103 protein-coding genes, 1 other RNA gene and 4 pseudogenes (1 of these 108 only partly in view) are annotated in these 113,193 nt (G+C 63.2%); 74 read left to right on the top strand and 34 right to left on the bottom strand.

The features are described 5' to 3' along the window. The 20 genes and pseudogenes from rsmH to X757_RS159765 all read left to right on the top strand — a co-directional run. Window positions 1–830: the 3' portion of a 16S rRNA (cytosine(1402)-N(4))-methyltransferase RsmH gene (rsmH, locus tag X757_RS159680; protein ID WP_023712431.1), read on the top strand. The gene continues 187 nt to the left of window position 1, outside the view; 830 of the gene's 1,017 nt are visible here — the last part of the coding sequence; the start codon falls outside the window, past its left edge; the stop codon is at window positions 828–830. Window positions 831–834: 4 nt separating this feature from the next. Next, window positions 835–1,227, top strand: coding sequence for a hypothetical protein (locus tag X757_RS159685; protein ID WP_023682142.1), 393 nt, complete (start codon window positions 835–837; stop codon window positions 1,225–1,227). Between the two features lie 14 nt (window positions 1,228–1,241). Then, the gene (locus X757_RS159690; protein WP_031251081.1) at window positions 1,242–2,966 is read left to right on the top strand and encodes a penicillin-binding protein 2; all 1,725 of its coding nucleotides are present in this window, start codon (window positions 1,242–1,244) and stop codon (window positions 2,964–2,966) included. 54 nt (window positions 2,967–3,020) lie between these two features. After that, window positions 3,021–4,475 carry a UDP-N-acetylmuramoyl-L-alanyl-D-glutamate--2,6-diaminopimelate ligase gene (locus X757_RS159695; RefSeq protein WP_023725360.1) on the top strand — a complete coding sequence of 485 codons (1,455 nt, stop codon included), beginning with the start codon at window positions 3,021–3,023 and terminating at the stop codon, window positions 4,473–4,475. Further along, entirely contained in the window at window positions 4,472–5,905 is a 1,434-nt protein-coding gene (locus tag X757_RS159700; RefSeq protein ID WP_023725359.1) for a UDP-N-acetylmuramoylalanyl-D-glutamyl-2,6-diaminopimelate--D-alanyl-D-alanine ligase, read from the top strand. Before X757_RS159695 ends, X757_RS159700 begins: the two co-directional genes overlap by 4 nt. Window positions 5,906–5,923: 18 nt before the next feature. Beyond that, a complete protein-coding gene (mraY, locus tag X757_RS159705) occupies window positions 5,924–7,006 on the top strand; it encodes a phospho-N-acetylmuramoyl-pentapeptide-transferase (RefSeq protein WP_023668273.1) in 1,083 nt (360 codons plus the stop codon). Between the two features lie 8 nt (window positions 7,007–7,014). Beyond that, complete coding sequence (murD, locus tag X757_RS159710) at window positions 7,015–8,415, top strand: UDP-N-acetylmuramoyl-L-alanine--D-glutamate ligase (RefSeq protein WP_023725358.1); 1,401 nt, start codon at window positions 7,015–7,017, stop codon at window positions 8,413–8,415. Then, entirely contained in the window at window positions 8,415–9,566 is a 1,152-nt protein-coding gene (gene ftsW / locus X757_RS159715; protein ID WP_023668275.1) for a putative lipid II flippase FtsW, read from the top strand. Before murD ends, ftsW begins: the two co-directional genes overlap by 1 nt. A gap of 1 nt (window position 9,567) precedes the next feature. Beyond that, window positions 9,568–10,692: an undecaprenyldiphospho-muramoylpentapeptide beta-N-acetylglucosaminyltransferase gene (murG, locus tag X757_RS159720; protein WP_023725357.1), complete on the top strand. Its 1,125-nt coding sequence runs from the start codon at window positions 9,568–9,570 to the stop codon at window positions 10,690–10,692. Then, entirely contained in the window at window positions 10,692–12,098 is a 1,407-nt protein-coding gene (murC, locus tag X757_RS159725; protein ID WP_023668277.1) for a UDP-N-acetylmuramate--L-alanine ligase, read from the top strand. The genes murG and murC overlap by 1 nt, the downstream gene beginning before the upstream one ends. After that, window positions 12,095–13,060, top strand: coding sequence for a UDP-N-acetylmuramate dehydrogenase (gene murB / locus X757_RS159730; protein ID WP_027050618.1), 966 nt, complete (start codon window positions 12,095–12,097; stop codon window positions 13,058–13,060). Before murC ends, murB begins: the two co-directional genes overlap by 4 nt. Before the next feature lie 302 nt (window positions 13,061–13,362). Further along, on the top strand, window positions 13,363–14,289 hold the full coding sequence (locus tag X757_RS159735; protein WP_023668279.1) for a D-alanine--D-alanine ligase: 927 nt from the start codon (window positions 13,363–13,365) through the stop codon (window positions 14,287–14,289). Further along, complete coding sequence (locus tag X757_RS159740) at window positions 14,277–15,218, top strand: cell division protein FtsQ/DivIB (protein ID WP_023725356.1); 942 nt, start codon at window positions 14,277–14,279, stop codon at window positions 15,216–15,218. The genes X757_RS159735 and X757_RS159740 overlap by 13 nt, the downstream gene beginning before the upstream one ends. Further along, a complete protein-coding gene (gene ftsA / locus X757_RS159745) occupies window positions 15,215–16,522 on the top strand; it encodes a cell division protein FtsA (protein ID WP_023688034.1) in 1,308 nt (435 codons plus the stop codon). The genes X757_RS159740 and ftsA overlap by 4 nt, the downstream gene beginning before the upstream one ends. Before the next feature lie 66 nt (window positions 16,523–16,588). Next, on the top strand, window positions 16,589–18,247 hold the full coding sequence (ftsZ, locus tag X757_RS159750) for a cell division protein FtsZ (protein WP_023712437.1): 1,659 nt from the start codon (window positions 16,589–16,591) through the stop codon (window positions 18,245–18,247). Between the two features lie 271 nt (window positions 18,248–18,518). Then, window positions 18,519–19,455, top strand: a pseudogene (gene lpxC / locus X757_RS01000000164535) (UDP-3-O-acyl-N-acetylglucosamine deacetylase). Between the two features lie 262 nt (window positions 19,456–19,717). After that, window positions 19,718–20,587 (top strand): outer membrane protein assembly factor BamD, encoded by an 870-nt coding sequence (locus tag X757_RS159755; protein ID WP_023668284.1) that lies wholly within the window; start codon window positions 19,718–19,720, stop codon window positions 20,585–20,587. Window positions 20,588–20,805: 218 nt separating this feature from the next. Next, a complete protein-coding gene (gene recN / locus X757_RS159760) occupies window positions 20,806–22,479 on the top strand; it encodes a DNA repair protein RecN (RefSeq protein WP_023725355.1) in 1,674 nt (557 codons plus the stop codon). Window positions 22,480–22,590: 111 nt separating this feature from the next. Beyond that, window positions 22,591–24,748: pseudogene (gene ligA, locus X757_RS01000000164530) on the top strand (NAD-dependent DNA ligase LigA). Continuing rightward, window positions 24,748–25,440, top strand: coding sequence for a DUF2461 domain-containing protein (locus X757_RS159765; RefSeq protein ID WP_023712440.1), 693 nt, complete (start codon window positions 24,748–24,750; stop codon window positions 25,438–25,440). The pseudogene ligA and the gene X757_RS159765 overlap by 1 nt, the downstream one beginning before the upstream one ends. A 22-nt stretch (window positions 25,441–25,462) precedes the next feature. Here X757_RS159765 and X757_RS159770 read toward each other — a convergent pair whose 3' ends face one another. After that, window positions 25,463–26,221, bottom strand: a complete 759-nt coding sequence (locus X757_RS159770) for an SDR family NAD(P)-dependent oxidoreductase (RefSeq protein ID WP_023725354.1) — start codon at window positions 26,219–26,221, stop codon at window positions 25,463–25,465. Between the two features lie 597 nt (window positions 26,222–26,818). Between X757_RS159770 and X757_RS159775 the strand changes: the two genes are divergently transcribed. Both X757_RS159775 and X757_RS159780 read left to right on the top strand, forming a co-directional pair. Further along, the gene (locus tag X757_RS159775) at window positions 26,819–27,547 is read left to right on the top strand and encodes an AzlC family ABC transporter permease (protein WP_023725353.1); all 729 of its coding nucleotides are present in this window, start codon (window positions 26,819–26,821) and stop codon (window positions 27,545–27,547) included. Continuing rightward, entirely contained in the window at window positions 27,544–27,840 is a 297-nt protein-coding gene (locus tag X757_RS159780; RefSeq protein WP_023725352.1) for an AzlD family protein, read from the top strand. The genes X757_RS159775 and X757_RS159780 overlap by 4 nt, the downstream gene beginning before the upstream one ends. 99 nt (window positions 27,841–27,939) lie before the next feature. Here the strand turns inward: X757_RS159780 and X757_RS159785 are convergent, their stop codons facing one another. The 3 genes from X757_RS159785 to X757_RS159795 form a co-directional block, all read right to left on the bottom strand. Next, window positions 27,940–29,784, bottom strand: a complete 1,845-nt coding sequence (locus X757_RS159785) for an aminopeptidase P family protein (RefSeq protein WP_023725351.1) — start codon at window positions 29,782–29,784, stop codon at window positions 27,940–27,942. A 105-nt stretch (window positions 29,785–29,889) separates the two neighbouring features. Continuing rightward, complete coding sequence (locus X757_RS159790) at window positions 29,890–30,762, bottom strand: 50S ribosomal protein L11 methyltransferase (protein WP_023682125.1); 873 nt, start codon at window positions 30,760–30,762, stop codon at window positions 29,890–29,892. 82 nt (window positions 30,763–30,844) lie between these two features. Then, a complete protein-coding gene (locus X757_RS159795; protein ID WP_023682124.1) occupies window positions 30,845–31,420 on the bottom strand; it encodes an SCO family protein in 576 nt (191 codons plus the stop codon). 181 nt (window positions 31,421–31,601) lie between these two features. On the opposite strand from X757_RS159795, the gene X757_RS159800 reads away from it, so the two are divergent. From X757_RS159800 to X757_RS159810, 4 genes are all read left to right on the top strand, one after another. Continuing rightward, entirely contained in the window at window positions 31,602–32,120 is a 519-nt protein-coding gene (locus tag X757_RS159800) for a CreA family protein (protein WP_023753104.1), read from the top strand. Window positions 32,121–32,211: 91 nt separating this feature from the next. After that, the gene (locus X757_RS159805; RefSeq protein ID WP_023688044.1) at window positions 32,212–32,853 is read left to right on the top strand and encodes a DapH/DapD/GlmU-related protein; all 642 of its coding nucleotides are present in this window, start codon (window positions 32,212–32,214) and stop codon (window positions 32,851–32,853) included. A 150-nt stretch (window positions 32,854–33,003) separates the two neighbouring features. After that, window positions 33,004–33,186, top strand: coding sequence for a hypothetical protein (locus tag X757_RS1000000167780; RefSeq protein ID WP_023688045.1), 183 nt, complete (start codon window positions 33,004–33,006; stop codon window positions 33,184–33,186). Window positions 33,187–33,232: 46 nt separating this feature from the next. Continuing rightward, window positions 33,233–33,664: a low affinity iron permease family protein gene (locus X757_RS159810; RefSeq protein ID WP_027050613.1), complete on the top strand. Its 432-nt coding sequence runs from the start codon at window positions 33,233–33,235 to the stop codon at window positions 33,662–33,664. A gap of 26 nt (window positions 33,665–33,690) precedes the next feature. On the opposite strand, the gene X757_RS159815 is transcribed toward X757_RS159810, so the two are convergent. Continuing rightward, the gene (locus X757_RS159815) at window positions 33,691–34,557 is read right to left on the bottom strand and encodes an SDR family NAD(P)-dependent oxidoreductase (protein ID WP_023725350.1); all 867 of its coding nucleotides are present in this window, start codon (window positions 34,555–34,557) and stop codon (window positions 33,691–33,693) included. A 132-nt stretch (window positions 34,558–34,689) separates the two neighbouring features. On the opposite strand from X757_RS159815, the gene X757_RS159820 reads away from it, so the two are divergent. Next, window positions 34,690–34,971 (top strand): hypothetical protein, encoded by a 282-nt coding sequence (locus tag X757_RS159820; RefSeq protein ID WP_023668298.1) that lies wholly within the window; start codon window positions 34,690–34,692, stop codon window positions 34,969–34,971. Between the two features lie 12 nt (window positions 34,972–34,983). Here X757_RS159820 and X757_RS159825 read toward each other — a convergent pair whose 3' ends face one another. Then, a complete protein-coding gene (locus X757_RS159825) occupies window positions 34,984–35,559 on the bottom strand; it encodes a TMEM175 family protein (protein ID WP_023668299.1) in 576 nt (191 codons plus the stop codon). Between the two features lie 153 nt (window positions 35,560–35,712). Here X757_RS159825 and X757_RS159830 point away from each other — a divergent pair, with 153 nt between their 5' ends. Continuing rightward, window positions 35,713–36,921 carry an MFS transporter gene (locus X757_RS159830; RefSeq protein WP_023725349.1) on the top strand — a complete coding sequence of 403 codons (1,209 nt, stop codon included), beginning with the start codon at window positions 35,713–35,715 and terminating at the stop codon, window positions 36,919–36,921. 3 nt (window positions 36,922–36,924) lie between these two features. On the opposite strand, the gene X757_RS159835 is transcribed toward X757_RS159830, so the two are convergent. Beyond that, window positions 36,925–38,397, bottom strand: a complete 1,473-nt coding sequence (locus tag X757_RS159835; protein ID WP_023725348.1) for an MATE family efflux transporter — start codon at window positions 38,395–38,397, stop codon at window positions 36,925–36,927. A 199-nt stretch (window positions 38,398–38,596) separates the two neighbouring features. On the opposite strand from X757_RS159835, the gene X757_RS159840 reads away from it, so the two are divergent. Next, entirely contained in the window at window positions 38,597–39,385 is a 789-nt protein-coding gene (locus X757_RS159840; protein WP_023725347.1) for a L,D-transpeptidase, read from the top strand. A gap of 78 nt (window positions 39,386–39,463) precedes the next feature. Here the strand turns inward: X757_RS159840 and X757_RS159845 are convergent, their stop codons facing one another. After that, entirely contained in the window at window positions 39,464–40,939 is a 1,476-nt protein-coding gene (locus X757_RS159845) for an esterase-like activity of phytase family protein (protein ID WP_023725346.1), read from the bottom strand. A gap of 223 nt (window positions 40,940–41,162) precedes the next feature. Here X757_RS159845 and X757_RS159850 point away from each other — a divergent pair, with 223 nt between their 5' ends. Further along, the gene (locus tag X757_RS159850) at window positions 41,163–41,477 is read left to right on the top strand and encodes a hypothetical protein (RefSeq protein ID WP_023712452.1); all 315 of its coding nucleotides are present in this window, start codon (window positions 41,163–41,165) and stop codon (window positions 41,475–41,477) included. 27 nt (window positions 41,478–41,504) lie between these two features. On the opposite strand, the gene X757_RS159855 is transcribed toward X757_RS159850, so the two are convergent. Further along, complete coding sequence (locus X757_RS159855) at window positions 41,505–42,530, bottom strand: LacI family DNA-binding transcriptional regulator (RefSeq protein WP_023725345.1); 1,026 nt, start codon at window positions 42,528–42,530, stop codon at window positions 41,505–41,507. Window positions 42,531–42,724: 194 nt separating this feature from the next. On the opposite strand from X757_RS159855, the gene X757_RS159860 reads away from it, so the two are divergent. The 5 genes from X757_RS159860 (at window position 42,725) to X757_RS159880 (ending at window position 47,712) form a co-directional block, all read left to right on the top strand. Continuing rightward, a complete protein-coding gene (locus tag X757_RS159860) occupies window positions 42,725–43,756 on the top strand; it encodes a Gfo/Idh/MocA family protein (RefSeq protein WP_023725344.1) in 1,032 nt (343 codons plus the stop codon). Then, window positions 43,753–44,661: a sugar phosphate isomerase/epimerase gene (locus tag X757_RS159865; RefSeq protein ID WP_023832879.1), complete on the top strand. Its 909-nt coding sequence runs from the start codon at window positions 43,753–43,755 to the stop codon at window positions 44,659–44,661. Before X757_RS159860 ends, X757_RS159865 begins: the two co-directional genes overlap by 4 nt. Before the next feature lie 116 nt (window positions 44,662–44,777). After that, a complete protein-coding gene (locus tag X757_RS159870; protein WP_023682113.1) occupies window positions 44,778–45,791 on the top strand; it encodes a substrate-binding domain-containing protein in 1,014 nt (337 codons plus the stop codon). An 86-nt stretch (window positions 45,792–45,877) separates the two neighbouring features. Next, window positions 45,878–46,675 carry an ATP-binding cassette domain-containing protein gene (locus X757_RS159875; RefSeq protein ID WP_023668308.1) on the top strand — a complete coding sequence of 266 codons (798 nt, stop codon included), beginning with the start codon at window positions 45,878–45,880 and terminating at the stop codon, window positions 46,673–46,675. Then, the gene (locus X757_RS159880; RefSeq protein WP_023725342.1) at window positions 46,672–47,712 is read left to right on the top strand and encodes an ABC transporter permease; all 1,041 of its coding nucleotides are present in this window, start codon (window positions 46,672–46,674) and stop codon (window positions 47,710–47,712) included. Before X757_RS159875 ends, X757_RS159880 begins: the two co-directional genes overlap by 4 nt. Window positions 47,713–48,024: 312 nt before the next feature. Here the strand turns inward: X757_RS159880 and X757_RS1000000165680 are convergent. Together X757_RS1000000165680 and X757_RS159885 are read right to left on the bottom strand one after the other, a co-directional pair. After that, window positions 48,025–50,770: pseudogene (locus X757_RS1000000165680) on the bottom strand (ATP-dependent helicase). Window positions 50,771–50,850: 80 nt separating this feature from the next. Continuing rightward, a complete protein-coding gene (locus tag X757_RS159885) occupies window positions 50,851–51,687 on the bottom strand; it encodes a DUF2059 domain-containing protein (RefSeq protein WP_023725341.1) in 837 nt (278 codons plus the stop codon). 243 nt (window positions 51,688–51,930) lie between these two features. Between X757_RS159885 and X757_RS159890 the strand changes: the two genes are divergently transcribed. Then, window positions 51,931–54,270 (top strand): glucose/quinate/shikimate family membrane-bound PQQ-dependent dehydrogenase, encoded by a 2,340-nt coding sequence (locus tag X757_RS159890; protein WP_198024387.1) that lies wholly within the window; start codon window positions 51,931–51,933, stop codon window positions 54,268–54,270. Between the two features lie 261 nt (window positions 54,271–54,531). Here X757_RS159890 and X757_RS1000000168450 read toward each other — a convergent pair whose 3' ends face one another. Beyond that, a complete protein-coding gene (locus tag X757_RS1000000168450; RefSeq protein ID WP_023713551.1) occupies window positions 54,532–54,672 on the bottom strand; it encodes a hypothetical protein in 141 nt (46 codons plus the stop codon). Between the two features lie 295 nt (window positions 54,673–54,967). Here X757_RS1000000168450 and X757_RS159895 point away from each other — a divergent pair, with 295 nt between their 5' ends. Continuing rightward, a complete protein-coding gene (locus X757_RS159895) occupies window positions 54,968–55,873 on the top strand; it encodes a dienelactone hydrolase family protein (protein ID WP_023682108.1) in 906 nt (301 codons plus the stop codon). A gap of 3 nt (window positions 55,874–55,876) precedes the next feature. Here the strand turns inward: X757_RS159895 and X757_RS159900 are convergent, their stop codons facing one another. From X757_RS159900 to X757_RS159915, 5 genes are all read right to left on the bottom strand, one after another. Then, a complete protein-coding gene (locus tag X757_RS159900) occupies window positions 55,877–56,326 on the bottom strand; it encodes a response regulator (protein ID WP_023668313.1) in 450 nt (149 codons plus the stop codon). Next, the gene (locus X757_RS159905) at window positions 56,323–57,471 is read right to left on the bottom strand and encodes a histidine kinase dimerization/phosphoacceptor domain -containing protein (protein ID WP_023682107.1); all 1,149 of its coding nucleotides are present in this window, start codon (window positions 57,469–57,471) and stop codon (window positions 56,323–56,325) included. The genes X757_RS159900 and X757_RS159905 overlap by 4 nt, the downstream gene beginning before the upstream one ends. A 55-nt stretch (window positions 57,472–57,526) precedes the next feature. Continuing rightward, on the bottom strand, window positions 57,527–57,745 hold the full coding sequence (locus X757_RS1000000167775) for a hypothetical protein (protein WP_155929625.1): 219 nt from the start codon (window positions 57,743–57,745) through the stop codon (window positions 57,527–57,529). Continuing rightward, a complete protein-coding gene (locus tag X757_RS159910; RefSeq protein WP_013531006.1) occupies window positions 57,732–57,929 on the bottom strand; it encodes a hypothetical protein in 198 nt (65 codons plus the stop codon). The genes X757_RS1000000167775 and X757_RS159910 overlap by 14 nt, the downstream gene beginning before the upstream one ends. 146 nt (window positions 57,930–58,075) lie before the next feature. Continuing rightward, window positions 58,076–58,561: a thioesterase family protein gene (locus X757_RS159915; RefSeq protein WP_023699589.1), complete on the bottom strand. Its 486-nt coding sequence runs from the start codon at window positions 58,559–58,561 to the stop codon at window positions 58,076–58,078. 102 nt (window positions 58,562–58,663) lie between these two features. On the opposite strand from X757_RS159915, the gene X757_RS159920 reads away from it, so the two are divergent. The 3 genes from X757_RS159920 to X757_RS159925 all read left to right on the top strand — a co-directional run bounded on the left by X757_RS159920 (window position 58,664) and on the right by X757_RS159925 (window position 64,669). Beyond that, a complete protein-coding gene (locus X757_RS159920; protein WP_023725338.1) occupies window positions 58,664–60,073 on the top strand; it encodes an FAD-binding oxidoreductase in 1,410 nt (469 codons plus the stop codon). A gap of 20 nt (window positions 60,074–60,093) precedes the next feature. After that, window positions 60,094–60,573, top strand: coding sequence for a hypothetical protein (locus tag X757_RS24585; protein WP_023667425.1), 480 nt, complete (start codon window positions 60,094–60,096; stop codon window positions 60,571–60,573). A gap of 157 nt (window positions 60,574–60,730) precedes the next feature. Next, window positions 60,731–64,669, top strand: coding sequence for an AsmA-like C-terminal region-containing protein (locus X757_RS159925; protein WP_023712462.1), 3,939 nt, complete (start codon window positions 60,731–60,733; stop codon window positions 64,667–64,669). A gap of 7 nt (window positions 64,670–64,676) precedes the next feature. Here the strand turns inward: X757_RS159925 and X757_RS159930 are convergent, their stop codons facing one another. The 4 genes from X757_RS159930 to X757_RS159945 form a co-directional block, all read right to left on the bottom strand. Further along, window positions 64,677–64,898, bottom strand: a complete 222-nt coding sequence (locus X757_RS159930) for a ribbon-helix-helix domain-containing protein (RefSeq protein WP_023712463.1) — start codon at window positions 64,896–64,898, stop codon at window positions 64,677–64,679. A 13-nt stretch (window positions 64,899–64,911) separates the two neighbouring features. Continuing rightward, window positions 64,912–65,106, bottom strand: coding sequence for a DUF4169 family protein (locus tag X757_RS159935; protein ID WP_023712464.1), 195 nt, complete (start codon window positions 65,104–65,106; stop codon window positions 64,912–64,914). An 18-nt stretch (window positions 65,107–65,124) separates the two neighbouring features. Then, window positions 65,125–65,670: an SspB family protein gene (locus X757_RS159940; RefSeq protein ID WP_023667419.1), complete on the bottom strand. Its 546-nt coding sequence runs from the start codon at window positions 65,668–65,670 to the stop codon at window positions 65,125–65,127. A 130-nt stretch (window positions 65,671–65,800) separates the two neighbouring features. Continuing rightward, entirely contained in the window at window positions 65,801–66,484 is a 684-nt protein-coding gene (locus X757_RS159945) for a TetR/AcrR family transcriptional regulator (protein ID WP_023668320.1), read from the bottom strand. 188 nt (window positions 66,485–66,672) lie between these two features. Here X757_RS159945 and X757_RS159950 point away from each other — a divergent pair, with 188 nt between their 5' ends. Beyond that, on the top strand, window positions 66,673–67,878 hold the full coding sequence (locus X757_RS159950; RefSeq protein WP_023682099.1) for a multidrug effflux MFS transporter: 1,206 nt from the start codon (window positions 66,673–66,675) through the stop codon (window positions 67,876–67,878). Window positions 67,879–68,090: 212 nt separating this feature from the next. Here X757_RS159950 and ssrA read toward each other — a convergent pair. Beyond that, window positions 68,091–68,449: a transfer-messenger RNA gene (gene ssrA / locus X757_RS1000000166200) on the bottom strand. A 168-nt stretch (window positions 68,450–68,617) separates the two neighbouring features. Here ssrA and X757_RS159955 point away from each other — a divergent pair. The 6 genes from X757_RS159955 (at window position 68,618) to X757_RS159980 (ending at window position 73,485) form a co-directional block, all read left to right on the top strand. After that, complete coding sequence (locus X757_RS159955) at window positions 68,618–68,929, top strand: DUF2853 family protein (RefSeq protein WP_023668323.1); 312 nt, start codon at window positions 68,618–68,620, stop codon at window positions 68,927–68,929. A 341-nt stretch (window positions 68,930–69,270) separates the two neighbouring features. Continuing rightward, window positions 69,271–70,065 carry a thymidylate synthase gene (locus X757_RS159960; RefSeq protein ID WP_023688064.1) on the top strand — a complete coding sequence of 265 codons (795 nt, stop codon included), beginning with the start codon at window positions 69,271–69,273 and terminating at the stop codon, window positions 70,063–70,065. Between the two features lie 385 nt (window positions 70,066–70,450). Beyond that, entirely contained in the window at window positions 70,451–71,245 is a 795-nt protein-coding gene (gene modA, locus X757_RS159965) for a molybdate ABC transporter substrate-binding protein (RefSeq protein WP_156933412.1), read from the top strand. A gap of 15 nt (window positions 71,246–71,260) precedes the next feature. Then, window positions 71,261–71,965 carry a molybdate ABC transporter permease subunit gene (gene modB / locus X757_RS159970; protein WP_023667413.1) on the top strand — a complete coding sequence of 235 codons (705 nt, stop codon included), beginning with the start codon at window positions 71,261–71,263 and terminating at the stop codon, window positions 71,963–71,965. Further along, window positions 71,962–73,074, top strand: a complete 1,113-nt coding sequence (modC, locus tag X757_RS159975) for a molybdenum ABC transporter ATP-binding protein (RefSeq protein ID WP_023725336.1) — start codon at window positions 71,962–71,964, stop codon at window positions 73,072–73,074. The genes modB and modC overlap by 4 nt, the downstream gene beginning before the upstream one ends. A 69-nt stretch (window positions 73,075–73,143) precedes the next feature. Further along, window positions 73,144–73,485 (top strand): winged helix-turn-helix domain-containing protein, encoded by a 342-nt coding sequence (locus tag X757_RS159980; protein WP_023667411.1) that lies wholly within the window; start codon window positions 73,144–73,146, stop codon window positions 73,483–73,485. A 202-nt stretch (window positions 73,486–73,687) separates the two neighbouring features. Here the strand turns inward: X757_RS159980 and cobF are convergent, their stop codons facing one another. After that, window positions 73,688–74,461 (bottom strand): precorrin-6A synthase (deacetylating), encoded by a 774-nt coding sequence (cobF, locus tag X757_RS159985; RefSeq protein WP_023725335.1) that lies wholly within the window; start codon window positions 74,459–74,461, stop codon window positions 73,688–73,690. A 147-nt stretch (window positions 74,462–74,608) separates the two neighbouring features. On the opposite strand from cobF, the gene X757_RS159990 reads away from it, so the two are divergent. The 6 genes from X757_RS159990 (at window position 74,609) to X757_RS160015 (ending at window position 80,327) form a co-directional block, all read left to right on the top strand. After that, window positions 74,609–75,631 carry a DUF4424 domain-containing protein gene (locus X757_RS159990; RefSeq protein ID WP_023725334.1) on the top strand — a complete coding sequence of 341 codons (1,023 nt, stop codon included), beginning with the start codon at window positions 74,609–74,611 and terminating at the stop codon, window positions 75,629–75,631. Continuing rightward, window positions 75,631–76,149, top strand: coding sequence for a dihydrofolate reductase (locus tag X757_RS159995; RefSeq protein ID WP_023667408.1), 519 nt, complete (start codon window positions 75,631–75,633; stop codon window positions 76,147–76,149). Before X757_RS159990 ends, X757_RS159995 begins: the two co-directional genes overlap by 1 nt. Before the next feature lie 145 nt (window positions 76,150–76,294). Continuing rightward, the gene (gene hflK, locus X757_RS160000; RefSeq protein WP_023682090.1) at window positions 76,295–77,404 is read left to right on the top strand and encodes an FtsH protease activity modulator HflK; all 1,110 of its coding nucleotides are present in this window, start codon (window positions 76,295–76,297) and stop codon (window positions 77,402–77,404) included. After that, window positions 77,404–78,381 carry a protease modulator HflC gene (gene hflC, locus X757_RS160005; RefSeq protein ID WP_023668332.1) on the top strand — a complete coding sequence of 326 codons (978 nt, stop codon included), beginning with the start codon at window positions 77,404–77,406 and terminating at the stop codon, window positions 78,379–78,381. The genes hflK and hflC overlap by 1 nt, the downstream gene beginning before the upstream one ends. A gap of 4 nt (window positions 78,382–78,385) precedes the next feature. After that, window positions 78,386–78,571 carry a DUF2065 family protein gene (locus tag X757_RS160010; RefSeq protein WP_023668333.1) on the top strand — a complete coding sequence of 62 codons (186 nt, stop codon included), beginning with the start codon at window positions 78,386–78,388 and terminating at the stop codon, window positions 78,569–78,571. A 238-nt stretch (window positions 78,572–78,809) separates the two neighbouring features. Beyond that, complete coding sequence (locus X757_RS160015) at window positions 78,810–80,327, top strand: DegQ family serine endoprotease (protein WP_023682088.1); 1,518 nt, start codon at window positions 78,810–78,812, stop codon at window positions 80,325–80,327. A 43-nt stretch (window positions 80,328–80,370) separates the two neighbouring features. On the opposite strand, the gene X757_RS160020 is transcribed toward X757_RS160015, so the two are convergent. Together X757_RS160020 and serB are read right to left on the bottom strand one after the other, a co-directional pair. Further along, the gene (locus X757_RS160020) at window positions 80,371–80,943 is read right to left on the bottom strand and encodes a GNAT family N-acetyltransferase (RefSeq protein ID WP_023725333.1); all 573 of its coding nucleotides are present in this window, start codon (window positions 80,941–80,943) and stop codon (window positions 80,371–80,373) included. Beyond that, a complete protein-coding gene (gene serB / locus X757_RS160025) occupies window positions 80,940–81,827 on the bottom strand; it encodes a phosphoserine phosphatase SerB (RefSeq protein ID WP_023725332.1) in 888 nt (295 codons plus the stop codon). Before serB ends, X757_RS160020 begins: the two co-directional genes overlap by 4 nt. Here serB and miaA point away from each other — a divergent pair. Both miaA and X757_RS160035 read left to right on the top strand, forming a co-directional pair. Then, the gene (gene miaA, locus X757_RS160030; RefSeq protein WP_023725331.1) at window positions 81,817–82,800 is read left to right on the top strand and encodes a tRNA (adenosine(37)-N6)-dimethylallyltransferase MiaA; all 984 of its coding nucleotides are present in this window, start codon (window positions 81,817–81,819) and stop codon (window positions 82,798–82,800) included. The two genes, serB and miaA, sit on opposite strands and share 11 nt — an antisense overlap. Before the next feature lie 130 nt (window positions 82,801–82,930). Continuing rightward, entirely contained in the window at window positions 82,931–83,722 is a 792-nt protein-coding gene (locus X757_RS160035; protein ID WP_023668337.1) for a GGDEF domain-containing protein, read from the top strand. 224 nt (window positions 83,723–83,946) lie between these two features. Here the strand turns inward: X757_RS160035 and X757_RS01000000164525 are convergent. Beyond that, window positions 83,947–85,781 (bottom strand): annotated as a pseudogene (locus X757_RS01000000164525) (ATP-binding protein). A 152-nt stretch (window positions 85,782–85,933) separates the two neighbouring features. Between X757_RS01000000164525 and X757_RS160040 the strand changes: the two are divergent. The 3 genes from X757_RS160040 to X757_RS160050 are packed head-to-tail and all read left to right on the top strand — an operon-like array spanning window position 85,934 to window position 87,352. After that, window positions 85,934–86,500: an XRE family transcriptional regulator gene (locus X757_RS160040; protein ID WP_023725330.1), complete on the top strand. Its 567-nt coding sequence runs from the start codon at window positions 85,934–85,936 to the stop codon at window positions 86,498–86,500. 4 nt (window positions 86,501–86,504) lie between these two features. Next, window positions 86,505–86,813 (top strand): hypothetical protein, encoded by a 309-nt coding sequence (locus X757_RS160045; protein ID WP_023725329.1) that lies wholly within the window; start codon window positions 86,505–86,507, stop codon window positions 86,811–86,813. A 17-nt stretch (window positions 86,814–86,830) separates the two neighbouring features. After that, on the top strand, window positions 86,831–87,352 hold the full coding sequence (locus tag X757_RS160050) for a GNAT family N-acetyltransferase (protein ID WP_023725328.1): 522 nt from the start codon (window positions 86,831–86,833) through the stop codon (window positions 87,350–87,352). Here X757_RS160050 and X757_RS160055 read toward each other — a convergent pair. Both X757_RS160055 and X757_RS160060 read right to left on the bottom strand, forming a co-directional pair. Then, window positions 87,349–89,151, bottom strand: a complete 1,803-nt coding sequence (locus X757_RS160055) for an NAD(P)/FAD-dependent oxidoreductase (RefSeq protein WP_023725327.1) — start codon at window positions 89,149–89,151, stop codon at window positions 87,349–87,351. The genes X757_RS160050 and X757_RS160055 overlap by 4 nt on opposite strands. 138 nt (window positions 89,152–89,289) lie before the next feature. Further along, window positions 89,290–90,180: a LysR family transcriptional regulator gene (locus X757_RS160060; RefSeq protein ID WP_023725326.1), complete on the bottom strand. Its 891-nt coding sequence runs from the start codon at window positions 90,178–90,180 to the stop codon at window positions 89,290–89,292. A gap of 121 nt (window positions 90,181–90,301) precedes the next feature. Between X757_RS160060 and X757_RS160065 the strand changes: the two genes are divergently transcribed. The 3 genes from X757_RS160065 to X757_RS160075 all read left to right on the top strand — a co-directional run bounded on the left by X757_RS160065 (window position 90,302) and on the right by X757_RS160075 (window position 92,843). Further along, window positions 90,302–91,453 carry a gamma-butyrobetaine dioxygenase gene (locus X757_RS160065; protein WP_023725325.1) on the top strand — a complete coding sequence of 384 codons (1,152 nt, stop codon included), beginning with the start codon at window positions 90,302–90,304 and terminating at the stop codon, window positions 91,451–91,453. Then, window positions 91,450–92,034, top strand: a complete 585-nt coding sequence (locus X757_RS160070) for an HD domain-containing protein (RefSeq protein WP_023725324.1) — start codon at window positions 91,450–91,452, stop codon at window positions 92,032–92,034. Before X757_RS160065 ends, X757_RS160070 begins: the two co-directional genes overlap by 4 nt. Window positions 92,035–92,426: 392 nt before the next feature. Further along, a complete protein-coding gene (locus X757_RS160075; protein ID WP_023725322.1) occupies window positions 92,427–92,843 on the top strand; it encodes a hypothetical protein in 417 nt (138 codons plus the stop codon). A 49-nt stretch (window positions 92,844–92,892) separates the two neighbouring features. Here X757_RS160075 and X757_RS160080 read toward each other — a convergent pair whose 3' ends face one another. The 3 genes from X757_RS160080 to X757_RS160090 all read right to left on the bottom strand — a co-directional run bounded on the left by X757_RS160080 (window position 92,893) and on the right by X757_RS160090 (window position 95,394). Continuing rightward, entirely contained in the window at window positions 92,893–93,540 is a 648-nt protein-coding gene (locus tag X757_RS160080) for a response regulator transcription factor (protein ID WP_023668347.1), read from the bottom strand. Beyond that, window positions 93,537–94,928, bottom strand: a complete 1,392-nt coding sequence (locus tag X757_RS160085) for a sensor histidine kinase (RefSeq protein ID WP_023690914.1) — start codon at window positions 94,926–94,928, stop codon at window positions 93,537–93,539. Before X757_RS160085 ends, X757_RS160080 begins: the two co-directional genes overlap by 4 nt. Before the next feature lie 163 nt (window positions 94,929–95,091). Continuing rightward, window positions 95,092–95,394, bottom strand: coding sequence for a DUF1236 domain-containing protein (locus tag X757_RS160090; RefSeq protein ID WP_023731684.1), 303 nt, complete (start codon window positions 95,392–95,394; stop codon window positions 95,092–95,094). A 590-nt stretch (window positions 95,395–95,984) separates the two neighbouring features. On the opposite strand from X757_RS160090, the gene X757_RS160095 reads away from it, so the two are divergent. The 3 genes from X757_RS160095 to ilvN all read left to right on the top strand — a co-directional run bounded on the left by X757_RS160095 (window position 95,985) and on the right by ilvN (window position 99,729). After that, the gene (locus tag X757_RS160095; protein WP_023668350.1) at window positions 95,985–96,947 is read left to right on the top strand and encodes a DUF1236 domain-containing protein; all 963 of its coding nucleotides are present in this window, start codon (window positions 95,985–95,987) and stop codon (window positions 96,945–96,947) included. A 331-nt stretch (window positions 96,948–97,278) separates the two neighbouring features. Continuing rightward, window positions 97,279–99,075, top strand: a complete 1,797-nt coding sequence (locus X757_RS160100) for an acetolactate synthase 3 large subunit (RefSeq protein ID WP_023668351.1) — start codon at window positions 97,279–97,281, stop codon at window positions 99,073–99,075. A gap of 81 nt (window positions 99,076–99,156) precedes the next feature. Then, on the top strand, window positions 99,157–99,729 hold the full coding sequence (gene ilvN / locus X757_RS160105; RefSeq protein WP_023668352.1) for an acetolactate synthase small subunit: 573 nt from the start codon (window positions 99,157–99,159) through the stop codon (window positions 99,727–99,729). Window positions 99,730–99,740: 11 nt separating this feature from the next. Here the strand turns inward: ilvN and X757_RS0133375 are convergent, their stop codons facing one another. Continuing rightward, entirely contained in the window at window positions 99,741–100,121 is a 381-nt protein-coding gene (locus tag X757_RS0133375; protein ID WP_023702997.1) for a metalloregulator ArsR/SmtB family transcription factor, read from the bottom strand. Between the two features lie 156 nt (window positions 100,122–100,277). Between X757_RS0133375 and X757_RS160110 the strand changes: the two genes are divergently transcribed. From X757_RS160110 to X757_RS160140, 7 genes are all read left to right on the top strand, one after another. Next, window positions 100,278–101,234 carry an acyl-CoA desaturase gene (locus X757_RS160110; RefSeq protein ID WP_023714739.1) on the top strand — a complete coding sequence of 319 codons (957 nt, stop codon included), beginning with the start codon at window positions 100,278–100,280 and terminating at the stop codon, window positions 101,232–101,234. A 123-nt stretch (window positions 101,235–101,357) separates the two neighbouring features. Then, window positions 101,358–101,954, top strand: a complete 597-nt coding sequence (locus X757_RS160115; protein ID WP_023688075.1) for a LysE family translocator — start codon at window positions 101,358–101,360, stop codon at window positions 101,952–101,954. 225 nt (window positions 101,955–102,179) lie between these two features. Then, window positions 102,180–103,469 (top strand): efflux RND transporter periplasmic adaptor subunit, encoded by a 1,290-nt coding sequence (locus X757_RS160120; RefSeq protein WP_023688076.1) that lies wholly within the window; start codon window positions 102,180–102,182, stop codon window positions 103,467–103,469. Then, window positions 103,466–106,630 carry an efflux RND transporter permease subunit gene (locus X757_RS160125; protein WP_023725321.1) on the top strand — a complete coding sequence of 1,055 codons (3,165 nt, stop codon included), beginning with the start codon at window positions 103,466–103,468 and terminating at the stop codon, window positions 106,628–106,630. Before X757_RS160120 ends, X757_RS160125 begins: the two co-directional genes overlap by 4 nt. Before the next feature lie 64 nt (window positions 106,631–106,694). Beyond that, on the top strand, window positions 106,695–107,318 hold the full coding sequence (nthA, locus tag X757_RS160130) for a nitrile hydratase subunit alpha (RefSeq protein ID WP_023702993.1): 624 nt from the start codon (window positions 106,695–106,697) through the stop codon (window positions 107,316–107,318). Beyond that, window positions 107,315–107,974: a nitrile hydratase subunit beta gene (gene nthB, locus X757_RS160135; RefSeq protein ID WP_023725320.1), complete on the top strand. Its 660-nt coding sequence runs from the start codon at window positions 107,315–107,317 to the stop codon at window positions 107,972–107,974. The genes nthA and nthB overlap by 4 nt, the downstream gene beginning before the upstream one ends. Beyond that, complete coding sequence (locus X757_RS160140) at window positions 107,961–108,335, top strand: nitrile hydratase accessory protein (protein WP_023725319.1); 375 nt, start codon at window positions 107,961–107,963, stop codon at window positions 108,333–108,335. The genes nthB and X757_RS160140 overlap by 14 nt, the downstream gene beginning before the upstream one ends. 41 nt (window positions 108,336–108,376) lie before the next feature. On the opposite strand, the gene X757_RS160145 is transcribed toward X757_RS160140, so the two are convergent. Continuing rightward, window positions 108,377–108,679 (bottom strand): hypothetical protein, encoded by a 303-nt coding sequence (locus tag X757_RS160145; protein WP_023668360.1) that lies wholly within the window; start codon window positions 108,677–108,679, stop codon window positions 108,377–108,379. Between the two features lie 241 nt (window positions 108,680–108,920). On the opposite strand from X757_RS160145, the gene X757_RS160150 reads away from it, so the two are divergent. Further along, on the top strand, window positions 108,921–110,048 hold the full coding sequence (locus tag X757_RS160150) for an ATP-dependent RecD-like DNA helicase (protein WP_023682070.1): 1,128 nt from the start codon (window positions 108,921–108,923) through the stop codon (window positions 110,046–110,048). Window positions 110,049–110,068: 20 nt separating this feature from the next. On the opposite strand, the gene X757_RS160155 is transcribed toward X757_RS160150, so the two are convergent. Then, window positions 110,069–110,488 (bottom strand): STAS/SEC14 domain-containing protein, encoded by a 420-nt coding sequence (locus X757_RS160155; protein ID WP_023682069.1) that lies wholly within the window; start codon window positions 110,486–110,488, stop codon window positions 110,069–110,071. Window positions 110,489–110,600: 112 nt separating this feature from the next. Here X757_RS160155 and X757_RS160160 point away from each other — a divergent pair, with 112 nt between their 5' ends. Together X757_RS160160 and X757_RS160165 are read left to right on the top strand one after the other, a co-directional pair. After that, entirely contained in the window at window positions 110,601–111,341 is a 741-nt protein-coding gene (locus X757_RS160160; RefSeq protein ID WP_023690926.1) for a pyridoxine 5'-phosphate synthase, read from the top strand. Between the two features lie 77 nt (window positions 111,342–111,418). After that, a partial coding sequence (locus X757_RS160165; protein WP_023725318.1) for a potassium transporter Kup occupies window positions 111,419–113,193 on the top strand: 1,775 nt, incomplete at its 3' end.

Here is a 113,193-nt window from a genome sequence, read left to right as displayed (position 1 = left end):
ATCGCGATCCCGATGCGATTGCCGCCGGGCGCGGCCTGGAACAGCAATCCGGCGGCAGGCTAAGGCTGGTGCAGGCGCCATTTTCGACGCTGGACGAGCAGGTCGAAAGCGCCGACGGCGTTGTCCTCGACATCGGCATTTCCTCCATGCAGGTCGACCAGCCCGAGCGCGGCTTTTCGTTCCGCACCGACGGGCCGCTCGACATGCGCATGGCGCAGGCGGGCTTGAGTGCTGCCGACGTCGTCAATTCGTTCAAGATAGGCGACCTTGCCCGCATCTTCGGCTTCCTCGGCGAAGAGCGGAATGCCGGCCGCATTGCCCGCATGATCGAGTCACGCCGCGAAAAACGTCCGTTCGAGCGCACGCTCGATCTCGCCGACGCCATCGAAACGCATATCGGCCGCGCGCCGAAGGACAAGATTCATCCGGCCACCCGCGTCTTCCAGGCGCTGCGCATTTTCGTCAATGACGAGCTGGGCGAATTGGCCAAAGCCCTAATGGCATCCGAGCGGGTATTGAAGCCCGGCGGGCGGCTTGCGGTGGTGACGTTCCATTCGCTGGAAGACCGCATCGTCAAGCGCTTCATCGCCGACCGCGCCGACGTCGCCACCGGCTCACGTCATTTGCCCGAGGCGCACGCGCGCGCTGCGACCTTCCGCAAGGCTGGTGGCGGCGTGACGGCAGGCGATGCCGAGGTCGCTGCCAATCCGCGGGCGCGCTCGGCCAGGCTGCGTACCGCCATCCGCACCGAGGCGCCGGCGCGCGCCGGTGATCTCACCATTTTTGGCCTTCCAAAGCTTCCCGGCATCCAGGCGCCGCGAGAGAGGTGAATACGTGTTTCGAACCAGCGACATAGTCCTGATCGCCGTCATGGTCTCGGCTGCGGCCCTGACCTACAAGGCCAAGCGCGAGGCCGAGGAACAGCTGGCTTCGGTGCAGAAGATCGAGGCGCAGATCCGCTATGAGGAGGACACGATCGACCTGCTCAAGGCCGACTGGAGCCTGCTGACCCAGCCGTCGCGCCTGCAGAAGCTGGCTGAAATCTACAAATCGCAGCTCGCACTCGAGCCGGTCAACGCGCGGCAGATCGTCGGGCTCGACGACCTGCCGGCAAAACCGCTCAACATCGAGGACCTGTCGTCTCAACGGCTTGGCGGCATGGCCGACAATTCCGGCAAAGGACCAGCCGACAAGGATCCCGTGGTCACCGGAGCCATCGTCCAATGATCGCTGGATTTCCAATGCGCGCCAAACTTCCGTCGGTCGGCAAATTGCTGAAGCGCCGCGCACGGACCGGCGAGGACGGCTACATCGTGGTCGAAGGCGCGCGCAAGGCGACCGGCGGCAAGGCCAAGACCCGCATCGTGATGACGATGGCGGTGTTCTTCGGCATTTATTCGACCATCGCCGGGCGGCTGGTCTATCTCGGTTTCCAGTCCCCCGACATGTCGAATGGGCCGCAAAGCCGGGTGACGGCGTCGCGTCCCGACATCGTCGACCGCAACGGCGAGGTGCTGGCGACCGACATCAAGACGGCATCGCTGTTTGCCGAGCCGCGCCGCATCGTCGATGCCGACGAGGCGATCGAAAAGCTGTCGACCATTCTGCCAGATATCGACCCCGAGCAGACCTATCACAAGCTGAAAAGCGGCGCCGGCTTCGTCTGGCTGCAGCGGCAGCTGACGCCCAAGCAGCAGGCCGACATCATGCAGCTCGGCATTCCCGGAATCGGCTTTCGCACCGAAAAGCGCCGCTTCTATCCTGCCGGCGTGACCTCGTCCTACATTGTCGGCCTCACCAACATCGACAATCAGGGCATCTCCGGCATGGAGAAGTACATTGACGAGCAGGGCCTGAGCGACCTGCAGGCCTCAGGCTTGGCGATCGCCAAGGATCTGAAGCCGGTTCAGCTGTCGATCGACCTGCGCGTCCAGCATGTGGTGCGCGACGAGATTGCCGCCGGCCTCGAGCGCTATCGCGCCATGGGCGCCGGCGCCGTCGTGCTCAACATCAAGACCGGCGAAGTGGTGGCGATGGCCTCGGTGCCGGATTTCGATCCGAACAATCCCTTCAATGCGCAGGACAAGGACCGCCTGAACCGCATGTCGGCCGGCCTCTACGAGATGGGCTCGACCTTCAAGAGCTTTACCTCGGCCATGGCGCTCGATTCCGGCAAGGCGAACATGAACAGCCGTTTCGACGCCTCGCATCCGATCCGGGTCGGCCATCAGGCCATTCACGATTTCCACGGCAAGAACCGCGTGCTGTCATTGCCGGAGGTGTTCCTTTACTCCTCCAACATCGGATCGGCCCGTGAGGCCGAAATGGTCGGCATCGAGGGGCACCGCGAATTCCTGCATCGCCTTGGCCTTCTGGACAGGATGCAGACCGAACTGCCTGAAGTCGCCCGCCCGACCGAACCGAAGGTCTGGAAGCAGGTCAACTCCTTCACCATCGCCTTCGGCCATGGCGTGTCGACGACGCCGCTGCAGGCGGCCGTCGGCTGCGCGGCGCTGATGCAGGGCTATTTGATCCCGCCGACTTTCCTGGTCCGCAGCGAGCAGGATGCCATGGCGGTGGCCAAGAGAGTGGTCAGCGAAAAGACTGTGGAGGGCATGCGCTACCTCTACACGCTCAATGCCGAGAAGGGCTCGGCCAGAAACGCCAGGGCCCCCGGCTACCGCGTTGGCGGCAAGACCGGAACCGCCGAGAAGGTGATCAATGGCCGCTACTCGAAGGAACTGAATTTCAACACCTTCGTCGCCGCCTTCCCGATGGACGATCCGCAGTATCTGGTGTTTACGATCGCTGACGCTCCGCACCCGGAAAAGCCCGGAATGACCGACGTCGCCGCCAACAATGCGGGTGTCATGGCCGGAAACATCATCAGGCGGGCAGCCGCCATGCTTGGCGTGAAGCCAGATTTCAGCCATGAAAATGGCGCAACGCTGGTTTCCTATCAGTGATTCTTAGGGCGCGCCGGCAACTGCGCGCCATTTTGTTGAGATAAACGGGGTTCGATGCACCTGAGAGATTTAGCCGGTATCCTGCCTGTCGAGGGAACATCTTCCCGCGATGTGGAGGTAACCGGGATTTCGTCGGATTCCCGCACGGTCAAGACCGGCGTGGTCTTTTTCGCGCTCGCCGGCAGCAAGGCGGATGGTTCGGCCTATGCCGCCGATGCGGCAAAGCGCGGCGCAGCGGCGGTTGTCGTTGGCAACGCCAGCGCCGTTTCCGGCCTGTCCGTCCCGGTGCTCAGCGTCGACGACCCACGCCTGGCGCTGGCGCTGAGCGCGGCACGTTTCTTCGGCAGCCAGCCGGAGACCATGGTCGCGGTTACCGGCACCGCAGGTAAGACCTCGGTCGCCGCCTTCATCCGGCAGATCTGGGAGCAGGCCGGCTTTGCCGCCGCGTCCATTGGCACCACCGGCGTGGTGGCGCCGGGCCGCAACGACTACGGTTCGTTGACCACACCCGATCCAGTGGCTTTGCACCAGTTGCTCAAGGAATTGGCGGAGGCCGGCGTCACCCACGCCTCGATGGAGGCTTCCAGCCATGGTCTCGACCAGCGCCGCCTTGATGGCGTCAAGCTCGCCGCGGGCGGTTTCACCAATCTCGGCCGCGACCATATGGACTATCATCCGACGGTCGAGGACTACCATCGCGCCAAATTGCGGCTGTTCGACACGCTGCTGCCGAAAGGCGCGCCGGCGGTCATCTTTGCCGACGATCCGTGGTCGGCGCCGACCATCCAGGCTGCGCAGGCCGCCGGGCTCAAGGTGCTGACGGTCGGCCGCCATGGCGATTTCCTGCGCCTGAAGCGGGTCGAGCACGAGCGCCACCGCCAGCGCGCCGAGGTCGAAGCCGACGGCGTGCTCTACGAGATCGACCTGCCGCTCGCAGGTGACTTCCAGATCGCCAATGCCCTGGTTTCGGCCGGGCTGGCCATTTCCACTGGAACGCCGGTCGCCAAAGCTTTGATGGCATTGGAGAAACTTCAGGGGGCACCGGGACGGCTCGACCTTGTCGGCGCCACCGCCAATGGCGCGCCCGTCTATGTCGACTATGCCCACAAGCCGGATGCGCTGGAAAATGTGCTGGCCGCCGTGCGCCCGTTCACCACCGGTCGCGTCATCGTCGTGTTCGGCTGCGGCGGCGACCGCGACCGGGGCAAGCGGCCGATCATGGGCGAAATCGCCACGCGGCTGGCCGATGTCGTCATCGTCACCGACGACAATCCGCGCTCGGAAGTGCCGGAAACGATCCGTGCCGCGATCCTGGCAGCCGCGCCCCGCGCGATTGAAATCGGCGACCGCCGCAAGGCGATCCACGAAGCGGTCGCCATGCTCAAAGCGGGCGATACGCTGATCGTTGCCGGGAAGGGCCATGAAGAGGGCCAGACCATCGGCGCCGAGACGTTTCCCTTCTCCGACCACGAGGAAGTCCGCTCGGCGCTGCGGGAGCGGGCCGCATGAGCGTGCTCTGGACTTCCGAGGCGCTGGTCGACGCCATGGGCGGTCGGCCGCTCGGGCCGATGCCGGAGGGAATTTCGGGGATCTCGATCGACAGCCGCAGCCTGCAGCCGGGCGACGCCTTCTTCGCCATCAAGGGCGAGGCGATGGACGGCCATGACTTCGCGACCGCGGCGATCAAGGCCGGCGCCGGCGTGCTGATCGTCGCCGAGGGCAAGTTGCCGTCGCTTGGGCGGCTGACGGCGCCGATGATCGTCGTGCAGGATGTGCTGGCAGCACTGGAGAAACTCGGTGTTGCCGCCCGCGCCCGTTCCAGCGCAAAAATCATCGCGGTGACCGGATCGGCCGGCAAGACCACCACCAAGGAGGCGCTGCGTCATGTGCTGTCGGCCGTCGGCACGGTGCATGCTTCGGCGCAGTCCTTCAACAATCATTGGGGCGTGCCGCTGACGCTGGCGCGCATGCCCGGCGATTGCGACTATGCGGTGTTCGAGATCGGCATGAACCATCCCGGCGAGATCCGGCCGCTGGTCAAGATGGTCCGGCCACATGTGGCCATCGTCACGATGATTGCCGCCGCGCATCTCGGCTTCTTCAGAAATCTCGACGAGATCGCCAAGGCCAAGGCCGAGATTTTCGAAGGCATCGAGCCCGGCGGTGCGGCCTTGCTCAACCGCGACGATGCGCGCTGGAAGCTGCTCGACAAGATGGCGCGGGCCGCCGGCGTCGAACATGTCTTTGGCTTCGGCGAGAATGCACGGTCGACCTACAAGCTGACCAAATGCGAGCTGCATGCCGATCATTCCGACATCACCGCCAGGATCGGCGGGCAGGATGTGACGGCGCGCATCGGCGCGCCCGGCCGCCACATGGTACAGAACGTCCTGGCGGTGCTCGGCGCCGCGCATTTGGTTGAAGCCGACATCGGCAAGGTGGCCTTGGCACTGGCCGATCTGTCGGCCGAGCGTGGCCGTGGGAAGCGCCATATGCTTCGCCACCCCAAGGGACCGATCACACTGATCGACGAGAGCTACAACGCCAATCCGGCCTCGATGGCTGCTGCCATGGCGCTGCTCAACGCGACGCCTGTCACGGGCGAGGGCCGGCGCATCGCCGTGCTCGGCGACATGCTCGAGCTCGGCGACCATTCGGCCAAGCTCCATGCAGGCCTGGCCGAACTGATCGTCGGGACCGGCACGCACACGGTCTTTCTCGGCGGCCCGGAAATGCGGGCGCTGGCAGACATCCTGCCCGACGAGATCAAAACGGAATACCGCGCCGGCGCCGAGGAATTGAAGCCGCTGCTGTTGTCGACGCTGAAGGCCGGCGACGTGGTGATGATCAAATCGTCGAAAGGCATCGGCTTTTCAAAGCTGGTCGAGGCCTTGCTCGGCAAATATCCGGCGGAAGCCGCAGGCACGAAACAGAACTAGTCCGGGGAACGGAATCGTATGTTTACATTGCTCGTCGATTTTGCGGACAAGGTCTCGGTCTTCAATGTCTTCCGCTACATAACTTTCCGCACCGGCGGTGCGCTGATCACCTCGGCGCTGATCGTCTTCATCTTCGGGCCGACCATCATCAATTCGCTTAGGCTGCGGCAAGGCAAGGGCCAGCCGATCCGCGCCGATGGCCCGCAGACGCATTTCAAGAAGGCCGGCACGCCGACGATGGGCGGGCTGATGATCCTGTGCGGCATCGTCGGCTCGTCGCTTCTATGGGCGAACCTCTCCTCGATCTATGTCTGGGTGGTGCTCTTGGTGACGCTGGGCTTCGGTTCGATCGGCTTTTACGACGACTATCTCAAGGTAACCAAGCAGTCGCATCTCGGCTTTTCCGGCAAGGCGCGGCTGGCGTTGGAATTCGTCATCGCCGGCATCGCCGCCTGGGCGATCATGCATAATGGCCAGGCGCCGTTCTCGTCGTCGCTGACCTTTCCCTTCGCCAAGGAATTCATCATCAATCTCGGCTGGTTCTTCGTGCCGTTCTCCTGCTTCGTCATTGTCGGCGCCGGCAATGCGGTGAATTTGACCGATGGCCTCGACGGGCTGGCGATCGTGCCGATCATGATTGCGGCGGCATCCTTTGGCGTCATCGCCTACCTCTCCGGCAATGCGGTGTTCGCCGAATATCTGCAGATCCATTTCGTGCCCGGCACCGGCGAGCTGGCTGTCGTGCTTGGCGCCGTCATCGGCGCCGGCCTCGGCTTCCTCTGGTTCAACGCCCCGCCGGCGGCGATCTTCATGGGCGACACTGGTTCGCTGGCCATGGGTGGCCTGATCGGTACAGTCGCGGTCGCCACCAAGCACGAGATCGTGCTGGTCATCGTCGGCGGATTGTTCGTCGTGGAAATCCTGTCGGTCATCATTCAGGTCGGCTACTTCAAGATGACCGGCAAGCGCGTGTTCCTGATGGCGCCGATCCATCATCATTTCGAAAAGCTCGGCTGGACCGAAAGCCAGGTGGTGATCCGCTTCTGGATCATCGCCGTCATCCTGGCGCTGGTCGGCCTGTCGACCCTCAAGCTGAGATAGGAACCCGCTTGATTCCCGCCGCATCCTTTTCGGGCAAACGCGTTTCGCTCTTCGGGCTCGGTGGCTCGGGGATCGCCACGGCGCGCGCGCTGATCGAGGGCGGCGCCGACGTGCTGGCGTGGGACGACAATCCCGATAGCGTCGCCAAGGCCGCTGACCAAGGCATTGCGACCGCCGATCTGCGCGGCGCCGACTGGTCGAAATTCTCGGCCTTCGTGCTCTCGCCCGGCGTGCCGCTGACGCATCCCAAGCCGCACTGGACGGTGGAGCTGGCGCGTGGCTCCGGCGTCGAAGTGATCGGCGATATCGAATTGTTCTGCCGCGAGCGGATTGCGCGCGCGCCTGATGCGCCGTTCATCGCCATCACCGGCACCAACGGCAAGTCGACGACCACGGCGCTGACCGCGCATATCCTCAAATCGGCAGGGCGCGACACGCAGATGGGCGGCAATATCGGCCGGGCCATCATGACGCTCGATCCACCGCAGGCTGACCGGGACTATGTCGTCGAGTGTTCGTCCTACCAGATCGATCTCGCGCCCTCGATCAACCCGACGGCCGGCATCCTGCTCAACCTGACGCCCGACCATCTCGACCGCCACGGCACCATGCAGCACTACGCTTCGATCAAGGAGCGGCTGGTCGCCGGCAGCGAGACAGCCATTGTCGGCGTCGACGATAGCTGGTGCGCGCAGATCGCCGACCGGCTGGAGAGGGCGGGCCGACAGGTGATCCGCATATCCAAGCGGCTGCCGCTGACCGACGGTTATTTCGCCGATGGCTCCGATCTGATGGAAGCCGTGCATGGCCGTTACAGCCGCGTCGCCTTCCTCGAAGGCATCGGTTCGTTGCGCGGCCAGCACAATGCGCAGAACGCGCTTGCCGCCGTCGCCGCCTGCCTCAGGGTCGGCTTGAGCCTCGGCGAGATCCAGGCGGGACTGGAAAGCTTTCCCGGGTTGGCGCATCGCATGGAGCAGGTCGGCCGCAAGGATCATGTGCTGTTCGTCAACGATTCCAAGGCGACCAATGCCGATGCGGCGGCACCCGCGCTGTCGAGCTTCCCGCGCATCTACTGGATCGCCGGCGGACTGCCCAAGGAAGGCGGGATCGAGCCGCTGCGCGGTTTCTTCCCGCGCATTGCCAAGGCCTATCTGATCGGCGAGGCGGCGCCCGCGTTCTCGGCGACGCTTGGTGAAGCCGTGCCTTATGAAATCTCGGGCACGCTGGCCGCCGCGGTCGACCATGCCGCGAAAGACGCGGCCAAGGATGACAACGGCGAGGTCGTGGTGCTGCTGTCGCCGGCCTGCGCCAGTTTCGACCAGTTCAAGAATTTCGAAGTTCGCGGCGAAGCCTTCAGGCAAGCTGCGAATGCTATCGAGGGTGTCAAACCCATCGGAGGGGCACGATAATGCAAAGCCGTCTCGACAAAAGCCCGGTTGCAACCTGGTGGTGGACGATCGATCGCTGGTTCCTGGCGGCGTTCCTGTCGCTGATGGGGCTTGGCATTGTCTTGTCCTTTGCGGCAAGCCCGGCGGTGGCCGAGCGCATCGGCCTCGACAGTTTCCACTTTGCCACCAGGCAGATCATCTTCACCGTGCCGGCGCTCGGCGTGATGCTGGCGGTCTCCTTCCTGGAATCGCGGCAGATCCGGCGCATGGCGCTGATCATCCTGGGCATCATGCTGGTGCTGATGGTGGCCGTGCTCTACATCGGCGTCGAGGTGAAGGGCGCGCGGCGCTGGGTGTCGTTTGTCGGCATGTCGATCCAGCCGTCGGAATTTCTGAAACCCGCCTTCGTCATCGTTTGCGCCTGGCTGTTCGCCGAACACAAGCGCCAGCCCGACATCCCCGGCAATTTGTTTGCCATGCTGCTGCTGATCCTGGTCATCTCGCTTCTGGTGGCGCAGCCCGATCTCGGCCAGACCATGCTGGTGACCGGCACCTGGGGCGTCATGTTCTTCATGGCCGGCCTGCCATGGCTATGGATCATCGCGCTTGGCGCCACCGGCGCCGGCGGCCTGTTTGCCGCCTATACGGTGTTCCCGCACGTCGCCGCCCGCATCGACAAATTCCTAACCGGCGAAGGCGACACGTTCCAGGTCGATATGGGCCGCGAGGCGCTGATCAACGGCCACTGGTTCGGAGTCGGCCCGGGCGAGGGCACCGTCAAGCGCGTCATCCCCGACGCGCATGCCGACTTCGTCTTTTCGGTCGCCGGCGAAGAGTTCGGGCTGATCATGTGCTTCTTCATCATGTCGATCTTCGCCTTCATCGTGCTGCGCGGCCTCAGCACGGCGCTGAAGGAACATGATGATTTCACCCGCTACGCCGTCGGCGGTCTCGTCACCGTGTTCGGCCTGCAGTCGGTCATCAACATGTGCGTCAACCTGCAGCTGATGCCGGCCAAGGGCATGACGCTGCCTTTCATCTCCTATGGCGGCTCCTCGCAGATCGCCATTGCCATCTCGATGGGCATGGTGCTGGCGCTGACGCGCAAGCGACCGGAAAAGCGCAAGCAGATGGGCTTTGCCCTGTCGCAGCGCGCCCTGCCGGCGGAGTGATATGGCGCGGGGTGTCATCCTTCTCGCGGCGGGCGGAACAGGCGGACATTTGTTTCCGGCCGAGGCGCTGGCGCATGAGCTGATCGAGCGCGGCTGGGGCGTGCATCTGGCGACGGACGACCGCGCCGAGCGCTTTGCCGGCCATTTCCCGGCCGCCGCCATCCATCCGATCCAGTCGGCGACGATGGGCTCGAAAAACCCTGTCGCGCTGCTTGGCGCGTTCTGGAAGATCTGGCGCGGCGTGCGCCAGGCCTCCGCCGTCATCGCCAGGATCAAGCCTGATGCGGTCGTCGGCTTTGGCGGTTATCCGACCTTGCCACCGCTCTATGCCGCGACGCGGCGCAAGCTGCCGACGCTGATCCATGAGCAGAACGCAGTGATGGGCCGCGCCAACCGGGCGCTGTCCGGGCGCGTCGATGCGATTGCCGGCGGCTTCCTGCCGCAAGATGAAAGTGCCACAGGCGCCAAGACGGTGACGACAGGCAATCCGGTCAGGCCGCCAATCCTGGAGGCGGCCAAGACGCCCTACACCGCATCCAAAGGGGCGGATCCGTTCAGGCTCCTGGTGTTCGGCGGCAGCCAGGGCGCGCAGTTCTTTTCCGATGCCATGCCGGCGGCGATCGCACTTCTGCCGGAGGCGCAGCGCAAGCGGCTGGTGATCACCCAGCAGGCCCGCGCCGACGACGTGGCGCGGGTGAAGGCTGGCTATGCGGCACTCGGCGTCCATGTCGAGGTCTCGCCCTTCTTCACCGATATGGCACAGCGCATGGGCGCGGCGCATCTGGTGATCTCGCGCTCCGGCGCCTCGACGGTTTCGGAGATCGCCGTCATCGGCCGGCCGGCGCTGCTGGTGCCTTATCCCTATGCGCTGGATCACGATCAGGCTGCGAACGCAGCCGCCCTTGCCGCGGCGGGCGGCGGCGAGGTGCATCCGCAATCGTCACTGTCGCCGGAGCGCATCGCGGCTCTCATTGGCGGGCTGATGGACACTCCCGAGCGGCTGACGGCCATGGCTGCCGGAGCGAAGTCGGCTGGCCGGCCGAACGCGGCACGGTTGCTCGCTGATCTCACAGAGGCTATTGCGTCCAGAAAAACCGTTTCGGATTTCAGGAAAGGGACGCATTGATGAAGATGCCGCAGACCATCGGCCTTGTGCATTTCATCGGCATTGGCGGCATCGGCATGAGCGGCATCGCCGAGGTTCTGCACAATCTCGGCTACAAGGTGCAGGGTTCGGACCAGGCCGACAGCGCCAATGTCCAGCGGCTGCGCGACAAGGGCATCGAATGCTTTGTCGGCCACAAGGCCGAGAATATCGGCGCGGCCGAAGTGGTGGTCGTCTCCACCGCGATCAAGAAATCCAATCCCGAGCTGAAGGCCGCGCGGGAGAAGTTGCTCCCAATTGTCCGCCGGGCCGAGATGCTGGCCGAACTGATGCGCTTCCGCCAGGCGGTCGCGATCGGTGGCACGCATGGCAAGACCACAACCACGTCGATGGTGGCGACGCTGCTCGATGCCGGCGGGCTCGACCCGACGGTGATCAATGGCGGCATCATCAATGCCTATGGCACCAATGCCCGTATGGGCGATGGCGAGTGGATGGTGGTCGAAGCCGACGAAAGCGACGGCACCTTCCTCAAGCTGCCGGCCGAGATCGCCGTCGTCACCAACATCGATCCCGAGCATCTGGACCATTATGGCAGTTTCGACAAGGTGCGCGAGGCCTTCCGGCAATTCGTCGAGAACGTGCCGTTCTACGGTTTTGGCGTGATGTGCACCGACCATCCGGAAGTACAGGCGCTGGTCAGCCGCATCGAGGACCGCCGCGTCATCACCTATGGCGAGAACGCGCAGGCCGATGTGCGTTTCACCAACCACCGCATGGCCGGTGCCGTCTCGGCATTCGACGTGGTGATCCGCGACCGCAAGACCGGCGGCCAGACGACGATATCGGATCTGCGGCTGCCGATGCCCGGCCGCCACAACGTCTCCAACGCCACCGCCGCAATTGCGGTCGCGCATGAACTCGGCCTGTCGGCCGAAGCGATTAAGAAAGGGCTGTCGTCCTTTGCCGGCGTCAAGCGGCGCTTCACCCACACCGGCTCGTGGAACGGCGTCGACATCTTCGACGATTACGGCCACCACCCGGTCGAGATCACGGCGGTGTTGAAAGCGGCGCGCAGCGCCACCAAGGGCCGCGTCATCGCCATTGCGCAGCCGCACCGCTTCACCCGGCTGCACGATCTGTTCGACGAATTTTCGGTCTGTTTCAACGATGCCGACACGGTGATGGTGGCGCCGGTCTATGCGGCGGGCGAGGAGCCGATCGACGGCGTGACCTCGGAGGCGCTGGTGTCGCGCATCCGCTCCGGGGGCCATCGCGATGCGCGCTACGTCGAAACCCCTGCCGCGATTTCGCCCGTCATCCGCGCGTTGGCGAAACCGGGCGACTTCGTCATCTTCCTGGGCGCCGGCAACATCACCCAATGGGCCTATGCGCTGCCTGGGGAACTCGGCGGTACCGTCTCATGATGCGCGGCCAGGACCTGCTCGACAAACTTGGCGACCGGCTTGCCGGCCTGCGCGGCCGCATCACGCCCAATGCCGAGATGGACAAGATCACCTGGTTCCGCGCCGGCGGTCTGGCGGACGCCCTGTTCCAGCCGGCCGACGAGGAGGATCTGGCTGCCTTCCTGCGCGCCGTGCCGGAGGACATCCCGCTCACCATCGTCGGTGTCGGCTCCAACCTCCTGGTGCGCGACGGCGGCATTCCAGGGTTCGTCATCCGGCTTTCGGCCAAGGGCTTTGGCGAGGCCGAGGTGGTTTCGCCGACCGTCATCAAGGCCGGTGCTGCGACGCCCGACAAGCGCGTCGCGGCCGTCGCTTATGAGGCCGGTATTGGCGGCTTTCATTTCTATCACGGCATTCCCGGCGCCATCGGCGGGGCGCTGAGGATGAATGCCGGCGCCAATGGCGTCGAGACGCGGGAACGTGTCGTCGAGGTTCGGGCGCTCGACCGCAAGGGCAATCTCCACACCCTCAGCAATGAAGACATGGGCTATGCCTATCGTCACTCGGCCGCACCTGCCGGGCTGATCTTCACCTCCGCGGTTTTCGAAGGTGTTCTGGAAGACCAGGAGGCGATCAAGGCGGCTATGGACGCCGTCCAGACGCATCGCGAGACGGTGCAGCCGATCCGCGAGAAGACCGGCGGCTCGACCTTCAAGAATCCGGAAGGCACCTCGGCCTGGAAGGAAATCGACAAGGCCGGCTGCCGCGGGCTGATGATCGGCGGCGCGCAGATGTCGCCGATGCACTGCAACTTCATGATCAACACCGGAACAGCGACCGGATACGACCTCGAATATCTCGGCGAGACGGTGCGCGCCCGCGTGCTTGAAAATTCAGGCATCCGCCTGCAGTGGGAAATCAAGCGGCTCGGCAATTTCCGCCCCGGCCATGCCGTGCAGGAATTCCTCGGACAGCTTCTTTAGCGCAAGCTGAAGTTCATGTGATGCTTGAACTTCAAACGGTCTGAAACAACAGCGCCACCGTTGCTCCAAAGACTCACAACACGCTTTTTCCGGCCGTTTTCGCGGAAAGTGAATCTGTCGGAATCATAAGCACTTGCCAGCGAATCAACTCTCTGATTCTCTGCCTTAAAGCGTTTCCTGATTTGAGTCGTTCGACGCGTCGACCGCGTTTTCCGTCTGGGGGGCAACCTGCCGGGAGACTCGGACTCAATCTGATCGCTGAATGCGTGGTTGCGGGCCCGCCGTGAGAGGGATGACGGGATATGAAGAACAAGCATGTGGCTGTCCTCCTGGGCGGATTCTCGTCCGAGCGGCCCGTGTCTCTGTCTTCGGGAAAGGCGTGTGCGGATGCGCTTGAGAATGAAGGCTACCAGGTTACCCGCGTCGATGTTGCGCGCGATGTCGGCGCCGTGCTCACCGAACTCAAGCCCGATGTCGTCTTCAACGCACTGCACGGCCCGTTCGGTGAAGACGGCACCATCCAGGGCATCCTCGAATATCTGGCCATTCCCTACACCCATTCGGGCGTGCTCGCCTCGGCGCTCGCCATGAACAAGGAGCAAGCCAAGAAGGTCGCCAAGGCTGCCGGCATCGCGGTGGCGGAATCGAAGGTTGCCAGCCGCTTTGCCATCCAGAACAAGCATCCGATGAAGCCGCCCTACGTGGTCAAGCCGGTCAATGAAGGCTCAAGCTTCGGCGTCGTCATCGTGCATGAAGGGCAGTCGCATCCGCCGCAGGTCATCGGCTCGTCCGAATGGAAATATGGCGAGACCGTCATGGTCGAGCGCTACATCCATGGGCGCGAGCTGACCTGCGCTGTCATGGGCGACGTGGCGCTCGGCGTCTGCGAGATCATTCCGACCGGCCATTCCTTCTACGACTATGATTCAAAATACGTCGCCGGCGGATCAAAACACGAAATCCCTGCTAAAATTTCATCAAATATTTACCAAAAAATACAGACACTGGCGCTCAAGGCACATCTGGCTATCGGCTGCCGGGGCGTTTCCCGATCGGACTTCCGCTATGACGACCGTCACTCCGAAAACGGCGAGATTGTCTGGCTCGAGATCAACACTCAGCCGGGCATGACGCCGACGTCTTTGGTGCCTGAAATCGCCGCCCAGGCCGGGCACTCGTTTGGCGAATTGTTGAGTTGGATGGTGGAGGACGCTTCGTGTCTGCGTTGAAATGGGGACAGGACAAGGGCAGGGGCGGCGCCGGGCCGGCGCTGTTCGGCATGCCGTTGTCGTTCGACCATTTCGTGCTGCCGCGCGTGCTGCGCCGGCCGGTGCGCGTGCTGGCGCGCCTGGGCGGCGGCGACTTCGTCGCGCCGCGCTTTTCCGCGGCCATCCTGTCGGCTTCGCTCATTGCATCAAGCAGCCTCTATGGCGCCATTCTCGGCGGTCATGCCGACGACATCGTCCAGAGCATCACCGCCCGGACCGGCTTTGCCGTCGACCAGATCAAGGTGGTCGGCAACCGCCAGACTTCGGAGATCGACATACTGGACCGGCTCGAGCTCGACGGCTGGACGTCACTGATCGGCTTCGATGCCGAGGCCGCGCGTGAACGTATTGATACCTTGCCCTGGGTCGAAGTGGCGGCGGTGCGCAAGGTCTATCCACATACGCTGGAAGTGCGTGTCGAGGAGCGCGAGCCCTTCGCGCTCTGGCAGCAGGGCGCGGAGCTTTCGGTCATCGAACGCTCCGGCGCGGTGATCGCGCCGTTCTCCGGCGGCAAGCAGGCGCTGCTGCCGCTGATCATCGGCACCGGCGCACCGGCCAAGGCGCCCGACTTCGTGGCCAAGATCAAGAAATTTCCCGAGCTCGCGGCTCGGGTCAAAGGCTATATCCGCATCGGCGAACGGCGTTGGGACCTGAAGCTGGAAAACGGCATCACGATCAAGCTGCCCGAGGATGGCGAGGATCAGGCGATTGCCGACCTGGTTCGGATGGACCACGACAACGGGCTTCTGACGCGGGACATCGCCGCCGTCGACATGCGCATCTCCGATCGCCTGGTGGTGCAGCTGACGCCGGAAGCGGCGACGCAGCGCCAGGCCGCGCTCAATGAAAAGCCGCAAAATCTGAAGCGCAAGTCGGGGACGAAGATATGAGCTGGCTTGGCGGCAACAGCGATGCCTCTTCGCGGCGTTCCGGCACGCTCACCGTGCTGGATGTCGGCTCGAGCAAGGTTTGCTGCGTGGTGGCGAAACTGAAGCCGCGCGAGGACGGCAAGCTGTTGCGCGGCCGCTCGCACCGCATCCAGGTAATCGGCATCGGCCACCAGAAATCGCAAGGCGTGAAGTCGGGCGTGGTCGTCGATCTCGACCGTGCGGAGCACGCCATTCGCCTGTCCGTCGACGCCGCCGAACGCATGGCGGGACTGACGGTGGATTCGCTGATCGTCAACATGACGGCGGGCCGGCTGAAGAGCGAAACCTATTCGGCCACGATCAATCTCGGTGGCCATCAGGCCGACGAAGCCGACATCAAGCGCGTGCTTGCCGCCGGCGCCAAGCAGGCGCTCAAGGCCGAACGCGACGTGATCCATTCGCTGCCCGTCGGCTTTTCGCTGGACGCCGAGCGCGGCGTGCGCGATCCGCGCGGCATGGTCGGCGACCAGCTCGGCGTCGATATGCATGTGCTGACGGGCGATGCCGCGCCGCTGCGCAATCTGGAGCTCTGCATCAACCGCTCGCATCTTTCGGTCGAGCGCATGGTGGCGACGCCCTATGCCAGCGGGCTTGCGGCCCTGGTCGACGACGAACTGGAAATGGGTGCGGCCTGCATCGACATGGGCGGCGGCACGACGACCATCTCGGTGTTTTCGGAAGGCAAATTCGTCCACGCCGATGCCATTGCCATCGGCGGCAATCATGTGACGCTCGATATGGCCAAGGGCCTGTCGACCTCGCTCGACGCCGCGGAGCGGCTGAAGGTGATGCATGGTTCGGCGCTGCCTGGCAGTGCCGACGATCGCGACCTGGTCTCGATCCAGCCGATCGGCGAAGACGGCGAGATGCCGCTGCAGATCCCGCGCTCGGTGATGACGCGCGTCATCCGCGCCCGCATCGACGAGACGCTGGAACTGTTGCGCGACCGGCTGAACAAGTCGGGCTACGGCAATGCCGTGGGAAAACGCGTCGTGCTGACCGGCGGCGCCAGCCAGCTTGCGGGTCTCCCCGAGGCGGCGCGCCGCATTCTGGGACGCAATGTGCGCATCGGACGCCCGCTCGGCGTGGCGGGCCTGCCGGAAGCTGCCAAGGGGCCGGCTTTCTCGACGGCGGTCGGGCTGCTGATCTATCCGCAGATGGCGAGCTTCGAGAGCCATCCGGCGAAAGGAATTTCCGGCCTCAGGATGACCGGGACGGGCGGAAAACTGCATCGCATGAGTCAGTGGTTGAGAGACAGTTTCTAATTGACGGGGACAGCCCCATAGGCGGCCGCGGCGGCGAAGCGGCGGGAAAGGCAAAGGACGGAGACAATGACGATCAATCTGCAAAAGCCGGACATCACCGAGCTCAAGCCGCGGATCACCGTATTCGGTGTCGGCGGCGGCGGCGGCAATGCCGTCAACAACATGATCACCGCGGGCTTGCGCGGTGTCGAGTTCGTCGTGGCCAACACCGATGCACAGGCGCTGACCATGTCGAAGGCCGAGCGGCTGATCCAGCTCGGCGCGCATGTCACCGAGGGGCTCGGCGCCGGCTCGCAGCCTGAAGTGGGCCGTGCGGCGGCGGAAGAGTGCATCGATGAGATCATCGATCATCTCTCCAACACCCATATGTGCTTCGTCACCGCCGGTATGGGTGGCGGCACCGGAACCGGTGCGGCTCCCGTGGTTGCCCGCGCGGCGCGCGAACGGGGTATCCTCACCGTCGGCGTCGTCACCAAGCCGTTCCATTTCGAAGGCCAGCGCCGCATGAAGACGGCGGATCTCGGCATCGAGGAGCTGCAGAAATGTGTCGATACCCTGATCGTCATCCCCAACCAGAACCTGTTCCGGCTGGCCAATGACAAGACCACCTTTGCCGACGCCTTCGCCATGGCCGACCAGGTGCTCTACTCCGGTGTTGCCTGCATCACCGACCTGATGGTCAAGGAAGGTCTGATCAATCTCGACTTCGCCGACGTGCGTTCGGTGATGCGCGAAATGGGCAAGGCGATGATGGGCACCGGCGAAGCTTCGGGCGAGGGCCGCGCGATGGCCGCCGCCGAGGCGGCGATCGCCAATCCGTTGCTCGACGAGACCTCGATGAGGGGCGCCAAGGGCCTGCTGATCTCGATCACCGGCGGCCGCGACCTAACCCTGTTCGAAGTCGACGAGGCCGCGACCCGCATCCGCGAGGAAGTCGATCAGGACGCCAACATCATCCTCGGCGCCACCTTCGACGAGGAACTCGAAGGCGTCATCCGCGTCTCGGTGGTCGCCACCGGCATCGACAAATCGGCAGCTGAAATTGCCGCGGCGCCGATCTCGATCCGGGCCGTGCCGCCGCAGCAGAAGCCGGTCAGCCGCCCAGCGGCTCCGGGGGCGGAAGGCCGTCCGGCACCGGTCCAGCAGCAGACCTATGAGCAGCGCGCGGCCGATCCGGTGGCCGAGGCGATCCAACTTGCCGAGGCCAATGCGGCGGCAATGGCTCGTCCGACGCCGATGGCCCAGGCGGAAGATTTCCGCCCGCAGAGCAAGATCTTCCAGGCCCCGCCTGCCCAGCCGCAGCCTGTCGTGCAGCAGGTGATGCAACCGGCGCCGATGCGGGAAATGCCGCAGCCGGTGGCTGCCGCACCGCAGCGCATGCCGCGGGTGGAGGATTTTCCGCCGGTGGTGCGGGCCGAGGTGGAAGCCAAGGGCCGTCCGGCCGACCATGAAAACAGCGGGCCGATGGGGCTGCTCAAGCGGCTGACCAACGGACTGACGCGCCGCGAAGAAGAGCCGGCCCGGTTGCAGCCGGCACAGCCGCGCGAACCGAAACTGCGCCAGGCGGCGCCGGAAATGCGCCGCCTTGCCAGCCAGGATCCGCAGCTTTACGCGCCGCGCCGCGGCCAGCTCGACGATCAGGGCCGGTTGACGCCGCAGACCAGGTCGACCCAGGAAGACGACCAGCTGGAGATACCGGCTTTCCTGCGCCGCCAGGCCAACTGAGCCGTTAACGGTATGTAACACTTGTTAACAGGCAGACGAGAGGTTGTCTGCCTGTTAACGTTTAAAGGGGTTTAATAACAAGGCGTTACGATGTGACGCTCAAGGTCTGTCGCGGTTACACAGAGTAAGAAACCGTGATTTGGAGTCTCCCTGACAGACCATTATCTTTGCCGCAGCACTTTCGGTGTGCTGGGATTCGGGGAAGTGGCCCTGCCTGCCGATAAAAAAGAGCCGCGCCTTTTGGGTTAAAGCGGACTTAGGCGTTTGGGCTATGGGGTTTGTCTTGCAAGACTATCAGACGACACTGAAATCGCGTGCAACGCTGACCGGTACCGGCGTTCACAGCGGCAAACCGGTCACCGTCAATTTCCTCCCTGCGGACGCCGACACCGGCGTGCTCTTCCACCTTTCGAACGGAAGCGAGAGCCGCGAGTTCCGCGCGCTGGTTGCTGAAGTCGGCGCGACCGATCTCTGCACCATGCTCGGCGATCCGGCAGGCGAGCATATCGCCACCGTCGAACATCTGATGGCGACGCTTTTCGGGCTCGGCATNCATCGAGATCGACGGTCATGAGGTACCGATACTCGATGGCAGTGCGGTGGCGTTCGTGGAAGCCATCGACCAAGCCGGCATCGAGACGCTGGCGGTCAAGCGCCGCTACATCAGGGTGGTCAAGCCCGTCCGCATCGAGAATGGCGCGTCCTGGGCCGAGTTCAGGCCCTATAGCGGCACGCGCTTCGAGGTCGAGATCGATTTCGAAAGCCCGGCGATCGGCCGCCAGCTATTCGCCTCCGACATCAACCCCGACATCTTTCGCCAGGATATCGCGCGCGCCCGCACCTTCGGCTTCATGAAGGATGTCGAGCGGCTGTGGGCGGCCGGCTATGCGCTGGGCTCCTCGCTGGAGAACTCGCTGGTGATCGGCGACGACAACCGGGTGATCAACATGGGCGGCCTGCGCTACCCCAACGAGTTCGCTCGCCACAAGACGATGGACGCGATGGGCGATCTGGCGCTGGCCGGCGCCCGTTTCATCGGTTGTTTCCGCTCCTATCGCGGCGGTCACCGGATGAATGCGGCTGCTTTGCGGCGGCTTCTGTCCGACCGTTCGGCCTTCGAGGTCGTCGAGACCACGCGCCGCGAGCGCGGCCGCACCGCCGAGATGAGCGCCGTCACCGGCCCTGTCTTTGCACCTTGGGTGATCTGATTCTTAACGTATTTCTGGCTTTCTGAACGCTGGCCGGTGTTGCACGGATGCATCACCGGCCGTGAAAGTGCATAGCTTTCCGGGCAACACCAAGCCGCCACAAAAATGTGCGATTGGCTAGACATAGCGTTGCTGGGCAAGGCAGTTATGGTTTATGGCTGCTGCCGTCTGTTAGGCGCATGTCGCTCAAAAGTGGGGATCAGTTTTGAGGGAACGCCATGCGAAAGGCATTGAACTAACGCCGAAAGGGCGCAATCCAATCATGTTCTTCAAGCGAGTTGGTCAATCGAAAGCGCCGTATCGGGCTGTTTTCCTGGCGCTTTCGGTGGTTGTGCCATCGCTGTTCCTCTCGGCCTGCATGTCGTCCGAGAAAGACGTCGACCTGTCGACCTATGTCGACCAGACCGAACCGGCCGACGTCCTTTACAATCAAGGCCTTGCCAATCTCAATGCCGGCCGCCTGGATGAGGCGAGCAAGAAGTTCGACGCCGTCGACCGCCAGCACCCCTATTCGGAATTCGCCCGCAAGTCGATGGTGATGGGCGCCTTCGCCGACTACCGCGCCGGCCGTTATGACGAAGCGATCGGCTCGGCAAAGCGCTATCTGACGCTTTATCCGTCGACCGACGACGCGGCTTACGCCCAGTATATTATCGGGCTGAGCTACTACAAGCAGATCAAGGACGTCACCCAGGATCAGAAGGAAGCACGCCAGACCGTGCAGACGATGCAGGATCTGGTGACGCGCTGGCCGACGTCGGAATATGTCGACGACGCCAAGGAAAAGATCCGTTTCGCCAACGACCAGCTGGCCGGCAAAGAGATGCAGATCGGCCGCTATTATCTCGAGCGGCGCGAATACATTGCTGCCGTCAAGCGCTTCCGCAACGTTGTCGAGAACTATTCCAACACCCGCCATGTCGAAGAGGCGCTGGCGCGTCTGGCCGAAAGCTACTACGCGATGGGCTTGACCTCGGAAGCGCAAACCGCCGCTGCTGTGCTCGGCACCAATTATCCCGACAGCCAATGGTACAAGGATACCTACAAGCTGTTGCAGAGCAACGGGCTTGAGCCGCGCGAGAATGCCGGATCGTGGATATCCAAGGCCGGCAAGCTGATCACCGGCGCCTGACGCCCGAGCATCGACTGAGGCGGAACGCGCTTTTCGGATTGATCCGACGCTCAAACAAAAAGATAGTGCGGCGCTGCGACTCCATCGGTCGCATGCCGCTTCACAGCGGTTCAGTGGTTTGATTGAGGCGCTGAACCGTCCTAACTTTATGTTCTACGCAATTCAGGACGGAAAACCGCTACGCACTTTTCCTGGAATTGCTTGAGGTCCGGGTTCTGATGCTTTCCAGACTGTCGATCCGCGATATCGTCCTGATCGAGAAGCTGGATATCGACTTCCAGCCCGGCCTTTCCGTGCTGACCGGTGAAACCGGCGCCGGCAAATCCATCCTGCTCGACGCGCTGTCGCTGGCGCTTGGCGCGCGCGGCGACGCCTCGCTGGTGCGCCACGGTGCTGCCCAGGGCCAGGTAATTGCCGTCTTCGATGTGCAGCGCAACCACCCGGTGCGCGCGCTGCTGGCCGAAAACGCCATCGAGGATGACGGCGACATCATCCTGCGCCGGCTGCAGACCGCGGATGGCCGCACCCGTGTCTTCGTCAACGACCAGCCGTCCAGCGTCACCCTGATGCGCGACATCGGCCACGCGCTGGTCGAGATCCACGGCCAACATGACGAGCGCGCTCTGGTCGATCCCGGCGCCCATCGCGAATTGCTGGACAGTTTTGGCGGCCATCTGGGCGCTGCCCGCGCGACCGGCGAGGCTTGGCGCTATTGGCGCGACGCCGAGCAGGAGTTTGCCAGGCACCGCGCCAAGGTCGAGGCAGCGGCGCGCGAGGCCGATTATCTCAGGGCCTCGGTGGCGGAACTGGCAAAGCTCGATCCGCAGCCCGGCGAAGAGACGCAACTGGCCGAATTGCGCGCCACGATGATGCGGGCCGAAAAGATCGCCTCGGAAATACACGATGCGCAGGATGTGCTGTCAGGCCCGTCCTCGCCACTGCCGCAACTGGCCAGTTTGCTCAGGCGCCTGCAGCGCAAGGCCAGCGAAGCGCCGGGCCTGCTCGAGGATGTGGTGAAGTCGCTGGATGAGGCGATGCTGTCGCTGGATGCCGCGCAATCGGGCGTCGAGGCGGCATTGCGCGCCACCGAATACGACCCGCAGCGGCTGGAGAAGGCGGAGGAGCGGCTGTTTTCGCTGCGTGCGGCCTCACGCAAGCACAGTGTGGCCGTCGACGATCTGGCGCAACTGCGCGACACCATGTCCGCCGATCTCGCCGATCTCGATGCCGGCGAGGGGCGCCTGCATCTCTTGGAAAAGCAGGCCTCAGCGGCGCGCGAAGCCTACGATATTTCCGCAGCCCAGCTCTCCGCGCTTCGCCACGCCGCGGCGGTCGGTCTGACCAAGGCTGTGATGGCCGAACTGCCGGCGCTGAAGCTGGAACGGGCTGAGTTCATCGTCGAACTGGCCAGCGATGGCGAGAACCGCATGGAAGAAGGCATCGACCAGGTCGAGTTCTGGGTGCGCACCAATCCCGGCACCAGGCCTGGGCCGATGATGAAGGTCGCCTCCGGCGGCGAGCTGTCGCGCTTCCTGCTGGCGCTCAAGGTGGCGCTGGCCGACCGTGGCTCGGCGCCGACATTGGTCTTCGACGAGATCGACACCGGGGTCGGCGGCGCCGTGGCCGATGCGATCGGCCAAAGGCTGGCCAGGCTGTCGAAGCGCGTGCAGGTGCTGTCGGTCACGCATGCTCCGCAAGTGGCGGCACGTGCTGCGACGCATTTCCTGATCTCCAAATCCGGCGGCTCGGACAAGGTCGCCACCGGCATCGCCGAAATGGACCGGGCGGCGCGCCAGGAAGAGATCGCGCGCATGTTGGCCGGCGCTACCATCACCGACGAGGCGCGCGCAGCCGCGGAACGGCTGCTGCGCGAGAATATTGCTGCAGCGTAGTCGTCGCAAGGCTTTCGGACTGAGTCAAGATATGGCCCCATCCCGCTGTTCAGGAATGCTTTTTCCGAAATCCTGATTTATGGTGTCGCGCCACTGTCCAGGGACCGCTGCATGTCTGAAAAACCAGTCGAATCGTTGAGCGAAAGCGAAGCCGCGGATGAGCTCCAGCGGCTGGCCGAGGAGATCGCCGGTCATGACAGGCGCTATCATGCCGAGGACGCGCCGACGATTACGGACGCGGAATATGACGCGTTGCGGCGGCGCAACCTTGCCATCGAGGAGCGGTTTCCCGGTCTGGTGCGCGAGGATTCGCCCTCGCTGCGGGTCGGCGCCGCGCCGGCGGAAGGCTTTGCCAAGGTGCGCCATGCGGTGCCGATGCTCAGCCTCGCCAAGGCCTACACAGACGAGGACGTCACCGATTTCATCGAGCGTGGCCGGCGCTTCTTCGACCGCGACAAGGACCTCGACATCGCGTTTACGGCCGAGCCGAAGATCGACGGCCTGTCGGCGTCGCTGCGCTATGAACGCGGTGTGTTCGTGCAGGGTGCTACGCGCGGCGACGGCACTGTCGGCGAGGACATCNTCGGGCTGGCCCGAGACCATCGAGATCCGCGGCGAAGTCTACATGACCTATGCGGAATTCGAGGCACTGAAGGCCCGCTCGGCGGCGGTGGGGGGCCAGGACTATGTCAATCCGCGCAACACGGCAGCGGGCTCCTTGCGACAGAAGGATGCGTCCGTCACCGCCAGCCGCAATCTTAAATTTTTTGCCTATGCCTGGGGCTACACGACAGCGGATCCGGCGCCGACCCAATACGATTCGGTGCAGAAATTCGCCGAATGGGGGTTCAAGGTCAGCCCGCTGATGGTGCGGGCGAAGTCTGTCGAGGAGCTGATCGCGCACTACCACAAGATCGAGGAGCTGCGTTCGTCGCTCGGCTACGACATCGACGGTGTCGTCTACAAGGTCGACCAGCTGGAATTGCAGCGTCGCTGGGGCTTTGTCACCGGCGAGCCGCGCTGGGCGGTTGCGCATAAATTCCCGGCCGAACAGGCGATGACGACGGTGCAGAAGATCGACATCCAGGTCGGCCGTACCGGTACGCTGGCGCCGGTGGCGCGGCTGGCGCCGGTCACGGTCGGCGGCGTGGTGGTCGAAAACGTCACGCTGCACAATGAGGACTACATCAAGGGTTTTGACAGCAACGGCCTGCCGATTCGCGACGGCATCGATGTCCGCATCGGTGACACGGTTGTCATACAACGGGCGGGCGATGTCATTCCGCAGATCGTCAGCGTGGTCGTCGACAAGCGGCCGGCTGATGCGGTGCCTTACGAATTCCCGCACATTTGTCCGGTCTGCGGCTCGCCGGCGACGCGCGAAATCAACGAAAAGACCGGCAAGGAGGATTCCCGCCGGCGCTGCACCGGCGAGCTGATCTGCGCCGCGCAGGCCGTGGAGCGGCTGCGTCATTTCGTGTCGCGCGGCGCGCTCGACATCGAGGGGCTGGGCGCCGAGAATATCGACCTGTTCTTCAATTCGGGACTGGTCAAGACCGCCGCCGATATCTTCACCCTCAGGGATCGCCGCCCAGCCGTCACCAGGGCGCTGGCCGAGCGGCGCGAGGAGCAGGCCAGGCTGCGCGAGGCGGCATCGGGCAAGGCGCGCAAGAATGTGCGCGGTGTCGAGGACCGCAATTATGAAGGCCTCGACAAGCTGTTCGCGGCCATCGATTCGCGCCGCCAGCCGGAGCTCGACCGCTTCATCTTCGCACTCGGCATCCGCCATATCGGCGAAACGACGGCGGCCGTGCTTGCCCGGACGTTTTCGACCATCGAGGAGCTGATCCGCGTCGGCAAGGAAACGGCGGCGGCTGAGGATCCGCACAGCGTCTTCCCCTCCATCAACGGCATTGGCGACACGGTGATCGACGCGTTGCGCGATTTCTTCGGCAATGAACGCAATGACGATGTGCTCGACAGACTGCTCGAACAGGTCAAGCCGAAGCCGTATGTCGTCACCGTCTCGGCCGACAGCGAGGTTGCCGGCAAGACCATCGTCTTCACCGGCACGCTGGAAAAGATGACACGCTCCGAAGCCAAGGCGATGGCCGAACGGCTCGGCGCCAAGGTGGCGGGTTCGGTGTCGGCGAAGACCGATCTGCTGGTGGCCGGGCCGGGCGCCGGCTCCAAACTGAAGCAGGCCAGTGAACTCGGCGTCGAAGTCATCGACGAGGACACCTGGCTGCGACGGGTCGGCAAGGCGTGATGGCCGGTTCGTTCAAAGGGTTCGGGCAAAAAGCCATCCCGTTCCTCAAGGCGCTCGACTTCCACCAGAGCCGCGAATGGTTCCAGGAAAACCGCGCGCTTTACGACAGCGAGTTGCATGAGCCGTTCTGCGATCTGGTCGAGACGCTGACCGAGCGCTTCGCGGCGGCGGGTCTGGGCTTGCGCGGAGACCGCAAGAAGTCACTGTTTCGCATCAACCGCGACGTGCGCTTCGCCAAGGACAAGCGGCCCTACAACCAGCATTTGTCGGCCATGCTATCGCCGGATGGCACCAAGATGGAGCAGGGCGTGTTCTTCGTCTATGTCGGGATCGACCGCTGCTTTGCCGATGTCGCCTGGTGGAATCCGGAGCCGTCCCTGCTGCTGGCGATGCGCAAGGCGATCGTCGCCCGGCCGGCCGAGTTCCGAAAACTGCTCTCAACGCTGAAGAAAAACGGCTTCGAACTTGAAACCGAGGGCCGCATGAAGCGCACGCCGCGTGGCTTCGAGCAGGTCAACGAACCCGATCTTGTCGACGCCATCCGCAACCGGCACTTCTATGTCCAGCACATGATCGATCCGGCTGGAATTCACGCGCCGACGCTGGTCGACGAGCTTGTCGATTTCGCCTTGCGCGCCAAGCCGCTGCTCGACTGGGGCAGGGCGATCCAGGGCACGGCACCGCGGAGCTAAATCAGCCCGGCGCACTGCACGGCTACATCCGCATCAAAAGACCACCGTCGACTGCCAGTTCGATGCCGGTGATGTAGCTTGCCGCATCGGAAAGCAGGAATAGCGCGGCATTGGCCATGTCCTGCGGCGTGCCGATGCGGCCGAGCGGCGCATAATTGGCAACGGCCGCGCGTTTCTCCTCGGTGTCCCAGCGCGCCTGCAGCGGCGTCAACGCCATGCCCGGGCAGATGGAGTTGGAGCGGATGCGGTCACCGGCAAGCTGCATGGCGAGCGACTTCGACAGTGCACAGACGCCGGCCTTGGAGGCCTGGTAGGCATCCTGCGGGGTCGGGTCGCCGCGATACCACTGGATGGTGGAGAAGTGCACCATGGCGCCGCCGCGTCCGCCGACCCGCATCTGCGGAACCACCGCCCGCGCGGTGTGGACGAAGGACTTCAGATTGATGTTGAAGACCTCATCCCAGACATCGAGGTCCATCTCGAGGGCCGACTTGTCGCGGCCAAACCAGAGCACGCCTGCGACATTGGCGAGATAATCGATGCCGCCGCGCTTGCGGCCCGCGGCATTGATGGTCTGCTCGACAAAGGCGGCCTCGGTGAGGTCGCCCTGGGCAAAGGTGAGCCGGTCGTCATAGGCGGCAAGCGACGCCGGACGCGGCTTGACGTCGATGGCGGTGACCGAGGCGCCGGCCTCGAGCAGCGCCAGCGAGATCGCCTCGCCCATGCCGCCACCGGCGCCGGTGACGACTGCGTGCCTGCCGGTGAAATCATAAGCGATCATCCGAACCCCTCTGTGCTTCTTTCTGCTCGCCACCTTCATGACTCGCTTCCAGACGCCAGGCAAGGAAAGCGCACGTCTCGCACATCACCGACTTCGAATGGCGGCGTTATTTCGTCAGCTGAGGTGAGTAAAGCCAATGCCATCTTTGGCCTAAATAAGCCAAGCGATCACAGTTAGTGAGCGTTACAGAGCCGATAGATGATGATACAGAGTAGGGAAAGGTGTCGTAAAAAAAGACTGTAGGCTTGGGCGGCCAAAGGCGGGGGCTACTGATTTGAAAAAGGGAAACGAAATTACCCTTTCTGGTGTTAGCGATTCGGATGCCGAATTGTCCGGCGATCTCGCGATCCACATCCCTCGCAAAGAAACTTTTCGAGTTAGTCAAAACAAGACCCCACTTTATTTCATGCGTGACGTAATTATAGCTATCGTTGTCGCGCTTTTTGCGAATTACATTTTCCTAAGATATTCGGAATATCTCCATTAGCTAATGTACGGTTGGCGGCGATCATTTCCGCTGATCATTTGGCTCAAGCGAATTGGTGTGACAGCCCGCCGGCTCTCACCTACATACCGCGCTTCGTGAAGGAGCGGTCTATGGCGGTGGAAGCAATTTCCGAAAAAAGTGCGAAGAGCGAGTTCTGGGACGGCGTGCGGCTGTCGATGCCAGTGGTCGTTGCGGCGGCGCCGTTTGGGTTGCTGTTCGGCGCCATCGCCGTCGACAACGGCTTTTCCGTTCTCGAAGCTTTTTTGATGAGCGCGCTGATCTTCGGCGGCGCCAGCCAGATGGTCGGCATCGAATTGTTCGGTCAGCATGTCGCGCCATGGCTGATCGTGCTGTCAATCTTCGCGGTAAACTTCCGTCACGTGCTTTACTCCGCCAGCATCGGTCGGCGCATCGCGCATTGGCCGGTCATCCAGCAGGGGCTGGGCTATTTCGTGCTCACCGATCCGCAGTTCGCGGTGGCCGAGCGCAGGGCCGAAGCCGGCGAGTCCGTTGGATTTGCGTGGTACATGGGCCTTGGCCTGCCGGTCTATGTGTTCTGGGGGATTGAAAGCGCGCTGGGCGCGGTGTTCGGCAAGCTGATCCCGGACACGCATGCGCTGGGCATCGATTTCCTGCTGCCGATCTATTTCCTTGGCCTGGTCATGGGCTTTCGCAAGCGGCCGCTGTGGCTGCCGGTGGTGATTGCCAGTGCCGCTGCCTCGATCATTGCCTACAAGACGGTGGGATCGCCGTGGCACGTCTCCATCGGCGCCGTTGCGGGCGTGCTTCTGGCCGTCATCCTGCCGCCGCACCATAGCGGTGTGGAGGCAAAACGATGAGCGCCACCTTGTGGATCATCATTGCCAGCGCGATCGCCACCTATCTCACCCGCGTCGGCGGCCATCTGGTGATCTCGCGCTTCGACCACATCCATCCACGCGTCGATGCCGGCTTGAACGCCGTGCCGGCGGCGGTGCTGACGACGCTGGTGGCGCCCGCCGCACTCAGCGCCGGACCGGCGGAATGGGCGGCACTGGTCGTCGCCGCTGTGGTCTCGCTGCGCGCCGGCCTGATGGCGATGTTTCTGGCCGGGGCGGTGGTGCTGATCCTCGCGCGGCAGTTTGTGGCATAGGGCGCCTGCCGGCAGATCAGTTTCGAACGGTCGGCGCCGCCCCTCATTGCCCTGCCGGGCATTTCTCCCCGTATAGTGACGGGGAGAAAGAAGCTCATTTCAGATCTTGGCGTCGTGCGGCAGCGGCGCTGTTGCCTTCTCCAGCCAGGCCAGCGTCTCGCCGTCGAGCATCGGGCCGATCTCGGCCAGCACCCAGGCATGGTAAGTATCCAGCCAGTGCAACTCCTCGCGCGTCAGCAGGTCGGTGCGGATCAGCCTGATATCGATCGGCGCCAGTGTCAGCGTCTCGAAACCGTGCATGGCGATGTCGCCGCCCTCCACCTGTTCAGCCGGTGTCACCAGGATCAGGTTCTCGATGCGGATGCCGTAGGAGCCTTCCTTGTAATAGCCGGGCTCGTTGGAGAGCATCATGCCGGCCAGCAGCTTTTCGGTGCCGGTGCGGGCGATGCGCTGCGGCCCTTCATGCACGGCCAGATACGAGCCGACACCATGGCCGGTGCCATGGGCAAAGTCGCAGCCATGCTTCCACAGCGCCATGCGCGCCACCGCGTCGATTTCCGAGCCGCGCGTGCCGGCGGGAAAGCGCAGCGTCGAAATGCCGATCATGCCCTTCAGCACCAGCGTAAAGCGCTCGCGCATCTCCTCGGTCGGCTGGCCGATCGGCACCGTGCGGGTGATGTCGGTGGTGCCGTCCTGATACTGGGCGCCGGAATCGAGCAGGAACAGCTCGCCGTTTGCCAGCTCGCGGTTGGTGGCGCGCGAGACGCGGTAGTGCATGATGGCGCCGTTCGGACCGCTGCCGGAAATGGTGTCGAAGGAGACATCGCGCAGCGGCATCTGCGTTTCCTCGCCGGTCTGCCGGCGCACCTCCTCCAGCTTGGTGACAACGGTTATTTCGTCGAGCGTGCCCGGCTTCTGCCGTTCCAGCCAGCACAGCAGTTTCGCCACCGCCGCCCCGTCTCGGCGGTGCGCGGCGCGGCTGCCGGCGATTTCCGCCTGGTTCTTGGTGGCGCGCGGAATGCGGGCGGGATCGGCCGCTGAAACAAATGCGCCGCCATTGTCCTCGACCAGCATTCTCAGCTTCTCCGCCGCCAGCACCGGGTCGAGCGCGATCTTGGCGCCGCCCTTGGCAAGGGTAACGACCGCCGCCTCGAATTCGCCGGGCTCGTGCAGATCGGCGAGTTGGGTGAGATAGGCGGCGACCGTGCGCGAAAACTTGCGCTGGTCCATGAACAGCTGGTGCTTGCCGTCGGCGGCAGGGATCGCGAAGCCGAGCGCCAGCGGCGTGTGCGGCACGTCACCGCCACGGATGTTGAAGGCCCAGGCGATCGAGGAGGGGTCGGTGAGCACGGCGTGCGTCGCGCCCTCCTTGCCGATTGCCGCCACCAGCCGCGCCAGCTTGTCCTTCGCCAGTTCCCCGGCAAAGCCGATCGGGTGGATTTCGACCGGCGCCACGGGCGGCGCCGGCTGATCCTTCCAGATGATGTCGATCGGGTTCCTGTCGAGCGGCACCAGCGTCGCGCCGGATTGCTCGGCCGAGTTTTTCAGCGCCTTGACCTCAGCGATTGTGTGCAGCCACGGGTCGAAGCCAAGCCTGGCGCCCTTGCCGAGATTGTCCTTGATCCAGGAGGCCGGCGGGTTGTCGACGAGACTCTCGATCGCAAAAATGTCGAGATCGACCTCGTGGCGCACTTGCAAGGTATAGCGGCCATCGACGAACATGAAGGCGCGGTCACGCTGCACAAGTGCTACGCCGGCCGAGCCGCTGAAGCCAGTCAACCATTTCAGCCGCGCCGAGCGATCGGCGACATATTCGCCCTGGTGCTCGTCGGCGCGCGGCACCAGGAAACCGTCGAGGCCATTATCCGCCAGCCATCGCCGCAGCAACGTCACGCGCGGCTTGCCGACGCTGGGGTCGCCTGCGGAATCGAAGGTCTGGAACATGGTATGCCTCCTGTATCGGGCGCGACCGTAGCGCATGACCCGGAAAACCGGAATCGATTTTCGCCAATCGCAACAGGCTCGGATTGGTCCAAAGCGCGTTGCGTCTCAGTGCTTCAGGTGGATCGTCACCCAGCCTTCGCGATGCAAGGTCCTGACATGCCGGAAATTCTGGCCGACATAGGCCGAGATCACCGCATTGCATTGGCGCTCGAGGATGCCGGACAGCACGATCGAGCCGCCGAGGCTGATGTGCCTGGCCATCTCAGGCGCCAGCCGCATCAGCGGCCGCGCCAATATGTTGGCGACGATGAGGTCGAAAGGCGCGCGCTTGCCGAAGATCGGGTGGTGGAAGCCGGGCGCCGTCACCGTTTCGACCAGTGCCTTGACGTGGTTGAGGCGGGCGTTGGCGGCGGCGACCCTGACGGCGATCGGATCGATGTCGGTCGCCAGCACCGGAATATGCGCCAGTTTGGCGACGGCGATCGCCAGCACCGCGCTGCCGGTGCCGAGGTCGAGGGCATTCCTGGGACGTTCGCGGCGCACGACCCGTTCCAGCATTTCGAGGCAGCCGGCAGTGGTCCCGTGATGGCCGGTGCCGAAGGCAAGGCCGGCCTCGATCTCGATGGCGAGTTCGCCGCTGTGGCGCTTCCGGCGGTCATGCGCGCCATGGACGAAGAAACGTCCGGCGCGCACCGGTTTCAGTCCCTCCAGCGAGCGCGCCACCCAGTCGATGTCGGGCAGAACCTCGCGCTCGATCGGCTTCGACAGGGACAGTCCGGCAAGGCTGTCCCTTAGCCGCGCCTCAACCGCGTCGACATTGCCGTCGGTGTAGAGCGAAACCTCGTAGATGTCGCGGTCTTCATCGACTTCGAGCACGGCGATCGGCAGGCCTTCATCCTCGAAAGCTGGCTCGAGCGCGGCAAAGATGCGGTCGGCCTCGATCTTCCCAGCGATGAAGTGGAGCCTGGTCTGACCCATCAGCTGTTCTCTTGCTTGAGCATGATCTCTGGACAACACTTTTCTGTCCGAGAAAACCGGATTCCACATTTCGGGATCATGCCTAGCCTGCCGCCAGCCGCTTCAGCTTGGCGATCGCGGTATCGGCGCTTTCGCCATAGGCTATGGTGCCCGAAAACTCGCCCTTGGCGTTGAGCAGCAGCGCGGAGGCGGTGTGGTCCATCGTGTAATCGCCGTCGCCGGTGTCGACCTTCTTCCAGTAGATGTTGAAGGACTTCGCCATGGCGTGCACCTTGTCGGGATCGCCCGATATGCCGACGATGCGGTCGGAGAAATTGCTGACGTAAGTGTTCATCACCGGCGGCGTGTCGCGCTCTGGATCGACGGTAACGAAGTAGGCGTTGAGGTTCTTGCCGTCGTCGCCCAGCGCCTTCAGCCAGCCGGCCATTTCGAACAAAGTGGTCGGGCAGACTTCCGGGCAATGGGTGAAGCCGAAGAAGACGATGCTGGGTTTTCCCCTGAAGGCGGCTTCGGTGATTGGCGCGCCTTTCTGGTCGACCAGCGTGAATGGCGCACCATACGGCTCGCCACCATAATGGCCGCGATAGAAGTCAAAGGTGAGCCAGCCGATGCCCGCCGCCATCAGAACCAGAATGCCGACCAGAATTGAACGCATCATCAGGAAGTGTCCGTCGCAGAAATCGAGCGCCGGATCGGCGCTCCTGTTGGCGAGCAGTCTTAGCCGGTCGCAGGGAGCAAGGCAAAGATGCCGCGTTGCCGCAACCGGGCTGGACGCTACCTTGCAAACAGCTGGCCCTTATCCCACCTGAGAGCGGCAAACCGAACCTGAGGAGGCTCCCTTGCAAAGACGGACTGGGCAGAGACGGATTGGGCAGAAACTGATCGGCGGCGCGCTGGCCGCATGCATTGCCCTTGGCGCCGGTGCCGCCGCGGCAGAGGAGGTCGGCAAGGTCGGCGTCGATTGGGTCGGCAACGACATCATCGTCGAGGCGATCAAGGACCCCAAGATCGACGGCGTGACCTGCCATGTCTCCTATTTCGACCGCAGCGTCATCGACCGGCTGCACAAGGGCAACTGGTTCGAGGATCCGTCTGATTCCTCGATCTCCTGCCGCCAGACCGGGCCGATCACCATCGGCGACATCGACATGAGCGAGGGCGGCGAAGAGGTGTTCAAGCAAGGCATCAGCCTGATCTGGAAGAAGCAGGTGGTGAACCGCATCTACGACAAGAAGAACGAGACGCTGATCTATCTCTCGCATTCGCGCCAGGTGCAGGACGGCTCGGCGAAAATGTCGGTGACGACCGTGCCGCTGTTCGGCCAGAACGTGGTGTGGACCGGCGGCAAGCCGAAATAGCCGGTCGGAGCCGACGCAAGATCGACCCGCCTGCGGGCCCGACGGCGACGCGACAATTGCTTCCGCAATTGCGCGGGGGTAAATCCGCCAGATGGACCGTACCGAAAACCTCGTCCTGAAAGATCCGGAGCCGCGCATCCATCCGACCGCGGAGCTGAAAGCGTGCAAGCTTGGCCGCTATGCCTCGATCGGCGAACGGGTGGTGCTGCGCGAGGTCAATGTCGGCGATTTCTCCTATTTCGAGCGCCACGCCGAGGCGATCTACACGACGATCGGAAAATTCTGCTCGATCGCCGCCAACAGCCGCATCAATGCCTTGGAGCATCCGATCGAGCGGATCACGCAGCACAAGCTCAGCTACCGGCCGAACGAGTATTTCCGCTGGCTGGGCGTCGACGCGGCGTTCCGCGCGCGGCGGCAGGCCAAGGCGGTCGGCATCGGCAACGATGTCTGGATCGGCCATGGCGCCGTCATCATGCCCGGCATCAGCATCGGGAATGGCGCGATCGTCGGCGCCAATTCGGTGGTGACGCGGAATGTACCGGCCTACACAATCGTCGCCGGCGTACCGGCGAAGCCGTTGCGCATGCGCTTTCCCTCCGAGATCGCGGCGCGGATCGAAAGCCTCGCCTGGTGGGACTGGCCGCCGGAGAAACTCGCCAAAGCGGTTCCCGACATGCAGGCCTTGCCGATTGAGGATTTCCTCGATCGCTGGGAGCAAGAGCATTCCTGAGAGCTCGCCGCGCGTGCGCGGTTTCATCGACTGGCTGGCCGAAATCCTGGCGCCAAAATTCTGAACGGCACGTGTCGGGAAGAGTTCCGCCGGTCTGCGGCAACGCAACGAACCCCTTCCGCCATGCGGGGGTGGCGCAGCGGAAGGGGCTTGGAGACAAATCCGCGTGAAGCGGAACGAACAGGTTTTGGCCTGCATGGCGACTATGGCAACAAACCGATAAGGCGGCTTTTCACGGCGCTGCGCCTTTGGCGTGCATTCAATTGCATCAAGGATGCCATCTGCGACAGGGAACCGGAAGCGGCTGCCGGTTGTTTATTGTTGGAGCGATGAATGCGGCCTTGGTCAGTTTATCGCGCTTGAGCCGTCGAGGATGTGAATGATCGAAAAGCTGTTTACCAGAATCGCCAACACCGTTTCGCACTTGGCGGGCCTGCCGCCGACTTTCATCGCCTGCTGCGCCATCGTTATCGTCTGGGCGGTAAGCGGGCCATTCTTCGGCTTTTCCGATACGTGGCAGCTCGTCATCAACACGGGAACGACGATCATCACCTTTCTGATGGTGTTCCTGATCCAGAACACCCAGAACCGCGACGGCGCCGCGGTTCAGGCCAAGCTCGACGAACTGATCCGCGTCAGCGAGGGCCACAATCATTTCATCGGCATCGAGCACCTGACCGAATCCGAGGTCGAGGAGATCAGAGACAAATGCGAGCGGGCGGCAAAACGCCATGACCACGAGCTCGCCGAACTCGCGGCCAAGAAGGCCGTCGCGCAAAAGCGCACCGCGAAAAAACGCGCGGCCGCCTGACTCTCGGCTTTGCCTGAGTTCGACGATCAGTTTCCCATAAAGGCCGCGAAAGCGTCCTTATGGTCGGGGTGCCAGCGCGAGAGAGCAGGCCGGTTCTCGATGATGTCGCCGATCGCCCAGGCCATGCGCTTTTCATCGGTCGGCCGCATCACCTCATTGTCGGGGCACAGGATGTAGAAGTCCCCACGCGCCAGCGAAGCCAGCATGAAGTCGACCACCTGCTCGCCGGTCCAGGCGCCAGCGGGTTTTTCGACCGCTCCTTCGGTGAGGCCGGTGAAGGTGAAGCCGGGAATGAGAAGATGCGCCGCGACCTTCGCGCCCGGCTCGTTGCGCAATGCGTGCGCCAGCCCTTCGGTGAACGTCTTCAATGCCGATTTGGAGACGTTGTAGGCGAGATTGCCGGGTGGCGTGGTGATGCCTTGCTTGGAGCCGGTGTTGATGATCAGGCCAGGCTCTCCGGAGGCCAGCATGGCCGGAGCGAAGGCATCGACGCCATGTACGACACCCCAGAAATTGATGTCGATCAGCCGCTTCCAGGCGTCGCCGTTCTCCCACGGTTTTCCCGGATTGTTGCCGACGCCGGCATTGTTCATCAGCAGCGATACGGCGCCGAAAGCGGCATGCGTCTTTTCCGCCAGCCGGCCGAGTTCGTCGGCCTTCGACACGTCGGTGGCGACGGCAAGCACGGCATTCTCGCCGGTGATCGCGGCGACTGCCTGGCGGGCCGCATCGAGGCGCGCGCCGCCAATGTCGGCCAGCACCAGTCTCATGCCCATAGCCGCCAGCCTTTTGGCGGCGGCAAGCCCGATGCCGCTGGCGCCCCCGGTGACGACGGCGACGTTGCCTCGGCTGAGGGCGGGCAAAGCGGATTGGATTTCGGCGTCGGAGGTCATGATCTTTTTCCTAGGGTTCGGGTGGCACCGAACTTAGCGCGGGACGCGCATCGTGCAAGGCCGTCCCGCGTGTTCGGGTTGACCGCATCAACGGCGGCTGTGCATGCTGCGGCCGAACAGGGAGACTGCCGATTGACCGACTGGGTTGCGATCCTGAAGGAGCAGACCGCCACCGGCGACCAGATGGGCCGCGAGGTGCCGCAGATGCTTGCCAATCCGGACATAAGCGAAGCGCAGGTGAAGACCTTGTTTTCGGCACTCGAAAAACAGGCCGAGTTCGTCGAGAAATTGCGCATGGCGCTGGAAAAATTCGGCCATGATTTTTCGATCATCAAGGCGGCCGAGCGGCTGGAGGAGCGCTATGCCGACCTTGCGGCGTCGGTTGCCGAAAAGCTGAAGGCGATGCGCAAGTAGAGACGTCCTACGCTACTTTTCCAGCACCCGCGAAAAACGCGTGTCCGGCACGAACCAGACGGCGGCCACCAGCACGAAGATCGCAACGCCGATCCATTGGTTGACGAAGGCAAGCGGGACGGCTGCGGCGTAGAGGGCCACCGAGATCTTGCCCTTGCGGTCATTGCCCAGCGCCTTGGCGAAGGCGGTGTCGTTGCCGTGCAAATGGTGCAGCTTGGTGGCGAGAAAGGTGTAGGCGACCGCGCACAGCACCAGGTCGATGCCATAGACCGCGACGGGGACGGGCGCGAAATGGTTCTCGCCCATGAAGGCCGTCGTTGCCGGCATCAGCGACAACCAGAACAGAAGGTTGAGGTTGGCCCACAGCACGCGGCCGTCGACCCTTTGGACGGTGTGGAACATGTTGTGCAGATTGTTCCAGTAGATGCCGACATTGATGAACGACAAGACATAGCTGAAAAAGATCGGCCACAGCGGCAGAAGCGCTGAAAAATCCTGGCCATGCGGCACTTTCAGCTCCAGCACCATGATGGTGATGATGATGGCGACCACCCCATCGGTGAATGCCTCGACTCTGCCTTTTCCCATGGATTCTCCCTCTCGATGGAAAGACGTTAAGCGAGGACTTCGGGCAAGACCATCCTGACAAGGTTGTCAGGATGAAGTTCGGCGCGTGGAACGGCCATCCTTACATGGACGTTGGGGCGCAATTGGGCGTTGGGCGATTGGCCGGAGGTTGCCATGACCAGCTATGCCGAGACCACGACGCGCGACAACGGACTCGATGGCCGGCCCGCGATGGCCGCGGTTGCCGCCATGATCGCCGCGCTGTTCGCCGGCAGCACGGTGCTGACGCCGCTTTACGTCATCTACAAGCAGGCCTTCGGTTTCTCGCAGATCACGCTGACGCTGGTCTACGCCGTCTATGTCGTCGGCAATCTCGGCGCATTGCTGATGTTCGGGCGCTTGTCCGACGGCATTGGCCGCCGTCCTGCGGCGCTGGCGTCGATGGCCATAGCGGTGGTCAGCGCGGTGGTGTTCCTGCTGGCCGAGAATGTAGCATGGCTCGATGTCGCCCGCATATTGAGCGGCCTTGGCATCGGCGTCGGCGCGGGAACCGGCACGGCCTGGCTTGCCGAATTGATCGAAGGTAAGGACAAATCGCGCGCGGCAATCATCGCCACCAGCACCAACTTCGTTGGCCTTGGCCTCGGCGCGCTGGCATCGGGCCTGCTCGCCGAATATGCGCCCTGGCCGTTGAGACTAACGTTTGCGGTCTATCTTGCCTTGCTGGTGGTGGTGACGCTGCTGATCTGGCGTACCCGCGAAACCGTGTCCCGGCCGGGCAGGCTGACCGACGTTTCGTTGCGGCCACGGCTATCGGTGCCGAGCGATATCCGCGCTGCCTTCGTGGCGCCGGCGGTCACCGGTTTCGGCGCCATGGCGCTGGTCGGCTTCTATGCAGCCCTGGCGCCGAGCATCCTGGCGCAGCAGCTGCATGTGGCCAACCATGCCGAGGCCGGCGCGCTGTTCTTCGAACTGTCGATCGTTGCGGCCGCGACCATTCTGGCCACGACCCGACTGTCCAGTCGCGCCGGCATGCTGGCCGCGCTGGCGCTGATGATCCCTGCGGTGGGGCTGGTGGTTGCGGCGCAGTTTTTCGCCTCGATGTCGCTGATGATTGCCGCCACCGCTCTGTGCGGCGTGGCGGCTGCGCTCGGCTATCGCGGCGGCCTGCAGGTGGTGAACCAGATCGCACCTGCCGAGCGTCGCGCCGAATTGGTGTCGGCATTCTTCATCTGCTGCTTCTGCGGCAATGCGCTGCCGGTGATCGGCATTGGGCTGCTGTCGAGTTGGGCCACTCCGACGACGGCAAGCCTGGCCTTCGCCGGCATGATCACGCTGTTCTCGGTCGTAGCGTTGGGGTTCGGCGTCAAATACGCGCGCTGAGCCTCACCCGTTTGGCGTCTCGGGCGCCATGTTTGCCCGTCCGCGCGGGATGCCGAGGCCGGTGTCGGGCGGCTCGCCGGCGGCCGGCCGGTCCTCGATTATGTGCATGGTGCGCCAGCGGCCGAAGCGATAATAGGCGGCGGCCAGCACCAGCGAGGTGATCGATCCCGCCGGAAAACTCCACCACAGCGCTTCCTCGCCGATGTAGCTCCTGAAGAAGTAGGCAAAGCCGGTACGCACGACCAGCACCGAGATCACCAGAATGATCAGCGGCGGCATCACGGCACCGGTGGCGCGCACGGTGGCGAACAGCACGATGGTGACGCCGAACAGGATGAACGACCAGGACGCCACCTTGTTGATGTGGGCTGCAATGTCGATTGCGGTGCTGTCGCGGCTAAGGAACAGGCCGAGCACCGGCCTGTCGAAGAGGAACAGCAGCGCCACCAGGGCGCCGGTGAGCACCAGGTTGAAGCCGACGCCGGACGCCGCGATGCGACCGATGCGGTCCCAGCGCCCGGCGCCGACATTCTGGGCCGCCATCGACGAGACTGCGGCTCCGATCGCCAGTGCAGGCATCTGGATATAGGTCCACAGCTGCGCCGCGATGCCGTAGGCGGCGGCGACCTGCGAGCCGTAGGAGTTGACGATGCCCATGACGGTCAGCGCCGCCGCCGAAATGACGATCATCTGCAGGCCCATCGGCACGCCCTTGAAGACGACGATCCTGAGCAGCGCCGGATCCGGCCGCAGCAGAGCGAGGTTGGCGCCGGCGAGCCGCAGCGGATGCTTTCTGGCATAAAGCACGACGAGGATGGCGATCACGCTCACCGTCTGGCCGATCAGCGTCGAGGTGGCGGAGCCGGCGATGCCGAGCTCGGGGAAGGGGCCGATGCCGCGAATGAGCAACGGATTGAGGATGATGTCGAGCACGACCGCGAGCGCCATGAAGAAGAATGGCGTGCGCGAATCACCCGCACCGCGCAGCACCGTCATGACGAAGGACAGAAGGTTCATCATCGGCACGGCGACGAAGATGATACGCAGATAGGAGCGCGCCAGCGGCAGCGCATCGGGCGGGGTGCCCAGTGTGTTGAGGATGGCGTCGACCCAGATCCAGCCGCAGACGGCGAAGATAGCCGAGACGAGGAAGAAGAAGCTGGCGCTGGTGCCGACGATGCGCCGCGCCTCGGGCAGGTCGCGGGCGCCGACATATTGCGCCACCAGGATGGTGGCGGCCATGCCGATGCCGAACACGGTGCCAAGAATCAGGAACAGCACCAGATTGGCGTTTGAGGTCGCCGTCAGCGCCGATTCACCGAGGAAGCGGCCGACCCAGACGGCGTTGATCGAACCGTTGAGCGACTGCAGCACATTGGAACCGAGCACCGGAAGCGCGAACAACAGCAGCGTGCGAGGGATTGGGCCGCTGGTGAGATCGCCGGTGCGCCGGCGCGGTGGTATTTTTTCGTCCATGGGCTGTTCGGCGAAGGTTCATCTCAAAGTCCGCCCGGCAATGATCGCCGATTTAACGGACAAGGTCGATGCGGCATTGGAACATGCCACCTGGCGGCTTCAAGCTAATCAGTTCTCAAAACATTCGGAATGGGATATGGGTCGTCGCCGCGTGGGGTCGCATATCCTGTTGGATATGATGAATAGGCTGGGGGGGATCATGTCCGACAATCCGCTTTTTTCCGAGCGCCTGAACCGGCGCGCGTTTCTTGGAATATCCGCTTTGGGTGCCGCTTCCATGGCGCTTTCAGCCTGCACCACGACCGACGTCGTGGTGCCGCCAACGCCCGCTCCGGCGCCCGAACCGGCTCTGGGCGATGCCGCCACCATGTATTCGGCGCGCGTCGATGAGGTCTTTTCATTGCCGGCAATCCCCGTGGCCAAGCTCGATCCGAAGTTCGTGCGCCAGATCGTGGACGATCCGACCGGCGAAAAACCCGGCACGATCGTCGTCGATACATCCGAGCATTTTCTCTATCTGGTGCGCGACGGCGGCAAGGCAATGCGCTATGGCGTCAGCCTCGGCAAGGCCGGGTTTGGCTGGACCGGCAGCGCCGTGATCCAGGCGCGCAAGAAATGGCCGGTGTGGACGCCGCCGCCCGAAATGATCCAGCGCCGGCCGGAACTGGCGAAATATAAGGACGGCATGCCGCCGGGACCGCAGAGCCCGCTCGGCGCGCGCGCGCTCTATCTGTTCCGCGACGGCAAGGACACGATGTACCGGCTGCACGGCACGCCGGAATGGGATTCCATCGGCAAGAATGCGTCGTCGGGCTGCGTGCGCTTCATGAACCAGGACATCATCGACCTCTACAGCCGGGTCAACGGCGTAGCCCAGGTCTATGTGCGCCCGAACCTTTCGGCCGCGGGCAAGATCATGGCCGTGTCGAGCCGGACCGCCGAGGCGATCGATGCCGGCGTGCCAAGGGATGCGGAGATTTTGAAATAGGTGCCTTCACGGCATCGCTGATCACCGACAAACGGTTAGAGGCGGACGCGCCGGGCGCGTCCGCCTCTCCGTATACGGCTACTTCTTGGCGAGGCCCGGAAGCGTGACCTGATAGACCAGGAACATGGTATCGACATCGGCGCCGTCTTCGGCCTTGTAGGGCGCGCCGACTTGAAAACCGTCCTGGGTGAGAAAGTCGTTATCGTTGCCGACGAACAGGAAATAGTCGTCGGGCAGCGCCGGATCGAGCACGCTGACCACCGACATCGCTTCCCACTTCTCCGAGAGGTTGTTCTTGTCGTTCGGCTTGCCGTCATGCAGGCCGAAGCGGCCGAGTTCCTTGTTGTCGTTGATGTCTATGAACGGCGTCAGCTTGGCCGGCGTCACCGAGGGGTCGAGCACCCCCTTGGGCGCCACCGGCTTGTCGGCCGCATCGAAGGCGCCGCCGGCAATGTCGGTGGCGCCAGAGACGTCGACGACGAAAATCTGGCGCAGCAGCGAAGTATCGCCCTTCACCCCCTGGCCGTTTCCGCTGTCGCGCGCCAGCATCAGGAAGGTCTTCTCGGACAGCGCCACGATTTCGCTCTGCGCGGCGACCTTGGTCTTGTCCTTGGCGTCTTTGAACACCGGCAGCGGCACGGCATATTCATGCACCAGCTTGAGATGGGCCGGGTCGGAGGCGTCGTAGACCAGCGCGCGGGTGTTCTGGCGCGTCGCGGGCGAATCGCCGCCATCCTGGCGGGGCGCCGACTGCAGCACAGCGATCAGCGACTTGCCGTCCGGCGTCAGCGCCATGCCTTCGAGGCCTTGATTGTTCTGGCGGCCGGTTTCGGGATCCTTCGGATCGGGTTCGACTGCACCGGGGCCTGGATTGTCGGAGGCGAAGTTCGGCCCGCCCTTGCGCATCGGCACCAAAGCGGCCGGCGGCTGCGTTGCCGACAACAGATGGCCGTCGGCCGAGAAGCGGTAGATGTTGGGGCCGTATTCGTCAGAGATGAACATGGTGCCGTCGGGCAGCCGCGCGATCGCCTCATTGTCGAGCGCCAGCTTGCCATTGGCCTCGGGCAGGATCGGCAGGTCGCCATTGGCCGCGCGCTCGCCGTTGAGCGGATCGAGACCGGTGGCGTCTGCGCCCTTGTCGTCGGTGAGCAGCAGGGAATCGGCTAGCGTCGCCTTGACGCCTGTCTGTTCCTGGCCGGCAGTGGGCGTGGCGCCCAGTGCGGTCGGCGTGAATTCGATATGAATAGTGTTGAGGCGCGGCCGGTAATCGGTGGTGCCGACGACATTGTAGCCACGGTCCGGCAGCAACCAGAGCGAGCCCTTGTAGCCGTCCGCGCCACGGGTCCAGCTTGCGGCGTCGATCGACATGCCGGAGCCGGAGCCGAAGGTCTCGCCGAACTTGTCCTTCTGATCGGCCGGAATGCGGCCGACGCCGACCAGGCCCTTGTTGACGAAGCCGCCAACGGTGGCGGTGCTGTCGGCAAGGGCAGGGGTCAGGGCGGTAAACAGCGCCAATGCGGCGCCGAGCGACACGGTTCGGTGCAGATTTTTCATGGAGATCCTTCTTGTGACGGAACGGGCCGGAACGGCCGGATGACGAAGCCGCCGCAATCGACGATGCCGCGCCCACCGATGAGCGGTCTAGGACGCGAAGATGATAGTTGCGTGACAGACCGTGTCGCACGCGCTCCGGAACCATTTTCCAGCCTGATCCGTTGCACGCGAGCCCAAGCGTCGCCTGCGATGGCCGGTCGAGCCCCGGGCCTAGGAGGGATAAATGGGTTTCGATCAGTATCACGAGCCACCGGAAGAACTGACGCAGGAGGTGCGGACCTTTGCCCGCATGATCACCTCGTTGATCGAAGAGGCCGAGGCGATCAGCTGGTACGAACAGCGCATGTCGGTCGAGAAAGACCCTCAGGCCAAGGCGATCATGAAGAACGCGCAAGGCGAGGAGTTCAAGCATTTCGGCATGGATCTGGAATTCCTGCTGCGCCAGAAGAAAGACTGGCGCACGGAACTGAAGGAAATCCTGTTCACCACCGGCGACATCGTTAAGGCCGGCGAGCGGGGCGAGAAGAAGGTGGATTGAGGCCCGCCGGCCTTCCTCCGCGGCGGATCAATCGCTGTCGCGGGCGATCAGCTCCAGCGGCCAGACTTCGCGGATGATGCGCGGACCTTCCGGGCCGGCAAAGGCGGGAAGCGAGGCCAGCAACATTTCGGCCAGCCGCCGGCCCATCGGCTCCAGCGACGGACGGAAGGCGGTCAGCGCCGGCGAGAAATAACGGCAGAGCGGCGTGTCGACGATGACGATCACCGCGATGTCGTGGCCGGGCCTGATGCCCATTTCGGCCAGTGCCTTGCAGCCGCCGAGCGCCATTGCGTCATTGTTGAAGATGATGGCTGTGGGCCGGTCCTTGGACAGCATCACGCGCGGCGTCACCTGGTAGCCGCCTGCCTCGTTGATGAACCCGTCGGCGATCAGGCCGGGGTCGACTTCGATGCCATGCCGCTCCAGCGCCTTGCGGTAGCCGTCGAGGAACAGGTAGCCGAAGTTGAGATCAAGCGAAGGGCGGATGGCGGCAATGCGGTGGTGGCCGCGCGCGACCAGCCGGTCGACGGCTTCATCACCCGCCCTCTCGAAATCTATATCGAGCGAAGGATAGGTGTCGTCGCCGGATTGACTTCGGCCAAGCGTGGCGAAGGGAAAGCCGGCCTTGCTGAGATAGTCGATTCGATCGTCTTCCCGCCGTGTATTGGCCAACACGACCGCGTCGGCCCGGCGCGTCTCAACCACGCGGCGCAGCCTCTCCTGCTGATATTGGCCGGGCTCGCCCATGACGACCATCAGATCCAGGTCATCCTCGGCCAGTCGGCCCTGCAGACCGATCAGGAACGGGATGAAGAACGGTTCGCCATATTGCTGGTCGCCCGGATGCGGCTGCAGCATGAAGGCGATCGAATGGGTGGTGCCTTGCCGCAGACTGCGGCCGGACTGGTTGGGCGAATAGTTCAATTGCTTGGCGGCGGCGAGCACGCGCTGGCGGGTGTCGGCATTGACGTCGGCGCGGCCGTTCAGCGCCCGCGACACGGTGCCGATCGAAATGTTCAGGTGACGCGCAAGGTCATGGATGCTGGACGCCAAGGACAGTTCTCCCCCTGTCTTGGCTAGCACCGGCTGCCGCCCAGGCCAAGGCTTCGGGATGATTTTCGCTGGCAGCCGATTGACATTCTACGCCATCGGGTGTGTTCTCGTAAACGTTTACGGAGAAACGTTTACGGTGATGCCGGAAATGCCGTGACATTCGGTCTGGAGGGACCGGACGGGAGGAATGCCGGATGATGAATGCCGTCCTCGTCGGCTGTGGTGCGATGAGCAAGGCCTGGCTCGATGCCGCGAGGCAGATCGACGGGCTCGCCATTGTCGGCCTTGTCGATCTCGACGCCGAACGGGCGCGGGCGAGGGCACGCGAATACGGGCTCGATAGCGTCGTCATCGGCACCAGCCTCGACGCGGTGCTCGACCAGACCAGGCCCGACGCGGTGTTCGATGTCGTGGTTCCAGCCGCCCGGCGTGATGTCGCCTTTGCCGCCTTTGCCCATAATTGCCATCTGCTGACGGAAAAGCCGCTGGCCGATACTCCGGAAAATGCGCGCGCCATCGTCGATGCGGCGCGTAACGCGGGGCGCGTCCATGCGGTCGTGCAGAACCGCCGCTACGTCGCCAATGCCCGGCGCATCAGGCGCTTTCTCGACTCCGGCGCCATCGGCAAGCCAACCAGCATCCATGCCGATTTCTTCGTCGCGCCGCATTTCGGCGGCTTTCGCGAGGAGATGGCGCATGTGCTTTTGCTCGACATGGCGATCCACACATTCGACGCCGCCCGCTACATGGTCGCAGGCGATCCCGCCGGCGTCTTTTGCCAGGAATGGGAGCCGGCGAATTCCTGGTACCGGCAGGGATCGTCGGCCAGCGCTATCTTCGATCTCGGCGGCGGCAAGGTGTTCACCTATGCAGGCTCTTGGTGCGCGGCGGGCTTCCGCACCAGCTGGGAGAGCACGTGGCGCATCGTCGCCGAGCACGGCAGCCTGGTCTGGGACGGCGAGGACGGACTGAAGGCCGAAGTTGTGTTGTCGGTCCGCGACGGCCTGTTCGACCTGACCCAGCCCATCACAGTACCGCCGCTCGATTCCGCCGACCGCGTCGGCGGTCATCTCGGCATCATCAAGGATTTCATCCACGCCATCGAGACCGGCAGCGAGCCGGAAACCCGTGGCAGCGACAACATCAAAAGCCTGGCCATGGTTTTTGGCGCCATCGAAAGCGCCGAGACCGGACGGCGCGTCGCAATCACACAGGAAGCATCATGATGCCAAACCCGCTTCTCGACATCCGCATCGGCACCATGGTGCGGGCCAATCTCGAAGACCCGGCCGCCTACATCAAAGAGATTCTGCCGCTCGGCTTCGAGAGCATCCAGCCCTTCTTCTGGCAGACGCTGGGCGGCAAGGATTTGGCGCGGCTCGCCGGTGAGATTGGCGAGGCGATCGGCGATGCCGATGTCGCCGTGTCGTCGATCGGCGTGTTCGGCAATCCGCTGGAGGATGGCGAGGTCGATCGCGGCGTGCTCGCGGCCTGGGAAACCGTCATCGACAATGCGCATCTGTTCGGCGCTTCGATCGTCAGCGGCTTCACCGGACGTCTGCGTGGCAAGAAGCTGACAGACAGCCTGCCGCGCTTCCGTGAGGTTTGGGGTCCGCTGGCCAGGCGCGCCGCAGACAAGGGCGTGCGCATCGCCTTCGAAAATTGCGCCATGGATGGCAACTGGGCGGCCGGCGACTGGAACATCGCCCACAATCCCGATGCCTGGGAGTTGATGTTCAACGAATTGCCCGACGACAATCTCGGCCTCGAATGGGAGCCCTGCCACCAGCTTGTCTACCTCATCGACCCGATGCCGCAGATCCGCAAATGGGCGCCGCGCATTTTCCATGTCCACGGCAAGGACGCGACGGTGCGCTGGGATGTGATCCGCGAGCACGGCGTGTTCGGCAAGCTGCCCTTCGTGCAGATGCGCACGCCCGGGTTTGGCGACAGCGACTGGACGCGGGTGATCAGCGAATTGCGGCTGGCCGGTTACAAGGGCGCCATCGACATCGAGGGCTGGCACGACCCGGTCTATCGCGGCGACCTCGAAATCACAGGCCAGGTGCGCGGGCTGGAATACCTCAAGCAATGCCGGGGAGGAGCGACCTACCTGCCGAACCCGGCGTGACCGAGGGCCGGTGGGAGGAGCCGGCCTGACAGATTGCCAAGCACTGCCGACAAGCACTGCCGACAGGCGAACGACGAAACCCCTCGGCTCACCGAGGACAAAAGGGAGGAACGTGCATGAGCATCGCAATGAGAACGACACTTCTGCGCTCGACCGTCGTGGCCGCCGCCACGGCGCTGTGCGCTGCCATCTCCACTCTGCCGGCGCAGGCGCTCGACGCCCAGTGGTGCAAGGATGTCCACATCCGCTTTTTCGTCGGCGGCGCCGAGGGCGACGCTTTCGGCACCATCGTCTACAATGGCGCCAAGCAGGCGGCGTCCGATCTCGGGCCGAAGGTCGACTACATCTTCTCGCAGTGGGACGTCGAGAAGATGGTTCAGCAATTGCGCGAGGCCGTCGCCGTGAAGCCCAACGGCATTGCCATGATGGGCCATCCCGGCGACGCCGCGATCATGCCGCTGGCCGAACAGGCGCACAAGGACGGCATCAAGATGATGTACCAGAACGTGCCGGTGCCGACGGTGGTGGCTGCGTTCGGCGGCGGCTATGTCGGCGCCCAGCAGGAGCAGCAGGGCCGCGCGCTCGGCGTCGAAGCGTTCAAGCTCGGCAATCTCAAGTCCGGCGACAAGGCGATCATGATCGGCCCGTTCGAGAACGAGGCCCGCGGCGCGCGCGAGCGCGGCACCGTGGCAGCACTCAAGGAAGCCGGCGTCGAGGTCATCCAGCTGTCGTCGCCGCCGAGCGGCGAATGGGCGTCCGACCCCAATCTGGCGATACCGGTGATCACCGCGGCCCTGCTCAACAATCCCGACGTCAAGGCGGTCGGCTATCCCGGCGGCCAGATGCTGGGCAACGTCGCCACCTACATGCAGGCGGCGGGGCGCAAGCCGGGCGACATCTTCAATTTCGGCTTCGACACCAGCCCGCAGATCGTCGAGGCGTTCAAGGGCGGCTGGGTGCAACTGACGGCCGATCAGCAGCCGTTTCTGCAAGGCTATCTGCCGATCCTCAGCCTTTGCCAGCAGGTGGTGCTGGGCCTGGCGCCGATGAATGTCGACACTGGCGCCGGCTTCGTCACGCCGCAGAATTACGAGATCGTCGCCGAGCTCGCCAAGCAGGCGCTGCGCTGACCTCCCAAACTGCCGGCTGGGCGCAAGCCCGGCCGGCAGGACCGCCGGCACCAGGCCGGGATGATACCACAGGAGCGAGGATCGCCATGGCCGAACGCATCATCGAACTGCGCGACATCAGCAAATCCTATGGCCAGGTCTATGCGCTGGGCGGGGTCAATCTCTCGGTCGACCGCGGCGAGGTGGTTGGCCTGATCGGCGACAATGGCGCCGGCAAATCGACGCTGATCAAGATCCTGTCCGGCGTCGTCAAGCCGACCAGCGGCGAGATCCTGGTGCGCGGCAAGCCGGTGACCGGCTGGAGTGCGGCACGCTCGCGCGACGCCGGCATCGAGACGGTCTTCCAGGATCGGGCGCTGGCCGTGCAGCAGACCATTGTGCGCAACATCTTCATGGGCCGCGAACTCACCGGCTTCATGGGCTTTCTGAAGGTCAATAAAGAGATAGAGGAGGCGAGCCGGCTGATGCGCGAGATCGGCTTCACCTCGAAGGTGTTCACGCCGCACTCGATCGTCGGCCAGCTCTCGGGCGGCGAGCGCCAGGGCGTGGCGATCGCGCGCGCCATCTACAAGCAGGCCGAGCTGATCATCCTCGACGAGCCGACGACGGCGCTGTCGCTGACCGAGACCGCCAAGGTCTTCCATTTCGTGCGCCAGGTGCGGGCGAGCGGCCGTTCGATCCTGTTCATCGGCCACAACATCCACCACGTCTTCGACATCGCCGACCGCTTCGTGGTGATTGACCGCGGCAAGGTGGCGCTGACCGCCGATCGCACTGAGGTCAAGTCGGCCGAAGAGCTGATCAATTTCATGGAAGACGTTGCGCATCCCGGAGGATTGCCGGGGCTGCACGAGGCCGGCGACGCGGAGAGGGCAGCACGATGAGCAAGACCATGGAACCCGATCTGCAGAGCCCGCTCGGCGGCAAGGCGGCCCGGCCTGAATGGAAGCACCCGTCCGACCATTGGCTGCGCGGTTTCGTCATCGACAACCGCGCAGCGCTCGGCACGCTCGCCGTGTTCATCATCATGATGGCGGCGTTCCTGATCGCCAACCCGACCGTGTTCACCACCTGGTATCTCTACAGATCCGTGCTGACCACGCTGCCGGTTGCCCTGTTCGTGGTGGTGCCGCTGGTCTTCGTCGTCACCTGCGGCGAGATCGACCTGTCGTTTCCCGCAACCATGGGCTTTGCCTCCTGGGTGTTCGCGCTGGTGGTGCAGGCCGGCTATGATCCGTTCCTCGGCATTGCTGCCGCACTCATCACCGGCACGCTGCTTGGCTTTCTCGTCGGATCGCTGGTCGTTTATGGCGGGCTGTCGTCGCTGATTGCCACGCTCGGCATGAATTTCCTGCTGCGGGGACTGATCCAGATCATCAACGAGGGCAGATCGACGGCACTGACCGGTCTCAGCGACAGCTGGGCGTACACCATCTTCTCCAGTCAGGTGTGGGGCTTTCCGGTACAGGTCTTCTGGGCACTCGCCTTCGTCATTTTGTCGGCAATGCTCTACAATCGCCACCGCTTCGGCGCGCAGGTGCGGGTAGTCGGCGACAACCCCGACAGCGCCCAGCAGATGGGCATAGACGTCAAGCGCGTGCGGGTGAAAGTGTTCATCTTCACCGGCATCGGCGCGGCGATCGCCGGCACGTTTTCGGTGATGATCAACTTCACCTGGTGGCCGACCGCGGGCGACGGCTATCTCCTGCCGGTGCTGGCGTCAGTGTTCGTCGGCGGCACGCCGACCTGGGGCGGCATCGGCACGGTCGCCGGCGGCGCGATCGGCGCGGTCACCGTATCCTTCATCCAGACCGGCGTCGTGGCGGCGGGCTTGAGCGGCTTCTACGTGCAGTTCTTCAACGGGCTGATCATCATCCTGTCGCTGCTGGGGCATAAGTGGAACCAGGCAAGGTATAGGTGAGAGGCTAATTGACGGGGACGCTCATGTTGCGGACCGCATGCCCCGACGATTGGGCAGACGCCCGTCGCTTCGTCATTCTAGGGCGGAGCAGGAGCGAAGCTCCGTCGCGTAGACCCTGGAATCCATTCCGTGACCTTGGAGTGCAGCTGCGCAGGATTCCGCACCGTGGCAACGCGTTGAAGACGCGGGATGGATCCTCGAGTCTACGCTGCGTCGCCACGCTCCTTGCTCCGCCCGTGGATGACGAGGCGGGGAGGGCTCCGCCAGACTACAACAATGTGGTCGCTTGTAGGACAACAGCACAAGCGGCGCTCACACCGCCGCCACAAACCCGTCCAGCACGCGTTTCTGGCCGGCCTTGTCGAAGTCGATGGTCAGCTTGTTGCCTTCGATGTTGGAGATGTTGCCGTTGCCGAATTTCTGGTGGAAGACGCGGTCGCCGACGCTGAAGGGCGACGGCGTGTCGGCGACGGATTTGGCGACCAGTTCGCCGTCAATGGTGCGGCCTTTGACGCTGGTTCGGCCGGCGCCGTAGCCGGAGTCGGTCTCGCCATAGCCGATGCGCTCGACCTGGTGGCCGGAGCGCGAACCCCAGTTGCGGTCGGTGGCCTCGGTGCGGTTGGCCTGCGCGCGCTGCCAGCCGGGCGTCGCATAGGTGTTGGAGAAGGCGCCGGATTTTTCCGCGCCGACATTGTCGAAGCGCGAGGCGCCGTAGGGGTTCTGCCGTCCTGCGCCCTGGCCGCCACGGCCCGACGCGAACGAACCGCCGCCATAGGAATTGCCGTAGCCGCCATAGGAGTTGCCGCTTTCGGCAACCTCGACATGGGCTTCCGGCAGTTCGTCCAGGAAGCGCGACGGAATGGTCGACTGCCACAGGCCGTGGATGCGGCGGTTGGAGACGAACCACAGATGCAGGTTCTTCTTGGCCCGGGTCAGGCCGACATAGGCGAGACGGCGCTCTTCCTCCAGGCCGGAGCGGCCGCCTTCGTCCAGCGCGCGCTGATGCGGGAACAGGCCTTCCTCCCAGCCGGGGAGAAAAACCGTCTCGAATTCGAGGCCCTTGGCCGAATGCAGGGTCATGATGTTGACGGCATCTAACTCGGCATTCTGCTCGGCGTCCATGACCAGCGCGACATGCTCGAGGAAGGAGCGCAGCGATTCGTACTCCTCCATCGAGCGGATCAGCTCTTTCAGGTTTTCCAGCCGGCCCGGCGCCTCGACCGAACGGTCGTTCTTCCACATGTCGGTGTAGCCGCTCTCCTCCAGAATGGTCTCGGCGAGTTCGGTGTGCGGCGTGGTTTCAAGCGCCTTCTGCCAGCGCTCGAAATTGGCCGCCACTTCGCGCAAGGCCGCGCGCGGTTTCGGCTTCAGCTCGTCGCTTTCCGCAAGCTTGGCGGCTGCCTCCAGCATCGGGATGCGCAAGCTCCGCGCCGTGTCGTGGATCTGGCGGATGGTGGCTTCACCCAGGCCGCGCTTGGGGACATTGACGATGCGCTCGAAGGCGAGGTCGTCGGCGCCCTGCGCGACGACGCGGAAGAAGGCCAGCGCATCGCGGATTTCCATGCGCTCATAAAAACGCGGGCCGCCGATGACGCGGTAATTGAGGCCGAGCGTGACGAAGCGGTCTTCGAATTCGCGCATCTGGAAGGAGGCGCGGACCAGGATGGCCATGTCGTTCAGCTTGTGCTTGGCACGCTGGTAGGTCTCGATGGTTTCGCCGACGGCGCGCGCCTCCTCCTCGGAATCCCAGGCGGCGTGGACATGCACCTTCTCGTCGTCCTCGGCCACTTTTTCGGTGAACAGCGTCTTGCCGAAGCGGCCCTCATTGTGGGCGATGAGGTGCGAGGCGGTCCCGAGGATGTGCGCGGTCGAGCGATAGTTGCGCTCCAGCCGGATGATGGTGGCGCCCGGGAAATCCTTGTCGAAGCGCAGGATGTTGTCGACCTCGGCGCCACGCCAGCCATAGATCGATTGGTCGTCGTCGCCGACGCAGCAGATGTTGACTTTGTTTTCGCTCACGGGCCGTTCCGCGCCTGCCGGCGCAGGCCCTCCGCCCCCTCTTTTCTGCGCGCCTTCGGCGTCGCGGGAGTCGCCTCGCAACGGCTCGGACGCCCGGTCGGGCTTGCGGCCTTCGGCCGATCGCGCTTTACCCTCCCCTGGATGGGGAGGGTCGCCGCGAAGCGGCGGGGAGGGGNGGCGCGACCTCCCCCATCGAGGGGGAGGTAGGTCTTTGCGCCAGCAGCCGCAGCCACATGTATTGCGCGGTGTTGGTGTCCTGGTACTCGTCGACGAGGATGTATTTGAAGCGCTTGTGGTAGTCCTTCAGCACGTCCGGATTGGCGCGGAAGATGCGGATCGGGTGGCAGAGCAGATCGCCGAAGTCGCAGGCGTTCAGCGTCTTCAGCCGCTCCTGATAGGCCTTGTAGAGTTCCCGGCCCTTGCCGTTGGCGAAGCTGCGCGCGTCGCCCTCGGCAATGTCGGCGGGGCCTTGGCCCTTGTTCTTCCAGCCGTCGATCATCTGCGCGAACTGCTTGGCCGGCCAGCGCTTGTCGTCGAGGCCTTCGGCCTGGATCAGCTGCTTGATCAGCCGTACGACGTCGTCGGTGTCGAGGATGGTGAAATCGGATTTGAGCCCGGCCAGCTCGGCGTGGCGGCGCAAGAGCTTGACGCCGATGGAGTGGAAGGTGCCGAGCCACGGCATGCCCTCGACGGCTTCGCCGACGAGATGGCCGATGCGCTGCTTCATCTCGCGCGCGGCCTTGTTGGTGAAGGTCACCGCCAGGATCTGCGAGGGGAAAGCCCTGCCGGTGGCCAGGATATGGGCGATGCGGGTGGTCAGCACGCGGGTCTTGCCGGTGCCGGCGCCGGCCAGCACCAGGACCGGGCCTTCGGTGGTTTCCACCGCCAGCCGCTGCTCGGGGTTGAGGCCGTTGAGATAATCGGGCCCGCTGTTGGGGCCGCTGCGGGCCGCCATGGCGCGCGCGGCTATGCCCGACGGGGCCGCGGGCCGCGCATTGGGTTCGTCAAAAAAGGGCATGTCTTCCGCAAAGCCGGACATCTCCCCCGAATGTAGTGATTCGGGAGCGAAAGACCAGAAGTGTCTACGTTTTGTTCTGCTAAAGTGCCTGATACTGCGGCTCAGGCCTTTCGGTAACCGAGCGCGACGAACAATCGATGTCCGAACGAGCGCGCTTCCTCTGTCATCACCATGCCAAAGGCCGTCAGCATCTGGTCGTAATAGCGGCTGCCCGCGGGTGACTCCAGGAATGTCGGGTACAGTCTGAGATCGCCGAGCGGGAGATCCCGGTACGTATAAGCGCTACCCTGCATGGCATTCTGTTCGATGTTCTGGCGAATTTTCACGGATTGCTGACGCACCAGCGCCATGATCTGTTCGTCCGACAGAGGCTTTCCGGCTGCGCCCAGCATCCCCGTAACCATCGCGTAGCTCATGTTCAGCGCTATCGCCTCGCCGGTGTCGACAGCGCTGATATCGTCGATGATCTTGCGGTACAATTCGAGCCGGGCAGGATCCTTGGTCGGAAGCTCGGCGAGGATTTGCTTGCCCTCTGTCTTCTTGCTTTGCCTGCCTTCCGGGCCAGACGACTGAATTTCCAAAGCGGTGACGTGCTTGCCCAACGGGGAAGCGTAAAACGCTGCGAGGTCGGACAGATCGGTGGCCGACAGCCTGTCCGCCATCCGCGATTCGATGGCAGTCTCCATTTTGACTGCGTCGAAGGCGCCTTCCAGCGCGACCGACAAGGCGTCCTGGAAATTTGCCGGTAACGGTTCGGGTATGGATTTCGTGGCTGCGGCGATGCCGGGACCGATGCCCATCAGCATCTCGTGAAAGCCGTTTGCCTTGTTGATCTCGCTAAGCGTCTGTGCCGGCGCGGCCACCGTGCCGGCCGTGAGCGCGACGAAGCTACAGAGGACAAGGACTACGCGCGTCAGAGGCGAGGCGAATGACGTCACTCTGGTTGCTCCTGATGGTTGGTCCAAAGCAGACTGCTGGAAAACCCGGATGCCGGCAAGGCGGGGATTGCCACCTTGGCGTGTGGCCTCGAAAAACGCCCTGTTACGCAAGAGAGCCTGCGGCATGGCCTTTTGGTTTCGCCATGGATCGCTCCCCGGCGGCTTGACAGGCACGGCGGCCGGGAGAAGGTTGTACCGCCGGGGGCAGGATTGGCATACCTTTGCCCATGGCCGCGTCGCGGAATGCGCATCAGTCGAAGGAGTATCGTCTTGGCTGTCGTCATCACCTCCCTCATCCTGTTCCTCATCGGCCTCGCACTTGGCGGCGGCGGCGTCTGGCTCGCGATGCTGGGCGGCAGCTGGTACTATGTCATCACCGGTCTCGCCTTCCTGATCGCCGCATGGCTGCTCTTCCGGCGCAAATCGACGGCGCTCTGGCTCTACGCGGCGATCGTGCTCGGCACGCTGGCCTGGGCGGTGTGGGAAATCGGCTTCGACTGGTGGGAACTCGGACCGCGCGGCGGCATCATCGTGCTTCTGGCGCTGTGGCTGCTGACGCCATGGGCAAGACGGGGCCTGACCGGCCCCGACGCGCGCGCGCCGCTCATTCTGGCCGTGCTGGCTTCGCTCGCCGTCGCCGGTTATTCGATGACGGCCGATCCCAAGGACATCGCCGGCGACCTCAGCGCCGACAAGGTGACGCCGACTGCCGATCTCGGCGGCAATGTGCCTCCGGGCGAATGGCATTTCTACGGCCGTACGCAATTTGGCCAGCGCTATTCGCCGCTCGACCAGATCACGCCCGACAATGTCGCCAAATTGCAGCCGGCCTGGACCTACCAGACCGGCGACGTGAAAGGGCCGGACGATGTCGGCGAAACCACCTACCAGGTGACGCCGCTGAAGGTGGGCGACTCGCTCTATATCTGCACGCCGCACAATTTCGCCATCGCCATCGATGCCGCCACCGGCAAGGAGAAATGGCGTTTCGATCCCAAGATCAAGCTCGACAAGGACCGCCAGCACCAGACCTGCCGCGGCGTGTCCTATTATGCCGATGCCAAGATCGCCGCCGGCCAGCCTTGCGCGACGCGCGTCTATCTGCCGACCTCGGATGCGCGGCTGATCGCGCTCGACGCCGCCAACGGCCAGGTCTGCCCGTCCTTCGCAGAGGCCGGCACGCTCAATCTGTTGACCAACATGCCGTATCCGAAGTCGGGCTATTATTACTCGACCTCGGCGCCGCTGATTGCCGGCGGCAAGATCATCATCGGCGGCGCGGTCAACGACAATTATTCGACGCAAGAGCCGTCCGGCGTCATCCGGGCCTTCGACGTCGACACCGGCGCCCTGGTGTGGAACTGGGATTCCGGCAATCCGGACCAGACAACGCCGCTGGCGGCAGGCCAGACCTACACCCACAACTCGCCCAACATGTGGTCGACGGCAAGCGCCGACGAGAAGCTCGGCCTGCTCTATGTGCCGCTCGGCAACCAGACGCCGGACCAGCTCGGGATGGGCCGCAGCGCCAATGTCGAGAAGTTTTCCTCCTCGATCACCGCGCTCGATCTGGCCACCGGACAAGTGCGCTGGGTGCGGCAGACCGTGCATCACGACCTCTGGGACATGGATGTGCCGGCACAGCCGACCCTGGTCGACATCACCACCGCTGCCGGCGTCGTTCCGGGCCTGGTTGGACCGACCAAGCAGGGCGACCTCTACGTGCTCGACCGGCGCAGCGGCGAGCCGATCATCCCGATCAAGGAAGTGCCGGCGCCGGGCGGCGCTGTCGAGGGCGATCACACGTCGCCGACGCAGCCGGTCTCGGATCTCTCCTTCAATCCGAGGCCGCTGACCGGCGCCGACATGTGGGGCATCACCATGTTCGACCAGCTGGCCTGCCGGATCGAATTCCAGGGTCTGCGCTACGAGGGCCGCTATACCCCGCCATCGGTGCAGGGCTCGCTGGTCTATCCCGGTAATTTCGGCACCTTCAACTGGGGCGGTGTCGCCGTCGATCCGGTGCGGCAGGTGATGTTCGGCATGCCGACCTATCTGGCGTTCAAATCGCAGCTCATTCCGCGCGACCAGGTGCCGCCGCCGGATGAGGGGCGCGGCAGCGAGCAGGGGCTGAACCGCAATGAGGGCGCACCCTATGCGGTGGTGATGGGGCCGTTCCTGTCGCCGCTCGGCGTGCCCTGCCAGGCGCCGCCATGGGGCTATGTGGCGGGAGCGGACCTCAGAACCGGTAAGATCGCCTACAAGCACCGCAACGGCACCGTCTACGACATGACGCCGTTGCCCTTGCCGCTGAAGGTCGGTGTTCCCGGCATTGGCGGGCCGATGATCACCGCCGGCGGCGTCGTCTTCCTGGGCGCGGCGGTCGACGACTATCTGCGCGCCTATGACCTGACATCGGGCAAGCAGCTTTGGCAGGCCAGGCTGCCGGCCGGTGGGCAGTCGACGCCGATGACCTACACCGTCGCCGACGGCCGCCAGTTCGTGGTCATCGTCGCCGGCGGCCATGGCTCGGTCGGCACCAAGCCCGGCGACTATGTGATGGCCTATAAGCTGCCGAAGTAGCAGCGATGTGACTTAGGTAGGTGATCGGCCCGGCAGATATGCAATTCTGGCAATGTCGCGCCGCCCCTCATCTGCCTGCCGGCATCTATACGGGGAGAAGTGCCCGGCAGGGCGATGAGGGCAGCAGCAGCCTTGGTCAGCTTGCGTAAGAGATGGCCTTTGAGGCTGGGCACGGAGCCCAGTACTTCATTGGTTAGCTGCGGCCCTGCACGGAGCCCAGTACTTCATTGGTTAGCTGCGGCCCTGTTTCGGCCTGCTGGATCAGCGTGGTGCCGGCCGACGCCGGTCGACGCGGACCTTCACCATCCGAGCGGCGGCTGCGGCAGCAGCGGAGCGCATTGCCAGCAAGGCAGCAACAGCAAGCACGAGCGCGCTTGCAAGGATCGGAGTGGACAAGGTCATGGCGTTGTTCCTTCTCGTCGGGCTCGCCGCTACGAGCGAGACCATCATCAGCTTCCTTCCATATTGTGGCGGCACCATCGACATTCTCTGAAATGACCAAAATGTGATGGGCGCGTTCGGCGGGGCGGCCGCATCGTTCGATGGCGCAAGCGTCACCCATCCGAGACTGGACCGTGCGAGCTTGCACCCTATCTTGATCCGCGAGTCATCCCGGAGTGACCGCGAGGTCATCCCGGAGTGACCATGAGGTCATCCCGGAGTGACCGTGAGATCATCTCCTAACGAGGAGCACGCCATGACGAAACCCACCGCCGAAGCCGTCAAACCTGCCAAACCTGCCATCACCCAGGCGATGATCGATGCCTATGACGAATACACGCATCTGACGCTCGACCGCCGCCGCTTCATGGAACAGCTGACCAGGCTTGCCGGATCGGGCGCGGCGGCGGCCGCGATCGCGCCGCTGCTTGCGGCGAATTCGGCGCAGGCGGCAATCGTCGCCGACAACGATCCGCGCGTGAAGGCTGAAGATATCACCTATTCCGGCAGCAGCGGTGAGATGAAGGGCTATCTGGTCAGGCCGGCGGACCAGTCCGGCAAGCTCGGCACCGTCATCGTGGTGCATGAGAACAGGGGGCTCAACCCGCATATCAAGGATGTTGCGCGGCGCGTTGCGCTGGAAGGGTTCGTGGCGCTGGCGCCGGATTTCCTGTCGCCGCTCGGCGGCACGCCCGCTGACGAAGACAAGGCGCGCGACATGTTCACCAAGCTCGACGCCAGCCAGGTCACCGCCGATGGCCTGGCGACCATCGCCTATCTCAAGGGCGAGAAGGACGGCAACGGCAAGGTCGGTGCTGTCGGCTTCTGCTGGGGCGGCGGCACGGTCAACAATCTGGCGGTCAACGCGCCCGATCTCGCCGTCGGCGTCGCCTATTACGGCATGCAGCCGAAGGCCGAGGATGTGGCGAAGATCAAGGCGGCGCTGTTGCTGCACTATGCCGGGCTCGACGAGCGCATCGACGCCGGCATCGATGCCTACAAGAAAGCGCTCGACGCCGCCCATGTCGAATACACGCTCTATGTCTATGACGGCGTCAACCATGCCTTCAACAACGACACCTCGGCCGCGCGCTACGACAAGAAGGCAGCCGATCTCGCCTGGGGACGGACGATCGCTTTCCTCAAGGAGAAGCTGGCGTAGGCTTCAGGCCGCCGACGACGCCCATACGCTTTCATAGGCCGGCGACAGCGTAAAACCGGCCGGCAGCACCGAGACCGGGGGCGGGCGCCGCACGCCCTCCTGCAGATAGCGCAACGCCGACACCAGTCCGTTCATCGTGTAGGGCTTGGCGATGACGCCGATCGCGCCGGCGAAATGGTCGGGGATGCGTTTTGGATTGGCGGTCATGAACACCACCATGGAACGGTTACCCTCGCGGATATGCTCGGCAACCTCGACCCCGGTTGGTCCGTCGGCGAGGTGGATATCGACAAAGGCAATATCGGCATCGGCGGTATCAATCATACCTCTTGCTTCGGCCAAGGATGTCGCCCAACCCACAACGCTGTGGCCGGCTTCCTCGACGAGGCTTTCCAGTTCCATCGCCAGCAACGCCTCGTCCTCGACGATCAGGACCTTGAGCGGTTCGTTCATGACAGCTTCCCTTTCTGCTGCGGTTCGTTCGGCATCGAGATGACGACCTTTGTGCCCGGGCCGGCGTCGCGCCATTCGATGTCGGCATGCAACTGCCGGGCAAGCGACTTGATCAGCCGCATGCCGAAGGAAGCATCGCCACTGGCCTCGGCCATGCCGACGCCGTCATCGGAAACCTCGATGTTGAAGTGGCCGTCGGGCTGGCTCATCTTGATGCCGATGCGCCCCGCGGTGGTGCCGTCCGGCTTTGCCTTGAAGGCGTGCTTCAGCGCGTTGGTGACAAGCTCATTGACCATCAAGGCAACAGGCGTGGCTTTTTCGGCCGGAATGACGATGGGTTCGAGGTCCAGCGTCGGCTTGATCTCGGCGCGTCCGGATGCGGTCAGCAGGTCGGTGACCAGATCCCTGGCGAAATCCGAGACATCGAAGCGGCTGACATCCTTTGACTGGTAGAGACGGCGATGCACCGTGCTCAGCGCCTCGATGCGCTCCAGCATGGTGGCCAGCGATCGCTTTGTCGCTTCATCCTTGATTGCCCGGCTTTGCATGATGATCAGCGAGGAGATCATCTGCAGGTTGTTTTTCACCCGATGGTCGACCTCGTGCAGCAGCGTGGTCTGCGCCTCAAGGGCGGCCTCAAGCTCGCGCGTGCGTTCCTTGACAGCCTTTTCAAAGCGGTTCTTGTCGGCGGTGATGCGATCCTCCGAGCGCTTGCGATCGGAGACATCGAGCTGTGAGGCAAAGAAGAACAGGAGTTCGCCTTTGTCGTTGGAAACCGGGCTGATGTAGAGCGCATTCCAGAATGTCGAGCCGTCCTTGCGGTAGTTCAACAGATCGATGGCGATATCGGTTCCCGCTGCTATCGCGTCGCGCACGCTAGCCACAGCTGCCTTGTCTGTCTCTGGCCCCTGCAGGAAGCGGCAGTTCTTGCCCATGACCTCGTCGCGCTCGTAGCCGGTCAGGCGCAGGAACGCGTCATTGGCAAAGACGATCGGATTGTCCGCCTGACGGGGATCGGTGATGACCATCGACATGCGGGTGGCGCGGATGGCGGCCGCGAACGGATCGCCCTTGCCGTGCTCGGCATGCAGATTGTCCGTCATGTGCCATGCGTCGGCCGGTTCCCTGGTCCTTTTCCAGTCCATGCTTTCACTCCAAGCCGTTTTTCAGGGGTCACAACGGCTTAGACGTGGAATTGGTTCAATCTTGATCTTCTTGTCGCAGGCAGCCGTTTGCGAAACCGAATCGCCGGTTGCGCAAACTGTCGAAATGAACGGTTTTTGAAGGTTGTCGGATGCAGCCGATTCGCTGAAAGCGGGGCTGGCGCAGACCTTTGGAAATGATCAGGTCGCAATGGTCCGTGGCGGCGCTCGCCGGTGGCGGCTTTCTCAGAACAGCGGAAACATCAGGCGTGGCCACGCTTCATGCGCGCCTGCTTCAGGATGGCGCGCCAGCGGATCATGTCGAAGGGGATAGGCTCGTTGTTGTTGGCGATGTGGAAGATCTCGTTGTTGACGTTCTTCAACGAGCGCCAGAAATCATAGTCGGTGATGCGCGGATCGGCAGCCAGCCTGTCCACCTCGACCTTGATGTCGGTTTTCATGCACGTTCCTCGAACCGCCTGTTGCCCGCCGCCCGCGTCACAACTCGCATGGCACCGTTCTCAAACGGTCAGCTGAGTCGTTCAATGGCCCAAATGGCTTGTTCACGTTAAAACCTTGGTAAGGTTAACGCGGGCGCGGCAGCGCTTCAAGCGGTCCTGCGGCGAATACCGATCGAACGGCCGGCGCGCTCGGGCATCGGCAGTGCAGAATGGGCGGCGCGCATGGCTTCCACCTTGGCCTGCACATCGGCGGGGAAGGGCGCGACTTTCGGCCCGGACATGTCGACATGCAGCGACAGGGTTTCGGAGGTGGCGGCAAGCCAGCCATCGACATGGCGGATTTCCTGGTAGGCCCTCAGCCGCTTGTCGTCGTGATCGATCAGCTGGAAGGATACGACGACCTTGTGTTCGAGGTGCAGTTCCTGGACATAGCAAACATGGACTTCGGCCGTGTAGATGGTCAGGCGCCGCTCTTCGACATAGTCCAGCCCCATGCCCATCGCCTCGAACGCCTCATCCGAGCAGCGGTCGAACAACACGTTGTAATAGGCCATGTTGAGATGGCCGTTGTAGTCGATCCAGTCCTTCTCGATGTCCATCGGTTTGGAAACTAAGGGGGCGGGAACAGGCATGGAAAGTTCCTTGTTCTGGTGCTGGACAGAGCGCGGCAGTCGAGACTACGCATCCATAATCGCATAACAAGCGTGGACGCTGGTCCATTCGCGGAGGAATTCATGGCTCTGAGCGACCTCAATCCGGTCGAACGCAACGAGGAAGGCATCGCCGCCGTGCTCGGCATTCTCAAGCAGCAGCTCGGCGAACGCTTCCAGACAGGCGCGGCGATCCGCTCGCAGCATGCGCATACCACCACCTATATTCCGACGCAGGCGCCTGACGGTGTCGCGTTCTCGGAGACGACAGAAGAGGTGCAGGAGATCGTACGTGCCTGCGCCGCGCACCGCGTGCCGGTCATCGCCTTCGGCGTCGGTTCCTCGCTGGAGGGCCACACCAACGCGCCGGGTGGCGGCATCTCGGTCGACACCTCGCGCATGAACCGCATCCTGTCGGTCAACCCCGAGGATCTCGACTGCACGGTCGAGCCTGGCGTAACGCGCGAGGATTTGAATCGGCACCTGCGCGATACCGGCCTGTTCTTCCCCATCGATCCCGGCGCCAATGCTTCGCTCGGCGGCATGGCGGCAACGCGGGCCTCCGGCACCAATGCGGTGCGCTACGGCACGATGCGTGAAAACGTGCTGTCGCTGACGGCCGTCATGGCCGATGGCGAGACGGTGACGACCGGCAAGCGGGCGAAAAAGAGTTCGGCCGGCTACGATCTGACGCGGCTTCTGGTCGGCTCGGAAGGCACGCTCGGCATCATCACCTCGCTGACCTTGAAGCTGCAAGGCATTCCGCAGGCGATCTCCGGCGGCGTCTGCCCGTTTCCAAACCTCGAGGCGGCCTGCAACGCGGTCATCGCGACCATCCAGATGGGCATTCCGGTGGCGCGGATCGAACTGGTCAATGGACTGCAGATGCGGGCGATGAAGAATTACTCGAAGCTCGATTATCCCGAGAGCCCGTGCCTGTTCGTCGAGTTCCACGGCAGCGATGCCGGCGTCGCCGAACAGGCCGAGACCTTCGGTGCCATTGCTGAAGACAATGGCGGCGGGCCATTCCTTTGGACCAGCGTCGCCGAGGAGCGCACGAAACTCTGGAAAGCCAGGCACGATGCTTATTGGGCGTCGCTGACGCTACGGCCGGGCGCCAAGGGCCTTTCGACCGATGTCTGCGTGCCGATCTCGCGGCTGGCCGAATGCGTTGCCGAAACCGAGGCCGACATTGCCGAGATGGGCCTGGTTGCGCCGATCGTCGGCCATGCCGGCGACGGCAATTTCCATGTGCTGGTGCTGATGGACGTCAACGACCCCAAAGAGATCGCGCTGGCGGAGAAATTCGTCTCGCGGCTGAACATGCGGGCGATCGCCATGGACGGCACCTGCACCGGCGAACACGGCATCGGCCAGGGCAAGATCGGCTTCCTGCGCCATGAGCTCGGCCATGGTGTCGACATCATGCGCTCCATAAAAAAAGCGCTCGACCCGCAAGACATCATGAACCCGGGCAAGATATTACCTGCATAGCCGAAATGTGAGGAGCGGCAATGGATACCCTGATTATAAGGGCATCGCTTGGCAAGACACTGTTACTGCTGTCGGCCAGCCTCTTCTTTGTCCTGGCCTGCGCTTTCCTGATTTATGTCTCCGAGGACGGCGACACCGCCGGCCTTTGGTGGTGCGTGGCCTTTTTCGGGCTGGTCGCGTTGGTGTTTGCCTGGCAGCTTGTGCGGCCGCAGATTCTGGTGCTGAACGGACAAGGTTTCAGTCTCGGCGGAGGCCTTGTTCGATCGCCCAACCTGGTCCCCTGGAAGAATATCGAAAGCTTCTTCGTCGTCCATCGCCGGCGCAGGATAGGCGATATGATCGGGTACAATTTCGCACCGGGGGTCAAGAAAAGCTCCGTCATGGGCAGCGTGACCAAAAGCCTCGGCGCCGAAGCCGCATTACCGCAGGGCTGGACATTGTCGCCCGAGGAGATGGTGGTGCTGCTGAACGAATATCGCCGACGGGCCATGGCAGGATAGTCTCTTGCGCACAGGCCGGACCGCGGTCAAAGGCGTCCAAAAATCTCTGCTCTTCCAGATACATCAGAGATCAAGCAACTCTGGATGAATTGCCTCTTTATCGACACGCTGATGCGGGTAGAGTGCGGCTGACTTTCAATCAACCCGTTCGGAGCTGATGCTCGCACGCCTGTTCGTGATCTTCGGTGGCTTGTTTGTGCTGGTGCTGGTTGCGGCGCTGGTGGTGCCGTATTTTGTCGACTGGACCGGGTACCGCGCCCAATTCGAGCGCGAGGCGAGCGCCATTCTCGGCCGCAAGGTGACGGTGCAAGGCGACGCCACGGCGCGCCTGTTGCCGTTCCCCTCGGTGACCTTCTCAAACGTCACGGTCGCCGGCGGCCCCGGCGGCCAGCCGGCAATGACCGTCGAGACCTTTTCGATGGACGCGGAACTGGCGCCGTTCCTGCGCGGCGAAGTGCTGATTTTCGACATGCGGCTGGTGCATCCGAAGGCGACGATCGACATCGCCGATAACGGCACGGTCGACTGGGCGATACGGCCGTCCTCGCCCTTCGATCTCAACCAGATCTCGATCGAGAAGCTCACGGTGACGGAGGGAGAAATTGCGCTCCGCCATGCCGCAGGCGGGCGCAGCCATCTGATTTCCGAGATCAATTCGACCATCTCTGCCAAGTCGCTGGCCGGGCCGTGGCGCATGGACGGAACGTTGCTGCTCGACGGACTGCGTTCGACGGTTGCGGCTTCGACCGGCAAGGCCGAAGGCAGCGGCCAGATGCGGCTGAGGCTCAAGGTCGATCCCGATGCCTATCCACTGGTCATCGAAACCGACGGCAATGCCGGCATCGTCAATGGGGCTGCCGTCTATTCCGGCCAGTTCAAGATTTCCGGCAACGACAAAAACAGCGCCGAACTGCGCGGCGGCGATGGCGAGAGCGTCAAAATCAGAGCCGGCAAACCCGATCCGGGGTTCAGGCTGAACGGCAAGTTCTCGCTCGACCACCAGAAGCTTGGCGTCGACGAATTCCGCTTCGAGACCGGGCCGCTCGACAATCCCTACACAGCCGACGGCAAGGCTTCGGTCGATCTCGGCCTTAGGCCGAACTTCGCCATCGAGGCCAATGGCGCGCAGGTGCAACTGGACGAGGCGGTGGGCGCTGAGAAGGGCGCCGGCCTGACGCTGGACCAGCGCATTGCCGGAATCGAGCAGGCGCTGCTCGTCCTGCCGAAGCCGAGCATCCCCGGCACTGTCGAGGTCAAGCTGCCGGCGGTGGTGGCTGGCGACACCACGGTGCGCGACGTGCATCTCTCGGCCGAGCCGGTCGAGGGCGGCTGGTCGGTGAAATCGCTGGCCGCGACCTTGCCCGGGCGCACGACGCTGGAAGCCAGCGGCATGCTCAGCGTCGAAGATCATTTCCGTTTCAGCGGCTCCATGCTGCTGGCGGTGGCGCAGCCTTCCGGCTTTGCTGCCTGGTTGTCGAAAGATGTCGACGAGGCGATCCGCCGGCTGCCGGCCGCCGGCTTCAAGGCCAAGGTGGACCTGTCGGAGAAGCGCCAGGCGTTCAGCGATCTCGAACTGATCCTCGGCAAGTCGAAGTTCACCGGCCGCATCGATTCCAACCAGCCCGACGACGCCAAGTCCTCGGTGCTGATGCGGCTCGAGGGCGGCGAACTCGATGTCGACGGGCTGACGGCCTTCGCCTCGATCTTCGTCAGCGACAAGGGCGCCAACCGCTTTTCCGACCGTGACCTCGATTTTCAGATCAAGGCAGGGCCGGTCAATGCCGGCGGGCTCACCGCCGACACGGTCGATACCGCGCTCCGGCTCCGCGACGGGCTGCTCGAAATCGACCGGCTGTCGATTGGCGGCCTTGCCGGCGCCTCGATCAGCGCCACCGGCCGGATCAAGGATTTTCCGGCAAGCCCGACCGGCAAGCTCGATGCCTCGGTGGTCGCCGTCGATCTGAAGCCGCTGATCGACATTGCCGCGCAACACTATCCCGACAATCTGATGCTGAAGGGACTGGCTGGCCGCACGGCCGCCTATCCTGAACTGTTCCAGGACGCGCGCGTCGATCTGGTGGCGAGCGCCGCCGACAATGGCGACGGCACGACCGGGCTGGCGGTGAGCGGACAAGGCAAGGCCGGCGGTTCGGCCTTTTCGGCGTCGCTGTCGGGCAAGGGTGCCGTCGGCCAGTTGCTCGACGCGCCGGTGACGCTGACCTTCAACGCCAAAAATCCCGACGCCACCGTGCTGCTGGCGCTCTACGGCCTGCCGGCGCTGCCGCTCGGCATGCTCGGCCAGGCAAGCACCGATATTTCGGCCAAAGGCACGCTCGGCGGCGGCCTGGCGACGAGCTTCAATTTCGCCGCCGATGACTTCAAGGCGACGTTCGACGGCACCGTCGCTCAGACGCCGCAAGGCGCCACCGCCAAGGGCAAGATCGGCCTCGACGCTTCCGACATCGAGCCCTGGCTGATGACGACCGGCGCCGGCCTGCCGGGTATGGGAACGGGCACCTCGACCTCGCTCAGCGCGGATGCCGATTTCGGCAACGGCCTGCTGGTGTTGAGCGGCCTCAGCGGATCCATCAACGAGTCGGAGATTTCGGGCGACGTCAACATCGATGCGAAGCAGGGGCTGCCGCATTTTGCCGGTGCGCTGGCGCTCGACGAACTGGACCTCGACCCGATTGCGGTTGCGCTGTTCGGTGACCAGTCGTTCCTCAGCAGCAACGCGAACTGGCCGACGGCGCCATTCAGCCAGAAATCCAGCCTGCCGTTCAGCGCCGATCTCGACCTGGCGACGGCGACGCTTGCCGCCGGACCGCTGGCGACAGCCTATGACGCGTCGCTGTCGTTGAAACTGGACCAGGAAGGCATCCGCGTTTCGGACCTGAAGGCAAAACTGCTCGGCGGCGCGCTCACCGGATTGTTCGAGTTGAAGAACACGGACGGCACGGGGCTGTTCTCCGGCCAGATGAGGCTTGCCGGCGCCGACCTGGCGACTGTGCTGCCGGCTGCCGGCTTGAGTGGCAGCGGCGACTTCTCGACAGGGCTGTCGACCAGCGGCAAATCGGTCGACGCGATGATTGCCGCACTCTCCGGCTCGGGCACGGCGGCGCTGAAAGGCCTCACCATTGCCGGCGTCAATCCCGATGCCTTCGGCGCGTTGATTGCCAAGGCCGATGCGATCGGGCGCGACATCGACGTGGCCAAGACTGCGGGCTTTGCACCTGAGATCGCTGGCGACGGCAGCTTTGCTGCCGGCGATGCCGACATCGCCTTCACGGTCGCCGGCGGCACGTTGCGGGCACCACCGATCAAATTCGAAAACCAGGCGGCGACGCTGTCTGCCGACATCACGGCCGACCTCAACACCGGCACCGTCGCCACCAAGGGCGCGGTCACCTACAAGCCTGGCGACGAGGCGCTGGTCGGCTCCGATCCGACGGTCAATTTCAGCGTCGATGGGCCGTTCGGGGCGCTGAAAAAGCAGTTCGACAGCGAGCCGCTGGCGCAATTTTTGACCCAGCGCGCGCTGGAAAAGGAGCAGCAGCGGGTCGAGGCGATGCAGGCCGCACTGCTCGAGAAGCAGCGGCTGCGGCGCGAGGTGCGCTATTACGCCGCCTTGCAGACCGAGCGCGACAACGCCGCCGAGGAATTGCGCAAGCAGGAGGAAGCGGCACGGCTCAAAGCCGAGGCCGACGCCAAGGCGAAAGTGCAGGCAGATGCGAAGGCACAGGCCGAAGCGGATGCCAAGGCCAAGGCGGATGCCAAAGCAAAGGCCGATGCCGATGCGAAAGCGCAGGCAGAGGCTGACGCCAAGGCCAAGGCGGATGCGGACGCGAAAGCGCAGGCCGAAGAGCAGGCTGCCGAAGACGCCGCCAAGGCCGAGGACGAACGGAAGAAGGCCGAACAGGCTCGGATCGCTTCGCAGGAAAAAGCCAGGCTGGAGGCCGAGCGCAAGGCTCAGGAGCAGGCGCCGAAGGTCGACCGCTCACTTCCCGGCGTCAGTGACGGTTCGGCCCCGGCGCCGCCGAAGCCCAGGACAAATCCGTTCTCGGTCGACAATTTGCTGAAGTCGCTGGGCAATTAAGAACCATTCAGACGGCGTCGCGCTTGGCCCAGTCCAGCACGTGGAGCCTGAGCGCCGAGGACAGATTGGCATCGCGCGGTCTTGTCTCGTCGATCTCCGCGACCAGGGCAGCAAGGGTCAGCTTGCGCGCGGCGGCGATGGCGACGAGATCGTCATAAAAGGGTTTTTCGAGGGAATAGCTGGTGCGATGGCCGCGGATGGTCACGGAGCGTTTTTCGACCGGGCTCACCGCAGGCGGTCCATCAATCGCCCTGGTCTTCCGGGCGTTCGCGGCGGTGGCCGGCGACGAATTTTTCGGCCTTGTCCGATGTCAGACGGTCACGAGTTCTTTCGGCTTTGCAACGGCCGTGCAGAGCGCGGTTCTCGCCGGCGAGCTTTTCCTTTTCGGTGCGCGCCTTCTGCTTGCGGACCTGGCGAAGGTTGACGATTTCGCCCATGTCGCGCCGACCGTCCCGCTACTTCTTGCGGAAGGCGTCGAGCGACACGACGTCGGCGCCCTTGCCGGCGGCGGCATCGGCCACGGCGGGCTTTTTCTCCGCCTCAGTGGCAGCTGCCTTCTTCTCGGCCTTCGGCTTTTTCTCGGAGACGATAGCCAAAGGCTCGGCAGCCGGCTGGGCGGCTGCATCGTCTTCCGCCGGGACGTCGGTCTTGACGTCGAATTCGAGTTCGAAATTGACCGATGGGTCGTAGAAGCCGCGTACGGCCGAGAACGGGATTTCCAGCTTCTCCGGCACGTCGGAGAAGGACAGCCCGACCTCGAAGCCGGTATCGGTCACCTTGAGGTCCCAATACTGGAACTGGATGACGATGGTCATCTGTTCGGGATAGCGCTCGCGCAGCCTGGAGGACACCCGCACGCCCGGCGCGCCGGTCAGGAATGTGATGAAGAAATGATGATTGCCGGGAAGGCCGGTGCGCGCGACTTCGGCCAGGACCTTGCGCATGACGCCGCGCAATGCCTCCTGGGCCAGGATGTCGTAGCGGATGTGGTCGTCGGCCATGTGCTGGTCGGGTTCCGTTGAATCGTCCGCATAGCTGTAATCAAGCTTGAGCGCGGCGTAAACCGGATATAGATCGCTGATGCGCCGAAGCGAAGCCCGTAACGGACGATTTGATCGCCTGCTTTGGCGTTCAGGCGCTGGCCAGCTGTTTTTCCACCGCTGCCGCTGATCTGCGCTTGCCGAAGGCGCGCAGGAATGTGCGCACGCCGTGGGTCGCGGATTGCAGCACTTCATCTTCCGACGGCATGCCGCCGAGCATGAAGGTGGTCTGCAGTTCGGCGTTGGCTAGCGCCAGGAACTGGCGTGCGGCGACATCGGGATCGTCGACCGCGAGATGGCCGGCATGGGCGAGGCGGGCAAAACGGGCGGCAAGTGCCGGCCAGGTCCGGCCCGGCCCCTGGTCGCGCCATTCGGCGAAGAGCTCGGGATAGCGCTCGCCTTCGGTCTGGATCAGCTTGCGCAGGAAGCGTCCGTCGCGGTTGCAGATGCAGTTCTGATTCATGCGCACGGCAAAGCCGATCAGGTCGGCTTCCAGATCCTTCGGCTGGTCTGGGAAAGAGGCGAAGGTGGCGAAGATGCCGGCATTGCAGCGCTCCGTCAGATCGCGCACCACAGCCATGAAGAGCTTTTCCTTGTCGCGGTGGTGATTATAGATGGTCTGGCGCGACACGCCGGCCTCCACCGCGATCAGGTCGATATTGGCGCCGGCAAAGCCTTCCCGGCAAAAGACCGAAGCCGCCGCATCGATAATCGACATACGCTTGGCCTCGTGGCCGCGTGGCGGGAAAATGTCAGGAGAAACGGCAAGCTTCATAGAAATCTATATAGAGGTGATTGACGAATTAGACAAGGCTGTCTAAATTTGTGGACACAAAAAATGGTGAATTCGCTCCGTAGAGACGAATAATCTCGCTCTGAGCCGTCGGATTTCAACGGGATGGAACGTCCTAGGGTTAGTCGTCGCGTTGGCGGCGCCAACCAGACTTGAAAGAAGCCTTTATCATGAGTCCCAAATTCCTCCGCATCGCGGTCGTGCTCGGCCTGTTGTCCGCTATCGGCCCCTTCGCCATCGACATGTATCTGCCGGCGTTGCCTTCGATCGGCGAGGATCTGCATGCCGGCACCGCCGCCGTTCAGATGAGCCTTTTGATCTTCTTCCTGTCGATGGGCTTCGGCCAGATCGTCGTCGGACCGATCTCCGACATGGTCGGCCGCAAGCTGCCGCTTTACGGCGGCCTTGCGCTGTTCATGGTCGGCGGTATCGGTTCGGCCATGAGCCCGACCATCGAATGGCTGATCGCCTTCCGCTTCCTGCAGGGGCTGGGCGCCAGCGCCGGCATGGCGGTGCCGCGCGCCATCGTGCGCGACCTGCACACCGGCACCGAAGCCGCCAAGCTGATGTCGCTGCTGATGCTGGTGTTTTCGGTGTCGCCGATCCTGGCGCCGCTGACCGGCAGCCAGATCATCGAGAATTTTGGCTGGCGCGCCGTGTTCTGGACGGTGACGGGCGCGGCCCTTCTGGCCACCATTCTGCTGGCGACCTCGCTGAAGGAGACGCGGCCGGCGGAAGAACGCGTCGGTTCGTCCTTCGGAACCGCACTCGCCGGCTATCGCTTCCTCATGGGTGACCGCAATTTCCTCGGCCTGGTGGCGATCGCCGGCTTCGGCATCGCCAGCTTCTTCGTATACCTCTCGAGTTCGTCCTTCATCCTGATCGACCATTACGGGCTGTCGCCTTCCGTCTACAGCGTGTTCTTCTCGATCAATGCGGTGGCCTTCATCGGCATGTCGCAACTGACGGGGATGCTGTCGGAGCGCTTCGGGCTGAAGCGCGTCGTCTGGGTGGCGGTAACCGGCTATGCCACGACGATGGTTGTGCTGTTCGCAGTCATGGCGACCGGCGTCGACCGGCTCGATGTTATGGCGGCACTGCTGTTCGTCGGCTACGGCTTCCTCGGCCTGGTCATCCCGACGACGTCGGTGCTGGCCATGGAAGAGCATGGCGAGATCGCCGGCACGGCCTCGGCGCTGATGGGCACCCTGCACTTCGCCATCGGTGCGCTGGCGATGGGCGTCGCCGGCATCTTCTTCGACGGCACCCCGCTGCCCATGGTGGCCGGCATCACGCTCTGCGCGGTGATCTCGTTCACGCTGGCCAAACTGACGCTTGGCCGCTCGCGCGAAGCCGTTGAAGCGCCGGCCGAGTAAGCTGACCGCAATCGACCGGAAAGGCCGGGTCATCCCGGCCTTTTTCACGTCTGGGGTAATCCGGCCCCGGCCAGAACCACGGCCTTCGACCGACGCCAGCGGCAAATTGCACCAGCTCATGGCTCAATTTGGTGTAGGCTTCGCGGCCCATCGTCATGCGAAATCCGGCCAGCGGCAGCCGGCATTGAGCCTACGATATCGAGGAGGGGAGAAGTGGAGGTTTCTGTTGCCAGGTACCTCCGAACCCCGCCTAGAAGTGCGAACCTCTAGGGCTTGATTTGAAGCTATCGCACCGCTTACGCGGCGAGACGTGCTTCCGCATAGTTGTCATTTGCAACTACAGGTTTAGCCCGATGACGGTGGTACCATGCCGGGCAAAAGTACGATCTTTACACCTTCGTCGATCCTATTTCGCCCCCAGCAACAGCCGCTCTGATCACAGAACGGTTCTTGGTGGAGGCGCCGGGTACCGCCCCCGGGTCCGAACGGCTTATTACATCGCCCATTTATCGCCATAGTCGGTCAAGCCGACAAAACGAATATAGGGGGCGGGCGCACAAAATGAAAGGCCGCAATGACACTTCTTGGCCGCACCAAACTGCGGCGCCGAGGGTTGACTCGCGGGCGGTCTCAACCGAAGCTTTGCGATGGTGAGGAGTATCGACCGAGCGCACAAGTTGCGGCAGCGCGCCACAGCCCTCATCGATCGGATCCCGTGGCGCCGACATGGGGAAATTTGATGGCCGATTATCTCGCAGACGTGAAGAAATACGACGCCGCCGCAAATGCCGATGTGGTTGCCAAGATTGTGAAACATCTGGGCATCGCGCTGCGCAACCGCGATTCCTCGCTGGTATCCTGCACCGACCCCAAGGAATTGGAGCGCGTCAAGACCAACTGGGTTGCCAAGAAACTTGGCGTGACCGACGGGGCGAAAGCCGACTCAGCGATCGAGAAGACCTGCAAGGCGTTGGCCGCCGACAGCTCCAAGAGCCGCGTGACTTTCTACTATCTGGTCGCCAAGGATCTGGGCAAGCTCGGCTCTTTGTAGAGATTATTGCCGATAGGCAGAGCGCGCGTTTGATTTTGCTCCTCACCGGAGGTCAGCACCGCCCCTCATTGCCCTGCCGGGCATTTCTCCCCGTATAGTGACGGGGAGAAAGGGCTGACCGCAGCCTTGGCTCTCTCTCTCGAACGCTTGTGATTGGCGAAACCGCTGATCACAGCGCCCCTCTCCCCGTCCCTATACGGGGAGAGGATGCCGGCAGGCAGGTGAGGGGCAGCGCTAACCCTTGAAGAGTGATGGGGCAAGCCGCGTTCTGGTCCTTTTGCTGTGTTCGGCCGGCGGCCAGTCGGTTATGATGGCGGTAACCCCGAATCGAGGCGAAGCCGATGCGCCAGTATCTCGACCTTTTGCAGCATGTGCTGGACAATGGCGCCGACCGTGGCGACCGCACGGGCACCGGCACGCGTGGGGTGTTCGGGTACCAGATGCGCTTCGACCTGTCGCGCGGCTTTCCCGTCACCACCACCAAGAAGCTGCATCTGAAGTCGATCATCCATGAACTCCTGTGGTTCCTGGCCGGCGACACCAACATCAAATACCTTAGAGATCATGGCGTTTCGATCTGGGACGAATGGGCCGACGAGAATGGCGATCTCGGCCCGGTCTATGGCAAGCAGTGGCGCTCTTGGCCGGATGGCCATGGCGGGTCGATCGACCAGATTGCCAATGTTCTGAAGGAGATACGCAGGAATCCGAATTCACGCCGGCTGATCGTTTCGGCGTGGAACCCGGCCGAAGTGGAGGCGATGGCGCTGCCGCCCTGCCACTGCCTGTTCCAGTTCTACGTCTCGGACGGCAAGCTGTCCTGCCAGCTCTACCAGCGCTCGGCCGACATTTTTCTCGGCGTACCCTTCAACATCGCTTCCTACGCGCTGCTGACCCTGATGGTGGCGCAGGTGACCGGGCTGAAGCCCGGCGAGTTCGTCCATACGCTGGGCGATGCGCATCTCTATTCCAACCATTTCGAGCAGGCGCGCGAGCAATTGCGGCGCACACCCAAGGCGCTGCCGACGCTGTGGATCAATCCGGAGGTGAAGGACCTGTTCGCCTTCCGCTTCGAGGATTTCCGGCTGGAAAACTATTTTGCCGACGCGTCGATCAAGGCGCCGATCGCGGTCTGATCCGTCCACCGTCAATCAATTCCGACCCTCAATCGATGTCGACCATGACGTCGGTTGCCTTGATCATGGCATAGGCTGCTTGCCTTTTTCGAGCTTGAGATCGGCAACGGCCTCGTTGGTGATCGAAGCGTGACGACGGAGCCGGCGACATCACCGCGGACAGGCGAGGTGCTTTGACGATCTCGACGATCGTTCCCTTGAGGGATGTTGCGGGCGCTGATCTTCATCGGAGTTCCTTTCCGGGTTTCGGTGCACGTCCAACCAGAACAATCGATGCCGAACATACGCTTTCGCAGGAGGCGGCCTTCCCTTGTTATATTCATCCAGATATATCGGTCGGCAGGAGTCGAGCCAGCAGATTTCAAGCCCAGGGAGAGTTTTCATGTTGGGGCACAAAGGTTTTGGTTTGAGGGCGATCGCGATTGGCGGCTTTGCCGTAGCTCTGATGGCCGTGATGCCGGCGGCTCACGCGGGAGACAAGGTGATCGTGTTTGCCGCAGCCAGCCTCAAGGACGGGCTCGACGCCGTCACCAAGGCCTGCGAAGCCGATGTCGGTGAAGCGGCGACCGTCTCCTACGCCGCGAGCTCGGCGCTGGCCAAGCAGATCGAAAGCGGGGCGCCCGCCGATGTGTTCATCTCGGCCGACCTCGACTGGATGAAATATCTCTCCGACAAGAAACTGACCAAGCCGGACACCGAGGTGAAACTGCTCGGCAACCAGATCGTGCTGGTGGCGCCGAAGGATTCCAAGGTCGAAACCAGGATCGAGAAAGGCTTCGACCTCGCCAAGCTGATCAGCGACGGCAAGCTCGCCATGGGCGACGTCAAGGCGGTGCCGGCCGGCAAGTATGGCAAGGCGGCACTTGAATCGCTCGGCGTCTGGTCGTCGGTCGAAGGCAAGGTGGCGCAGGCCGAGAATGTGCGCGCCGCGCTGAAGCTGGTTTCAACGGGCGAGGCCGCGCTCGGCATCGTCTATGCCACCGACGCGCATGCCGACAAGGGAGTCAAGGTGGTCGGCACCTTCCCGGAGGATTCGCACCCGCCGATCATCTATCCGGTTGCCCAGACCACCGATTCGAAGGACAAGGATACCCCGGCTTTCCTGAAGTGCCTGCAGTCCTCCAAGGCGGTGGAGCTGTTTAGGGATCAGGGTTTCACCGTGCTCACGCCGAGCAATTAAGGTAGCGGCTGACGCATGAACTGGCTGCTGGACCTCACTCCCGACGAATGGAATGCGGTCCGGCTGTCGATCAAGGTGGCAACGGTGGCGATGCTGTTCAGCCTGCCGCCGGGCATCTTGATGGCGCTTTTGCTGGCCCGCGGAAAATTCTGGGGCAAGACGCTGCTCAACGGTGTGGTTCACCTGCCATTGATCCTGCCGCCGGTGGTGACAGGTTATCTCTTGCTGCTTACCTTCGGCCGGCGCGGGCCGGCGGGAGCGTTCCTGGCCGAGCATTTCGGCATCGTCTTCTCGTTTCGCTGGACCGGCGCCGCACTGGCCTGCGGTATCATGGGCTTTCCCCTGATGGTGCGGGCGATCCGGCTGTCGATCGAGGCGGTCGACCGCAAAATGGAGGCAGCGGCGGGAACGCTCGGCGCCAACCCGATTTGGGTCTTCGCCACCATCACGCTGCCGCTGATCCTGCCCGGGCTGATCGCCGGCTCGATCCTGTCCTTCGCCAAGGCGATGGGCGAGTTCGGCGCCACGATCACCTTCGTCTCCAACATTCCCAACGAGACGCAGACGCTGCCTTCGGCGATCTACACCTTCACGCAGGTGCCTGGCGGCGATGACGGGGCGCTCAGGCTGACGCTGATCTCCATCGTCATCTCGATGGCCGCATTGGTCGCCTCGGAAGTGCTGGCGCGGCGCGTCGGCCGGCGGATGGACATCGAATGAGCGTGCTGGTGGACATCAGCCATCGGCTCGGCGGTTTCGCCGTCGACGCGCGTTTCGAAAGCGCCGGGCGGCTGACGGCGCTGTTCGGGCCATCGGGCTCCGGCAAGACGACGCTGATCAACGTGATCGCCGGCCTGATCCGACCGGACAAAGGGCGTATCGCGGTCGATGGCCGCGTGCTGGTCGACACCGATGCCGGCATTTTCGTGCCGAAGCACAAGCGCCGGATCGGCATGGTGTTCCAGGACGCGCGGCTGTTTCCGCATATGAGCGTGGCCGGCAATCTGCGCTATGGCCGCTGGTTCACGCCACCGGCGGAGCGCTATGCGGATATCGACGCGGTCGTCGAACTGCTCGGCATCGGTCCTCTGCTCGACCGGCGACCGGCAAAGCTCTCGGGCGGCGAAAAGCAGCGCGTGGCGATCGGCCGGGCGCTGCTTGCCAGCCCGAAACTGCTGTTGATGGACGAGCCGCTGGCCTCGCTCGACGATGCGCGCAAAGCCGAGATCCTGCCCTATATCGAGCGGCTGCGCGACGAGACCAAGCTGCCCATCGTATATGTCAGCCACTCCGTCGCCGAGGTGGCGCGGCTGGCCAGCGACGTGGTGGTGATGGCGCAAGGCAAGGTCGCTGCCTCAGGCCCGACCGGCGCGATCATGCAACGGCTCGAATTGCTGCCGGCGGAGGAACGCGGCGAGGGCGGCGCGGTTCTCGACACCAAGGTGCTGCGCCATGATGAGATCTTCGGGATGACCGTGCTCGGCTCGGCGGCGGGCGAAATCCGGGTGCCGCTTCTGGCGGTCTCGGTCGGCGCGCCTGTGCGCATCCGAATCCGCGCCCGCGACGTGATGATCGCCACCGAACAGCCGAAAGGTCTCAGTGCGCTCAACATCCTGCCGGGCGCCATCGTCACAATCGGCTCGGGCGAGGGGCCGACGGTCGAAATCGGCATCGACTGCAATGGCGCAACCGTGCTTGCGCGCATTACCGAACAATCCAGGCAGGTACTGAACCTTCAACTCGGCGGCAAGGTCTTCGCGGTGATCAAGACGGTCAGTTTCGACCGTGCCAACACCGGCGCCGGGCTGCCGGCCGAAGCGGATGGCTGATAACCGCTATATCGTTTTGGAATAGCGCTATGGGTCGAGAGGGGCTAGTGTGACTGTGGAGGACAAGAGATGCCGTCGCTGAGCCTGCGGATAAATCTCGATCCGGACGGGCGCATAGGTCCGGGCAAGATCGAATTGCTGGAGCAGATCGCCACTTTCGGCTCGATCTCGGCTGCGGCACGCGGCATGGAGATGTCCTACAAGCACGCCTGGGATCTGGTGGAAGATATGAACCGTGTGTTCGGCAAGCCACTGGTCGCGGCGCAGACCGGCGGCAAAAAGGGCGGCGGCGCACAGCTGACCTCAGTTGGCCTTGCAGTTGTCAGCCGTTTTCGCGCTATCGAGCGCGCTGCGGCGGCAGCGGCGGCCACGCATATGGACGCCTTGCAGGCGGAGATCGATGCTGGGTGAGGGTTGAAGCTTGCGATCCGTCACACCCCCCTCTGTCCTGCCGGACATCTCCCCCGCAAGGGGGGAGATCAGCTAGCCCGTAGACGGGCGCTAATCTGTTAGGCGATTGGCGAAATCCTCCGTGACGGCCAATCTCCCCACTAGAGGGGGAGATGTCCGGCAGGACAGAGGGGGGCGCGAAGGAACTCGACCTTTGAGCGCGCTATTCCTCGGGCTCTCCTGCTTTACGCAGCAGATAGGTGTCCATGATCCAGCCCTTTCTTTTCCGGGCTTCTTCTCTCGTCCTCTCAATCTCCTCGCCGACATCACCCAGGCGACCGAAAACGATGATCTCGTCCGGTGTGCCGAGATAGGCGCCCCAATGGATGATCAGATCCTTGTCTGCCAGCGTGTTGAAGGCGCATTTGCCGTCGAGCATGACCACGGCGCTGCCGGCATAGTGCGGCATGCCTTGTTCGGCGAGGCGGCGGCCGGTGGTGATCAGCACGGGGTCGCCGATGCGGTTCAGCGCCATCTTGTGGCCGGCGGCGAGCGCCTGGACGGCGGTGATGCCGGGAATGACCTCCAATTCGAATGCGACATTGCCTCTGAGCCGTACGCGCTTGAGAATGCGCAGCGCGCTGTCATAGAGCGAGGGGTCGCCCCAGATCAGGAAGGCGCCGCAGCCGTCCTCGGCAAGTTCGTCGCGGACCAGGCTCTCATAGATCTGGGCGATGGCCTCGTGCCAGTCATCGACGGTCGAGCGATAGGAAGGCGCCGGCTCGGCGCGCACCGGCACGTCGAACTCGACGCGGCGCGATTTCGGATTGCTGACGAAACGGTCGCAGATATGGCGGCGCAATTCGGCAAGGTCGTTCTTCTTCGCCCCCTTGTCGGGGATAAACAGGACGTCCGCCCGGTTTAGGCCTGATATGGCCTGCACGGTCATATGGTCGGGATTGCCGGCGCCGATGCCGATGACGAGAAGCTTGCGCATGACGCGAACTCCTGCCCGATCGAAACCTGTTAGTCCAGACCGCCGATTGGCGTGTCCAGACACTGTGGCGTCCTGCTGGGAGACGGAAGGCTTTGAAACGCCACATTGAAACGGCTAGGGTCGCGGCATTCTTGGCGAGGGGCTTCGATGTTGCAATATGTTCTGTCCGTAGCGCTGGCGCTTTTAGCCGTGCCCGCGCTGGCCAATGATACGACCGCCGAACTCGGCACAGGTGGCCTGATCCTGTCGCGTAGCGACGCGGTGTCGATGCAAAGCGAGGATCTCTATATCTCGCCGGAAAAGATCACGGTCGACTACGTCTTCCACAACAACACCGACAATGATGTAAATGCCATCGTCGCTTTTCCGCTGCCGGACATCGAAGGCAATCCGGAGGAAATGCCGGCCATCCCGGAAAACCAGAGCGACAATTTCCTTGGCTTCGAGGTGACGATCGACGGAGCGCCGGCAAAGCCGCAGCTCGAGCAGAAAGTGTTCGCTGTCGGCATCGATATCGGCGCCGATCTGAAGGCGCAGAACGTGCCGTTCAATCCGTTCGGCGATGCGGCCAAGGCGGCCCTGGCGAAGCTGCCGAAAACGGTTGCCGAGGATTGGGAAAACCGCGGCATCATCATCGAGGATACGGGCAGCGACGGTACCGAGGCGAACAAGGTCTATACGCCGTGGTGGCAGTTGCGCTCGACCTATTGGTGGCGCTCGACATTTCCGGCCAACAAGGATGTCCATGTCTCGCACCGCTACAAACCGAGCGTCGGCGGCACGTCATCGGTCAGTTTCTTCTATGACGGCAAGTTCTCCGAGGGCAGCCAATATACAAGCTACAAGACCCGGTTCTGCATGGACGACGCGTTCGAGGATGCGGTGCGCAAGGCGGCCAAGGACGATCCGGACGGTTATCCCAAGTTTTACGAGAACCGTATCGCTTATATCCTGACCACCGGCGGCAACTGGGCCAATGGCAGCATCGGCAAGTTCAAGCTAACCGTCGACAAGGGAAATCCGAAAGCGCTGATCTCGTTTTGCGGCGACAATGTCAAGAAGGTCGGGCCGACGACCTTCGAGACGGCGGCGCAGGATCTCTATCCCGAGCACAACATCGACATATTGCTTTTGGAGCCGTCGGATGACGGCGCCGGGGGAGCCAACTGATGGACGTCGCGATCTATGTCGCCATTGCGCAGAACGGCGTCATCGGGCGCGACGGCGGCTTACCGTGGCGGCTGTCCACCGATCTCAAGCGCTTCAAGGCCGATACGATGGGCAAGCCCGTCATCATGGGCCGCAAGACTTATGAAGGCATCGGCCGGCCGCTGCCGGGCCGATTAAACATCGTGGTGACCCGCGACAAGGCCTGGCGCGCCGAGGGCATAGAGGTGGCGCACTCGCTGGAGGCAGCGATCCAGCTGGCCACGGTGCGCGGGCGTTGCATGGCCGGCGTCGACGAAATCTGCATCATCGGCGGCGGCGAGATCTATGCGCAGGCGCTGCCGCTGGCAGACCGGCTGCACGTCACCCATGTGCTGGCGGCGGTCGATGGCGACGCGCATTTTCCCGACATCGATCCGGATTTGTGGCGCCTTGTCAGCGCTCAGGACGTTCCGGCCGGTGAAAAGGACAGCCATGCGACGCGCTATTCGGTTTACGAGCGACGCCGCGGCGTGCATTGAGACGATAAAAGGGTCGCGAACGTCCAAAACGGACATGCTCGGCAGCGGATCGCGTTGAAAGCGCATCGCTGCGTCCCTATAGAAGAACAACTGGATTTTGCGCCGCAACGTCGGCGCTGAGGGAATCCCAAGCGAAAGGACATTCATGCCCTGGAACGACAAGAGCGGCGGCGGCGGCCCATGGGGCGGCGGCGGCAACAATCAGGGACCCTGGGGGCAGGGACCGAAGGGGCCTAGCGGCCCGCCGGGGTCACCTCCCGATCTCGAAGACATCATCCGCCGCGGCCAGGACCGGCTGCGGCGCGCGCTGCCCGGTGGCGGCGGCGCCAGCCCGGCCGTCTTTGCGCTGATCGCAGCGGCTCTGATCGTGCTGTGGGCGTTCAAGGCGGTCTACACCGTGCAGCCCGACGAGGTTGCGGTCGAGCTGCGCTTCGGCAAGCCGAAGGCGGAGCTGTCGCAGCCGGGTCTGCATTTCCATTGGTGGCCGGTCGAAACCGTCGAGACGGCCAACATCGCCGAACAACTCGTCGATATCGGTGGTGGCGGCGCGACGAGCGGCAACTCGTCGGGGCTGATGCTTACCGGCGACCAGAACATCGTCAACGTGCAGTTTTCGGTGGCCTATCAGGTCTCCGATCCCCGGGCCTATCTGTTCGACGTCTCCGATCCCGAAGGCATGCTGCAGCAGGTCGCAGAGAGCGCCATGCGCGAAGCGGTCGGCCGGCGACCGGCCCAGGACATCTTCCGCGACGACCGTCAGGGCATCGCCGCGTCGGTGCGTGAAATCATCCAGACGACGCTGGACGGCTACAAGGCCGGCCTGAATGTCAACGCGGTTTCGATCGAGGACGCGGCGCCGCCGCGTGAAGTGGCCGACGCGTTCGACGAAGTGCAGCGCGCCGAGCAGGACGAAGACAAGTTCGTCGAGCAGGCCAACCAGTATTCCAACCAGAAGCTTGGCCAGGCGCGTGGCGCCGCGGCGCAGATCCGCGAGGACGCGGCAGCCTACAAGAACCGTGTCGTCCAGGAAGCCGAAGGTGAGGCGCAGCGCTTCATCTCGGTCTATGACGAATACGCCAAGGCGCCCGACGTGACGCGCCGGCGGCTTTATCTGGAAACGATGGAGAAGGTGCTGAAGGATTCCAACAAGGTCATCGTCGAACAGGGCAATGGGCAAGGGGTCGTTCCCTATCTGCCGCTGCCGGCACTGCAGCCGAAGGCGCCGCCGCCTGCGACCACGGGAGGAGCCCAGTGATGGCCAATCGTCTTCCCATCATCGCGGTCATCGCGGCCGTGCTTCTGTTCCTGCTCTACTCCTCGGTCTTCGTGGTCAACGCGCGCCAGCAGGCGCTCGTGCTGCGGTTCGGCGAGATCGTCGACGTGAAGAATGAACCCGGCATCTATTTCAAGGCGCCTTTCGCCTTCTTCGACGCCGACAGCGTGCAATTGATCGAAAACAGGGTGCTGCGCTTCGATCTCGATAACATCCGCGTCCAGGTTTCGGGCGGCAAGTTCTATGAGGTCGACGCTTTCATCGCGTACCGCATCTCGGATCCGCGGGTGTTCCGCTCCGCGGTGTCCGGTCAGATCACACTGGCCGAAGCACGACTGAGGACGCGTCTCGATGCGGCGCTGCGCCGTGTCTACGGTCTGCGCGACTTCGAGGCGGCGCTCTCGGAAGAGCGGGCCGTGATGATGCGCGAAGTGCGCGATCAGCTGCGGCCCGACGCCACCTCGCTCGGCCTGCAGATCGAGGATGTGCGCATCCGCCGAACCGATCTGACGGCTGAGGTTTCGCAGCAGACCTTCGACCGCATGAAGGCCGAACGTTTGGCCGAGGCCGAACGGCTGAGAGCGCGCGGCAAGGAGGCCGCGCAGCGCATCACCGCCCGCGCCGACCGCGAAGTGGTGGAAATCGTCGCCGAGGCGCGCAAGGAATCGGAAATCCTGCGTGGTGAAGGTGAAGCCCAGCGCAGTGCGACCTTTGCCGACGCCTACAAACGCGATCCGGCGTTCTTCGACTTCTACCGGTCGATGAATGCCTATGGCACGGCGCTGGACAACTCCGGGACGACGATGGTGCTTTCGCCGAACTCGGAGTTCTTCCGCTTCTTCCGCAATCCGGACGGTACGGACGCGAAGCCGGCGACACCTGCGGCTCCGGCGACGGCACCTGCCGCGCCGGCGACGGCACCTGCCGCGCCGGCTGCACAACCTGCACCCGCCCAGTAGGGCGGTGCAGGATTTCCTTGCGGCCATAGGCCTGGTCCTCGTCGTCGAGGGTCTGGTCTATGGCGGCTTTCCCGGCCTTGCCAAACGTCTTGCCGGCGAAGTGCTGTCGACGCCGGAAATTGCGCTGCGCATCGTCGGGCTAGTGGCGATCGCCATCGGCGTCGGCATCGTCTGGTTGGTGCGTGGCTGAGGACCGCTGATCTGCAATTCCAGGAAAGTGTGAGCGGTTTTCCGTCCGGAATTGCGTAAAAGCAAAGGGATCGAACGGTTCGCCGTTTCCGCGAAACGGCGAACCGTTCTAAGGTGTAACGGAGGATTTATCCTCCTGATGTGGCCATAGCCGCAAACGTGCCGTATTTCTTGCCAACATGACGCGACGCGGCGTTTTGCCGAAGCGCTTTTTCTTTTCAGATTCCGGGAGGCTTTCGATGACATCCAACACCCTTCTGCGCGCGGCGCGGCGGACGTTCATCGCAGGTGCTGCGGCACTTATGGTCGGCGCGCTTGCCGTTCCCGCTTTCGTGACGCCGACGGTGGCCGCGGACGGACCGGCTTCGGTTGCCGACCTCGCCGAAGGCCTGCTCGGTGCGGTGGTCAACATCTCGACCTCGCAGACCGTGAAGGGCACGGAAGGTCCGGGCGCGGTGCCGATGCCGCAGCTGCCCGAGGGTTCGCCGTTCCAGGATTTCTTCGACGACTTCTTCAAGAACCGTGGCGGCGACAAGGATGGCGGCGCGCAAAAAGTGCAGTCGCTGGGCTCCGGCTTCGTAGTCGACGCCGAGCAAGGCATTGTCGTCACCAACAACCACGTCATCGCCGATGCAGACGATATCGAGGTGAATTTCTCCGACGGCGTGACGCTCAAGGCGACGCTGGTCGGCACCGACACCAAGACCGACGTGGCGGTGCTCAAGGTCGACCCGAAGGGCCACAAGCTGACGGCGGTGAAGTTCGGCGATTCCAACAAGATGCGCGTCGGCGACTGGGTGATGGCGATCGGCAATCCGTTCGGCCTTGGCGGCACGGTGACGGTCGGCATCGTCTCGGCCCGCAACCGCGACATCAATTCCGGCCCCTACGACGACTTCATCCAGACCGACGCCGCCATCAACCGCGGCAATTCCGGCGGGCCGCTGTTCAACAGCCTGGGCGAGGTCATCGGTATCAACACGGCGATCATCTCGCCGTCGGGCGGCTCGATCGGCATCGGTTTCTCTATCCCCTCGCAGCTTGCCTCGGGCGTCGTCGACCAGCTGCGCCAGTTCGGCGAGACCCGTCGCGGCTGGCTCGGCGTGCGCATCCAGCCGGTGACCGACGACATCGCCGAGAGCCTCGGCATGGCGACCGCCAAGGGCGCGCTGGTGGCCGGCGTCATCAAGGGCGGACCGGTCGACAACGGCACAATTCTCGCCGGCGACGTCATCATCAAGTTCGATGGCAAGGACATCCATGAAATGCGCGACCTGCCGCGCGTCGTGGCGGAAAGCCCGGTCGGCAAGGCGGTCGACGTGATCATCGTGCGCAAGGGCGTCGAGCAGACGGTGAAGGTGACGCTCGGCCGGCTTGAGGACGGCGAGAAGGTCGCTGCCGGTGAGGACGGCACTACCGATGAGGACAAGGGCGGCGACAAGGCGCCCGCGGTCTCCACGGCCTCGGTGCTCGGCATGACCGTCGGCGAGCTCAATGACGACACACGGAAAAAATTCGGCATCGCGGCCGACGTCTCCGGCGTCGTCATCACCGACGTCACCAAGGATTCGGCCGCCGCCGAGCGCGGCATCCAGGCCGGCGAGGTGATCACCGAAATCGCCCAGGAATCGGTCGCGACCCCGAAGGACGTGATGGACCGGATCGGCGCGCTGAAGGAGCAGGGCCGCAAGAATGCGCTCTTGATGCTGGCGTCCAAGACAGGCGAGTTGCGCTTCGTGACGATCCGGATGGATTGAGTCCGGAAAGCCCCATAACCGATTGTCTTCAGGGAAAGGGCGGCTAGCGAGCCGCCCTTTGTCGTGCCTGCCAGTCCGTGCGCGACAGTTTGTAGAGGACATGCCGCTTGAGGTGCGGGTGGCTGTCAGGGATGGATGGGTGGTCGAAATCGCGAGCCGGGTCAGGGGTCATGCCAAGACGCTCCATGACGGCCGTCGAGCGGCGGTTGGCCGCGACGGCGAAGGAGACGATCTCGTCGCGGTCAAGCGTTTCGAAGCCAAAGGCGAGCCAGGCTTCGGAGGCCTCCGTGACATAGCCCTTGCGCCAGAATTCCGGCGCCAACCGCCAGCCGATCTCGATCGTATCGGAAGGCAGGGACGGCACGTGATCGGTCTTTAAGAGACCGACGAAGCCGATGCATTCCCCAGTCGCGGCGATCTCGGCGGCGGCAAAACCAAAGCCGTCCTCGGCGATCCAGCCCCGAAACTCGTCCATCTTGGCATCCGTCTCGGCGCGGTCGCGGCGGAACAGAAAGAATTCCATCACCCGCTCGTCCGAATTGATGCGGTGGAAGAGTTCGCGATCGCGGTCTTCCCAGTTGCGCAGGATGAGGCGCTCGGTGCGCATCGGTTTCATTGGGCGAACTCTTCCTGGCGGTAGCCCTGGAGATAAAGCAGCGCGGTGAGATCGCCATGGTCGATGCGGACCTTGGCTTCGGCAGCAACGGCCGGCTTGGCGTGGAGCGCGACACCGGTGCCGGCCAGGCGGATCATGTCGAGGTCGTTGGCGCCGTCGCCGACCGCAATCGCATCGAATGGCGTCAGGCCGAGGCGGGCCGAGATATCGTTCAGCGCATCGGCCTTGGCGGCGCGGCCGAGGATCGGCTCGGCGACCAGGCCGGCAAAGCGCCCGTTCTCCTCGATCAGGCGGTTGGCACGGTTTTCCTCGAAGCCGAGCATGGCGGCGACACGGCTGGTGAAGACGTCGAAGCCGCCGGAGACAAGCGCCGTCCAGGCGCCATTGGCGCGCATCGTCTGCACCAGAGCGCGGCCGCCCGACGCCAGCGTCAGGCGGTTCGCGATGATGCGGTCGACGACGGCGGCATCGAGGCCTTTCAGCAGCGCCACGCGTTCACGCAGCGCCGGCTCGAAAGCGATCTCGCCGTTCATCGAGCGTGCCGTGATGGCGGCAACGCGGTCCTTGACGCCGATCTCGTCGGCGAGTTCGTCGATGCATTCCTGGTCGATCATGGTTGAATCCATATCGGCAAGCAGGATTGTCTTGCGGCGGCTTTCGGCCTGCTGAACGATCACGTCGACCGGCTCTGAACCAAGTGCTGTGCGCAAGGCCGCACTTGCCTCAGCGGCTTCTGCCCCCTCGGGCAACACCAGATCGCAGGCGACGCCTTCGCCCAGCCAGCGAACAGCGCTTGCGCCGACCGACCGTGAGGCCATATTCGCAAGCGAGGCCGACATCGCGCGGCGGACGGGGTGAGACACAAGCGTGGCAATGAGCGGCATCGAGACTTCCAAGCAGCTAGGCGAGGGCGGGCAGGCGGGCGAGGGCCGCGTGAAGAACGCGATCCTGATAGCCGGGCCGACCGCCAGCGGCAAGTCGGCGCTGGCGCTCGATCTCGCCGAACGCAAGGGCGGTGTCATCGTCAACACCGATTCCATGCAAGGCTACTCGGTGCTCGACGTGCTGACGGCGCGGCCGAATGCCGCCGATCTCGCCCGCGCGCCGCACTTTCTCTATGGCCACGTGCATCCCTCGACCGCCTATTCCACCGGCGCCTGGCTGCGCGACGTGATAAAGCTGATCGATGACGGCACGCTTGCACGGCGACCCGATGGCGCCGGCTTCGAACGTCCGGTGATTTTCGTCGGGGGCACCGGGCTCTATTTTCGCGCACTTGCCGAGGGCATTTCGGAAATGCCCGACATTCCGCAGCAGGTACGCGACCGCTGGCGCTACGAGTTAAAGGAGCAAGGCGCAGCCAAGCTGCACCGCATCCTGATGCATGAAGATTCGGCGGTCGCCATGCAGCTGAAGCCGACCGACGGCCAGCGCATCGTGCGGGCGCTGGAGGTGCTCGACGCATCCGGCCGCTCCATCCTAGAATGGCAGGCAGCGCGCGGCCGGCCGCTGATCGACCGCGACAGCGCTCGGTTCTTCGTTATCGAGCCGGACCGCGCCCCCCTTGTCGAGCGGATCGAAACAAGGTTCGACCGCATGCTCGATCTCGGCGCGCTCGATGAGGTCAAACGGCTTGCGGCGCTTGGCCTCGATCCCGACCTGCCGGCGATGAAGGCGATCGGCGTTCGCGAACTTTCGGCTGCCATGGCGGGTGACATCAGCTTTCCTCAGGCCATCGAGCGCTGCAAGGCAGCGACGCGGCAATATGCCAAACGGCAAACGACGTGGTTTCGCCATCAGCTGGGGCCGGAATGGCTGAGATTGCAGCCCGGCGGCCGCTTGCAAACCGCGATTTGATTTTCGTGCTGCCAATACAATTAAAGAAACAGAAGTAGGAATGAACATTCCCGCTCCGGTTGTCTGGATTAACCGTCCGTAAGGCGCCGGCATGCCATAGATCCGGCGGGTACTTTGCAACGGGAAGCAGATGCGTTTCCACAAGGCGGAATCCGCATTTTTCGTCTTTATTTTCGTGATCCTGGCCGCAGGCCTGGTGACGCTTTATGCCTATGGTCAATTGCAGTTCATCGCGGTCGGTCACGATACGACTTCCCGGGTCGAGAGGATCGCCTATCTCAACACGCTGCTGTTTGTCACCGGGGTGCTGCTGGCGACAGCGCTGTTCTTCGGCGTGTTCTTCATCTACCCGCTGATCCGTAGGCAGGCCACGGAAGAGGGCAAGCTGCGCGCCATGACGGTTTCGCTCAGCGCCCGCTCGGAAACGCTGCAGCATGCGGCATTGACCGACGGCCTTACCGGCATGCAGAATCGGCGCTATTTCGACGATGCGCTGAAGGAATATCTCGAGGAATTCCGCCGCATCGAAAAGCCCGTCGGGCTCATGATCCTCGACCTCGATCATTTCAAGCAGGTCAACGACACGCATGGCCACGATGTCGGCGACGAGGTGCTTAGGGCAGTCGCCAATTGCCTCAAAGGCATGACGCGCTACCACGATGTGGTGGCGCGGCTTGGGGGCGAGGAGTTCGCCGTCGTCACGCCCAACATGGATGCGGAGTTGTTGGGGAAGTTCGCCGAACGCATCCGCAAAGCGATTGCCAACATGTCGGTGCTGTCGGGCAATGTCCGCCTCAAGATCACCACCAGCGTCGGACTCGCCGTCTGGGATCGGAAGGAAACCGCCGAGGAATTCTACCGCCGCGCCGACCGCCAGCTCTACGAGGCGAAGAGGCAAGGCCGCAACCGCGTCTGCGCCTAAAATCCCGAAGAAGAATCCATGAGGCCGGTTGCCTGACGTGGCTTTCTCGACTTCCGGTGCTCACGGACTAAATGTCCGCTCCGGTCCGGCTTCTCGAAAGCCACGCCATTCAATCCGGCCTGATGAATTCCCTTTCGGGATTTGCCCAAGCGGGCCAACGAAGCCGAGCCCTGGCGCCCCGGCGGCTTCTCAATTGGCCGGCAAAAAAGTCGCTACGCTGAAGGTCAATCGTTCTGCGGGCGCATGCCGAAGGTTGTGGGCTTGAGGCCGTAGCGCAGGTCGAAATCGTCGTCGGGCTGGACGCGCTGGGCGGTCGCCGGCTTTCGGTAATCGGGATCGCCGGCCTGGCGGCCGGAATCCACTGCTTCGGCGAAGGCCATCTGCTGCTGCGGAGATCGGAAGAGCACACGTCTNGCTCGACGATGGCGGCGAGATCGACGTCGTTGCCGTCCTGCGAGAACTCGTCCTGCTCTCGCTTGGCGGTGCCGGGGATCAGGTTCTCCGCCAGTTTTTCGAACTTCAGCCGCATGGTCGTCGCCACGCCTTCACCGAAGGCGATGGCTTCGCGCTGGCCCATGGAGGACAGGAAGGCCAGCGTCGAGGCGGAGGAATCGGCGATCGCCGAGCGGATGATTGCCTGGTCCTGCTCGTTGGCCAGCCGCATGGCGAAGAAGGTCGAGCATTGCGACAGGATGGTCGGATCGAGTTCACCCGGGCGCTGGGTGACGACGCCGAGATAGCAGCCATATTTGCGGCCTTCCTTGGCGATGCGCGACAATGCATGCCTTGTCGGGGCGAAGCCGAGGCGCGGATCGGCCGGCATATAGCGGTGCGCTTCCTCGCACAGCAGCAAAAGCTTCAGCCGGCCCTCGCTCCACAGCGCAAGGTCGAAGGCCAGGCGCGCCAGCACCGAACAGACGGAGTTGACCACTTCGGACGGCATGCCGGCCATCTCGAAACAGGTCACCGGGCGGCCATGATGCGGCACACGGAAAATATTGCCGATCGTCTCGTGGATCGTGTCCTCGATCAGCCGCGAATTGAACATGAAGCGATAGCGCGGGTCGGACGCGGCGGACTCGATGCGCGTCTTCAGCGATTTCAGCGTCGGGCGGTCGTTCTTGCTTTCCAGGAGGCCCATGCGCTCGTCGATCTGCTTGATGAGATCGACCATTCGGTAGGGCACCGGCGTGTCGGCGGTCAGCGCATCGCTGCCGCGGCGCACGTAAGAGCCTGAATTGGGATTGCGATAGAGGTTCTTGGCGGCGGGGATCAGGTCGCGCAGGACATCGACTTCTTCCGGCACGACCTCTCGGCCGCGAAACAGCACTTCGGCGAATTCTTCGAGCCTGAACATCCAGAACGGCAGGTCAAGCGTCTTGGAATCGACCCGGACGCAGAACTCAGGCAGCGACGCCGCGAATTCATTGTGCGGATCGAGGATGAGGATTCGCAGATCGGGCCGGGCCGCGATCGATTTGCGCAGCAGCAGCGAGACGGCGGTGGATTTGCCGACGCCGGTTGTGCCGACAACGGCAAAATGGCGCGCCAGCGTGTCGTCGATAGCGATGTTGGCGTCGATCGACTCATCCTGCGACAGCGTGCCGATGGTGATCGAATGACGCCCGGCGAGATCGTAGACCGCCTGCAGGTCACGGGTACGGATGCGGTGCGCTATGGCGCCGATATGCGGATAGGTGGTGATGCCGCGGTCGAACACCGGTTTGGCGCCGGGCTCCGCGCCGTCGCGCACTTCGCCGATTAGTTCGACGCTGACCTCGATGGGATTTTGTCCCTCATTGCTCCAGGCGCGATCCGACTTGCCGATTTCGTAGACCAGACCAACGGTGCGCGATGTCCCGAGATTGATGGAGATCATCTTGCCGACGGTCCACAGGCCGGTGACCGCTCCTTCGATGTCGTCGGCATAGGCGCTGATGGTGGCGCGCGCACCGTCGCACTGCACGACGTTGCCGAGAATGCGCTTGTCGCTCTGCTCTGCGCGGCGGCGCTCCTGCGAGGTTGGTTCGCCGACGGAGGCTTCGCGCTCGACAAACATACGATCCGATCCCCATTCCCGTGGAGCCTCGATCCTACACAGACGGGGTTAAGGTGGCGTGATGCGGGATGGTGTAGCAGGGGTTAACCCGTCAGCGAAAATTCAACCGGCCGTCCTCTTCCCCCAATCCGAAGATTCGATATATTGGACGAATGACTGATAAAGCGAATGACATGTCGGCCACGATAGGCAGACGAATCCACGCCGAAAGAGCCTTGCGGGACTGGTCGTTGGCCGACCTGGCGAACCGCTCCGGCGTCTCCAAAGCCATGCTCAGCACTATCGAGCGCGGCATGACCAGCCCGACGGCCGCGCTGCTGGTGCGCATCGCCGCTGCTTTCGGCATGACGCTGTCGACGCTGATTGCACGCGCCGAGCAGCAAGGTGGCGGCCTGCTGCGCGAGAGTGAGCAGCCGGTTTGGCGCGACCCCGGTACGGGCTATGGCCGGCGGCATCTGTCGCCGGTCTCCGACATGCCGCTCGAATTGATCCGGGTGCAGTTGCCGGCGGGCGCCAGTGTGAGTTTCCCGGCGGCGTCCTATGCCTTCATCAAGCAGCAGATGTGGCTGATCTCCGGGCGACTTGAGTTCACCGAGGGCGATGTCGTGCACAGGCTCGAGCCCGGCGACTGCCTGGCGCTCGGCGCGCCGTCGGACTGCACGTTCCATGCCGTCGGGCAGCTGCCCGCCGACTATCTGGTCGCGCTGGTCAGGGGCTGAAATCGTGGCAAGACGTCCCAAGCGCTCCGACAATGGCGGACCGCCGCTCGATGATTACAAGGGCCCGCCATGGGGCAAGGGCGATCCCTACATCTTCCTGGCCTGGCAGGCAGCGCATGCCAAGGCGTGGAAGGCGCCAAGCCGTGAGGTGATGCTGATGCGCATGGAAAAGGCCGAGCGGCTTGGCCTGACCTATGAGGAATACACGCTCGAAATCCTCGAACGCGGGCTGCATCTGCAGCCGAAAGACACCGATCGCATCGCCGCGATCAAGGCGAGACGAAAACGGCGCCGCGTCGCGCGTCTGGATTAGCAAGGGAAGGTGCCGGCATGAGTTCCATCGAAATCAGGTCGCTGACTGCTGAAACGCGCGGCATGCTGGCCGACCTCCTGATCGAGACGGTCGCGGCCGGCGGCTCCGTCAGCTTCATGCATCCCTTATCCAGGCAAGCGGCGGAGACCTTCTGGAGCAACTCGTTGATGGCAGCAGAGAGAGGCGAAAGAGCGGTGCTGGGCGCTTGGTATGGCGACGCGTTGGTCGGCACCGTCACCTTGCTGCTCGACTTTCCGGGCAATCAGCAGCACCGGGCCGAGATCGCCAAGCTGATGACCCGCGTCGAACACCGCGGCAAAGGCATAGCGAGCCGGCTGATGCGGGCGGCCGAAACGCTCGCCGTCGAGAAAGGCCGCACGCTTCTGGTGCTGGACACCGCAACCGAGGAGGGCGCTTCCGGCCTTTACGAAAAACTCGGCTTCACGCTCACTGGCGAAATACCGGACTTTGCCTTGAAACCGCATGGCGGGCTGACCGGCACGCTCATCTACTGGAAGCGCATCGGCGGCGCTGCCTAACCCATGTGATGAACCTGTTGCAGCGCGTAGACCGGCGTCGCGATGCCTTCCATGCGCGCCTTCAGCTGCAGCGCCAGGAACTGCGAATAGTGGCGTGACTGGTGCAAATTGCCGCCATGAAACCACAGCGCCTCCTGCTGCGTCGGCTTCCACATGTTGCGCAGCTCGCCTTCCCAGGGGCCGGGGTCCTTCGTGGTGTTGGAGCCGAGGCCCCAGCATTTGCCGACCTTGTCGGCGACCTCCCGTGAGATCAAATCGGCCGCCCAGCCGTTCATCGAACCATAGCCGGTGGCGTAGACGATGAGATCGGCCGGCAGTTCCGATCCATCGCTGAGCAGGACCGAATGCTCCTTGATCTCCTTCACGTCGACACCGCTTTTCAGCTTGATCGACCCGTCGATGATCAGGTCGGATGCGCCGACATCGATGTAGTAGCCCGAGCCGCGCCGCAGATATTTCATGAACAGGCCGGAGCCGTCATCGCCCCAGTCAAGCATGAAGCCGGCCTTCTCCAGGCCCTTGTAGAATTTGTCGTCGCGCTTCTTCATCTCGGCATAAGCCGGGATCTGGAATTCGTGCAGGATCTTGTAGGGCAGGGAGGCAAAGACGAGGTCGGCCTTGGCTGTGGTCATACCGCTCGCGACCGCCTTTTCCGAATAGAGCGAGCCCAGGCCGATCTCCATCAGCGTGTCCGACTTGACGATGTGCGTGGTCGAGCGCTGCACCATGGTGACGTCGGCGCCGGCCTCCCAAAGGGCTGCTGCAATGTCGTGGGCGGAGTTGTTCGAGCCGAGGACGACAGCTTGTCTGCCGACATAGGCATCGGGTCCCGGATGCTTCGAGGAGTGATGCTGGTCGCCCTTGAATGTGTCCATGCCCTTGAAGTTCGGCATGTTGGCCTTGCCGGATTGCCCCGTGGCCAGCACCAATTGTTTCGGCTTCAGCGTGATGTCCTTGCCGTCGCGGCGCACCACCACCGTCCATTCCTTCTTGCTGTCGTCATAGTCAGCGCTCATGGCCTCGGTCGACGACCAGTAGTTCAGCTCCATTACCTTGGCGTACATTTCCAGCCAGTCGCCGATCTTGTCCTTGGGCGCGAAGACCGGCCAGTTCCTGGGAAAGTCGATATAGGGCAGATGGTCGTACCAGACCGGATCGTGCAGGCAGAGCGATTTGTAGCGCTTGCGCCAGCTGTCGCCGGCCCGTTCGTTCTTCTCGACGATGATGGTCGGCACGCCGAGCTGCCGCAGCCGCGCGCCGAGCGCGATGCCGCCCTGGCCGCCGCCAATGATGAGCGTATAGGGCTGCGTCTTGAAGCCGAGCTCGGCGGCCTCCTTCTCGCGCTCCTCCTTCCAGGTCGGGCGGTTCTTGCCATGGCCGTGCTTGGCGCCGAGCGGGCGGTCGAAGCCGGCCGGCTCCTCATGGCCCTTGAGCTCGACCATGGTGGTGAGCAGCGTCCAGATCTTGCCGTCCTTCAGCCGGATGTGGCCGAAGCCGCGCGCGACAGACGTTTCGAAACTGATCCAGCCGTCGAGCAGGCCATCGTTTTCAGTGGCGTCCTCGCCCTTGGCGATCGCCCAGTTCGATGGGTTGGTTTTGGCCAGCTGGCTCACCAGCATGTCGCGCACCTGGTCACGGCCTTCCATGGTCTTGATGTTCCAGGTGAAGCTGACGAGATCGCGCCAAAAACAATCCTCCTGAAAGCAGGCGACCGCCTTGTCGATGTCGCCGGCGGCGAGTGCCGCGCCGAAGCGATCGAGCAGGTCGGAAAGCTTCTTGTTGGGGGCCTTGTCGAGCATTGAATTTCCTCCGCGATTTTTCTGGCCGCCTTGTAGCGAGCGGAACCCTGCCGAAGCTTGACGTCCGGCCTGGCGCAGTATCGCGACAAATTATGCGCCGCGTCACGTCGTCCAATAGTTTGCCGCGTATTCAGGGGCTTATCGGGAAACCGGGACGCCGAAGACCGTCGCGAACCAGCGGCGGACCGCTTCTTCGGCAGGGCTCAGATGCGCGCCCGAGGGTGCGGTTAGATAGTGGCCGGCACCGCTCGACAGAGCGAAGCCGGAAAGGGTGACAAGCGATCCGTCGCGCAGTGCCGCGTCGGCCAACGGTCGCGATCCCAGCACCATGCCGGCGCCGTGCTTCGCCGCCTCCAACGCGGTAACGAAACTGTCGAATTTGTGCGTCGGCCCCAGCGCCGGCTTCATCCGGGCGACGGCGAACCACTCGCCCCACATTTCCCGCGCGCCGACCACTGTAAGTCTCGGCAATCCTGTCCAATCCTTGGCCTTGGCGACATTTGGCGACGCCATCGGCGTCAAGGTTTCGCGGGTGAGGCGGTCGGCCTGCCGTCCGGCAAAGGAGCCGGAGCCAATGCCGAATCGGATGTCGAGACCCACAAAGCGCTCGCCATAATCGGCCGGTGTGTGGATGGTCTCGATCTGCAACTGGACGAAGGGCAGGTCCTTGGCCATTTGCGGCAGCTTCGGCGCGATCATCAGCACGGCAAACGAGATCGGCGAGCGTATCGTCACGCTCTGGACGGTCTTGGGTTCAAACAACTCGCGCGTGCTGTTGGCGATCACCGCGAAGGCCGATTGCAGATGCGGCAGGTAGGCGGCACCCTCCGGCGTCAGTTCGACGCCGCGCGCCAAGCGGATGAACAGCGGCTGCTTCAACCGCTCTTCGAGAGAACGGATGTGCTGGCTGACCGCAGCCTGGGTAAGGCCAAGCTCGGCCGCGGCGGCGGTGAAATTCGACAGCCGAGCGGCGGCCTCGAAACTGCGCAGCCAGTCGAGCGGGGGCAAGGGCAGGGTTGTTTGAGGCATAAACCGTTTATGGCCTTTGGCCGCAAAATGATAATTTGAGTTATGCCTTCAACATCATCACGATGCAACCGGAAACCCTGCGGAGTTGGCTGCGGGGCGCAGCGGACAGGAACGGATCCCCATGCTTACCCAGGCGCTGATCGGCGACGAAGGAAGAACGATCGACCTCGGTTGGAAGGACGGCGCGCGCACTCGCTTTCACGCCATGTGGTTGCGCGACAATGCGCTCGACGACAAGACGCGCAGCGCCGGCAACGGCCAGCGGCTGATCACCATTCTCGACATTCCGGCGCAAACGCGGATCGGCGCAGCCGCGATCAAGGGCGATGCGCTTGAAGTCAGTTTCGAACCGGAGGGAAAGACGGTGCGCTTTCCTGCGGCATGGCTGAGCGCCAATGCCTATGACCGCGATGCCGCCCGACAGCCCGGCTGGACAGGCGAGGGCACCGTGCGATGGACCAGGGCCTCTATGCAGAATTTGGTGCCGCGCGCCGGCTATGTCGCGGCCAGCCGCGACCGCGCCGTCTTGCGGCAATGGCTGTCGGCGGTGAAGACCTACGGCTTCGCGGTGATGGACGATCTGCCGGCCGAATCCGGGGCGCTGTGCAAAGTGTCCGATCTGTTCGGCTATATCAGGGAGACCAATTACGGCCGCTGGTTCGAGGTGCGCGCCGAGGTCAATCCAACCAATCTGGCCTACACCAATCTTGGCCTGCAGGCGCACACCGACAACCCCTATCGTGATCCGGTGCCGACCTTGCAGATCCTGTCCTGCATCGAAAACACGGTGGAGGGCGGCGAATCCAGCGTCGTCGATGGTTTTGCCGTGGCGGCCGCGCTGCAGGCCGAAAACCCCGAAGGCTTCCGGCTGTTAAGTTCATACCCGGCGCGTTTCGAATATGCCGGTTCGTCGGGCGTGCGGCTGCAGGCCAAGCGGCCGATGATCGAGCTGGGGCCTGATGGCGAACTCATCGCCATCCGCTTCAACAACCGCTCGCTGGCGCCGACGGTCGATGTGCCGTTCGCGGAGATGGAGGCCTACTACGCCGCCTATCGCCGGTTTGCCGAACTGATCGAGGATCCGTCCTTCGAAGTGACCTTCAAGCTCGAGGCAGGCCAGGCCTTCATCGTCGATAACACCCGCGTCATGCATGCCCGCAAGCAATTCTCCGGCGCCGGCAAGCGCTGGCTGCAGGGCTGCTACGCCGACAAGGATGGCCTTTTGTCGACGCTGTCGGCGATCGAACACGAGTTCAAGGAAGCCGCGGAATGAGCAGCCAGGATTTGAACGCGGACACCATCGTCGAATTCATCGCCGATATTTTCGAACGCCGAGGGGCGGAATCCTATCTCGGCGAACCCGTCACCATGTCGGAGCACATGTTGCAGGGCGCCTGGTTCGCCGAAAAGGACGGCGCGCCCGATGTGCTGGTGGCGGCAGCACTGCTGCACGATATCGGCCACTACACCAGCGAGTTCGGCACCTATTCGCCCGACGATGTCGAGGACAAGCATCATGACGAAGCCGGCGGCGAGGTGCTGGCGCCGTTCTTTCCACCCGTGATCGTCGAATGCGTCAGGCTGCACGTCGCGGCCAAGCGCTACCTCTGCGCTACCGACCCAACCTATTTCGGCAGGCTGTCGCAGGCCTCGGTCCACACGCTGTCGCTGCAAGGCGGGCCGATGAACGCCGAAGAGGTGGCCGAGTTCCGCAAGAACCCGTTCCACGAGGAAGCGGTTCGGGTCCGCATCTGGGACGAGGCCGGCAAGATCGCCAACATGAAGACCCGGGCATTTCGCGACTACATGCCGCTGCTGCAACGGGTTGTCCGCGACTTCGCCAATCGCGCCTGATCATAATCCGGAGAAGGACCGGCATGTGCTACCGCTTCGACGGCGAGCATGCGCTAACCGTATGCCGGAGACCTGCCGCAAGCGTCTGCGTGCCGCAGGCGCTCGCGCCTCGCTGCCGATCCCTACCGGTGACGAGCCTTGTCACCGCGGATTTTATTGCGACATCCGTCGGCGCGGCCAAGATCAGGAGGTCAGACTTCGGTGTATATTTGACTCAGACGAAGGTCTGAGAATCGAGCTGAAAGCACGAAAGGAGAGTTTCCTCAGCGTTTGTAAGCCGCAATTTTGGGCTGTTCATTCTTGAATACCGTGACACATCATGATGTGATGGTGGCATGAATGGAGAAAGGCAGCCCCTGTTTTCATCCGTGCGTCGCTGGGCGTACTTTAGCTTGCGCGTATTCGCGGCGGTTGCGGTGACGATGCCGGTGCTTGGTCTGCGGTTGAGCCATGTCGACGGCTACAAGATCGAATTCGCCGCTGCCAGCGCCAAGAGCGGAAACAATGGCAATGGTAACGGTGGTGGTAATGGTAATGGCTCAGGCGGCAACGCCGGGAATGGCAACGCCAACGGAAAGGGAAAAAATGGTGCCGGCGACAACGCCCCCGGTAGCCAAGCTCCGAGTAGCCAAGTCAATGCCGCTGGCGACACGGTGACGGTACAGGGCGCCAAAATCCAGGTCGTGCATCGCGATGGATTCAGCGAAAGCATCGAGGCCGGCCGCTTCACTATGAAGGATCCGCTTGGAAGGACAATTGTCGAACGCGCCGTAAGGGCCTCCGACATTGCTCGTCTGAAAGGGCTGTGACTGCTGGTTCGCCAACCAGCATCCGACCTTCAGACAAGCCCCGATCTCCCTATACAAGACCCGTTTTGGGCGCGTGCATAAGAATGGCTGCTTCGGTGCGGTTTCGCACCTTTAGCTTTTGAAATATCCGAGTCATGTGGTGTTTTACCGTTTTCTCCTGCAGGTTGAGACGTTTGGCGACTTCTTTATTGCTCAGTCCTTCGCCTACCAAGGAGATTATCCCAAGCTCGCGTCCCGAGAGATTGGCAACGAGATCGGTGGTGCGCTTTTCCGGCCGTATCAGTTCATTCAAAAGCTGCGCTGACAGGGTCGGCGAAACATATTTTTTTCCTGCGGCTATATAAGTCAGCACCTCGGCCAGCGATGCCGCCCCAATCCCTTTCAGCACATATCCGCGTACGCCCAGCCTGAGCGCCGTCGCCAAATCGGCGTTCGCCTCCGAGACGGTGAGCATGACGATCTTGCAGTCAGGCTGAGTTGCAAGAATATTTTCCGCTGCCGCTAGGCCCCCTCCCGGCAAACTGATGTCTAGCAGCAATATGTCGGGATTTGCCAAGGCCGCAAGCTGTTCGGCATCCGTCGCGGTTTCGCCCGCACCAACGACTTCGAAGCCGCCGATTTCGGCGAGGCTGCGAGCCACACCCTCGCGAAACAGCGGATGATCATCAACAATGGCAATCCTTATGGGAGCGGTCATTTCTGGTCCTCGATGTTGAGCGTTATGGTCAGCCGGGTCCCCCTGGGGCTCGAAAAGGTCTCGAAGTGACCTCCGATACTTTCGATACGTTCCCTCATACCGGCGAGTCCAAGTCCTTCACACGATCCCGACTGGAATCCAGGGCCGTGATCAAGCACTTGAATGAGGAGCTTGCCCTGCGTCACTCTCGCCTTGACAGCCTGCCCCTTGCCCAGACCGTGTCGCCAGGCATTGTTCAGCCCCTCCTGCGCGAAGCGAAAGATGCTTATTTTCTCGGACGTCCCCAGGTCGGGCAGGCGAGATGGCAGTGAAAGCGATACGGAGGAGGCCGTCCGGCGTTCATGTTCGGCAACCGCAAGCCGCAATATCTCCGCGACTGTCGAAGCTTCGATCTGTGGCAGCACGAGGCCGGTGCAGATGGCGCGGATCTCCCGCATCGCCTCGTCCAACGTATGATGGATATCGGCGATCTCGGTCTTCCGGTGGCTTGGGGATGCGGCGGGATCGAGCAGCAGAGGGCTGTCCATGCGCAGCGCAGCCAGTGCGACCAGCTGAGCTGGACCGTCATGCAAATCAGACCCGATGCGACGCAAGTAACGCTCGTTGATTGCCGTTGCGCGGCGCGACGCCTGCTGGACGCGCTCCCGCAAAGCGGAATTCTGCTCCAAAAGCAACTGAAGTTCGGCCACTTGTGTCTCAAGCGCTGAACGCTGCGTTTCGATAGTGCTGCTGCCGCGAAGCACGATTCCCGAGAGCATCGCCAAGGCGACCGCGGTCGCGCCAGCCACGAGCAGCCAGCTCGACCATAGTGCCGAGTTTAAAGTGCCCTGAAGATCGTCGGCTATCTCGTAGAACTCGGAAACGGCCACAACATCGCCCGACCACGGCTCTCGAACCGGATTGTAGATCTCGAGCAGCGAGGCGGTGGGGCTCTTCCGTTCCTTCCTTTCATTTTCGTCCAGATCATTGAATTGCGCCACCACGTTTCCACCGAACGCATGCAGCAAGTTCGCATTTGGCTCGAAGGTCTGGCCGATAAGAGCCGCGTCTTTGGCGTACAGCACCTTGCCATCACGCCGCCAAAGCACGAACGACGCCAGTTTTTTGCCGAGAGCACCCTGGTCCAGGGTTTCATCGAGCGCCCGTTTAACGGTGTCGCTGAGCTGCTGGCTTTTGCGCATATCCGGCAGGATTGGCGCGATGACACTGTCGACGTAAAGCGCGGTCGTGCTTGCAGAGTTGCGGATCACTCCATCTCGTATTTGCGAGGTGACCCATAGGCCGACGACCAGCATCAGCGACAGCAGCCCAATGCTTCCGACTATGATGAACTGCCAAGCCAACGATAGCCTGTTCCAGTTTTGATAGAGACTATCAATGTAGCGCACGTCTCAACCGACCCCGCGACTTTGGCCGCGCCAAAATGCCTAAGCCATCCTACATCTAGAACGGTCGATGGTGCGAGCAAGCGCTAGGTTGAATTGCCGGGGAAACCGCAATTTCAGGGCATGATCCCACCGCCACCCGCGGGGAACGGCGGTGGGATCAGCGTTACTGTATGATCTTGACGATCTTCCGCGTGCCGGGGTCGACCAGCACGGTTCGCCCGTCGACCACAACGTAGCGATACTTGACGCTCGGCACTTCATGCAGTTCCACCGTGTCGGGAATGGCGGTCCCCACGTTCAATTCGACACCTGGAATCTTCACCGACGCAAGGGGCTGCTTTTTCACGTATTCGCGCACAACCGTTTCCTGCTCCGGCGCGATGATGACGTCTTGAGCGGCAACTACGCCCGCGCTCGCGAGCAGCAAGAATCCGGCAATTGCGGTCGACTGGTACATGGTCGTCATGATTCTCTCCTTCATCAACGCTCATGCATCTTGCGCGAGCTCGATTCCGATACGGTGGTTGTTGGTGAGGTTGATGCACACCGCAAGCCGAACGGGCTTTTCGCGGCTGCGTTCCCGCGTGGGGCTTCGGTCCGGGCGTCATCGGGCCAATGGACTATAGGGAGAGGGACCAAAGTCTGGTGCCAGGCTGTAGAGGTCCTAGAGCCTCCTCAGGGCGGAACACAGGGTTCTCGGCATCGTTGAGATCAGCACTTGTGGGAGGCGTTANGGAGGCGTTAATGGACAACAGCGTCCATCAGGCACGATGGTTGCTCTTGCCTGTTTTCGGGGTAGCCATCCTGGTCATGACGACGGGAGTACTTCTAAGCTTGTGAGGCTGGTGTCATCGCTATGGGATCACAAGCTCAGAAAAAAGCAAAAATCTTGCGTTGCATTAATTTTTTGATGCAATTTGTAGCTGATTGTTGGCAAAACTACTGCCTACATTTATTGGTCTTCTTAGAAGCCCGATTTTATTCGCAAAATGCGGAACAAAGTATTTTTGACAGAGTTGGCTAGGCTGAGGGACCGACTCTTTAAGGAGAAAGCAGATGAAACATGTGTTGATCACGAGCATGATTGCGCTTGGCGTCGGGTGCGGCGCCGCGATCGCCCAGACCCAGGCTGTGCAGCCGAGCGGCGGCGACAACTGCGCCGCTGGCGCGGCCGATTGCCAGAAGGGCGGCAAGGCCGGCGAACAGGCGCAAGGCAAGATGAAGTCACAGACCGATCAGAATGCACAGGGCCAGGCTGGCGCCACGACCGATCAGCAGGCTCAGGGCAAAGCCAAGCTCAAGACGGATGAACAGGCACAGGGCAAGGCCGGGACCAGTACCGAGCAGAATGCTCAGGGTCAGGCCGGCGCCACGACCGATCAGCAGGCTCAGGGCAAGGCCAAGCTCAAGACGGATGAACAGGCCCAGGGCAAGGCCGGGACCAGCACCGAGCAGAATGCTCAGGGCCAGACCGGCACCAGCACCGAGAAGCAGGCTCAGGGCAAGGCCAAGCTCAAGACGGATGAACAGGCCCAAGGCAAGGCCGGGACCAGCACCGAGCAGAACGCTCAGGGCCAGACCGGCACCAGCACCGAGAAGCAGGCTCAGGGCAAAGCCGGGACCAGCACCGAGCAGAACGCTCAGGGCCAGACCGGCACCAGCACGGACCAGCAGGCCCAGGGCAAGGCCGGGACCACCACCGAGCAGAACGCTCAGGGCAACACAAACGTCCAGACCGACCAGGGCAATACGGCCTCGATCAACAACGTGACAGTCGAGCAGAAGACGCAGGTCACGCAGATCATCCACGAGACCAGGGTTGAGCCGGTGAAGAACGTCGACTTCGACATTTCGGTCGGCATCGAGGTGCCGCGGCACAAAGTGCGCCTGCACCGTCTGCCGGCGCGCATTGTCAAGATCGTCCCGGCTTACGAATCCTATGAGTACTTCGTGCTGGCCGACGGGCGCATCGTCATCGTCGACCCGGATACGTACAAGATCGTGCTGATCCTGACGTGACACGGCAGTGGCCCTTGTTCCCGGCGCGGTGCGATTGAGGGGTATCGTATGCGCCGCGGTGGCCCGCCGACCAGAGGCGGCGGGCCACTTGCTTTGTCTTTCGCATCGCGCGTTTTTCCCGTTGACACCTTGCCTTTCACCCTCGTAGTGTCCGCCACGATGAAAAAGGCACTCATTCTCGTAGGAAAGCGCGTGGGCAAGGCGGTGTAACCGCCGGGCGAAAACCTCCCATGCGCAACACACAGGCTCCCATCGGGGGCCTTTTTTATTGCCCGAAACACGACTAAACGACCAGCAATCGCCTCATGGCTAGAAGTACGGGACCAGACCGATGAGCAACGGACAGAACGAACGGCGCGAAATGCCAAACAGGGAAATGACTGGCGCCGAAATGGTGGTGCAGGCGCTGAAGGACAATGGCGTCAAGCATGTCTTCGGCTATCCCGGCGGCGCGGTGCTTCCGATCTATGACGAAATCTTCCAGCAGGACGAGGTCGAGCACATCCTCGTCCGCCACGAGCAAGGCGCAGGGCATGCGGCCGAAGGCTATGCCCGCTCGACCGGCAAGGCCGGCGTCATGCTGGTGACCTCCGGCCCGGGCGCCACCAATGCGGTGACGCCGCTGCAGGATGCGCTGATGGATTCGATCCCGCTGGTCTGCCTGACCGGGCAGGTGCCGACTTCGCTGATCGGCTCCGACGCGTTCCAGGAGTGCGACACGGTCGGCATCACGCGCCCCTGCACCAAGCACAACTGGCTGGTGAAGGACGTCAACGAATTGGCCGCCACCATCCATGAGGCCTTCCATGTCGCGACGACCGGCCGCCCCGGCCCGGTGGTGGTCGACATTCCGAAGGATGTGCAGTTCGCCAAAGGCATCTATGTGCCGCCGCAGGCGGCGCCGCGCACCAGCTACCAGCCGAAGGTCCAGGGCGACCTGGAAAAGATCAAGGCCGCCGTCGAACTGATGGCCAGCGCCAAGAAGCCGATCATCTATTCGGGCGGCGGCGTCATCAACTCCGGTCCGGAGGCCAGCCATCTTCTGCGCGAACTGGTCGACCTCACCGGCTTCCCGATCACCTCGACGCTGATGGGCCTCGGCGCGTATCCGGCATCGGGCAAGAACTGGATGGGCATGCTGGGCATGCACGGCACTTATGAAGCCAATATGGCGATGCATGATTGCGACGTGATGATCTGCATCGGCGCGCGCTTCGACGACCGCATCACCGGACGGCTGACCGCCTTCTCGCCCAACTCGAAGAAGATCCACATCGACATCGATCCATCGTCGATCAACAAGAACGTGCACACGGAAGTGCCCATCATCGGCGATGTCGGCCGGGTGCTGGAGGACATGGTGCGGCTGTGGCGGGCGAGCGCCAAGGCCGACAAGAAGGCGCTCCATCCCTGGTGGGAGCAGATCGCCAAATGGCGCGCGCGTGACTCGCTCGCGTTCAAGATGAACCACGATGTGATCATGCCGCAATATGCCATCCAGCGGCTCTACGAACTGACCAAGGACATGGACACCTACATCACCACCGAGGTCGGCCAGCACCAGATGTGGGCGGCGCAGCACTATCATTTCGAGAAGCCGAACCGCTGGATGACGTCGGGCGGGTTGGGCACGATGGGCTACGGTCTGCCGGCTGCGCTCGGCGTGCAGATCGCGCACCCGGATGCGCTGGTCATCGACATCGCAGGCGATGCCTCGGTGCAGATGACGATGCAGGAGATGAGCGCGGCGGTGCAGCACAATGCGCCGATCAAGATCTTCATCCTCAACAACCAGTATATGGGCATGGTGCGCCAGTGGCAGCAGCTGCTGCACGGCAACCGTCTGTCGCATTCCTACACCGAAGCGATGCCCGACTTCGTCAAGCTGGCCGACGCATATGGCGGCCATGGCATTCGCTGCGAGAAGCCGGACGAGCTGGACGATGCGATCAAGGAGATGATCGCGGTGAAGAAGCCGGTGCTGTTCGATTGCCGGGTGGCGACGCTCGCCAACTGCTTCCCGATGATCCCGTCGGGCAAGGCGCATAATGAAATGCTCCTGCCCGACGAGGCGACCGACGAAGCCGTGGCCAACGCCATCGACGCCAAGGGCAGGGAACTGGTCTAGGTCCAAGCCGGGGCAGGGCTGTCGCGAGAAGCCGTGCGCAAACAGAGAATTAGCTCAAAGTCTGAAATCGAGATTCATGTCATGAACGCACAGCTTCAACCGACCGGCTCCGCCTATTTCATCGCCAAGGAAACGGAAAAGCCGGAGAACCACACGCTCTCCGTGCTGGTCGACAATGAGCCCGGTGTGCTTGCCCGGGTCATCGGCCTCTTTTCCGGCCGCGGTTATAACATCGAGAGCCTCACCGTCTCCGAGACCGAACACGAGAAGCACCTGTCGCGCATCACCATCGTGACGCGCGGCACGCCGCATGTGCTGGAGCAGATCAAGCACCAGCTCGAACGCATCGTACCGGTGCATCGCGTCGTCGATCTCACCGTGCGCTCGCACGAGTTCGGCCAGGAGCGGCCGCTGGAACGCGAGTTGGCGCTGGTCAAGGTCGCCGGCACCGGCGAAGCCCGCGTCGAGGCGCTGCGTCTGGCGGACGCTTTTCGCGCTTCGGTCATCGACGCCAACACCGAGCACTTCATCTTCGAGATTACCGGCAAGGGTTCGAAGCTCGACCAGTTCATCGCCATCATGAAGCCGCTCGGCCTGGTCGAGATCTGCCGCACCGGCGTGGCGGCGATGAACCGCGGCCCGCAAGGGATGTAGTCTCAGTCCAACTATTTTACCGGCTTGGGATCGACCTTGCCGCTCGCCAGATTCTTACTCTCCCTTTTGATCGGGCGCGATACCGGACAGACGTCCTGGACGAAGCCGTTCAGCGTGTTAACCAGATTGTTCTGGACCAGCGAGTAGCGGATGAATTGTCCCTGCCGCTCCCTGGCGATGAGGCCGGCCGTCTCCAGGATGCTCAGATGCTGCGAGATCGACGGCTTCGACATGTCGAAGCGCGCCGCGATCTCGCCCGCGGTCAGCGAGGAGTGGGCGAGATAGGCGAGGATCTTGCGCCTCGGCTGCGATGACAGCGCCTCGAACACGCGCTGTATGGCGCTGCTTGCCCCGATAGCCGTGTCGCCATCCGCTGCATTGTCTTCGATCACCGCCTGCCTCTGTCGTTTCGCTTCCGGTATTTAGTCTATTGCCTAAATACCTAAATCGGAATAGTAGATAGTTAGCTTATTGCCTAAATAAGCGCCGGCGCGCCGGAAGGCAAGGCTCTTTGGTCCGGAAATGTTTCCTGCAGAGGAGGGGTACCGATGAAGACCATATCCACAGGCAGAATGATCTCGCAGCCCTTGAGCGATGCCGAAGATGGCGAGGTCGTCTGGATGCCGGCCAAGTCGATCTGGGTCGGTGCGATGACGCTGATTGCGTTGGTGTTCGGGCCGCTGACCTTCAGCTGGAGCGCTTTCGCCCTGTTCGTAGCGACGACGGCGGTGACGATCTGCGCCGGACACTCGGTCGGCATGCATCGCCTGCTCATCCATCGCTCGTTCAAGGTTCACATCTGGCTCAAACACGCGCTGGTCTATCTCGGCACGCTCGTCGGCATGGCCGGTCCGTTCGGCATGATCTATGCGCATGACATACGAGACTGGGCGCAGCGCCAGACGGCTTGTCACGACCTGCACGCCCACCGCCGGCCTTTCTTCACCGACGCTTTCTGGCAAATGCATTGCGCCGTAGCGTTGCGCAATCCGCCTGACTTCGTCATCGAGCCGTCGATCAGAAACGACCGCTTCTACAAATTCGTCGAGCGGACCTGGATGCTGCAGCAACTGCCGTGGGCGATCCTTTTCTTGCTCCTCGGCGGGTGGAGCTGGGTGGTCTGGGGCATTGCGGTGCGTATCTCCGTGTCGCTGACCGGGCATTGGCTGGTCGGGCATTTCGCACATCGCAGCGGGCAGCAGGGCTGGCGCGTCGATGGCGTTGCCGTGCAGGGCTACAACCTGCCGCGTTTCGGCCTGGTGACCTTTGGCGAGAGTTTCCACGGCAATCACCATGCGTTTCCCGAATCCGCAAAGCTCGGCCTGGAACGCGGGCAGATCGATCTCGGCTGGCTCTTCATCCGCATCCTGGCTGCCCTCGGCCTCGCGCATGGCGTGAAGCTTCCCGGGAACACGCCGAGGCGCAAAGGCCTGCGGCGTGTGGCTGGCCGTCAGGAGGCCGCCGCCGCTCCCAGCCTGTTGTCGGCGCGGGCCCACGGCAGGTAGACTGTGCCGGCCTGGCTGGCTCGGGATAGGCGGATCACGGCGGAGCGCTTTGGACCAATGGAATGAGGTTGCGTCCAGCGCTCTGTCGATTTAAGTCAGCATTGCTGACCTTTGTGAGCCGTCATGACCCTCGACGCTTTCCTTGCCCTTTTGGTCTACGCCTTCGTGACCTCGATCACGCCGGGGCCGAACAACCTCATGCTCTTGGCGTCGGGCGTGAATTTCGGCCTGGTCAGAACCATCCCGCATATGCTGGGCATCAGCATGGGTTTCCTGGTGCTGTTGCTTGCTGTCGGCTTTGGCCTGGGCGCGGTGCTTACGGCGTTTCCGGCCTTGCACACCGGATTGAAGATCGCCGGCGCTGCCTATCTGCTCTATCTCGCCTGGAAGATCGCCATGTCGCGCTCGCTGTCCAGCAAGGGTGAGACGGAGGCACGGCCGATGCGGTTCATCGAGGCAGCCGCATTCCAGTGGGTCAATGCGAAAGCCTGGGTGATGGCGATCACCGCCATGGCCGTCTACTCCAATCCGGACCACCCGTTCCTGTCGGTGGCGCTGATCGCGATCGCCTTCACCGTCGTCAACCTGCCGAGCGTCTCGATGTGGGCCGGTTTCGGCACAGCGCTGCGCGGGTTCCTGTCGGATCCGGTGCGGCTGAAATGGTTCAACATCGCCATGGGCGTGCTCTTGGCGGCGACGCTCTGGCCGATGCTGAAATAGACGCATCCCGCCTGAGATCTCAACCGCATCCTGGCTGGTTTTCCGACTGCTGAGCCGGCTGCATAGTCATTGTGCAGTGCACATTAAATCTTCGTAATGCCGTGTTTTGGCCCTTTTCCGACAAATGTGCGTCCTATCTACTTCGGCGAGATCGCGGCAAGGCGCCGTGATTGCGTAGAATGAGACCACCGGGTTCGGCGTGTCGGATCATAGGGCTTTTAGTCGATGCGCGGTAAAGTCGTTCTGGCGGTGGTGGTGGCAGCGGCCTGTGTCGCCGCGGCATGGGTCTATTTTTCGCCGGCGGCGATGAGCAGTCTGCAGCAGATGCTGCCGGGCGCCAGGCAGACGGCAGCGGCGGACAAGCCGGCTGGATCGGACAAGGCTTCGGCCGACAAGGCAGGGGGCAAATCCGGCGCCGGCGGCAATGCCGCCCGTTCGGCCTCGATCGTCTCGGCCACCGCGACAACCGCCGATTTTCCGATCCGCCGTTACGCCATCGGCTTCGTGTCGTCGCCGGCCGTGGTCAACATCAACGCCCGCGTGTCCAGCCAGATCGTATCGATCGACGTCAAGGACGGCCAGATGGTGAAGGCCGGCGACCTGCTGTTCTCGCTCGACGACAGGGCGCTCAAGGCGCAGCTTGCCAAGGATCAGGCGACGCTCGCCAAGGACCAGGCGCTGCTAACCAGTTCGGGCTCCGACCTTCAGCGCGCCAAGGATCTCGTCGCCAAGCAGGCCGGCACGCAGCAGACTTACGATCAGGCGGTGGCGGCGCAAAAGGCTGCCGCGGCGACGGTCGATGCCGACAAGGCGACGATCGACGCCGACAATGTCCAGCTCGGCTTTGCCAGCATCAAGGCGCCGATTGCCGGCCGGCTGGGCGCGGTCAACGTTTCGGTCGGTGACCTCGTCACCTTGAGCAACGGCAACTCGAGCACGGCCACGCCGCTGGTGACGATCACCGAGATGGATCCGCTGCAAGTCAACTTCAACCTGCCGGAGAGCAACCTGGCGCTGCTGCACAAGGCGCTGGCCAACCCGCAGCAAGGCGCGGTGACGCTGACCAAGGATGGCGATCCGACGCCGATCGGCAACGGCACGCTCGACTTCGTCGATTCCAGCGTCGACACCGCGTCCGGCACCATCGCGACACGGGCGAGCATTCCCAACGCCGATCTTTCACTGTGGCCCGGCCAATATGTGAATGTCGTGCTCGACGCTGGCATCATGCCGCAGATGACATCCATCCCGACCGTTGCCGTGCAGCCCAGCCAAAAGGGACCGTTCGTCTATGTCGTCAAGCCCGACAACACGGTCGAGATGCGACCGGTGCAGGTGGCGCTGACCGAAGGCGAAAACAGCGCCATCAGCGAGGGCGTCAAATCAGGCGAGAAGGTGGTGGTCGAGGGCCAGACCAGGCTGAAGGACGGCGCCGCCATTCACGAAGGCAAGGCGGCCGGCGGTGATCAAGCTGCTCCCAAGGTCGCCGAGGCCGGCAAGGCGGCTGCCCAATGATTTCCGAATTCTGCATACGCAGGCCTGTCGCCACGCTGCTGATGTCGTTCGCCCTCGTGCTGGGCGGGCTGTTCGCCTACAAGTTCCTGCCGGTGGCGGCGCTGCCGAGCGCCGAATTCCCGGTCGTCAACGTCTCGGCCACCCTGGCCGGCGCTTCGCCCGAAACCATGGCCACTTCGGTGGCGACGCCGCTGATCAAGCAGTTCGCCACCATCGCCGGCATCGATTCGATCTCGACCAGCAATTCGCTGGGACGCACGTCCATTGCCATCCAGTTCGTGCTCAACCGGGATATCGACGCGGCGGCCGCCGACGTGCAGGCGGCGATCGCGCGCACGCAGCGGCAGTTGCCGCCGGAGATGACGTCGCCGCCGAGCTATCGCAAGGTCAATCCGGCCGACGCGCCGATCCTTCTGATGTCGCTGGTCAGCGACACGGTTCCGCTCACCGACCTCGACGCCTTCGCCGAAAACGTCATCTCGCCCTCGCTGTCGACCATCGACGGCGTGGCGCAGGTGTCGATCTTCGGCCAGCAGAAATATGCGGTGCGCGTGCAGATCGACCCGACGGCGCTGGCGGCGCGCGGCATTTCGATCGACCAGCTGCAGACGGCGATCGCCTCGGCCAATTCCAACACGCCGCTCGGGGTCTTGCAGAACGACAAGCAGCAGCTGACCATCACGGCCAACACGCAGCTCACCAATGCCGCCGGGTTCTCCAACCTCATCATCGCCACCAAGAACGGCCATCCGGTGCGGCTGGGCGAGGTGACGCGCGTCATCGACTCGGTCGAGACCACGACGACCGCAAGCTGGTACGACGGCACGCGCGCCATCATCCTGGCGGTGCAGCGCCAGCCCGACGCCAACACGGTCGACGTCGTCGACAAGGTCAAGGCGATGCTGCCGTCGTTCAAGGACCAAATGCCGGCCGCCGCCGACATCAAGCTGCTCAACGACCGTTCGACCTCGATCCGCCAGGCCGTCGACGACGTCCAGTTCACGCTGCTTCTGACGATCGCTTTGGTGGTGACGGTGATCTTCGTCTTCCTGCGCCGGGTGACCGCAACCATCATTCCGGCCGTGGCGGTGCCGATCTCGCTGATCGCGACGCTCGGCGCCATGTTCCTGTTCGGCTTTTCCATCGACAACATCTCGCTGATGGGCCTGACGCTCGCAGTCGGCCTCGTCGTCGACGACGCCATCGTCATGCTGGAAAACATCTTTCGCCACATGGAGGAGGACGGTCTCTCGGCCTTCGATGCCTCGCTGAAAGGCGCGCGCGAGATCGGCTTCACCCTCATCTCGATCTCGATCTCGCTGGTGGCGGTGTTCATCCCCGTGCTTTTGATGGGCGGCGTCATAGGCCGCATCTTCAACGAATTCGCCGTCGTGGTGACGGTCGCCATCCTGGCTTCGATGTTCGTGTCGCTGACACTGACGCCGATGCTGTGTTCGCGCTTGCTGTCGGTGACCAAGGCCGATCGCGACAAGCATGCCCCCGGCCACAAGCACGATATCGTCACCCGCGGCTATGACCGGCTTTTGACCTTCTGCCTGCGCCACACTTTTCTGGTGTTCCTCGTCTTCGTCGGCACGGCGGCAGGGTCGGTCTGGCTGATCGAGGTCTCGCCGAAAGGCTTTTTCCCGCAAGAGGATATCGGCCAGATCTCGGTGACGACGATCGCCAGGCAGGACATCTCCTACGACGCCATGGTCAAGCTGCAGAACCAGGCGGCAAGTGTCTTCTCGCGTTCGCCCTATGTCTCGCATGTGGCCTGGTCAGCCGGCGGCGGCAACAATGCGCTGAACCAGGGCCAGCTCTATGTGCAGCTGAAGGACAAGAGCCAGCGCCCCGACATCGATAAGGTGCTGTCGGATCTGCGGCGGCAGCTGGCCGTCGTGCCGGGGATCGATGCCTATATGCAGCCGGTGCAGAACCTGCGACTTGGCGCGCGTTCTTCCGCCAGCGCCTACCAGCTCGTCGTTCAGGGCCTCGATACCGGCCTGACCGACACATGGGCGCAAAAGCTCAACGATGCGATGGCGGCCGATCATGCGAATTTCACCGACGTCACCAGCGATCTGCAGAACAATTCATTGCAGGCGACGCTGGTGGTCGATCGCGACAAGGCGGCGTCGCTCGGCATCGACACCGACACGCTGCGCTCCAGTCTCTATGGCGGCTTCGGCACGGAGCAGGTCTCGACGATCTTCGGCTCGGCCGACAGCTACGAAGTCATCATGGAGCTCGATCCCAACATCGAATGGTCGCCCGAGCGCATGCTGGCCATCCAGGTCAGGACGGCAAGCGGCAGCCTGGTGCCGCTCGGCGCCTTTGCCCGCGTCGACCGCACCGCCGGCGCGCTGACGGTCAACCAGCTCGGCCAGCTGCCCGCGGTGACCATCTCCTACAACCTGCCGCAAGGCGTGGCGCTGGGCGACAGCACGGCCCGCATCGCCGCGCTGAAGGAGCAGATCGGCATGCCGCCGGCGATTTCGACCAGCTTTGCCGGCACCGCCAAGACCTTCCAGGACTCGCTGGCCAATCAGGGCCTGCTGATCGGCGGCGCCATTCTGACCATCTATATCGTACTCGGCATCCTCTATGAGAGCTTCATCCATCCGCTGACCATTCTGACCGGCCTGCCTTCGGCGGTGCTGGGCGCCGTGGTCGCGCTGCGCTTTGCCGGCATGGACCTGTCGGTGATCGCGGTGATCGGCATCCTGATGCTGATCGGCATCGTCAAGAAGAACGGCATCATGATGGTCGACGTCGCGCTGGAGCTGCGACGAGAAGGCATGTCGGCCAAGGAGTCCATACACAAGGCGTGCCTGATGCGTTTCAGGCCGATCATGATGACGACGTTGGCGGCGCTGATGGGCACGTTCCCGATCGCGCTCGGCACCGGCGCCAGTGCTGAGCTGCGCCAGCCGCTCGGTGTCGCGGTCGTCGGCGGGCTGCTCGCTTCCCAGGCGCTGACGCTGTTCGTCACCCCTGTCATCTATGTCTATTTCGAGAATTTCTCCGGGTGGCTGGTGAGCTTCTTCTCTTCGAAGAAGAACAAGCCGGCGCTGCATGCGGTCGAGAGCGGCGAGCAGGCGTCGCTGTTCGGCCCCGAGGACCGGCTCATCGAACCCCAGAAGGCCGCCGCCGAATAGGGGATAGCCCGTGGCCCAAGCTGTCATGCTTGCGGCCATGGGCCGCCGATCCTAATCTGAGATCATGTCCCATGATCATGACCACGACAATGAGCTCGACCCGTTTGCGGCGCGCGTGCGCGCGCTGGAGACCATCCTCACCGAAAAAGGCCTGATCGATCCGGCCGCAATCGACGTCATCGTCGACACCTATGAGACCAAGATCGGACCGCGCAACGGCGCCAGGGTGGTGGCGAAAGCCTGGAGCGATCCGGCCTTTGCCGAGTGGCTGAAGCGCGACGCGACTGCGGCGATCACCTCGCTGGGCTACACCGGCCGCCAGGGCGAGCACATGCAGGCGGTGTTCAACACGGACGAGACGCACAACCTCGTCGTCTGCACGCTGTGCTCCTGCTATCCGTGGTCGGTGCTCGGCCTGCCGCCGGTCTGGTACAAGGCGCCGCCCTATCGCTCACGCGCCGTGATCGATCCGCGCGGCGTGCTGGAGGAGTTCGGGCTGACCTTGCCGGCGGAGAAAAACATCCGCGTCTGGGATTCGACTGCCGAACTGCGCTATCTCGTGGTGCCGATGCGGCCTGGCGGTACCGAAGGCTGGAGTGAGGACCAGCTCGCCGAACTGGTCAGCCGCGATGCGATGATCGGCACGGCGGTGGCCAAAGAACCCGGGACAAAGAAGGTACCGGCATGAACGGGCCGCAGGATCTCGGTGGGCAGATGGGTTTCGGGCCGGTCGCGCCCGAAAAGGACGAACCGTATTTTCATGCGGATTGGGAGAGGCGGGCGCTCGGCGTCACGCTGACTGCCGGCGCCATGGGCGCGTGGAACATCGACGAGAGCCGGCACGCCAGGGAATCGCTGCATCCGGCCGTCTATTATTCCTCGAGCTACTACCAGATCTGGATCAAAGCGCTCGAGGTGCTGCTGAAGCGCCATGGCTTCGTCAGCGAGCGCGATCTGACGGAGGGTAAGGCGGTCGATCCGGCGGCGACGCCCAAAAGGGTGTTGAAGGCCGAAAACGTGCCGGCGGTACTGGCCAAGGGCAGTCCCTGCGACCGGCCGGTCGAGACGGCGCCGCGCTTCAAGGCCGGCGACCCGGTGCGGACAAGGAATTTCAATCCCACCGCCCACACGAGGCTGCCGCGTTATGCGCGCGGCAAGCACGGAGTTATCGAGGCCGTGCGTGACGGTTTTGTGTTCCCCGACAGCAACGCGCATGGCAACGGTGAAAACCCGCAATGGGTCTATACCGTGGTCTTCGATGGCTCGGAAATCTGGGGCGAGGGCGCCGACCCGACGCTGACCGTCTCGATCGATGCCTGGGAGAGCTATCTTGAGCCGGCCTGAAGGTGCATTGCCGGCGGGTCTGGACGAACCGGTATTCGCCGAACCCTGGCAGGCCGAAGCCTTCGCCATGACGGTGGCGCTGCATGACAAGGGCCTGTTTTCGTGGAGCGAATGGGCCGATGCGCTGTCGGCGCAAGTGAAGAAGCCGGGCGCCGCAAGCGACGGCCACGACTACTACGAGCATTGGCTGGCTGCGCTGGAGACGCTGCTGGCGGCCAAGGGCGTCGCGGGAAAAAGTGACGTCGACACGCTCGCCGCCGCCTGGGAACGCGCCGCGCATGCAACCCCGCACGGCAAGCCGATTTTGTTGGAGAACGATCCGGGGCCGACCAGAGGTAGCGGCGGCGGCGCGAACATATAGTCCGCCTGTGGTTGGTGTTTGAAATCTGGCGGCCGATGCAACTAATTTTCGACGACCATGCCTTCGTCGTCCCCATAGACAAACGCCTCAACGACGGCGAAGCGGCCACGGTTTTTGGAAATGGCGACGAAGTCGTTGTCACCCAAGTGGAGGATCACTTGCTCGTCGCTGATGGTAACACGTTCTATGGTTCTGGCATTTTCGTCACTCAGACAGGCCGTGACCTCGGTATATATCGCGAACCCTGCGTCATCCGACAAGGAGACAACGATGCCATAACCAGGTTCGCCGATTTCGATCTTCTTTATCGACTTTCCGATCAGCCTGTCTGCGAACGACCTCATCAATATCCTCGCTTATAGGTGTCTGCGCCGATCTGCATCTCGATCATGTCCGTGATAGTGGCATTGCCCGACTAGGTTCAAGTGCCTGAACTCAAATCGTTCGTTATCCGCTTGCATGTTCACTTTACGTTCGCATTTGCGCCTGCTAGTTTGTCCCGTTGAAGGTGAGGCAATCCCATCGTTTTAAGCGGTGGTTGGCACCAAGCTTGTCTTTCTCTCGCGAATCCGGTCTGTCGAACCGATGGAATTCTCTCCCCAACAGGATGAGGCGTTGAAGGCGGTGGCGCGCTGGCTGAAAGAGGGCCGGCCGCAGGTCTTCCGGCTGTTCGGCTATGCCGGCACCGGCAAGACCACGCTGGCGCGCTATTTTGCCGAGCATGTCGACGGGCAGGTGCAGTTCGCCGCCTTCACCGGCAAGGCGGCGCAGGTGCTGCGTTCCAAGGGCGCGGTCAATGCCCGCACCATCCATTCGTTGATCTACCGGCCGAAGGGCGAGGAATCGGTGTCGGACGAGGTGACCGGCAAGACCTCGATGTCGCCGACCTTCTCGCTCAATCGCCAAAGCCCTATTTCACGGGCGAAGCTGGTGGTCATCGACGAATGCTCGATGGTCGACGAGCAGCTTGGCCGCGACCTTCTGAGTTTTGGCACGCCGATCCTGGTGCTTGGCGATCCGGCGCAGCTACCGCCGATCTCGGGCGGCGGCTTTTTCACCGAGCATGAGCCGGATGTGCTCTTGACCGAAATCCACCGCCAGGCGCGCGACAATCCGATCATCCAGCTGGCGCTCGACGTGCGCGAGGGCCGCGAGTTCATGCGCGGCGACTACGGCAGCGCGCAGGTCATCGGCAAGGAGGACGTCACCCAGGAGCTGGTGCTGAAGGCGGACCAGGTGTTGGTCGGCACCAACCGCACACGCCGCCGCTACAATCAGCGCCTGCGCGAGCTGAAGGGTTTCAATGCCGATTATCCGCAGGCCGGCGACAAGCTGGTCTGCCTGCGCAACGACCCCGCCAAGGGCCTGCTCAACGGTTCGCTGTGGAAGGTGATGACCTCGTCGCGCGAGACGGTGAAGCCGGGCATCAACCTTCTGGTCTCGCCCGAGGAGGACGATCCCGACCGCGGCGTCGCCAAGATCAAGCTGCTCAAGTCGGCTTTCGAGGATCCGGACGCCGATATCCCCTGGCAGCAGAAGAAGCGCTTTGACGATTTCGACTATGGCTACGCGCTGACCGTGCACAAGGCGCAGGGTTCGCAGTGGAACGATGTCGTGCTGTTCGACGAGAGCTGGGCGTTCAAGGAAACCCGCCAGCGCTGGCTCTATACTGCCATCACGCGGGCGGCAGAGCGGCTGACGATTGTTAGATAGCTGGCGTTAGATAGCCGGCGTCAGGTAGCAGCCGGCGCAGCAGGGCTGAGTGGCGTCGCACCCAGCCATTGCCAGGCATCCGCTTCATCCTCGGCCGCGAAGTGCCTGAACTCGATGGGTGGCGAAGCCGGAAGGAAGTTCCGCGCATCCGCTATCCAGTCGGGCTCACCGATCGTCGCGCACCGGGCGATATGCTCCAGGGCGTGCACCGTGCCCTGTTTCAGCGTCTCGTCGTCCATATCGATCCAGTCGACGCCCTCATGATCAACCAGCCGCACCAAGACATCGATCCTCGGGTGCAGCGCGTAGGCAGCCTCCAGCAATCCGAACAGATTTTCGCCGTCGGCGGCCGATACATGGCCGACGACGTCGATGGCGAAAAGGTCCTCACGGTCGGTTTCGAGGCGGCGGATCGCGGGCACGGATTGGAGAAAATTCATTGGCTGGGTTCCCCCTTGCGAGCAGATGTCATCACTGGAACACCCGAAAGCCCCTGTCTGTTCCCATCAAAGGCAGTATAGATGCGCTGCACAAACAGCCGGACCTCACGCCATGCCCGCGAAACTCTCGGTCAATCTCAACGCCATCGCCATGCTGCGCAACCGCCGCGACCTGCCGTGGCCGAGCGTCACCGGGCTCGGCCGCCTGGCGCTGGCGGCCGGCGCGCACGGGCTGACGGTTCATCCGCGGCCCGACGAGCGCCACACCAGGCATTCCGACCTGCCGGAGATCCGGGCGCTGATCGACGACGAGTTTCCCAAGGCGGAATTCAACATCGAGGGCTACCCGACCGAGGATTTTCTGGCGCTTGTGGAAAGGCACCAGCCGGAGCAGGTGACGCTGGTGCCCGACGATCCGGCGCAGGCGACATCGGACCATGGCTGGAACTTTGCCGCCGAGGCGGCGTTCCTTATCCCGATCGTCAAGCGTCTGAAAAAAGGGGGCTTCCGCGTGTCGCTGTTTTCCGATCCGGATCCCACCGGCGTCAATGCCGCGCGCGACACCGGCGCCGACCGCATCGAGCTCTATACCGGGCCCTACGGCAGCTACCATTCCGATTCCGCCAAGGCGCGGAAGGAGCTGGAAAGATTGGGAAAAACCGCGGATGCCGCACTCGCCGCCGGGCTCCAGGTCAATGCCGGGCACGATCTGGTGGTGAACAACCTTCCGGCATTGGCAAAGCGCATTCCGGCATTGGCCGAAGTGTCTATCGGACACGGGTTGACAGCCGATGCGTTGGAGTATGGCATGGCCGGCACGGTGGGGCGGTTTCTGAAGGCTTGCGGTTGGTAGCGGTGGAAGGCTCGTGTCGAAGGTGATATCGCATGACAGCAAGCAAGGCGCACCGCGCGGTGATCGGGGAGTAGTCGATGGCTCTTTCCAGCATCGGTAGCGAGGCTGAACCCGTCGAACAACCGAACCACTCCCACACTGAACAGCACAGCACCAAAGTTCTGATGCTGGGCGCGCTTGGCGTCGTCTATGGCGATATCGGCACCAGCCCGATCTATGCCTTCCGCGAGGCGCTTCACGCTTCGCCTGGTACCGACACGCGTATAGATGTCCTGGGCGTGCTGTCGCTGATCGTCTGGGCGCTGACGATTATCGTCACCATAAAATACGTCGCTTTCGTGCTTCGCGCCGACAACAAGGGCGAGGGCGGCACGCTGTCCCTGATGGCGCTGGCGCGCAGCGCCTATCCAAAAGGCGCCAAGCTTATCCTCGGCATCGGACTTTGCGGGGCGTCGCTTTTTTTCGGAGACGCTATCATAACTCCGGCCATTTCCGTGCTGTCGGCAGTTGAGGGCCTGGAAGTGGTGACACCGACGCTGGAGGCCTATGTCGTTCCGATCACCTTGGTCATCCTGGCATTTCTGTTCTCCGTGCAGCGCTTCGGCACGGGGAAGGTGGCGGCAGTATTCGGGCCGGTGACGGCGCTATGGTTCCTGGCCATCGGCGTTTCCGGGCTCTACCACCTGATGGACGATCCTTCGGTGCTGTTGGCGATCAACCCGTATTATGCGATCGCCTACTTAGCCGGCACGCCGACCGCCGCTTTCGTGACCGTTGGTGCAGTGTTCCTGGCGGTAACGGGGGCCGAGGCGCTTTATGTCGACCTTGGACATTTCGGGCGCAAGCCGATCGTGCTCGCGTGGTTTTCCGTGGTGTTTCCTTGCCTGCTGCTCAACTACTTCGGCCAGGGCGCCTTTGTATTGGCGAATGGCGGCAGGCCGACCAATCCATTCTTCGAGATGTTGCCGGATTGGGCGCTGATGCCAATGGTCGGCTTGGCAACGGCCGCCACCGTGATCGCCAGTCAGGCGGTGATCTCGGGTGCTTTTTCGCTGGCACGCCAGGCAGTGCAACTCAACCTGCTGCCCCGCATCGAGGTGCAGCACACGTCCGAAATGCAGAGCGGCCAGATTTATATGCCGCGCGTCAACCTGCTCATCGCCCTGGGAGTGATGCTGCTGGTTGTCGGCTTCGGCAGCTCGAGTTCGCTGGCTTCCGCTTACGGAATTTCGGTGACCGGCGAGATGCTGATGACAACCATTCTGCTGTTCGTTGTCATGCGCAATTTGTGGAAATGGCAGCTTGGGCTCGCCCTGGCATTGGCGCTGCTGTTCGGCACCATCGACATGGGTTTCTTCCTGGCGAATGTCGTCAAGATCGTGGAAGGCGGATGGGTGTCAATATCCGTTGCCTGCCTCATGGGGCTGATCATGACCACCTGGATACGCGGCAGCCGCTATCTCTTCGACAAGACCCGGCGCAACGAAATCCCGCTCGATTTCCTCGCCGGCAATCTGTTGAAGAAGAAGCCGCAGCTGGTGTCCGGCCCCGCCGTGTTCCTGACCAGCGATCCGCAAAGCGCGCCGACAGCGCTGATGCACAGCCTGAAGCACTACAAGGTGCTGCACGAGCAGAACGTCATTCTGTCGGTGGTCACCGCCCCGCAGCCGCTGGTGCCCGACAGCGAGCGGGTCAAGATGGAGACAGTCAACGAGTTGTTCATGCGGGTGACGCTGACCTTCGGCTATATGGAGCAGCCCAACATTCCGCGCGCGCTGGCGATCTGCCGCAAGCAGGGCTGGAAGTTCGACATCATGACGACTTCGTTCTTCCTGTCGCGGCGCTCGCTCAA

The sequence above is a fragment of the Mesorhizobium sp. LSHC412B00 genome (assembly GCF_000503035.1).
Taxonomy (GTDB): Bacteria; Pseudomonadota; Alphaproteobacteria; order Rhizobiales; family Rhizobiaceae; genus Mesorhizobium.
The sequence above is the reverse complement of the archived record's forward strand: the minus strand, read 5'-3'. Positions and strand labels throughout refer to the sequence as shown.

What these genes read in the sequence shown, in the direction of transcription:
- X757_RS159690 (WP_031251081.1), top strand. Translation starts at nt 1,242, where the DNA reads ATGCGCGCCAAACTTCCGTCGGTCGGCAAATTGCTGAAGCGCCGCGCA.
- X757_RS159695 (WP_023725360.1), top strand. Translation starts at nt 3,021, where the DNA reads ATGCACCTGAGAGATTTAGCCGGTATCCTGCCTGTCGAGGGAACATCT.
- X757_RS159700 (WP_023725359.1), top strand. Translation starts at nt 4,472, where the DNA reads ATGAGCGTGCTCTGGACTTCCGAGGCGCTGGTCGACGCCATGGGCGGT.
- mraY (WP_023668273.1), top strand. Translation starts at nt 5,924, where the DNA reads ATGTTTACATTGCTCGTCGATTTTGCGGACAAGGTCTCGGTCTTCAAT.
- ftsW (WP_023668275.1), top strand. Translation starts at nt 8,415, where the DNA reads ATGCAAAGCCGTCTCGACAAAAGCCCGGTTGCAACCTGGTGGTGGACG.
- murG (WP_023725357.1), top strand. Translation starts at nt 9,568, where the DNA reads ATGGCGCGGGGTGTCATCCTTCTCGCGGCGGGCGGAACAGGCGGACAT.
- murC (WP_023668277.1), top strand. Translation starts at nt 10,692, where the DNA reads ATGAAGATGCCGCAGACCATCGGCCTTGTGCATTTCATCGGCATTGGC.
- murB (WP_027050618.1), top strand. Translation starts at nt 12,095, where the DNA reads ATGATGCGCGGCCAGGACCTGCTCGACAAACTTGGCGACCGGCTTGCC.
- X757_RS159735 (WP_023668279.1), top strand. Translation starts at nt 13,363, where the DNA reads ATGAAGAACAAGCATGTGGCTGTCCTCCTGGGCGGATTCTCGTCCGAG.
- ftsA (WP_023688034.1), top strand. Translation starts at nt 15,215, where the DNA reads ATGAGCTGGCTTGGCGGCAACAGCGATGCCTCTTCGCGGCGTTCCGGC.
- ftsZ (WP_023712437.1), top strand. Translation starts at nt 16,589, where the DNA reads ATGACGATCAATCTGCAAAAGCCGGACATCACCGAGCTCAAGCCGCGG.
- X757_RS159755 (WP_023668284.1), top strand. Translation starts at nt 19,718, where the DNA reads ATGTTCTTCAAGCGAGTTGGTCAATCGAAAGCGCCGTATCGGGCTGTT.
- recN (WP_023725355.1), top strand. Translation starts at nt 20,806, where the DNA reads ATGCTTTCCAGACTGTCGATCCGCGATATCGTCCTGATCGAGAAGCTG.
- X757_RS159765 (WP_023712440.1), top strand. Translation starts at nt 24,748, where the DNA reads ATGGCCGGTTCGTTCAAAGGGTTCGGGCAAAAAGCCATCCCGTTCCTC.
- X757_RS159770 (WP_023725354.1), bottom strand. Translation starts at nt 26,221, where the DNA reads ATGATCGCTTATGATTTCACCGGCAGGCACGCAGTCGTCACCGGCGCC.
- X757_RS159775 (WP_023725353.1), top strand. Translation starts at nt 26,819, where the DNA reads ATGGCGGTGGAAGCAATTTCCGAAAAAAGTGCGAAGAGCGAGTTCTGG.
- X757_RS159780 (WP_023725352.1), top strand. Translation starts at nt 27,544, where the DNA reads ATGAGCGCCACCTTGTGGATCATCATTGCCAGCGCGATCGCCACCTAT.
- X757_RS159785 (WP_023725351.1), bottom strand. Translation starts at nt 29,784, where the DNA reads ATGTTCCAGACCTTCGATTCCGCAGGCGACCCCAGCGTCGGCAAGCCG.
- X757_RS159790 (WP_023682125.1), bottom strand. Translation starts at nt 30,762, where the DNA reads ATGGGTCAGACCAGGCTCCACTTCATCGCTGGGAAGATCGAGGCCGAC.
- X757_RS159795 (WP_023682124.1), bottom strand. Translation starts at nt 31,420, where the DNA reads ATGATGCGTTCAATTCTGGTCGGCATTCTGGTTCTGATGGCGGCGGGC.
- X757_RS159805 (WP_023688044.1), top strand. Translation starts at nt 32,212, where the DNA reads ATGGACCGTACCGAAAACCTCGTCCTGAAAGATCCGGAGCCGCGCATC.
- X757_RS159810 (WP_027050613.1), top strand. Translation starts at nt 33,233, where the DNA reads ATGATCGAAAAGCTGTTTACCAGAATCGCCAACACCGTTTCGCACTTG.
- X757_RS159815 (WP_023725350.1), bottom strand. Translation starts at nt 34,557, where the DNA reads ATGACCTCCGACGCCGAAATCCAATCCGCTTTGCCCGCCCTCAGCCGA.
- X757_RS159825 (WP_023668299.1), bottom strand. Translation starts at nt 35,559, where the DNA reads ATGGGAAAAGGCAGAGTCGAGGCATTCACCGATGGGGTGGTCGCCATC.
- X757_RS159830 (WP_023725349.1), top strand. Translation starts at nt 35,713, where the DNA reads ATGACCAGCTATGCCGAGACCACGACGCGCGACAACGGACTCGATGGC.
- X757_RS159835 (WP_023725348.1), bottom strand. Translation starts at nt 38,397, where the DNA reads ATGGACGAAAAAATACCACCGCGCCGGCGCACCGGCGATCTCACCAGC.
- X757_RS159840 (WP_023725347.1), top strand. Translation starts at nt 38,597, where the DNA reads ATGTCCGACAATCCGCTTTTTTCCGAGCGCCTGAACCGGCGCGCGTTT.
- X757_RS159845 (WP_023725346.1), bottom strand. Translation starts at nt 40,939, where the DNA reads ATGAAAAATCTGCACCGAACCGTGTCGCTCGGCGCCGCATTGGCGCTG.
- X757_RS159850 (WP_023712452.1), top strand. Translation starts at nt 41,163, where the DNA reads ATGGGTTTCGATCAGTATCACGAGCCACCGGAAGAACTGACGCAGGAG.
- X757_RS159860 (WP_023725344.1), top strand. Translation starts at nt 42,725, where the DNA reads ATGATGAATGCCGTCCTCGTCGGCTGTGGTGCGATGAGCAAGGCCTGG.
- X757_RS159865 (WP_023832879.1), top strand. Translation starts at nt 43,753, where the DNA reads ATGATGCCAAACCCGCTTCTCGACATCCGCATCGGCACCATGGTGCGG.
- X757_RS159870 (WP_023682113.1), top strand. Translation starts at nt 44,778, where the DNA reads ATGAGCATCGCAATGAGAACGACACTTCTGCGCTCGACCGTCGTGGCC.
- X757_RS159875 (WP_023668308.1), top strand. Translation starts at nt 45,878, where the DNA reads ATGGCCGAACGCATCATCGAACTGCGCGACATCAGCAAATCCTATGGC.
- X757_RS159880 (WP_023725342.1), top strand. Translation starts at nt 46,672, where the DNA reads ATGAGCAAGACCATGGAACCCGATCTGCAGAGCCCGCTCGGCGGCAAG.
- X757_RS159890 (WP_198024387.1), top strand. Translation starts at nt 51,931, where the DNA reads ATGCGCATCAGTCGAAGGAGTATCGTCTTGGCTGTCGTCATCACCTCC.
- X757_RS1000000168450 (WP_023713551.1), bottom strand. Translation starts at nt 54,672, where the DNA reads ATGACCTTGTCCACTCCGATCCTTGCAAGCGCGCTCGTGCTTGCTGTT.
- X757_RS159895 (WP_023682108.1), top strand. Translation starts at nt 54,968, where the DNA reads ATGACGAAACCCACCGCCGAAGCCGTCAAACCTGCCAAACCTGCCATC.
- X757_RS159900 (WP_023668313.1), bottom strand. Translation starts at nt 56,326, where the DNA reads ATGAACGAACCGCTCAAGGTCCTGATCGTCGAGGACGAGGCGTTGCTG.
- X757_RS159905 (WP_023682107.1), bottom strand. Translation starts at nt 57,471, where the DNA reads ATGGACTGGAAAAGGACCAGGGAACCGGCCGACGCATGGCACATGACG.
- X757_RS159910 (WP_013531006.1), bottom strand. Translation starts at nt 57,929, where the DNA reads ATGAAAACCGACATCAAGGTCGAGGTGGACAGGCTGGCTGCCGATCCG.
- X757_RS159915 (WP_023699589.1), bottom strand. Translation starts at nt 58,561, where the DNA reads ATGCCTGTTCCCGCCCCCTTAGTTTCCAAACCGATGGACATCGAGAAG.
- X757_RS159920 (WP_023725338.1), top strand. Translation starts at nt 58,664, where the DNA reads ATGGCTCTGAGCGACCTCAATCCGGTCGAACGCAACGAGGAAGGCATC.
- X757_RS24585 (WP_023667425.1), top strand. Translation starts at nt 60,094, where the DNA reads ATGGATACCCTGATTATAAGGGCATCGCTTGGCAAGACACTGTTACTG.
- X757_RS159925 (WP_023712462.1), top strand. Translation starts at nt 60,731, where the DNA reads ATGCTCGCACGCCTGTTCGTGATCTTCGGTGGCTTGTTTGTGCTGGTG.
- X757_RS159935 (WP_023712464.1), bottom strand. Translation starts at nt 65,106, where the DNA reads ATGGGCGAAATCGTCAACCTTCGCCAGGTCCGCAAGCAGAAGGCGCGC.
- X757_RS159940 (WP_023667419.1), bottom strand. Translation starts at nt 65,670, where the DNA reads ATGGCCGACGACCACATCCGCTACGACATCCTGGCCCAGGAGGCATTG.
- X757_RS159945 (WP_023668320.1), bottom strand. Translation starts at nt 66,484, where the DNA reads ATGAAGCTTGCCGTTTCTCCTGACATTTTCCCGCCACGCGGCCACGAG.
- X757_RS159950 (WP_023682099.1), top strand. Translation starts at nt 66,673, where the DNA reads ATGAGTCCCAAATTCCTCCGCATCGCGGTCGTGCTCGGCCTGTTGTCC.
- X757_RS159955 (WP_023668323.1), top strand. Translation starts at nt 68,618, where the DNA reads ATGGCCGATTATCTCGCAGACGTGAAGAAATACGACGCCGCCGCAAAT.
- X757_RS159960 (WP_023688064.1), top strand. Translation starts at nt 69,271, where the DNA reads ATGCGCCAGTATCTCGACCTTTTGCAGCATGTGCTGGACAATGGCGCC.
- modB (WP_023667413.1), top strand. Translation starts at nt 71,261, where the DNA reads ATGAACTGGCTGCTGGACCTCACTCCCGACGAATGGAATGCGGTCCGG.
- modC (WP_023725336.1), top strand. Translation starts at nt 71,962, where the DNA reads ATGAGCGTGCTGGTGGACATCAGCCATCGGCTCGGCGGTTTCGCCGTC.
- X757_RS159980 (WP_023667411.1), top strand. Translation starts at nt 73,144, where the DNA reads ATGCCGTCGCTGAGCCTGCGGATAAATCTCGATCCGGACGGGCGCATA.
- cobF (WP_023725335.1), bottom strand. Translation starts at nt 74,461, where the DNA reads ATGCGCAAGCTTCTCGTCATCGGCATCGGCGCCGGCAATCCCGACCAT.
- X757_RS159990 (WP_023725334.1), top strand. Translation starts at nt 74,609, where the DNA reads ATGTTGCAATATGTTCTGTCCGTAGCGCTGGCGCTTTTAGCCGTGCCC.
- X757_RS159995 (WP_023667408.1), top strand. Translation starts at nt 75,631, where the DNA reads ATGGACGTCGCGATCTATGTCGCCATTGCGCAGAACGGCGTCATCGGG.
- hflK (WP_023682090.1), top strand. Translation starts at nt 76,295, where the DNA reads ATGCCCTGGAACGACAAGAGCGGCGGCGGCGGCCCATGGGGCGGCGGC.
- hflC (WP_023668332.1), top strand. Translation starts at nt 77,404, where the DNA reads ATGGCCAATCGTCTTCCCATCATCGCGGTCATCGCGGCCGTGCTTCTG.
- X757_RS160015 (WP_023682088.1), top strand. Translation starts at nt 78,810, where the DNA reads ATGACATCCAACACCCTTCTGCGCGCGGCGCGGCGGACGTTCATCGCA.
- X757_RS160020 (WP_023725333.1), bottom strand. Translation starts at nt 80,943, where the DNA reads ATGAAACCGATGCGCACCGAGCGCCTCATCCTGCGCAACTGGGAAGAC.
- miaA (WP_023725331.1), top strand. Translation starts at nt 81,817, where the DNA reads ATGAGCGGCATCGAGACTTCCAAGCAGCTAGGCGAGGGCGGGCAGGCG.
- serB (WP_023725332.1), bottom strand. Translation starts at nt 81,827, where the DNA reads ATGCCGCTCATTGCCACGCTTGTGTCTCACCCCGTCCGCCGCGCGATG.
- X757_RS160035 (WP_023668337.1), top strand. Translation starts at nt 82,931, where the DNA reads ATGCGTTTCCACAAGGCGGAATCCGCATTTTTCGTCTTTATTTTCGTG.
- X757_RS160040 (WP_023725330.1), top strand. Translation starts at nt 85,934, where the DNA reads ATGACTGATAAAGCGAATGACATGTCGGCCACGATAGGCAGACGAATC.
- X757_RS160050 (WP_023725328.1), top strand. Translation starts at nt 86,831, where the DNA reads ATGAGTTCCATCGAAATCAGGTCGCTGACTGCTGAAACGCGCGGCATG.
- X757_RS160055 (WP_023725327.1), bottom strand. Translation starts at nt 89,151, where the DNA reads ATGCTCGACAAGGCCCCCAACAAGAAGCTTTCCGACCTGCTCGATCGC.
- X757_RS160060 (WP_023725326.1), bottom strand. Translation starts at nt 90,180, where the DNA reads ATGCCTCAAACAACCCTGCCCTTGCCCCCGCTCGACTGGCTGCGCAGT.
- X757_RS160065 (WP_023725325.1), top strand. Translation starts at nt 90,302, where the DNA reads ATGCTTACCCAGGCGCTGATCGGCGACGAAGGAAGAACGATCGACCTC.
- X757_RS160070 (WP_023725324.1), top strand. Translation starts at nt 91,450, where the DNA reads ATGAGCAGCCAGGATTTGAACGCGGACACCATCGTCGAATTCATCGCC.
- X757_RS160080 (WP_023668347.1), bottom strand. Translation starts at nt 93,540, where the DNA reads ATGACCGCTCCCATAAGGATTGCCATTGTTGATGATCATCCGCTGTTT.
- X757_RS160090 (WP_023731684.1), bottom strand. Translation starts at nt 95,394, where the DNA reads ATGACGACCATGTACCAGTCGACCGCAATTGCCGGATTCTTGCTGCTC.
- X757_RS160095 (WP_023668350.1), top strand. Translation starts at nt 95,985, where the DNA reads ATGAAACATGTGTTGATCACGAGCATGATTGCGCTTGGCGTCGGGTGC.
- X757_RS160100 (WP_023668351.1), top strand. Translation starts at nt 97,279, where the DNA reads ATGAGCAACGGACAGAACGAACGGCGCGAAATGCCAAACAGGGAAATG.
- ilvN (WP_023668352.1), top strand. Translation starts at nt 99,157, where the DNA reads ATGAACGCACAGCTTCAACCGACCGGCTCCGCCTATTTCATCGCCAAG.
- X757_RS160110 (WP_023714739.1), top strand. Translation starts at nt 100,278, where the DNA reads ATGAAGACCATATCCACAGGCAGAATGATCTCGCAGCCCTTGAGCGAT.
- X757_RS160115 (WP_023688075.1), top strand. Translation starts at nt 101,358, where the DNA reads ATGACCCTCGACGCTTTCCTTGCCCTTTTGGTCTACGCCTTCGTGACC.
- X757_RS160120 (WP_023688076.1), top strand. Translation starts at nt 102,180, where the DNA reads ATGCGCGGTAAAGTCGTTCTGGCGGTGGTGGTGGCAGCGGCCTGTGTC.
- X757_RS160125 (WP_023725321.1), top strand. Translation starts at nt 103,466, where the DNA reads ATGATTTCCGAATTCTGCATACGCAGGCCTGTCGCCACGCTGCTGATG.
- nthA (WP_023702993.1), top strand. Translation starts at nt 106,695, where the DNA reads ATGTCCCATGATCATGACCACGACAATGAGCTCGACCCGTTTGCGGCG.
- nthB (WP_023725320.1), top strand. Translation starts at nt 107,315, where the DNA reads ATGAACGGGCCGCAGGATCTCGGTGGGCAGATGGGTTTCGGGCCGGTC.
- X757_RS160145 (WP_023668360.1), bottom strand. Translation starts at nt 108,679, where the DNA reads ATGAGGTCGTTCGCAGACAGGCTGATCGGAAAGTCGATAAAGAAGATC.
- X757_RS160150 (WP_023682070.1), top strand. Translation starts at nt 108,921, where the DNA reads ATGGAATTCTCTCCCCAACAGGATGAGGCGTTGAAGGCGGTGGCGCGC.
- X757_RS160155 (WP_023682069.1), bottom strand. Translation starts at nt 110,488, where the DNA reads ATGAATTTTCTCCAATCCGTGCCCGCGATCCGCCGCCTCGAAACCGAC.
- X757_RS160160 (WP_023690926.1), top strand. Translation starts at nt 110,601, where the DNA reads ATGCCCGCGAAACTCTCGGTCAATCTCAACGCCATCGCCATGCTGCGC.